This window comes from Luteimonas colneyensis (assembly GCF_014836665.1).
Classification (GTDB): Bacteria; Pseudomonadota; Gammaproteobacteria; order Xanthomonadales; family Xanthomonadaceae; genus Luteimonas; species Luteimonas colneyensis.
In genome coordinates, this window is record NZ_JACSQJ010000004.1 from 1 (window position 1) to 110,099 (window position 110,099).

107 protein-coding genes, 1 tRNA gene and 1 riboswitch (1 of these 109 running past the window's edge) are annotated in these 110,099 nt (G+C 71.9%); of the genes, 46 read left to right on the forward strand and 62 right to left on the reverse strand.

All coding sequences use genetic code 11. The features are described from left to right. Positions 1-246: 246 nt before the first annotated feature. Complete coding sequence (locus tag H9645_RS08415) at positions 247-690, forward strand: DUF192 domain-containing protein (RefSeq protein ID WP_425490227.1); 444 nt, start codon at positions 247-249, stop codon at positions 688-690. Positions 691-737: 47 nt separating this feature from the next. Here the strand turns inward: H9645_RS08415 and H9645_RS08420 are convergent, their stop codons facing one another. Further along, on the reverse strand, positions 738-968 hold the full coding sequence (locus H9645_RS08420; RefSeq protein ID WP_318240516.1) for a rubredoxin: 231 nt from the start codon (positions 966-968) through the stop codon (positions 738-740). Positions 969-1,003: 35 nt separating this feature from the next. Between H9645_RS08420 and thiE the strand changes: the two genes are divergently transcribed. The 3 genes from thiE to H9645_RS08435 all read left to right on the forward strand — a co-directional run bounded on the left by thiE (position 1,004) and on the right by H9645_RS08435 (position 3,911). Next, positions 1,004-1,660, forward strand: coding sequence for a thiamine phosphate synthase (thiE, locus tag H9645_RS08425; RefSeq protein WP_191729267.1), 657 nt, complete (start codon positions 1,004-1,006; stop codon positions 1,658-1,660). A 69-nt stretch (positions 1,661-1,729) separates the two neighbouring features. Then, complete coding sequence (gene hemL / locus H9645_RS08430) at positions 1,730-3,031, forward strand: glutamate-1-semialdehyde 2,1-aminomutase (protein WP_191729268.1); 1,302 nt, start codon at positions 1,730-1,732, stop codon at positions 3,029-3,031. Then, positions 3,015-3,911, forward strand: coding sequence for an ion transporter (locus H9645_RS08435; RefSeq protein ID WP_191729269.1), 897 nt, complete (start codon positions 3,015-3,017; stop codon positions 3,909-3,911). Before hemL ends, H9645_RS08435 begins: the two co-directional genes overlap by 17 nt. 19 nt (positions 3,912-3,930) lie before the next feature. On the opposite strand, the gene H9645_RS08440 is transcribed toward H9645_RS08435, so the two are convergent. The 3 genes from H9645_RS08440 to H9645_RS08450 all read right to left on the reverse strand — a co-directional run bounded on the left by H9645_RS08440 (position 3,931) and on the right by H9645_RS08450 (position 6,805). After that, positions 3,931-5,136, reverse strand: a complete 1,206-nt coding sequence (locus tag H9645_RS08440; protein WP_191729270.1) for an acetylornithine transaminase — start codon at positions 5,134-5,136, stop codon at positions 3,931-3,933. Between the two features lie 74 nt (positions 5,137-5,210). Next, positions 5,211-6,029 (reverse strand): SDR family oxidoreductase, encoded by an 819-nt coding sequence (locus H9645_RS08445; protein WP_191729271.1) that lies wholly within the window; start codon positions 6,027-6,029, stop codon positions 5,211-5,213. Between the two features lie 110 nt (positions 6,030-6,139). Continuing rightward, positions 6,140-6,805 carry a protein kinase family protein gene (locus tag H9645_RS08450; RefSeq protein ID WP_191729272.1) on the reverse strand — a complete coding sequence of 222 codons (666 nt, stop codon included), beginning with the start codon at positions 6,803-6,805 and terminating at the stop codon, positions 6,140-6,142. 51 nt (positions 6,806-6,856) lie between these two features. Between H9645_RS08450 and H9645_RS08455 the strand changes: the two genes are divergently transcribed. Next, the gene (locus H9645_RS08455; RefSeq protein ID WP_191729273.1) at positions 6,857-8,857 is read left to right on the forward strand and encodes a bifunctional DedA family/phosphatase PAP2 family protein; all 2,001 of its coding nucleotides are present in this window, start codon (positions 6,857-6,859) and stop codon (positions 8,855-8,857) included. Here the strand turns inward: H9645_RS08455 and H9645_RS08460 are convergent. The 3 genes from H9645_RS08460 to H9645_RS08470 form a co-directional block, all read right to left on the reverse strand. Further along, entirely contained in the window at positions 8,854-9,414 is a 561-nt protein-coding gene (locus H9645_RS08460) for an LON peptidase substrate-binding domain-containing protein (protein ID WP_225218133.1), read from the reverse strand. The genes H9645_RS08455 and H9645_RS08460 overlap by 4 nt on opposite strands. Positions 9,415-9,507: 93 nt before the next feature. Then, a complete protein-coding gene (mpl, locus tag H9645_RS08465; protein WP_318240517.1) occupies positions 9,508-10,884 on the reverse strand; it encodes a UDP-N-acetylmuramate:L-alanyl-gamma-D-glutamyl-meso-diaminopimelate ligase in 1,377 nt (458 codons plus the stop codon). Continuing rightward, complete coding sequence (locus H9645_RS08470; protein ID WP_191729275.1) at positions 10,881-11,447, reverse strand: adenylate kinase; 567 nt, start codon at positions 11,445-11,447, stop codon at positions 10,881-10,883. Before H9645_RS08470 ends, mpl begins: the two co-directional genes overlap by 4 nt. Before the next feature lie 137 nt (positions 11,448-11,584). Here H9645_RS08470 and H9645_RS08475 point away from each other — a divergent pair, with 137 nt between their 5' ends. The 3 genes from H9645_RS08475 to H9645_RS08485 all read left to right on the forward strand — a co-directional run bounded on the left by H9645_RS08475 (position 11,585) and on the right by H9645_RS08485 (position 14,244). Beyond that, a complete protein-coding gene (locus H9645_RS08475; protein ID WP_191729276.1) occupies positions 11,585-12,841 on the forward strand; it encodes a 6-phosphofructokinase in 1,257 nt (418 codons plus the stop codon). Between the two features lie 87 nt (positions 12,842-12,928). Further along, entirely contained in the window at positions 12,929-13,513 is a 585-nt protein-coding gene (locus tag H9645_RS08480; RefSeq protein ID WP_191729277.1) for a hypothetical protein, read from the forward strand. Then, positions 13,513-14,244, forward strand: coding sequence for a DUF2846 domain-containing protein (locus tag H9645_RS08485; RefSeq protein ID WP_191729278.1), 732 nt, complete (start codon positions 13,513-13,515; stop codon positions 14,242-14,244). Before H9645_RS08480 ends, H9645_RS08485 begins: the two co-directional genes overlap by 1 nt. A 50-nt stretch (positions 14,245-14,294) precedes the next feature. On the opposite strand, the gene H9645_RS08490 is transcribed toward H9645_RS08485, so the two are convergent. After that, positions 14,295-14,798, reverse strand: a complete 504-nt coding sequence (locus H9645_RS08490) for a hypothetical protein (protein ID WP_191729279.1) — start codon at positions 14,796-14,798, stop codon at positions 14,295-14,297. A gap of 201 nt (positions 14,799-14,999) precedes the next feature. On the opposite strand from H9645_RS08490, the gene H9645_RS08495 reads away from it, so the two are divergent. Next, positions 15,000-17,030: a sodium-translocating pyrophosphatase gene (locus H9645_RS08495; protein ID WP_191729280.1), complete on the forward strand. Its 2,031-nt coding sequence runs from the start codon at positions 15,000-15,002 to the stop codon at positions 17,028-17,030. 81 nt (positions 17,031-17,111) lie between these two features. Here H9645_RS08495 and H9645_RS08500 read toward each other — a convergent pair whose 3' ends face one another. Both H9645_RS08500 and H9645_RS08505 read right to left on the reverse strand, forming a co-directional pair. After that, a complete protein-coding gene (locus tag H9645_RS08500) occupies positions 17,112-17,651 on the reverse strand; it encodes a hypothetical protein (RefSeq protein ID WP_191729281.1) in 540 nt (179 codons plus the stop codon). A gap of 202 nt (positions 17,652-17,853) precedes the next feature. Then, the gene (locus H9645_RS08505) at positions 17,854-19,422 is read right to left on the reverse strand and encodes a M91 family zinc metallopeptidase (RefSeq protein ID WP_191729282.1); all 1,569 of its coding nucleotides are present in this window, start codon (positions 19,420-19,422) and stop codon (positions 17,854-17,856) included. Between the two features lie 203 nt (positions 19,423-19,625). Here H9645_RS08505 and ppa point away from each other — a divergent pair, with 203 nt between their 5' ends. Beyond that, complete coding sequence (gene ppa, locus H9645_RS08510; RefSeq protein ID WP_191729283.1) at positions 19,626-20,159, forward strand: inorganic diphosphatase; 534 nt, start codon at positions 19,626-19,628, stop codon at positions 20,157-20,159. Between the two features lie 41 nt (positions 20,160-20,200). On the opposite strand, the gene H9645_RS08515 is transcribed toward ppa, so the two are convergent. Next, on the reverse strand, positions 20,201-20,890 hold the full coding sequence (locus H9645_RS08515) for a two pore domain potassium channel family protein (RefSeq protein ID WP_191729284.1): 690 nt from the start codon (positions 20,888-20,890) through the stop codon (positions 20,201-20,203). Positions 20,891-21,025: 135 nt separating this feature from the next. Here H9645_RS08515 and H9645_RS08520 point away from each other — a divergent pair, with 135 nt between their 5' ends. Then, complete coding sequence (locus H9645_RS08520; protein WP_191729285.1) at positions 21,026-21,814, forward strand: RNase A-like domain-containing protein; 789 nt, start codon at positions 21,026-21,028, stop codon at positions 21,812-21,814. Positions 21,815-21,835: 21 nt separating this feature from the next. Next, positions 21,836-22,123 carry a contact-dependent growth inhibition system immunity protein gene (locus tag H9645_RS08525; RefSeq protein WP_191729286.1) on the forward strand — a complete coding sequence of 96 codons (288 nt, stop codon included), beginning with the start codon at positions 21,836-21,838 and terminating at the stop codon, positions 22,121-22,123. A 51-nt stretch (positions 22,124-22,174) separates the two neighbouring features. Here the strand turns inward: H9645_RS08525 and H9645_RS08530 are convergent, their stop codons facing one another. The 5 genes from H9645_RS08530 to H9645_RS08550 form a co-directional block, all read right to left on the reverse strand. Beyond that, positions 22,175-22,759, reverse strand: coding sequence for a DUF4136 domain-containing protein (locus H9645_RS08530; protein WP_191729287.1), 585 nt, complete (start codon positions 22,757-22,759; stop codon positions 22,175-22,177). A 109-nt stretch (positions 22,760-22,868) separates the two neighbouring features. Beyond that, positions 22,869-24,779, reverse strand: a complete 1,911-nt coding sequence (thiC, locus tag H9645_RS08535; RefSeq protein WP_191729288.1) for a phosphomethylpyrimidine synthase ThiC — start codon at positions 24,777-24,779, stop codon at positions 22,869-22,871. A gap of 80 nt (positions 24,780-24,859) precedes the next feature. Then, positions 24,860-24,957: riboswitch (TPP riboswitch) on the reverse strand. Between the two features lie 53 nt (positions 24,958-25,010). Beyond that, positions 25,011-26,066, reverse strand: coding sequence for a 2-oxoacid:ferredoxin oxidoreductase subunit beta (locus H9645_RS08540; RefSeq protein ID WP_191729289.1), 1,056 nt, complete (start codon positions 26,064-26,066; stop codon positions 25,011-25,013). Next, positions 26,063-27,901 (reverse strand): 2-oxoacid:acceptor oxidoreductase subunit alpha, encoded by a 1,839-nt coding sequence (locus tag H9645_RS08545; protein WP_191729290.1) that lies wholly within the window; start codon positions 27,899-27,901, stop codon positions 26,063-26,065. Before H9645_RS08545 ends, H9645_RS08540 begins: the two co-directional genes overlap by 4 nt. After that, the gene (locus tag H9645_RS08550; protein ID WP_191729291.1) at positions 27,898-29,736 is read right to left on the reverse strand and encodes an FAD-dependent oxidoreductase; all 1,839 of its coding nucleotides are present in this window, start codon (positions 29,734-29,736) and stop codon (positions 27,898-27,900) included. The genes H9645_RS08545 and H9645_RS08550 overlap by 4 nt, the downstream gene beginning before the upstream one ends. Positions 29,737-29,911: 175 nt before the next feature. Between H9645_RS08550 and H9645_RS08555 the strand changes: the two genes are divergently transcribed. Further along, the gene (locus tag H9645_RS08555; RefSeq protein WP_191729292.1) at positions 29,912-30,871 is read left to right on the forward strand and encodes a homoserine kinase; all 960 of its coding nucleotides are present in this window, start codon (positions 29,912-29,914) and stop codon (positions 30,869-30,871) included. A 6-nt stretch (positions 30,872-30,877) separates the two neighbouring features. On the opposite strand, the gene H9645_RS08560 is transcribed toward H9645_RS08555, so the two are convergent. Next, entirely contained in the window at positions 30,878-34,174 is a 3,297-nt protein-coding gene (locus H9645_RS08560) for an efflux RND transporter permease subunit (RefSeq protein WP_191729293.1), read from the reverse strand. Next, positions 34,171-35,262: an efflux RND transporter periplasmic adaptor subunit gene (locus tag H9645_RS08565; RefSeq protein WP_425490223.1), complete on the reverse strand. Its 1,092-nt coding sequence runs from the start codon at positions 35,260-35,262 to the stop codon at positions 34,171-34,173. Before H9645_RS08565 ends, H9645_RS08560 begins: the two co-directional genes overlap by 4 nt. Before the next feature lie 94 nt (positions 35,263-35,356). On the opposite strand from H9645_RS08565, the gene H9645_RS08570 reads away from it, so the two are divergent. From H9645_RS08570 to H9645_RS08580, 3 genes are all read left to right on the forward strand, one after another. Further along, on the forward strand, positions 35,357-36,013 hold the full coding sequence (locus H9645_RS08570) for a TetR/AcrR family transcriptional regulator (protein ID WP_191729295.1): 657 nt from the start codon (positions 35,357-35,359) through the stop codon (positions 36,011-36,013). A 129-nt stretch (positions 36,014-36,142) separates the two neighbouring features. Further along, complete coding sequence (locus H9645_RS08575) at positions 36,143-36,796, forward strand: protein-L-isoaspartate O-methyltransferase family protein (RefSeq protein WP_191729296.1); 654 nt, start codon at positions 36,143-36,145, stop codon at positions 36,794-36,796. A 22-nt stretch (positions 36,797-36,818) separates the two neighbouring features. Then, a complete protein-coding gene (locus H9645_RS08580) occupies positions 36,819-38,165 on the forward strand; it encodes a TolC family outer membrane protein (protein WP_191729297.1) in 1,347 nt (448 codons plus the stop codon). Between the two features lie 27 nt (positions 38,166-38,192). On the opposite strand, the gene waaA is transcribed toward H9645_RS08580, so the two are convergent. Beyond that, on the reverse strand, positions 38,193-39,497 hold the full coding sequence (gene waaA / locus H9645_RS08585; RefSeq protein WP_191729298.1) for a lipid IV(A) 3-deoxy-D-manno-octulosonic acid transferase: 1,305 nt from the start codon (positions 39,495-39,497) through the stop codon (positions 38,193-38,195). A gap of 68 nt (positions 39,498-39,565) precedes the next feature. Between waaA and lpxL the strand changes: the two genes are divergently transcribed. Further along, positions 39,566-40,471: an LpxL/LpxP family Kdo(2)-lipid IV(A) lauroyl/palmitoleoyl acyltransferase gene (gene lpxL, locus H9645_RS08590; RefSeq protein ID WP_191729299.1), complete on the forward strand. Its 906-nt coding sequence runs from the start codon at positions 39,566-39,568 to the stop codon at positions 40,469-40,471. Here the strand turns inward: lpxL and H9645_RS08595 are convergent. The 5 genes from H9645_RS08595 to H9645_RS08615 all read right to left on the reverse strand — a co-directional run bounded on the left by H9645_RS08595 (position 40,465) and on the right by H9645_RS08615 (position 44,655). Beyond that, positions 40,465-41,823: an O-antigen ligase family protein gene (locus tag H9645_RS08595; protein WP_191729300.1), complete on the reverse strand. Its 1,359-nt coding sequence runs from the start codon at positions 41,821-41,823 to the stop codon at positions 40,465-40,467. The genes lpxL and H9645_RS08595 overlap by 7 nt on opposite strands. After that, entirely contained in the window at positions 41,807-42,934 is a 1,128-nt protein-coding gene (locus H9645_RS08600; RefSeq protein WP_191729301.1) for a glycosyltransferase, read from the reverse strand. Before H9645_RS08600 ends, H9645_RS08595 begins: the two co-directional genes overlap by 17 nt. Positions 42,935-42,959: 25 nt before the next feature. After that, positions 42,960-43,154 carry a zinc-finger domain-containing protein gene (locus H9645_RS08605; protein WP_191729302.1) on the reverse strand — a complete coding sequence of 65 codons (195 nt, stop codon included), beginning with the start codon at positions 43,152-43,154 and terminating at the stop codon, positions 42,960-42,962. Positions 43,155-43,231: 77 nt separating this feature from the next. After that, positions 43,232-44,062, reverse strand: a complete 831-nt coding sequence (locus tag H9645_RS08610) for a pirin family protein (RefSeq protein WP_191729303.1) — start codon at positions 44,060-44,062, stop codon at positions 43,232-43,234. After that, entirely contained in the window at positions 44,059-44,655 is a 597-nt protein-coding gene (locus H9645_RS08615; RefSeq protein WP_318240527.1) for a malonic semialdehyde reductase, read from the reverse strand. The genes H9645_RS08610 and H9645_RS08615 overlap by 4 nt, the downstream gene beginning before the upstream one ends. Before the next feature lie 77 nt (positions 44,656-44,732). Between H9645_RS08615 and H9645_RS08620 the strand changes: the two genes are divergently transcribed. The 3 genes from H9645_RS08620 (at position 44,733) to H9645_RS08630 (ending at position 47,223) form a co-directional block, all read left to right on the forward strand. After that, positions 44,733-45,725 carry a mitochondrial fission ELM1 family protein gene (locus H9645_RS08620; protein ID WP_318240518.1) on the forward strand — a complete coding sequence of 331 codons (993 nt, stop codon included), beginning with the start codon at positions 44,733-44,735 and terminating at the stop codon, positions 45,723-45,725. A gap of 40 nt (positions 45,726-45,765) precedes the next feature. Continuing rightward, positions 45,766-46,251 carry an Mpo1 family 2-hydroxy fatty acid dioxygenase gene (locus H9645_RS08625; RefSeq protein ID WP_191729306.1) on the forward strand — a complete coding sequence of 162 codons (486 nt, stop codon included), beginning with the start codon at positions 45,766-45,768 and terminating at the stop codon, positions 46,249-46,251. Between the two features lie 84 nt (positions 46,252-46,335). Next, the gene (locus tag H9645_RS08630) at positions 46,336-47,223 is read left to right on the forward strand and encodes a DMT family transporter (RefSeq protein WP_191729307.1); all 888 of its coding nucleotides are present in this window, start codon (positions 46,336-46,338) and stop codon (positions 47,221-47,223) included. Between the two features lie 12 nt (positions 47,224-47,235). On the opposite strand, the gene H9645_RS08635 is transcribed toward H9645_RS08630, so the two are convergent. After that, positions 47,236-48,111, reverse strand: coding sequence for an NAD-dependent epimerase/dehydratase family protein (locus tag H9645_RS08635; RefSeq protein ID WP_191729308.1), 876 nt, complete (start codon positions 48,109-48,111; stop codon positions 47,236-47,238). Positions 48,112-48,262: 151 nt separating this feature from the next. On the opposite strand from H9645_RS08635, the gene H9645_RS08640 reads away from it, so the two are divergent. From H9645_RS08640 to H9645_RS08665, 6 genes are all read left to right on the forward strand, one after another. Beyond that, positions 48,263-51,094: a monovalent cation/H+ antiporter subunit A gene (locus tag H9645_RS08640; RefSeq protein WP_191729309.1), complete on the forward strand. Its 2,832-nt coding sequence runs from the start codon at positions 48,263-48,265 to the stop codon at positions 51,092-51,094. Further along, on the forward strand, positions 51,094-51,456 hold the full coding sequence (locus H9645_RS08645) for a Na+/H+ antiporter subunit C (RefSeq protein WP_191729310.1): 363 nt from the start codon (positions 51,094-51,096) through the stop codon (positions 51,454-51,456). Before H9645_RS08640 ends, H9645_RS08645 begins: the two co-directional genes overlap by 1 nt. Continuing rightward, positions 51,453-53,003 carry a monovalent cation/H+ antiporter subunit D gene (locus tag H9645_RS08650; protein WP_191729311.1) on the forward strand — a complete coding sequence of 517 codons (1,551 nt, stop codon included), beginning with the start codon at positions 51,453-51,455 and terminating at the stop codon, positions 53,001-53,003. Before H9645_RS08645 ends, H9645_RS08650 begins: the two co-directional genes overlap by 4 nt. Then, complete coding sequence (locus tag H9645_RS08655) at positions 53,000-53,488, forward strand: Na+/H+ antiporter subunit E (RefSeq protein ID WP_191729312.1); 489 nt, start codon at positions 53,000-53,002, stop codon at positions 53,486-53,488. Before H9645_RS08650 ends, H9645_RS08655 begins: the two co-directional genes overlap by 4 nt. A 68-nt stretch (positions 53,489-53,556) precedes the next feature. Continuing rightward, positions 53,557-53,799, forward strand: coding sequence for a K+/H+ antiporter subunit F (locus H9645_RS08660; RefSeq protein ID WP_263598383.1), 243 nt, complete (start codon positions 53,557-53,559; stop codon positions 53,797-53,799). Beyond that, positions 53,796-54,173, forward strand: coding sequence for a Na+/H+ antiporter subunit G (locus H9645_RS08665; protein ID WP_191729313.1), 378 nt, complete (start codon positions 53,796-53,798; stop codon positions 54,171-54,173). Before H9645_RS08660 ends, H9645_RS08665 begins: the two co-directional genes overlap by 4 nt. Positions 54,174-54,181: 8 nt before the next feature. On the opposite strand, the gene H9645_RS08670 is transcribed toward H9645_RS08665, so the two are convergent. The 4 genes from H9645_RS08670 to hppD all read right to left on the reverse strand — a co-directional run bounded on the left by H9645_RS08670 (position 54,182) and on the right by hppD (position 58,528). Continuing rightward, positions 54,182-55,135, reverse strand: a complete 954-nt coding sequence (locus H9645_RS08670; RefSeq protein ID WP_191729314.1) for a sodium:calcium antiporter — start codon at positions 55,133-55,135, stop codon at positions 54,182-54,184. Between the two features lie 59 nt (positions 55,136-55,194). Continuing rightward, entirely contained in the window at positions 55,195-55,821 is a 627-nt protein-coding gene (locus tag H9645_RS08675) for a lectin (RefSeq protein ID WP_225218136.1), read from the reverse strand. Between the two features lie 85 nt (positions 55,822-55,906). After that, entirely contained in the window at positions 55,907-57,187 is a 1,281-nt protein-coding gene (gene hmgA, locus H9645_RS08680; protein ID WP_191729458.1) for a homogentisate 1,2-dioxygenase, read from the reverse strand. Between the two features lie 237 nt (positions 57,188-57,424). Next, the gene (gene hppD, locus H9645_RS08685; RefSeq protein WP_191729315.1) at positions 57,425-58,528 is read right to left on the reverse strand and encodes a 4-hydroxyphenylpyruvate dioxygenase; all 1,104 of its coding nucleotides are present in this window, start codon (positions 58,526-58,528) and stop codon (positions 57,425-57,427) included. Positions 58,529-58,605: 77 nt separating this feature from the next. Here hppD and H9645_RS08690 point away from each other — a divergent pair, with 77 nt between their 5' ends. Both H9645_RS08690 and H9645_RS08695 read left to right on the forward strand, forming a co-directional pair. Then, complete coding sequence (locus tag H9645_RS08690) at positions 58,606-59,082, forward strand: MarR family winged helix-turn-helix transcriptional regulator (RefSeq protein ID WP_191729316.1); 477 nt, start codon at positions 58,606-58,608, stop codon at positions 59,080-59,082. 9 nt (positions 59,083-59,091) lie between these two features. After that, positions 59,092-60,744, forward strand: a complete 1,653-nt coding sequence (locus tag H9645_RS08695; RefSeq protein WP_191729317.1) for a sulfotransferase family protein — start codon at positions 59,092-59,094, stop codon at positions 60,742-60,744. Positions 60,745-60,759: 15 nt separating this feature from the next. On the opposite strand, the gene H9645_RS08700 is transcribed toward H9645_RS08695, so the two are convergent. From H9645_RS08700 to H9645_RS08715, 4 genes are all read right to left on the reverse strand, one after another. After that, on the reverse strand, positions 60,760-62,334 hold the full coding sequence (locus tag H9645_RS08700; protein ID WP_191729318.1) for a peptide MFS transporter: 1,575 nt from the start codon (positions 62,332-62,334) through the stop codon (positions 60,760-60,762). Between the two features lie 159 nt (positions 62,335-62,493). Next, positions 62,494-64,023 carry a peptide MFS transporter gene (locus H9645_RS08705; RefSeq protein ID WP_191729319.1) on the reverse strand — a complete coding sequence of 510 codons (1,530 nt, stop codon included), beginning with the start codon at positions 64,021-64,023 and terminating at the stop codon, positions 62,494-62,496. Between the two features lie 120 nt (positions 64,024-64,143). Next, positions 64,144-64,800 (reverse strand): energy-coupling factor ABC transporter permease, encoded by a 657-nt coding sequence (locus H9645_RS08710; RefSeq protein WP_191729320.1) that lies wholly within the window; start codon positions 64,798-64,800, stop codon positions 64,144-64,146. A 6-nt stretch (positions 64,801-64,806) separates the two neighbouring features. Further along, positions 64,807-65,682 (reverse strand): tryptophan 2,3-dioxygenase, encoded by an 876-nt coding sequence (locus H9645_RS08715; RefSeq protein ID WP_191729321.1) that lies wholly within the window; start codon positions 65,680-65,682, stop codon positions 64,807-64,809. 138 nt (positions 65,683-65,820) lie between these two features. Between H9645_RS08715 and H9645_RS08720 the strand changes: the two genes are divergently transcribed. The 5 genes from H9645_RS08720 to H9645_RS08740 all read left to right on the forward strand — a co-directional run bounded on the left by H9645_RS08720 (position 65,821) and on the right by H9645_RS08740 (position 73,816). Then, a complete protein-coding gene (locus tag H9645_RS08720) occupies positions 65,821-69,480 on the forward strand; it encodes a Calx-beta domain-containing protein (RefSeq protein ID WP_191729322.1) in 3,660 nt (1,219 codons plus the stop codon). 138 nt (positions 69,481-69,618) lie between these two features. Then, entirely contained in the window at positions 69,619-70,692 is a 1,074-nt protein-coding gene (gene pdhA / locus H9645_RS08725; protein ID WP_191729323.1) for a pyruvate dehydrogenase (acetyl-transferring) E1 component subunit alpha, read from the forward strand. Then, complete coding sequence (locus H9645_RS08730; protein ID WP_191729324.1) at positions 70,689-71,696, forward strand: alpha-ketoacid dehydrogenase subunit beta; 1,008 nt, start codon at positions 70,689-70,691, stop codon at positions 71,694-71,696. The genes pdhA and H9645_RS08730 overlap by 4 nt, the downstream gene beginning before the upstream one ends. A gap of 203 nt (positions 71,697-71,899) precedes the next feature. Then, the gene (locus H9645_RS08735; RefSeq protein WP_191729459.1) at positions 71,900-73,321 is read left to right on the forward strand and encodes a dihydrolipoamide acetyltransferase family protein; all 1,422 of its coding nucleotides are present in this window, start codon (positions 71,900-71,902) and stop codon (positions 73,319-73,321) included. Between the two features lie 111 nt (positions 73,322-73,432). After that, positions 73,433-73,816, forward strand: coding sequence for a VOC family protein (locus tag H9645_RS08740; protein ID WP_191729325.1), 384 nt, complete (start codon positions 73,433-73,435; stop codon positions 73,814-73,816). Between the two features lie 14 nt (positions 73,817-73,830). Here the strand turns inward: H9645_RS08740 and H9645_RS08745 are convergent, their stop codons facing one another. The 10 genes from H9645_RS08745 to H9645_RS08790 form a co-directional block, all read right to left on the reverse strand. After that, positions 73,831-74,787, reverse strand: coding sequence for an MBL fold metallo-hydrolase (locus tag H9645_RS08745; protein WP_191729326.1), 957 nt, complete (start codon positions 74,785-74,787; stop codon positions 73,831-73,833). A gap of 82 nt (positions 74,788-74,869) precedes the next feature. Continuing rightward, positions 74,870-75,178 carry a hypothetical protein gene (locus H9645_RS08750; protein ID WP_191729327.1) on the reverse strand — a complete coding sequence of 103 codons (309 nt, stop codon included), beginning with the start codon at positions 75,176-75,178 and terminating at the stop codon, positions 74,870-74,872. Then, complete coding sequence (locus tag H9645_RS08755; RefSeq protein WP_191729328.1) at positions 75,175-76,506, reverse strand: tryptophan--tRNA ligase; 1,332 nt, start codon at positions 76,504-76,506, stop codon at positions 75,175-75,177. Before H9645_RS08755 ends, H9645_RS08750 begins: the two co-directional genes overlap by 4 nt. A gap of 142 nt (positions 76,507-76,648) precedes the next feature. Beyond that, positions 76,649-76,849, reverse strand: a complete 201-nt coding sequence (locus H9645_RS08760) for a CsbD family protein (protein ID WP_189496026.1) — start codon at positions 76,847-76,849, stop codon at positions 76,649-76,651. A 124-nt stretch (positions 76,850-76,973) separates the two neighbouring features. Next, on the reverse strand, positions 76,974-77,129 hold the full coding sequence (locus H9645_RS08765; protein WP_189496028.1) for an entericidin A/B family lipoprotein: 156 nt from the start codon (positions 77,127-77,129) through the stop codon (positions 76,974-76,976). 136 nt (positions 77,130-77,265) lie between these two features. After that, on the reverse strand, positions 77,266-78,189 hold the full coding sequence (rocF, locus tag H9645_RS08770) for an arginase (RefSeq protein ID WP_191729329.1): 924 nt from the start codon (positions 78,187-78,189) through the stop codon (positions 77,266-77,268). Positions 78,190-78,215: 26 nt separating this feature from the next. Next, positions 78,216-78,291: transfer RNA gene (locus H9645_RS08775), tRNA-Thr, on the reverse strand. A 27-nt stretch (positions 78,292-78,318) separates the two neighbouring features. Beyond that, positions 78,319-79,152: an SPOR domain-containing protein gene (locus H9645_RS08780; RefSeq protein WP_191729330.1), complete on the reverse strand. Its 834-nt coding sequence runs from the start codon at positions 79,150-79,152 to the stop codon at positions 78,319-78,321. A 9-nt stretch (positions 79,153-79,161) separates the two neighbouring features. After that, a complete protein-coding gene (locus H9645_RS08785) occupies positions 79,162-79,902 on the reverse strand; it encodes a type III pantothenate kinase (protein ID WP_191729331.1) in 741 nt (246 codons plus the stop codon). Beyond that, positions 79,899-80,888 carry a biotin--[acetyl-CoA-carboxylase] ligase gene (locus tag H9645_RS08790; protein ID WP_191729460.1) on the reverse strand — a complete coding sequence of 330 codons (990 nt, stop codon included), beginning with the start codon at positions 80,886-80,888 and terminating at the stop codon, positions 79,899-79,901. The genes H9645_RS08785 and H9645_RS08790 overlap by 4 nt, the downstream gene beginning before the upstream one ends. A 139-nt stretch (positions 80,889-81,027) precedes the next feature. Here H9645_RS08790 and H9645_RS08795 point away from each other — a divergent pair, with 139 nt between their 5' ends. Beyond that, a complete protein-coding gene (locus H9645_RS08795) occupies positions 81,028-81,294 on the forward strand; it encodes a hypothetical protein (protein ID WP_191729332.1) in 267 nt (88 codons plus the stop codon). Next, on the forward strand, positions 81,261-82,052 hold the full coding sequence (locus H9645_RS08800) for a M90 family metallopeptidase (protein ID WP_191729461.1): 792 nt from the start codon (positions 81,261-81,263) through the stop codon (positions 82,050-82,052). The genes H9645_RS08795 and H9645_RS08800 overlap by 34 nt, the downstream gene beginning before the upstream one ends. Before the next feature lie 6 nt (positions 82,053-82,058). On the opposite strand, the gene H9645_RS08805 is transcribed toward H9645_RS08800, so the two are convergent. The 4 genes from H9645_RS08805 to dusA form a co-directional block, all read right to left on the reverse strand. After that, positions 82,059-83,480, reverse strand: coding sequence for an ATP-binding protein (locus H9645_RS08805; protein ID WP_191729333.1), 1,422 nt, complete (start codon positions 83,478-83,480; stop codon positions 82,059-82,061). A gap of 43 nt (positions 83,481-83,523) precedes the next feature. Continuing rightward, complete coding sequence (locus H9645_RS08810; RefSeq protein ID WP_189496040.1) at positions 83,524-84,210, reverse strand: response regulator transcription factor; 687 nt, start codon at positions 84,208-84,210, stop codon at positions 83,524-83,526. A gap of 64 nt (positions 84,211-84,274) precedes the next feature. Continuing rightward, a complete protein-coding gene (locus H9645_RS14205; protein ID WP_225218137.1) occupies positions 84,275-84,646 on the reverse strand; it encodes a hypothetical protein in 372 nt (123 codons plus the stop codon). A gap of 196 nt (positions 84,647-84,842) precedes the next feature. Next, complete coding sequence (gene dusA / locus H9645_RS08820; RefSeq protein WP_191729462.1) at positions 84,843-85,886, reverse strand: tRNA dihydrouridine(20/20a) synthase DusA; 1,044 nt, start codon at positions 85,884-85,886, stop codon at positions 84,843-84,845. A 171-nt stretch (positions 85,887-86,057) separates the two neighbouring features. On the opposite strand from dusA, the gene H9645_RS08825 reads away from it, so the two are divergent. Then, positions 86,058-86,252 carry a heavy-metal-associated domain-containing protein gene (locus tag H9645_RS08825; protein WP_191729334.1) on the forward strand — a complete coding sequence of 65 codons (195 nt, stop codon included), beginning with the start codon at positions 86,058-86,060 and terminating at the stop codon, positions 86,250-86,252. Positions 86,253-86,305: 53 nt separating this feature from the next. Here H9645_RS08825 and cueR read toward each other — a convergent pair whose 3' ends face one another. From cueR to H9645_RS08855, 6 genes are all read right to left on the reverse strand, one after another. Further along, positions 86,306-86,734, reverse strand: coding sequence for a Cu(I)-responsive transcriptional regulator (cueR, locus tag H9645_RS08830; RefSeq protein ID WP_191729335.1), 429 nt, complete (start codon positions 86,732-86,734; stop codon positions 86,306-86,308). Positions 86,735-86,751: 17 nt separating this feature from the next. Continuing rightward, positions 86,752-89,040, reverse strand: a complete 2,289-nt coding sequence (locus H9645_RS08835; protein WP_191729336.1) for a heavy metal translocating P-type ATPase — start codon at positions 89,038-89,040, stop codon at positions 86,752-86,754. A 52-nt stretch (positions 89,041-89,092) separates the two neighbouring features. Then, positions 89,093-89,554 carry a hypothetical protein gene (locus H9645_RS08840; RefSeq protein WP_191729337.1) on the reverse strand — a complete coding sequence of 154 codons (462 nt, stop codon included), beginning with the start codon at positions 89,552-89,554 and terminating at the stop codon, positions 89,093-89,095. Between the two features lie 12 nt (positions 89,555-89,566). Next, complete coding sequence (locus H9645_RS08845) at positions 89,567-89,998, reverse strand: copper resistance protein NlpE N-terminal domain-containing protein (protein WP_191729338.1); 432 nt, start codon at positions 89,996-89,998, stop codon at positions 89,567-89,569. A gap of 60 nt (positions 89,999-90,058) precedes the next feature. Continuing rightward, positions 90,059-90,772 carry an HAD family hydrolase gene (locus tag H9645_RS08850; RefSeq protein ID WP_191729339.1) on the reverse strand — a complete coding sequence of 238 codons (714 nt, stop codon included), beginning with the start codon at positions 90,770-90,772 and terminating at the stop codon, positions 90,059-90,061. A 100-nt stretch (positions 90,773-90,872) separates the two neighbouring features. Next, on the reverse strand, positions 90,873-91,250 hold the full coding sequence (locus H9645_RS08855; RefSeq protein ID WP_191729340.1) for an EF-hand domain-containing protein: 378 nt from the start codon (positions 91,248-91,250) through the stop codon (positions 90,873-90,875). A gap of 228 nt (positions 91,251-91,478) precedes the next feature. Here H9645_RS08855 and H9645_RS08860 point away from each other — a divergent pair, with 228 nt between their 5' ends. Continuing rightward, the gene (locus H9645_RS08860; RefSeq protein WP_191729341.1) at positions 91,479-92,603 is read left to right on the forward strand and encodes a PQQ-dependent sugar dehydrogenase; all 1,125 of its coding nucleotides are present in this window, start codon (positions 91,479-91,481) and stop codon (positions 92,601-92,603) included. Here H9645_RS08860 and H9645_RS08865 read toward each other — a convergent pair whose 3' ends face one another. Beyond that, positions 92,604-92,996 (reverse strand): hypothetical protein, encoded by a 393-nt coding sequence (locus H9645_RS08865; RefSeq protein ID WP_191729342.1) that lies wholly within the window; start codon positions 92,994-92,996, stop codon positions 92,604-92,606. 115 nt (positions 92,997-93,111) lie between these two features. On the opposite strand from H9645_RS08865, the gene H9645_RS08870 reads away from it, so the two are divergent. Next, positions 93,112-93,384: a hypothetical protein gene (locus H9645_RS08870; RefSeq protein WP_191729343.1), complete on the forward strand. Its 273-nt coding sequence runs from the start codon at positions 93,112-93,114 to the stop codon at positions 93,382-93,384. 57 nt (positions 93,385-93,441) lie between these two features. Here H9645_RS08870 and H9645_RS08875 read toward each other — a convergent pair whose 3' ends face one another. Both H9645_RS08875 and H9645_RS08880 read right to left on the reverse strand, forming a co-directional pair. After that, positions 93,442-93,906: a YbjN domain-containing protein gene (locus H9645_RS08875; RefSeq protein ID WP_191729344.1), complete on the reverse strand. Its 465-nt coding sequence runs from the start codon at positions 93,904-93,906 to the stop codon at positions 93,442-93,444. 72 nt (positions 93,907-93,978) lie between these two features. Continuing rightward, positions 93,979-95,049 (reverse strand): hypothetical protein, encoded by a 1,071-nt coding sequence (locus H9645_RS08880; RefSeq protein WP_191729345.1) that lies wholly within the window; start codon positions 95,047-95,049, stop codon positions 93,979-93,981. Between the two features lie 169 nt (positions 95,050-95,218). Between H9645_RS08880 and H9645_RS08885 the strand changes: the two genes are divergently transcribed. After that, on the forward strand, positions 95,219-97,153 hold the full coding sequence (locus H9645_RS08885; protein WP_191729346.1) for a pyridoxal phosphate-dependent decarboxylase family protein: 1,935 nt from the start codon (positions 95,219-95,221) through the stop codon (positions 97,151-97,153). Positions 97,154-97,163: 10 nt separating this feature from the next. Here H9645_RS08885 and H9645_RS08890 read toward each other — a convergent pair whose 3' ends face one another. From H9645_RS08890 to H9645_RS08900, 3 genes are all read right to left on the reverse strand, one after another. Beyond that, positions 97,164-97,973: a TSCPD domain-containing protein gene (locus H9645_RS08890; RefSeq protein ID WP_191729347.1), complete on the reverse strand. Its 810-nt coding sequence runs from the start codon at positions 97,971-97,973 to the stop codon at positions 97,164-97,166. A 65-nt stretch (positions 97,974-98,038) separates the two neighbouring features. Then, on the reverse strand, positions 98,039-98,560 hold the full coding sequence (locus H9645_RS08895) for a hypothetical protein (RefSeq protein WP_191729348.1): 522 nt from the start codon (positions 98,558-98,560) through the stop codon (positions 98,039-98,041). A gap of 83 nt (positions 98,561-98,643) precedes the next feature. Next, entirely contained in the window at positions 98,644-100,803 is a 2,160-nt protein-coding gene (locus tag H9645_RS08900; protein ID WP_191729349.1) for an adenosylcobalamin-dependent ribonucleoside-diphosphate reductase, read from the reverse strand. A gap of 742 nt (positions 100,804-101,545) precedes the next feature. Here H9645_RS08900 and H9645_RS08905 point away from each other — a divergent pair. From H9645_RS08905 to H9645_RS08935, 7 genes are read left to right on the forward strand one after another with little or no spacing between them, the layout of a single operon-like run. Further along, positions 101,546-102,994, forward strand: a complete 1,449-nt coding sequence (locus tag H9645_RS08905) for a trypsin-like peptidase domain-containing protein (protein ID WP_191729350.1) — start codon at positions 101,546-101,548, stop codon at positions 102,992-102,994. Positions 102,995-103,019: 25 nt separating this feature from the next. Then, positions 103,020-103,382, forward strand: a complete 363-nt coding sequence (locus tag H9645_RS08910) for a hypothetical protein (RefSeq protein WP_191729351.1) — start codon at positions 103,020-103,022, stop codon at positions 103,380-103,382. Between the two features lie 3 nt (positions 103,383-103,385). After that, entirely contained in the window at positions 103,386-103,952 is a 567-nt protein-coding gene (locus H9645_RS08915) for a phage holin family protein (protein WP_191729352.1), read from the forward strand. Between the two features lie 10 nt (positions 103,953-103,962). Further along, a complete protein-coding gene (locus H9645_RS08920; protein ID WP_191729353.1) occupies positions 103,963-104,496 on the forward strand; it encodes a protein sip-5 in 534 nt (177 codons plus the stop codon). Positions 104,497-104,512: 16 nt separating this feature from the next. After that, complete coding sequence (locus H9645_RS08925; protein WP_191729354.1) at positions 104,513-105,649, forward strand: AI-2E family transporter; 1,137 nt, start codon at positions 104,513-104,515, stop codon at positions 105,647-105,649. Positions 105,650-105,667: 18 nt separating this feature from the next. After that, positions 105,668-106,414 carry an HAD family hydrolase gene (locus tag H9645_RS08930; RefSeq protein ID WP_191729355.1) on the forward strand — a complete coding sequence of 249 codons (747 nt, stop codon included), beginning with the start codon at positions 105,668-105,670 and terminating at the stop codon, positions 106,412-106,414. Beyond that, the gene (locus H9645_RS08935) at positions 106,411-107,787 is read left to right on the forward strand and encodes a leucyl aminopeptidase family protein (protein ID WP_191729356.1); all 1,377 of its coding nucleotides are present in this window, start codon (positions 106,411-106,413) and stop codon (positions 107,785-107,787) included. Before H9645_RS08930 ends, H9645_RS08935 begins: the two co-directional genes overlap by 4 nt. A 21-nt stretch (positions 107,788-107,808) precedes the next feature. Here the strand turns inward: H9645_RS08935 and H9645_RS08940 are convergent, their stop codons facing one another. The 3 genes from H9645_RS08940 to H9645_RS08950 all read right to left on the reverse strand — a co-directional run. Beyond that, positions 107,809-108,234, reverse strand: a complete 426-nt coding sequence (locus H9645_RS08940; protein WP_191729357.1) for a hypothetical protein — start codon at positions 108,232-108,234, stop codon at positions 107,809-107,811. A gap of 106 nt (positions 108,235-108,340) precedes the next feature. Then, the gene (locus tag H9645_RS08945) at positions 108,341-108,943 is read right to left on the reverse strand and encodes a response regulator (protein ID WP_191729358.1); all 603 of its coding nucleotides are present in this window, start codon (positions 108,941-108,943) and stop codon (positions 108,341-108,343) included. Further along, positions 108,940-110,099: the 3' portion of a sensor histidine kinase gene (locus tag H9645_RS08950; RefSeq protein WP_318240519.1), read on the reverse strand. 58 nt of this gene lie beyond the right edge of the window; 1,160 of the gene's 1,218 nt are visible here — the last part of the coding sequence; its start codon lies off the right edge, out of view — the gene reads right to left on this strand; its stop codon occupies positions 108,940-108,942. Before H9645_RS08950 ends, H9645_RS08945 begins: the two co-directional genes overlap by 4 nt.

Consider the following 110,099-nt stretch of genomic DNA (forward strand, 5'->3'; position numbering starts at 1 on the left):
CCATCCGGCCGTTCCCGCTGGGGAGCCGCACATATTAGCGCGGTTTCGAAGAACGTCAACACCCTGTGAAGGATCTTTCCGCCTTCTCCCCCCACTCCGTTCCGTCTCGGCCACGTCGTGCGGGGCGCGCATTGTGCACGCTTCAACCAGGCATGGGAAGGGGACATGCGCAGCAGGCTTGACCCTACCGCGCCACTCCACGAGTGTTGGTGCTTTCCAACCGTTCCGGGGTCCGAGATGCGTGCTATTGGCCTGTACCTGACGCTGGCGTGCGCGAGCGTTCTTGCCACCGCATGCGCGAACGACGAACCCTGGGTCGAACTGGGCGGGGAACGGTTCACCGTGGAACTGGCCAATGACAATGCGTCGCGTGCGCGCGGCCTGATGTTCCGGGACTCGCTGGCCGACGGGCACGGAATGCTGTTCATCCACGACAGCGAGGAGCGCCAGGCCTACTGGATGAAGAACACGCGGATCCCGCTCGACATCCTCTACTTCGATTCGTCGCTGCGACTGGTATCGCAGCAGCGCGACGTCCCGCCATGCTCCGCCGGCGACCGCTGTCCTCCGTATCCGAGCAACGCGCCGGCGCTGTACGTGCTCGAGCTGAATGCCGGGGAAGCCCGGCGTCTGGAGCTGAAGAACGGTGCGGTCATGGAGCTGGCGCCCGGCATCCTGCCCGCGCGCTGAGCGGTCGCCCGTCGGATCAACGGACCGGCCGCCGCGACGGCCGGCGCTCAGACCACCATCATCTCGAAGTCGTCCTTGGTCACGCCGCAGTCGGGACAGGTCCAGGTGTCGGGGACGTCCTCCCAGCGCGTGCCCGGGGCGATGCCCTCCTCGGGCAGGCCGAGGGCTTCGTCGTAGATGAAGCCGCAGACGACGCACATCCAGGTGCGGGAGGCGGTGCTGGTCTCGTTCATCGGATAATGGCTTGCGGCTGCTGCGTGCGCGACGCGGGCGACCATTGTCCCACCACCCTCCGGCAACAGGAAACCACGCCATGCCCTCTCCCGCCGCAACCGCCACGCCGGTGCGCGACCTCCGGAGCGGCCTCTACCTGCTGACCCCGGATGAACGCGACACCGCGCGCCTGCTCGATCGCGTCGGCGCGGTGATCGACCAGGCATCCCTGCTGCAGTACCGGAACAAGCTCGCCGACGCCGCACTGGCACGGACGCAGGTGGCGGCGCTGATTCCGCTGTGCCGCGCGCACGGCGTGCCGCTGCTGGTGAACGACGACTGGCGCATGGCCGCGGCCGAGGGCGCCGATGGCGCGCACCTGGGCAAAGACGACGGCGACCTGGCCGCTGCGCGCGCCACCCTCGGCGCGCAGGCCATCCTCGGCGCGTCCTGCTACGACAGCCTCGCCCGCGCGGACGCGGCGGCCGCGGCCGGCGCCAGCTACGTCGCCTTCGGCGCCTGCTTCCCCTCCCCCACCAAGCCCGATGCCCGCCGCGTGGCGCCGGGGGTGCTCCGGGACGCCCGGCGCCTCGGCCTTCCGGTGGTGGCCATCGGCGGGATCACCCCGGACAATGCCCGCAGCGTGGTCGAAGCCGGCGCCGACCTGCTTGCGGTGATCAGCGGCGTGTTCGATGCACACGATCCGGCTGTCGCCGCCCGCCGCTACCTGCACGCCTTCGACGCCGACGCGCCCTGACGCGCCCGGCCTCCGCCCCACCTCCGCCCCGCCCGGCACCCCGCAGATGCACACAGGAATCGAGTCGCGATGAAGCACGAAAAATCCCAGGCCCTGTTCTCCCGCGCCAGCGCGCTCATTCCCGGCGGCGTGAATTCGCCGGTGCGCGCGTTCAAGTCCGTGGGCGGCGAGCCGTTCTTCGTCGAGCGTGCGGACGGCGCGTTCCTGTACGACGTCGACGGCAACCGCTACGTCGACTACGTCGGCTCCTGGGGCCCGATGATCGTCGGCCACAACCATCCGCGCGTGCGCGAAGCGGTGGCGGACGCGATCGGCAAGGGCCTGTCCTACGGCGCGCCCTGCCCGGCCGAAGTCACCATGGCCGAGACCATCACCCGCCTGGTGCCGTCCTGCGAGATGGTGCGCATGGTCAACTCCGGCACCGAGGCCACGCTGTCGGCGATCCGGCTCGCGCGCGGCGCCACCGGCCGCCAGCGCATCGTCAAGTTCGAGGGCTGCTACCACGGCCACGGCGACTCCTTCCTGGTCAAGGCCGGCAGCGGCATGCTGACCCTGGGCGTGCCGACCTCGCCCGGCGTCCCCGCCGGCCTCAGCGAGCTGACCTCGACCATCAGCTACAACGACTTCGAAGGCGCCACGCAGCTGTTCGAGGAGATCGGCCCGGAGATCGCGGCCGTGATCATCGAACCGGTGGTCGGCAACGCCAACTGCCTGCCGCCGCGCGAGGGCTACCTGCAGCACCTGCGCGACCTGTGCACGCGTCACGGTGCGCTGCTGATCTTCGACGAGGTGATGACCGGCTTCCGCGTGGCGGCGGGTGGCGCCCAGGCGCGCTACGGCATCACCCCCGACCTCAGCACCTTCGGCAAGATCATCGGCGGCGGCATGCCGGTCGGTGCCTACGGCGGACGTCGCGACCTGATGCAGCAGATCGCGCCCGCCGGCCCGATCTACCAGGCGGGTACGCTCAGCGGCAATCCGGTGGCGATGGCGGCGGGCCTGGCGATGCTGGAACTGGTGCAGGAACCGGGCTTCCACGACCGCCTCGAGGCCACGACGAACACGCTGTGCGACGGCTTCGAAACGGCCGCGCGCGAGGCCGGCGTGCCGCTGACCACCAACCGCGTCGGCGCGATGTTCGGCCTGTTCTTCACCGATGCGAAGGTCGACACCTACGCCGGTGCGACCGCCTGCGACATCGGCGCCTTCAACTGCTTCTTCCACGCGATGCTGGAGCGCGGCGTGTTCATGGCCCCGTCCGCGTACGAGGCCGGCTTCATCTCCAGCGCCCACGACGATGCGGTGGTGGAGGTGACGCTGGAAGCCGCGCGCGGCGCGTTCAGGGCCGTCGCCGATGCAGCCACCCGCTGACGGAGAACGCCCGGCCGAAGCCGGGCCTAGCCCGTTCGAGCGCGACTTCCTGCCGGCCTCGGAGGAAGGCGCGCGCCATCTCTGGTACCGGCGGATCTTCCACCACGACGCGCCCGACGAGCGCAACTTCGACCTCGTCCTGATCCTGGTGATCCTCGCCAGCGTCGTGGTGGTGATGCTCGACAGCGTGCCGGCGGTCAAGGCGCGCTGGCACGCCTGGCTGTACGCGCTGGAATGGCTGTTCACGCTGGCCTTCGCCTTCGAGTACGCCGTTCGCCTGTGGGTGGTGAAGCGCCCGCTGCGCTATGCGACCAGCTTCTTCGGCGTGATCGACCTGCTGGCGATCCTGCCCACCTTCCTGTCGCTGCTGTTCCCCGCCAGTGCCTCGTTCACCGTGATCCGCGCGTTGCGCCTGCTGCGAGTGTTCCGGGTGCTGAAGCTGGTCGAGTACTCCAGCGAGGCCGGCGTCCTGATCCAGGCCCTGCTGCGCAGCCGGCGCAAGATCTTCGTGTTCATCGCCACGCTGCTGACCATCGTGGTGATCTTCGGTGCGCTGATGTACGTCGTCGAAGGCCCGGAACACGGCTTCACCAGCATCCCCACCGGCATGTACTGGGCGATCGTGACCGTGGGCACCGTGGGCTTCGGCGACGTCGCCCCGGCCACCGGCTTCGGCCGCTTCATCACCTCGGTGCTGATCGTCATCGGCTACAGCATCATCGCGGTGCCGACGGGCATCTACACCGCCGAGCTCGCGCGCTCCCTGCAGCCGCGGCGGCGGCAGGTCCGCTGCACCGAATGCGGGCTGCCCGACCACGAGGCCGACGCCTGGCACTGCCGCAAGTGCGGCCGCGCGCTGGCGCCCGAAGGCACCGACTGAGCGGCGCCGGCCGGGGTGCTCAGCGCAGGGCGGCCTCGAGCCGCTCGAGGCCTTCGGCCACGTCCGCGCCGGTGATGGTCAGCGCGGGCACGAAACGCAGCACGTCCGGCCCCGCCTGCAGCAGCAGCAGGCCCTGCGCCGCGGCGCGGTCGAGGATCTCCGCCGCGCGGCCGGCATGCTCCGGCCGCAGCACCGCGCCCAGCATCAGCCCGCGGCCGCGGACCTCCTGGAACAGGCCGTGCCTGGCATCGATGGCCGACAGGCCGTCGCGCAGCGCGGCCGCCTGCCGCGAGACGTTGTCCACGACCGCAGGCGACGCGATCTTGCGCAGCGCCACGCGCGCCACCGCCGCCGCCAGCGGATTGCCGCCGAAGGTGGTGCCGTGGTCGCCGAATTGCATGGCGTCCGCAGCCTGCGGGCCCACCAGCATCGCGCCGATGGGGAATCCACCGCCCAGCGCCTTGGCCAGGGTGACGATGTCCGGCACCACGCCGTCGTGCCAGTGCGCGAACAGCGCGCCGGTGCGCCCCATTCCGCTCTGGATCTCGTCGAGCACCAGCAGCACGCCGTGGCGGTCGCACAGCGCGCGCACCGCCTTCAGGAAGCCCGGCGCCGCGGGCAGCACGCCGCCCTCGCCCTGCACGGGCTCGAGCATCACCGCGGCGACGTCGCCGCCGGCCATCGCGGCCTCCAGCGCGGCGACGTCGTTGAAGTCGACGTAGCGGAACCCGCCCGGCAGCGGCTCGTAGCCGGCCTGGTACTTCGGCTGCGCGGTGGCGGTGACGGCCGCCAGCGTCCGGCCATGGAAGCTGCCGCGGAAGGTGACGATGGTGCGGCGCGCTGGCTCCCGGCCCTGCGCCGCGGCCCACTTGCGCACGAGCTTGATGGCGGCCTCGTTGGCTTCGGCGCCGGAGTTGCAGAAGAACACGCGCTCGGCGAAGCGCGAGGCCTGCACCAGTTCCTGCGCCAGGCGCAGCGGCGGTTCGCTGTGGAAGACGTTGCTGGTGTGCCAGAGCCGGCCGGCCTGCTCGACCAGCGCGGCGACCAGGTCGGGATCGGCATGCCCCAGGCTGCAGACCGCGATGCCGGCCGAGAAATCGATGTACTCGCGTCCCTCGCTGTCCCAGAGCCGCGCACCCTGGCCGCGCTCGAGCACCAGTTCGCGCTGGCGGTACACGGGGAGGTAGTGGTCGCGGCCGAGGGCCAGCAGGTCGGGCAGGGACATGGGAGCGATACGTGCGGACGGGGCACGCATTGTGTCACCCGCCGCGGCGCCGGCGGCGGGATTGCTGACCGACCTCAGTCCAGGAACAGGTCCGGATACAGCGGCTTCGAAGGATCCACGGCATAGCCCGACAGGTCGGTAACGCCGGCTTCTGCCAGCACCTCGTCGTCGATCAGGAAGTGGCCGGAGAAGCCCTCCGCCGGCCGCAGCAGCACCGCGTGCGCGGCGTCGGCCATGATCTCCGGGCTGCGGCCGTTGCCCGGCTCCACGCCCGGGATCATGTTCAGCGCATCGGTGCCGATGATGGTCCGCGGCCACAGCGCGTTCACCGCCACCCCCTTCGGTCCGAACTCCGCGGCCAGGCCCAGGGTCACGAAGCTCATGCCCATCTTCGCCAGCGTGTAGCCGGTATGCGGACCCCACCACTTCGGGTCCAGCGACGGCGGCGGCGCGAGGGTCAGGACGTGCGGATTCGGCGCCTCCAGCAGGTGCGGCAGGCAGGCCTGCGCGCACAGGAAGCTGCCGCGGGCGTTGACCTGCTGCATCAGGTCGAAGCGCTTCATCGGCGTGTCGAGCGTGCCGCGCAGCCAGATCGCGCTGGCGTTGTTGACCAGGATGTCGATGCCGCCGAAGGCGTCGACCGTGGCCGCGACCGCGGCGCGCACCTGGTCCTCCTCGCGGATGTCGCATTTCAGCGCCAGGCCCTGGCCGCCGGCTTCGGTCACCGCCTGCGCGGCGGTGTGGATGGTGCCGGGGAGCTTCGGGTTCGGCACGTCCGACTTGGCCACGATGGCCACGTTGGCGCCATCGCGCGCGGCGCGCAGCGCGATCGCAAGCCCGATGCCGCGCGAGGCACCGGTGATGAAGAGGGTCTTGCCGGCAAGGGTGGCCATGTTCGGGAGGCTTCCATCGGGGGGAGCGGCCGCAGCCGCGACCCGCCGATGATAGAGCACCGGTGCGGCGCGCCGACCGGGCAGGGCCGCCTTTCGCGGGTACACCGGCCTCAGGGCTTCGGCCCCTGGCCCTCGTTGTCTTCCCACTTCAGGATCCGGCGGGTGACGAACCGGTACATGGGCTTGCCGGTGGCGAACCAGGCCTCGCGCACCCAGGACCGGCGCTTCAGCACCCGGCGTTCGACCGGCGTCAGCGACTCCGGGCAGTACGTGCGCTTGTGCTTGAGCAGGTGGCGCAGGTCCTCGCGCGCAAGCAGGCGCATCCAGGGCGAACGCGGGTCGCCACGCACCGCCAGCTGGAAATCGATGAGCGCCGGCCTCCCGTCCTCGAGCACCAGCCAGTTCGCCTCCTTGGCGAGGTCATTGTGGGCGAGGCCGCGACGATGCAGCTGCTGCAGCAGCCTGCGCGCGCGCCGGAAGTAGGCGAGGTCGCCACGCGGCGGGCGCTGGTACATCGCATCGCCGGCCATGAAGCTGCGGTCGAGCACGCGCCCGTCCCAGCCCAGCAGCTGCGGTACATCGGCCATCCCGGCGACCGCCTGCAGCCCCCGCGCCTCGCGCCGGGCCAGCCACCATGCCGGCAGCCGCAGCCACCACGGCACATGCCGCAGGTCGCGCCGCACGAACCGCTCGCCATGCACGCTCCGCATCAGCGCGATGCGCCCGAAGCTGTCGGCCTTCAGCGCCGACACTTCCACTGAACCCCGTTGCTCCATGCGCGCATTGTAGGGGTCACGACGGCGGTGCCGGCTGCCATAATTGCGCCGGTGAGTGCCTGGTTCGACAGCCTCGTTGCCTGGATCGGCGCCCATCCCGTGGCCGCCGGCGTAGCCATATTCCTGGTCGCCTTCTGCGACGCGGTGATCATCCTCGGCGCGATCGTGCCGGCGCTGCCGCTGCTGTTCGCGATCGGCGTGCTGATCGGCCTGGGCGAGATCTCCGGCCCGTACGCCGTGGCCTGCGCCGCGGCCGGCGCCTTCCTGGGCGACGCCAGCAGCTACTGGATCGGCCACCGCTGGGGGCCGCGGCTGCGCGCCACCTGGCCGTTCAGCAAGTACCCACAGTTGCTCGAGCGCGCGGAGCTGCTGTTCCGCCGCAACGAGACCAAGGGCATCTTCATTGCGCGCTACGTCGGGCCGGTGCGTCCGTTCGTGCCCGCCATCGCCGGCATGGCGCGGATGCCGCTCCGCCGCTACCTCCCGGCCAGCGTCGTCGCCGCGATCACCTGGGCCGTGCTGTTCCTGGCGCCGGGCTGGATGTTCGGCGAGGCCTACGACGCCGTGGCCGCGGTCGCCGACCGGCTGGCGCTGGTGGTGGGCGCCCTGCTGGCCGCGATCGCGCTGGCCTGGGCGCTGGTGCTCTACACCTACCGCTGGTTCGCCAGCCACGCCGATGCCCTGCTGGCCCGCGCCCTGCGCTGGACCCGCGACCATCCGCGCCTGGGGCGCTACGCGGCCGCGCTGATCTCGCCCAACCGGCCGGAGTCGGCGTCGCTGGCGCTGCTCGCGGCCTGCCTGCTGGCGATCGGCGTCGCCTGGTTCACCCTGCTGGCCACCATGCTCGCCCGCGGCGGCCCGCTGGCCCTGGACCTGCGCATCCACGAGGCGATGTACGCGCTGCGCAACCCGCTGGCCGACCGGCTGATGGCGGCGCTGGCCTCGATCGGCGATCCGGTGGTGCTGGCCCTGCCGATCGCGCTGTCGACGCTGTGGCTGCTGTGGCGCCGGCGCTGGATGGCGGCGGCGCACTGGCTGGCGGCCCTGGCCTTCGGCCTGGCCCTGACCGCCGCGCTGGAGGCCGCGATCGACATGCCGCGCCCGCCGACCGCGCTCAGCGGCTTCGGCTTCCCGGCGGTCGGGCTGACGATGACCACGATCACCTTCGGCTTCTTCGCGGTGCTGATCGCGCGCGAGCTGCCGGGTCGGCAGCGCGTCTGGCCCTACCTCGTCTCGGGCGCGGTGGTGGCGGTGCTCGGCTTCGCGCGCCTGTACCTGGGGGCGCACTGGCTGACCGACCTGGTCGGCGGGATGCTGCTGGGCATCGCCTGGCTGCTGGCGCTGGGCATCGCCTACCGCCGCCACGTGGCGCGTTCGTTCTGGATGCGGCCGCTGGCGGCGCTGTTCTACGGCGCGTTCACCGTGGCCGCGCTGTGGCATGCGCCGCGCGCGGTCGATCCGCTGCTGGAGCGCTTCGCGCCGACGCCGCCGCCGGCCAACATCGACCTCGACACCTGGTGGCAGGACGGCTGGGCCGAGCTGCCCTGGCAGCGCAACGAGCGCGACGCCAGCCGTCGCTGGCCGCTGGACGTGCAGGTCGCCGGGCCGCTGGAACCGATCGAACGCCACCTGGCGGCACGCGGCTGGGCCACGCAGGCGCAGGCCGACTGGCGCGCGACCCTGCTCCTGCTCGACGACGACACCCCGGCGCTTGCGCAGCAGGTCCTGCCGGCGACGCTCGAGGCCAGCGCGGAGGCGCTGCTGATGCGGCGCACGCTCGACGACGGCCGCATCGTGGTGCTGCGCCTGTGGCGCGCGCCGCGGCAGCCGCGCGACGGCACGCCGCTGTGGATCGGCACGGCGCAGACGCTCACCCACGTGCGGCCGTTCGACCTGTTCGGCCTGTGGTCCCCGGATCCCGACGCCCGCGGCGCCTACGCGCTGCTGCGCAGCGACCTGGCCGGCCTGGAGCAGCAGGAGGATCCGCACCCGGCTTCCGGCGAGCCCGTGCTGCGCCTGCGGACGCCACGCGTACCCGCGCCTTCGCCCTAGCCGATCAGTTCGAGCAGGCCGTCGAGCCGCTTGTGCGGATCGTCTACGCCGAGCATGGCGGCGCGACGCTCCTCCGGCATCGGCAGCATCTCGAGCAGGCGCCAGCCCACCCAGACCGCATCGTCGATGCTGCCCTCGGCACCCGGTGGGCGCCCGACCTGGTCGAAGATGCGTTCGAGCAGCGTACCCAGCAGGGCGTGCTCCGGCCGCAGCCGGGCAGCGGATGGCACCTCCTCGAGCCAGTCCACGCGGGCCTCGACCAGGCCGCTGTCGCGCACCGACGTGGCCAGCACGCGGAACCTGCGCTCGCCGCGCACGCGCAGGGTGAGCAGGCCGTCGTCGTCGGTGCCGAAGTCCTCGATCACCGCCTCGGTCCCGAACTCCGCCGGGACCGCCGGCGCGCCGACCTCGTCGCCCTCGGCGATCAGGCAGATGCCGAAGCCGTGGCCGCTGCGGCCGCACTCGCCGACCATGTCCAGGTAGCGCGGTTCGAACACGCGCAGGCCCATGACCGCGCCGGGCACCAGCACGGCCTGCAGGGGAAACAGCGGAAGCATCGGAGTCCCGGCCATCGCCGACAGTCTACCCACCGGGCGTCAAGGCGAGGCCGGGGCCGCGCAGGCCGCGACGCGCAGGCGCACGGCCGCGGCTCACTCCCCGCGCAGCATGGCCAGGAAACGCCGAGGTGCGCCGTCGAAGCCGCCGTTGGACATGAACACAACGTGGTCGCCCGTGCGCGCCATCGCCTGCAGGTTGGCCAGCAGCGCATCCGCATCGGGCACCGCGACGCCTTCGCCGCGCAGCGCCCCGACCACCGCGCCGGCGTCCCACTCCAGCGACGGGCGGTGCAGGAACACCACCGCGTCGGCCAGCGCCAGCGACGGCGCCAGCGCGTCGGCGTGCGCGCCCAGGCGCATCGAATTGCTGCGCGGCTCCATCGCGACCACGATCCGGCCGCCGGCACCGACGCGGGCGCGCAGGCCTTCGAGCGTGGTGGCGATCGCCGTCGGGTGGTGGGCGAAGTCGTCGTAGACGCTGATCCCGCCGGCCTCGCCCAGCAGCTCCATCCGGCGCTTGACGCTGCGGAACCCGGACAGGGCCGGCAGCACCGAGGCCACGTCCACGCCCACCGCATCGCAGGCCGCGAGCGCGCCCAGCGCGTTCATCACGTTGTGGCGGCCGAGCAGCGGCCAGCGCACCTCGCCCACCACCGTGCCGGACCTGAGCACCTCGAAGGCGCCGCCGTCGGCGGACAGCAGGCGCGCCTGCCAGTCCAGCGCGACGCCCGGCACGGGGTCGATGCCGAAACGCACCACCGGCGTCCAGCAGCCCATCGCCAGCACTTCGGCCAGGTGCGGATCCTCGCCGTTGACCACCAGACGGCCGCGGCGCGGCACCGTGCGCACGAAATGGTGGAACTGGCGCTGGATCGCGGCGAGGTCGGGAAAGATGTCGGCGTGGTCGAACTCGAGGTTGTTGAGCACCGCGACCAGCGGCCGGTAGTGCACGAACTTCGAGCGCTTGTCGAAGAAGGCGGTGTCGTACTCGTCGGCCTCGACCACGAACTCGCGGCCCTGGCCGACGCGCGCGGACACGCCGAAGTCCTCGGCCACGCCGCCGATCAGGAAACCCGGACCGCGGCCCGCGGCCTCGAGCAGCCAGGCCAGGATCGTGGTCGTCGTGGTCTTGCCGTGGGTGCCGGCCACCGCGATGGTGTCGCGGTCGGGCAGCACGTTGTCGCGCAGCCATTCGGCGCCCGAGGTGTACGCGGGTCCATGGTCGAGCACGTGTTCGACCGCGGCGTTGCCGCGCGACAGCGCGTTGCCGATCACCACCTGGTCGCAGCCGGGCGAGATGTGTGCCGGGTCGTAGCCCTGGCGCAGGTCGATGCCCAGGCGCTCGAGCTGGGTCGACATCGGCGGGTAGACGGCCTGGTCGCTGCCCTCGACCGCGTGGCCGAGCTCGCGCGCCAGCGCCGCCACCCCGCCCATGAAGGTGCCGGCGATGCCGAGGATGTGGAGCTTCACTGCCGTTCGAAAGCGGCCAGGATGCGGCCGAAGACCTCGTCCAGCGTGCCCACGCCGTCGACGACGGCGAGCTTGCCGGCGTCGCGGTAGTAGCCGATCACCGGCGCGGTCTGGTCGTCATAGACCTGCAGGCGCTTGCGCACCGATTCCGGATTGTCGTCGGCGCGACCCTCGGCCTGCGCGCGGCCGGCGAGGCGGTCGATCAGCAGTTCGTTGTCGACCTCGAGCTGGACGGCGATGTCCATCGGCTGGCCGATGCGCTCGAGCAGCGCGTCCAGCGCGGCGGCCTGCGCCAGGTTGCGCGGATAGCCGTCGAGGATGAAGCCCCTGGCCATGTCGTCGCGCGAGAAGCGGTCCTCCAGCATGCCGAGCAGGATGTCGTCGGACACCAGCTCGCCGCGGGCCATCACTTCCTTCGCCTGCAGGCCCAGCGGGCTGCCGGCCTTGACCTCGGCGCGCAGCAGGTCGCCGGTCGACACGTGCGGCACCTGCAGGTGCTCCTTCAGGCGCGTGGCCTGCGTCCCTTTGCCGGAACCCGGCGCACCAAGCAGTACCAGTCGCATCGAACGCTCCAATCTGATCGCGGGGCATGGACCGGGCGGAGCGTAGAATCCCCCGCCTGCGGCCTTCACCGCTCCAGCTTACCCATCGCTCCCCCGCTCCGAAACCCCCGGCTTCCAAACACTTCCCCGGACCCGAGATGCCCCAAGGTACCCTCTTCTATGCACAGTCCGGCGGCGTCACCGCCGTCATCAACGCCACCGCCTCGGCGGTGCTCACCGAGGCCCGGGCGCGCAAGGTGCGCGTGCTGGCGGGGCGCAACGGCATCCTCGGCGCGCTGCGCGAGGAGCTGTTCGACACCTCGAAGGAGTCCGCAGCGGCGGTGCGCGCCCTGGCCCATACGCCTGGCGGCGCCTTCGGTTCCTGCCGCTACAAGCTGAAATCACTCGAGGCCGACCGCCCGAAGTACGAGCGCCTGCTCGAGGTGCTGCGCGCGCACGACGTGCGCTGGTTCCTCTACAACGGCGGCAACGATTCCGCCGACACGGCCAACAAGGTCTCGCAGCTGGCGGCCGAATTCGACTATCCGCTGACCTGCATCGGCGTGCCCAAGACCGTCGACAACGACCTGGTGGTCACCGACTGCTGCCCGGGCTTCGGCTCGGCGGCCAAGTACACCGCGGTCTCGGTGCGCGAGGCAGCGCTGGACATCGCGGCGATGGCCGACACGTCCACCAAGGTCTTCGTCTACGAGGCCATGGGTCGCCATGCCGGCTGGCTCGCCGCCGCCGCGGGCCTGGCCGGCGACGGTCCCGACGCCGCGCCGCACCTGATCCTGTTCCCGGAGCGCGCCTACGACGAGGCCGACTTCCTCGCCCGCGTGCAGAAGGTGGTCGACCGCGTCGGCCACTGCGTGGTCGTCGCCAGCGAGGGCATCCGCACCGCCGACGGCACCTTCGTCGCCGATGCCGGCGGCGGCACGGATTCCTTCGGTCATACCCAGCTCGGTGGCGTGGCCTCGTACCTGGCGGGCCGGGTGAAGGACCGGCTGGGCCTCAAGGTGCACTGGACCCTGCCCGACTACCTGCAGCGCTCGGCGCGCCACATCGCCTCGCAGACCGACCTCGACCAGGCGATGGCCGTGGGCAGGGCCGCCGTGCGCTACGCGCTGGAGGGCCGCAACGCCACCATGCCGGCGATCATCCGCACCTCCAGTGCGCCGTATCGCTGGAAGATCGAGCCTGCGTCGCTGGACCGGATCGCGAACCGCGAGAAGACCATGCCCAAGGGCTTCATCCGGCGCGACGGCTACGGCATCACCGCCGCCGCGCGCGCCTACCTCGAGCCGTTGATCCGCGGCGAGGCCTACCCGCCCTACGGGCGCGACGGCCTGCCGAAGTACGTGGCGCTGAAGAACACACCGGTGCGGAAGAAGCTGGCGGCCTGGGAAAGCTGATCAGCGCGCCTGTTGCCCTGCACCTTGGCAGCGGCAATGCCTTCCGATAAGTTCCGTCGATGCGTTCCTTGGGGGGAGGGACATCGGATGCTGAGGTTTGCAACCGCGGCGCTATGCGCCGCGCTTCCGTTCGCGCTCGCATCGGCACAGGAGACTGCCGGGGACCAGGGCGTTGGGGCGCCCGGGACGACTCCGACTTGCTGCCGGCTCGAGGCTGGCCACCTGGTCGACCTTGAACTGGTCGATCCGCTCAACTCGTGGGAGTTCAAGCGTGGCGACGACTTCCGGCTGCGGACCGCAGAACCGATCCTGCTTCAAGGCCACGAACTGATTCCGGCGGGAACACCGGTGCTCGGCCAGGTCGTGCATGCGGCCGCCGCGCGCGGCGGCGGCGCGCCGGGAGAGCTGCTGATCGCCGCGCGCAGTCTGGAGCTCGAAGGGCGGAGCGTCCGCCTGCGCGGGCTCAAGCTCGGCCGGACCGGCGACGACAACAGTGGCATGGCGATCGGCGTGTCTTTTGCCGCGGGTCCGTTTGCCATGTTCATTCGCGGCACGGAGATCGAGATCCCTTCTGGAACGCGCGTGCATGCGCGCCTGGCCGAAGCGGTCGAACTGGCGCCACCGCCGATGCCAGACAGTCCCTCCAACCATTCTGAACAGGAGATGCCCTGATGCGTCCGACCATCCGTCTCGCCCTTGTCCTGTCGGCATCGCTCGCCCTGACTCCCGTCATCGCCCAGGACGCCGCGACGACGTCTGCCGCGACCGTCGAGCAGGCGGAAGCGGTCGATCAGGAGGCTCAGGCAAACGCGACTCCTCCTGACCTGGCGGACGACGTGACGGCTGCAACGGCGACCGCGGAGTCCGGCACCGATGACGTAGTTGCGGCGCCCATGGCCCCGGAGGTGGCGGTCGACGATCCGGAGTCCGCGGTGACCGAGGCTGCGCCGACCGGAGACGGCGATGTCGAGTCCGCGGAGATTCCACCCACTGACGTTCCCTCCACAGATGAGCCCGGCACCACCCCGGAAGAGGGCGTCCCTGCCGACGCATCGGCCATCCACATTCCCGCCCCTCCCGCCGGCATGGGCCAGGTCGTGTTCTTCCGCGAAAGGAAGTTCACCGGCGGCGGCGTGCGCTTCAAGGTCAGGGAAAACGGCGAGGAACTGGGCAAGCTGGCGAGTGGCGTCTATTTCGTGCACGTCACGCCGCCGGGCCCGCACGAATACGTCGTGCACTCGGAATCCGAGGACGTACTGACCCTGGAGGTCGAGGACGGCGAAACCTATTACGTTCAGGGCTCGATCACGATGGGCCTGCTGGTCGGCCGGCCGAACCTGTCGCCGGCGGACGAAGTCGCGTTCGCTGCCGCGGCACCCAGGCTGAAGCCGGCAAAGAACTAGCCGAGGGTTGCCGGACACCCGACGACGCGGAATCGCCGTGGGTTGCGGGCCTATCGACCGCAGCCCTCGCCTTCCACGCCCATCTCGGCGGCGAACATCGGGATCGTCGCCAGCTTGCCGCCGGCCGCGGCCTGCTTCGCATCGTCGAGGTAGACGCGCGACTGGCCCTGGCCGTCGAGCTTGACGGCCTGTTCGACCGGCTTGCGCCAGACGCGCACCACGGCCTGCTGCGAAGCGCAGCCGGCGCTGGGCACGCGGATCAGGTCGTTGAACAGCCAGCCCTCCGCCTGCGACGGCCTGGCCTTGGCGGCGTCCACGAAGCGCGCGCGCGGCTGGCAGTTCGGGCTGGTGCGCACCACGGCGAAGCGGTAGGGCTCGGCGGCGTCGCCGGTGAACGCGCCTTCGATGCGCGCACAGGCCTCGGGGATCTGGCGCAGCGTGTGCACCACGCCGACCTGCTGCGGCTGGACCGCGTCGCGGGTGATCTCCGGCTTCGGATCGGCGGCCAGGGCCGGCGCGGCGGCGGCCAGCAGGGTCAGGATGGCAAGGCGCATCGCATGGACTCGCACGGATGGGGGGAGCGGCGCAGCCTCGCACGGACCGCCTGAATCAGGCCTCCACGCCTCGAGCAGCAGTCCCCGCGAGGCCCGCCCGACGCGCTGCAGCGCGGCAATACCGGGTCCGGTCGCTATGCCATAGTCGACCGGCACGTGCTCCAACCGGTTGTTTCCGTCCACACCCTGGGGAGGGTTTCAATGCTCGAGCAACAAGGCTTGTGGCTGGCGCTTGCGTGCGCCGGCCTCGCGATCGTCTACGGCATCTTTTCCGCGCGCTGGATCCTGGCGCGTCCCGCGGGCAACGAGCGCATGCAGCAGATCGCCGCGGCGATCCAGGAAGGCGCCGGCGCCTACCTGCGGCGGCAATACACCACCATCGCCATCGTCGGCGTGGTGCTGTTCCTGGTGATCGGCTTCGTGCCGGCGCTGGGCTGGACCACGGCGATCGGCTTCGCCATCGGCGCGGTGCTTTCGGGCGTGGCCGGCTTCATCGGCATGTTCGTCTCGGTGCGCGCCAACGTGCGCACCACCCAGGCGGCCACCGTCGGGCTGAACGAGGCCCTGGCGGTCAGCTTCCGCGGCGGCGCGGTCACCGGCCTGCTGGTGGTCGGCTTGGGCCTGCTGGGCGTGGCCGGCTACTTCATGTTCGTGGTCGGCGCCGGCCGCGACGCGGTGGCGGTGGAAGCGGCGCTGCAGCCGATGATCGGCCTGGCCTTCGGCTCCTCGCTGATCTCGATCTTCGCGCGCCTGGGCGGCGGCATCTTCACCAAGGGCGCGGACGTCGGCGCGGACCTGGTGGGCAAGGTCGAGGCCGGCATTCCCGAGGATGATCCGCGCAACCCGGCGGTGATCGCCGACAACGTCGGCGACAACGTCGGCGACTGCGCGGGCATGGCGGCCGACCTGTTCGAGACCTATGCGGTCACCATCATCGCCTCGATGCTGATCGGCGGCATCGCCTTCGCCACCTACGGCTGGGCCGGCGTGGTGTATCCGCTGGTGCTGGGCGCGGTCTCGATCGTGGCCTCGATCATCGGCACCTTCTTCGTCAAGGCGCGGCCGGGCGGCAAGATCATGAACGCGCTGTACCGCGGGCTGGGCGTGTCCGGCGTGCTGGCGGCGATCGCGTTCTGGTTCGTCACCGACAGCATGTTCGGCGCCGGGCCTGGCATGCCGCTGTTCTGGTGCGCCATCGTCGGCCTGGTGCTGACCGCGCTGCTGGTGGTGATCACCGAGTACTACACCGCCACCGAGTACGCGCCGGTGCAGGACGTGGCCCGCGCCTCGGAAACCGGCCACGGCACCAACGTGATCGCGGGCCTTGCGGTGTCGATGAAGTCGACGGCGGCGCCGGTGATCGTGGTCGCCGCGGCGATCTGGACCTGCTACTCGGTCGCCGGCCTGTACGGCCTGGCGATCGCGGCCACCGCCATGCTGTCGATGGCCGGCATGATCGTGGCGCTCGATGCCTACGGCCCGATCACCGACAACGCCGGCGGCATTGCCGAGATGAGCGGCCTGGATCCCGCGATCCGTGAAACAACCGACGCGCTCGACGCCGTGGGCAACACCACCAAGGCGGTGACCAAGGGCTATGCGATCGGCTCGGCCGGCCTGGCCGCGCTGGTGCTGTTCGCCGACTACGCGCACAAGCTGGAAGCCTCGGGCCGCGCGGTGAACTTCTCCATCGACAACCCGAACGTGGTCATCGGCCTGTTGATCGGCGGCATGATCCCGTATCTCTTCGGCGCGATGGCGATGCAGGCCGTGGGTCGCGCGGCAGGCGCCGTGGTCGAGGAAGTGCGGCGCCAGTTCCGCGAGATCCCCGGGATCATGGAGGGCACCGGCAAGCCGCAGTACGACCGCGCGGTCGACCTGCTGACCAAGTCGGCGATCCGCGAGATGGTCATTCCCTCGCTGCTGCCGCTGGTGATCCCGATCATCGTCGGCCTGACGCTGGGTGCGGACGCGCTCGGCGGCCTGCTGATGGGCACGATCGTGACTGGCCTGTTCCTGGCGATCTCGATGTGCACCGGCGGCGGCGCCTGGGACAACGCCAAGAAGTACATCGAGGAAGGCCACCACGGCGGCAAGGGCTCCGAGGCGCACAAGGCCGCGGTGACCGGCGACACCGTGGGCGATCCCTACAAGGACACCGCCGGCCCGGCGGTGAACCCGCTGATCAAGGTCACGAACATCGTGGCACTGCTGCTGGTGCCGCTGCTGTAGGGCGTCCGGCTGGACATGAAGAAGGCGGCCTCCGGGCCGCCTTCTTCGTTGCGAACTCCGCCTGCGGGTCCGCGCGCAGGCTTATGACGCTTCGAACGTCCCCGCCGCCACGTCGAACCAGGGCGTGCACAGCCGCTGCTGCATCTCCGCCATTTCAAATGGCGCGGTCCAGACCGGTATCTCTCCAGCGGAGTCCGAGGCCTGGAACCCGTCGTCGTCGAACGGCGCCACGCCGAGGCACCAGCGCACGCGGCCAGTGCCGGGCGCGAGCGACAGGTCGAACGCGAAGGCGCCGTCCAGCGCCTCGCCCGGCGCCAGCTTCGCCGCCAGCGGAACCGGCGGCACCGTCGGCGTGGGACGGGGCAGCGCGCGCGCCGCGTGCGTGAGCACCAGCCCGGCGGCGTCGGCCTCGAAGCGTGGCGGCGGAACCTCGCCGGCCACCAGCCGCTTCGTAAGCACCGCGTGCCGGTCGCCGCGGTCGAACACGGCCAGGGGCCCGGTGCCGGTGTTGCTGATGCGGTAGCGCACGGCGAGCGCGCTGCCATCGGGATCGAAGGCGACCTCCAGCCGTGCGCCGTCGCCTTCGACGGTGGTCCGTGCCACCTGGTCTTCCTCATGCATGTGCGTGGACTCCGTCGTGGCCTGTGCCCCCGCAGCATGCGGAGCCAGCAGGGCCGCGGACAAGAGCGCCAGCGCGGCGCCGGCTCGCGGGTTCGGATTCATCGGCATGGCTCACCTGTGGGCGATCGGGGCGACAGGATGGATGCAACGCCTGGAGCCCGCGGTGAACGCGGGCTCCAGGACAGGACCGGACTGCGGAAGGTCAGAGCGCGTAGCTCGGGCGATCCGGCATGCCCAGCTCCTCGCGCAGACCGTTCTCGGTCAGGTGATCCGGATTGGCGGTGGTGGCGGGCGTGGAAGGATCGCCGTCGAAGTCGAAGGGTGCGGCGCTGGTCTCCAGGCCCACGGCCTGGCGCTCGGCGTTGGGCACCCGGCCGGAGTCAGGGCCCTCGCCGCGATAGGTCCCCGGCTGGAAGGTTCCGTTCACGCCGTTATAGGCGTGCGACATCTCGTGGTAGAGCACCACCACGGGCGCGGGGAAGGCGTCCATGTGGAAGGACGGGTTGTAGCTGATGTCGACGTTGCCGCCGGCGCCGGCGCGGCCGTTGCGGATGTCGGCGTCGCCGCTGAAGGTCTGGGCGTAGCCGTTCTGCTCGTTGGCCAGTTCCTTGATGGTGACCACGTTGCCCTTCACGTCGGCGGCCCTGTCGAACTCGGCCAGCATCTGCTGGCCCACCGGGGACGCGCGCAGGAAGTCGAGCTCGGCCTGGATGCGCTGCACGAAGCCCTCGGAGCCTTCGACCTTGATGGTCTGGCCCGCCGCGGCGTCGATCACCACGTTGACCACCGTGGGCTTCGCATTGGTGGCGGCATTCACCAGGTCGCCGACCTCGGCGTAGACGGTGGCGTTGGTACCGGCATTCTCGACGGTATCGTCGCCGGCGCCGGCATAGACGCGGCTGTCGCCGTTGCCGACCACGATGCGGTCGTTGCCGGTGCCGCCGGAGAGGATGTCGCTGCTGCCGCCACCGTGCACGGTGTCGTCGCCTGCGCCGGCCTCGACGAAGTTGGTGCCGGACCCGGCGGTGATCTCGTCGTCGCCGTCGCCGCCGTGGAGGATGTTCACCCCCTCGCCGCCGGTGATCACATCGTTGCCGGTGTTGCCGAAGACATCGTCACGGCCGGCGCCCGAGAAGATGGTGTCGTTGCCGGCACCGCCGTCGATGCGGTCGTCGCCGCCCCCGGTGGTGATGCTGTCGTCGCCGGCGCCGCCCTCGACCACGATGTTCACCTTGACGTTGGGCGCCACCTCGATCACGTCGTCGCCGGCGCCGGCGCGGATGGTGAGTTCCTGGCCCTGGTCGAGCTTCACCTCGAAGTTCTCGCCGTTGACGTTGACGTCCAGGGTGCCGTCGTCGCGCTGCTTCACGCCGATCACGTCGTCGCGGGCGCCGGTGGTGAGCACGAGCTGGTCGCTGCTGACATAGCTGCCGTCGGCCACGGTGCGCTCGCGGGCGATGTCCACGCCGTTGCCCGAGTGCAGCGGGTCGACGACGATCGGCTTGCCGTCGGGCGTGCTGCGCTGGGTGCGCTCGCCGGCGTTTTCCGCCGAGCCGTCGATCTTGCGGCCGTCCTCGGCCGCGTCCTTGTCGCCGATCACGTCGTCGGGACCACCGGCGTCGATCGGCGACGGCGCGGGCGCATCGCTGCCGAGGCCGTCCGGCCCGTGGTGGTGGCCCGGCGCGTCGGGATTGTTCCAGTAACCGGCGCGCTCGAACTGGGCGGCGGCGGCGCTGGCGCCGGGATCGAAGCTTGAGGCCTGGATGGTCATGCGGCGGGTCTCGCTGTGGATACGGTGGCGTACTGTGTAATCCGCCCGTCATGTCCGCCCAAGCTGGGGCGTACCCCATCCTCGGGTGCACCCCCTGCCATTCAGCTCGCGCGCGCGCTTTGGTGCGTCGCAACAGCCGCGCGTAGAATGTGCGCATTCCCAACGGGCCGCGTCGCGCCCCGTCCCCACCAACTGGAGCACCCATGGGCCTGGACCATGTGAAGACCGGCAAGAACCCGCCGGACGAGATCAACGTCATCATCGAGATCCCGAAGGACGCCGAGCCCGTCAAGTACGAGGTCGACAAGGAGTCCGGCGCGATCTTCGTCGACCGCGTCCTGTCCACGCCCATGCGCTACCCCTGCAACTACGGCTACGTGCCCGAGACGGTCTGCGGCGACGGCGACCCGGCCGACGTGATGGTGATCCTGCCGCTGCCGCTGGTGCCGGGCTCGGTGATCCGCTGCCGTCCCGTGGGCGTGCTGAAGATGACCGACGAGGCCGGCAGCGACGAGAAGCTGCTCGCCGTGCCGGAGCCGAAGGTGTTCGCGGGCTATGCCCACATCATCGACATCGCGCAGGTGTCCGGTCACTGGCTGGAGCGCATCGGCCACTTCTTCGAGCACTACAAGGACCTCGAGAAGGGCAAGTGGGTGAAGCTCGACGGCTGGGGCGATGCCGCCGAGGCCAAGGCGCTGCTGGTCGAGGCGATCGAACGCTACAAGTCGGGCAACTGACCGCCGAAGGGCGCGCCGGCAGGCCCGCCGCGCCGTTTCCGTCAGCGCTGGCCGCCGCGCCGGCGCACGATGCTCAGCGCGATCAGCCGCGACACCACCGCGGCGATGTAGCCCACGCCCGCGAACTGCTCGAGCATCACCAGCACCCGCGCATACGCTGACAGCGGCATCACGTCGCCATTGCCGGTGCCCGAGAGCGTGGAGAAGCTGAGGAACAGCAGTTCCAGCCAGCGTCGCGGGCGCTCCGGCTCGACCATTCCAGTGAAGCTGCCGGGCGCAACCGCCTGGCAGACCAGGAAGGCGTAGGCGAAGCCCCAGGCCAGCAGGGTGAACGCGGCGGCCGCGGCGAACAGTTCGTCCACCGTGACCGTGTGGTCCTCGAGCATGTACACGATCAGCGCGCCGGCCGCGTAGAAGTACAGCAGCGATTCCAGCACCGCCGAAACCGCGGCCAGCGCGGGCAGTCCCAGCGCGATCGCCGCGACCGCAAGCAGCATCGCCGGCACCGCCAGCGCCCAGGCGAACCAGTTTGCGGCATGGCTGCGGAACACCACCCACACCGCAAGCGGCACCGCCACCAGGGTGAACGCGCTGAACAGCACCCGGGTGTCGCGGCCGTCCACCCAGGGATAGACCATCAGGCTGGCGAGCTGCGCGGCCAGCAGCAGCGCCGAGGGATGGCGGGCGGCGATCGCCGGCCAGCGCAGCGGATTGGGACGCGTCCGGATCATCGGCGAAGTGTGCCCTGCCGGCGCGGGCTCCGCGTGATCCCCGGGTCGACCCGGGGGTCGGGTCGGCACCAGCTGTCGGGGGCCCGTCACGACGCATAGCCTCTTGCGCTTCCCCGCACGCAAGGCACCCGCGCTATGGATGTCGCACGAGCCCTCTCCCCCGCGACCGAGTGGTCGCTGTCGACGGTGCAGCAGCCGTCCGCCGCCCGCATGGCCATGGCGGCCGCCGCCGATCCGGACGCCGACCTCGTCGCCCATCTCCAGGACCTGGCGGACAGCGGCGGCATCGAGGACTTCCTCGACCAGGTCGGCAGCGCGATCTCGCTGGCCGGCGGCGACCCGACCTTCGGCGAACACCTCGATCCGCTGCTCGGCCGCATCCGCGACGCGCTGGGCGAGGTCGATGTGCGCGACCTGTCGCGCGTGGAGCGTGACGCCGTGGATTCCACCCTGGACGCGCTGGACGCCCACCTCGGCAACGGTGGCGTCGACGGCCCGGACGCGCCGGAGGACCCCGACGGTCCCGACGCCCCGGTCCAGGTGCCCGGCGGCGGCCTCGAGGCCCACGAAGAGGTCGGCGGCCACCTGATCGAGCGCCACGTCGGCAAGAGCGAGGAGTGGCTGGTCGACCGCGTGCGCCGTGACAACATCAGCGCCGCCTCCAGCTTCCGCGACCTCGGCGAAGCCGAGCACTTCGTCGCCGCCACCCTCTCCGAGCATCAGGACCGCATCGATGCCTGGGTCGACGGCAAGGGCGGCAACCGCCTGGTGGTCGACGCGAGCTTCGATGCCAGCACCGGCATCTCGGTGAAGCGCGGCGAATCCAGCGCCGAGGACGTGTTCTCGGTGAAGCTGGTGCTGGAACGTTCGGACCGGCTCGACACCGGATACCGCATCGTCACCGGCTATCCTTCAGCCCCCTGATCCCGATCCCGAGGCCTCTGCATGAGCGATACGCCCGCGCTTGAGAATTTCCTGTCCGCGTACTTCCACCAGGACTGGGGCATGGAGCACGACACCGCCACCGGCGTGGTCGAGGCCTACCTGGGCAGCGAGGCGGACGCGGAGATCGTCGCGGTGCGCGACGACCTTGCGCGCCTGGCGGGAGAAGGGCTGGACGAGGGCGCGCTGGGCGCGCGCATGCGGTCGCTGGGCAGCGAATACGACCCGACGCGCGACGGCGGCAGCTGGAGCGGCTGGCTGGCCACGCTGCAGGCCGCATTCGCCCGCTGAAACCACCGTCCCCGCAGCGGACGCCGCGCTGGCGCCCGCCGCGGCCCGCGCTCAGCGCGCGCCGGCGCGGTGCGGATAGGCGGCGAAGATGTCGCGGATGGTGACGTCGATCGCGGCATCGCGCGCGGCGGCATCCTGGTTGCGCGTCACCCGGCCCACCGCGATGCCCTCCCACACCAGAGCGTTGCGCTCCGCATCCACCAGGTCGATGTTCATCGTGCCTTCGGTGTAGCGGTGCACGGTGGTGCGGTCGTGCCAGTAGGGCACGGCCACGTAGCCGCGGTGGCGATAGCTGTAGTAGTAGGCGTAGTCCACGTCGGGAATGGTGCTGACGTCGGTGCGCCGCTGCATGTAGGCGTTGATGTTGAGCCACAGGTCGGGGTCTTCCTCGCTGTAGCGGTAGCCGCGCGCCTCCATCTCGGCGCGCGCGGCGGCCTTCATGCGCCCGCTCACCAGGCTGGCATAGCCCTCCCGCTCGATCGCCAGGGGCGAATAGAAGGCGAATGTGCGGTAGGCGGAGAAATCCGCCCGCGGATCGGAGTCCGAGCTGATGCGCGGGCCGGTGGCGCAGGCCGCCAGCAGCGCCAGGAGCAGCGCGGCCAGCAGCCAGCGGAGGGACGTGGGAATGCGTGCCATGGTGGATCCTCCCGTTCCTGGTATGCGGCGAAGCTAGCACGCCGGCAACGGGCGCCGCGTGATCCGCGCGGCGCCCGCGCGCGCCCCGCCCGCGCGCGTTTCCTTCCGTTCAGCCGGGCCGGTAGAGCTCGGCGCCGGCGGCCCTGAATTCAGCCGCCTTGGCGGCCATGCCGGCAGCGGCCACGTCGCCGGCGTCCGCATCCGGACCCGCCGCGCCTGCCCGTCCGGCGGCGAACTCGCGCACGTCCTGCGTGATCTTCATCGAGCAGAAGTGCGGCCCGCACATGGAGCAGAAATGGGCGAGCTTGTGGGCGTCCTTCGGCATCGTCTCGTCGTGGAACTCCTTCGCCTTCTCCGGATCCAGCCCGAGATGGAACTGGTCCTCCCAGCGGAACTCGAAGCGCGCCTTGCTCAGGGCGTTGTCGCGCACCTGCGCGCCGGGATGTCCCTTGGCGAGGTCGGCGGCGTGCGCGGCGATGCGGTAGGCCATGATCCCGTCGCGCACGTCCTGGCGGTTGGGCAGGCCGAGGTGCTCCTTGGGGGTGACATAGCAGAGCATCGCGGTGCCGTACCAGCCGATCATCGCCGCGCCGATGGCGCTGGTGATGTGGTCGTAGCCGGGCGCGATGTCGGTGGTCAGCGGGCCGAGGGTGTAGAACGGCGCCTCGCCGCACTCGGCGAGCTGCTTGTCCATGTTCTCCCTGATCAGCTGCATCGGCACGTGGCCGGGGCCTTCGATCATGGTCTGCACGTCGTGCTTCCAGGCGATCTTCGTCAGCTCGCCCAGGGTTTCGAGTTCACCGAACTGGGCGGCGTCGTTGGCGTCCGCAATACAGCCCGGGCGCAGGCCGTCGCCCAGCGAGAAGGCCACGTCGTACGCCTTCATGATGTCGCAGATCTCCTCGAAGTGCTCGTAGAGGAAGCTCTCGCGATGGTGGGCCAGGCACCACTTGGCCATGATCGAGCCGCCTCGGGACACAATGCCGGTGACCCGCCTGGCGGTCAGCGGCACGTAGCGCAGCAGCACGCCGGCGTGGATGGTGAAGTAGTCCACGCCCTGTTCGGCCTGCTCGATGAGCGTGTCGCGGAAGATCTCCCAGGTCAGCTCCTCGGCGCGGCCATCGACCTTCTCCAGGGCCTGGTAGATCGGCACGGTGCCGATCGGCACCGGCGAGTTGCGGATGATCCACTCGCGGGTCTCGTGGATGTGCCTGCCGGTGGACAGGTCCATGACGTTGTCTGCGCCCCAGCGGATCGCCCAGACCAGCTTCTCGACCTCCTCGGCGATGCCCGAGGACACCGCGCTGTTGCCGATGTTGGCGTTGATCTTGGTGAGGAAGTTGCGGCCGATGATCATCGGCTCGCTTTCGGGGTGGTTGATGTTGCAGGGCAGGATGGCGCGGCCGCGGGCGATCTCGTCGCGCACGAACTCCGGCGTGATCCGCGCCGGGATCGACGCCCCGAACGACTGCCCTGGATGCTGCGACAGCAGCGGATGCCGCCCGTCCGGGCCCGCCTCCAGCAGCTCGAGCCGCTGGTTCTCGCGGATCGCCACGTACTCCATCTCCGGCGTCACGATCCCGCGGCGCGCGTAGTGCATCTGGGTGACGTTGGCGCCGTCCCTGGCGCGGCGCGGCAGCCTGCGCGTGGGGAAGCGCACGGCGTCGAGCTTCGCGTCCACCTCGCGTGCGCGACCGAAGCCCGAGCTCAGGGCCGCCAGCAGCGCGGTGTCGCCGCGCTCCTCGATCCAGCGCGCGCGCAGGGCCGGCAGGCCGGTCGACAGGTCGATGCGCGCATCGGGATCCGTGTAGGGGCCGGAGGTGTCGTAGACCGTGACCGGCGGATTGTCCTCGCCGCCGAACAGGGTCGGAGTGCGGGTCTGCACGATCTCGCGCATGGCCACGCGCAGGTCGGGCCGCGAGCCTTCGGCGAAGACCTTGCGCGAACCCGGGACCGGGCGGGTCACGGAATCGGAGAGCTGCTGGGCCTGCTGCTGCAGGGCTGGGGGCATGGCGTTCATCGGCATCGTCCTGTAGTGGTCGGGACGAAGCGGCGGCGCATGCTGCACGCCGCCGCCAGCCGGCGTGCGGTGGCGAGTGCGGTGCATCCTGCGAAGCTTCCCTACGCCGGTATCAGCCGGATCAGGTTCGAAGGGTCTGTCTCAACCGCGCCGTGGCGCGGTACCCCCGCTTCGGCGCCATTGGACCACGACCGCCGGTGCCGGCGCCAATGCCGGGGCCCACGGAGGGGATCAGCGCAGGGCGGCATTGATCGCGGCCAGTGCGGAAGCGCCCGGGGAAAGCTCGGCGGCGCCCAGCGCGTTCAGCGGCGTGGCCACGGTGCCGAGGTGTCCGTGCAGGTCCCCGGCCGCCGGGTCGACGTGGAGCAGGCCGGTGACCACTTCGCCGCGTGCCTGGCGCTGCTGCAGCAGGTTCATGGCCGCGATGCGGTCGCGCGGGTCGTAGCCGTCGTCGAGCCGGTGCAGGCGCAGGACGCTGCCGTCGTGCTGGACCACGTCGAGCGTGTCGCCAGCCCCCTGTTCGATCTCGATGGCGTCGCGCGCCGGGACCACGTCCAGGCGGTTCACCGCCTCGTTGTGCTCGCGCACATGGTCGTAGCTGCGGGTGCTGCCGGCGTGGTTGTTGAACGCCACGCAGGGACTGATGACGTCGATGAAGGCCGCGCCACGATGCGTGAGCGCGCCCTTGATCAGCGGTACCAGCTGGCCCTTGTCGCCGGAGAAGCCGCGGCCGACATAGGTCGCGCCCAGCTGCAGCGCCATCATCACCAGGTCCAGCGGGCTGTCGCTGTTGGCGACCCCGCGCTTAGAGACCGAGCCCTGGTCGGCGGTGGCCGAGAACTGCCCCTTGGTCAGCCCGTACACGCCGTTGTTCTCGACGATGTAGGCCATGTCCACGCCGCGGCGGATCGCATGCACGAACTGGCCGATGCCGATGGAGGCCGAGTCGCCGTCACCGGAGACGCCGAGGTAGAGCAGCGAGCGGTTGGCGAGGTTGGCGCCGGTGAGGACGCTGGGCATGCGCCCGTGCACGGTGTTGAAGCCGTGCGACTGGCCCAGGAAGTAGTCAGGGGTCTTGGAGCTGCAGCCGATGCCGGAGAGCTTGGCGAGCCGGTGCGGCTGGATGTCGAGCTCCCAGCAGGCCTGGATGACCGCCGCCGAGATGGAGTCGTGGCCGCAGCCCGCGCAGAGCGTGCTGATCTTGCCCTCGTAGTCGCGGCGGGTGAACCCGATCGCGTTGCGCGGCAGCGTCGGGTGGTGCAGGCGAGGCTTGGCGAGGTACGTCATGCGACCTTCTCCCGGCCGTCGACGGCCTGCATGTGCGCCTGGATCGCGCCGGCGATGAAGCGCGCGGTGACCGGCGTGCCGTCGTAGTGCAGCACCGCCACCAGCCTCGCCGGATCGGTGCCGAAGGCGTCGATGAGCAGCAGGCGCAGCTGCGCATCGCGGTTCTGCTCGACCACGAACACCCGCTCATGGGCCTCGATGAAGTCACGCACGGAGTCCGGGAAGGGATAGGCGCGCACCCGCAGCGTGTCGATCGCGATGCCGGCCCCGCGCAGCTGGTCGACGGCCTCGGCCATCGCAGGGCTGGTCGATCCGTGGAAGATTGCGCCGCAGTGCGCCGGCGGCGTGGCCTGTTCGACGACAGGCTGCGGCACCAGGCTCTTGGCGGTGTCGAACTTCCGCAGCAGGCGCTGCATGTTGTAGACGTAGTCCGGCCCGCGCTCCGAGTACTGCGCCTGCGGGTCGCGGGAGGTGCCGCGGGTGAAGTACGCGCCCTTGTCCGGGTGGGTGCCCGGCCATGTCCGCCACGGGATGCCGTCACCGTCGACGTCCTTGTAGCGCGCGAACTCGCGACCCTCTTCGAGGTCCTCGGCGCCCATCACCTTGCCGCGGTCGTAGGCGCGCGCGTCGTCCCACTCGAACGGCGCGCACAGGCGCTGGTTCATGCCGATGTCGAGGTCGGTGAGCACGAACACCGGCGTCTGCAGCCGCTCGGCGAGGTCCAGCGCCGCGGCCGAGAAGTCGAAGCACTCGCGCGGATCCTCCGGAAACAGCAGCACGTGCTTCGTGTCGCCGTGCGACGCATGCGCGCAGGCGAGGACGTCGGACTGCTGGGTGCGCGTCGGCATGCCGGTGGAGGGCCCGCCGCGCTGCACGTCGATGATGGTCACCGGGATCTCGGCGAAGTAGGCCAGGCCGATGAACTCGTTCATCAGCGACACGCCCGGCCCCGACGTGGTGGTGAACGCGCGCGCGCCGTTCCAGCCGGCGCCCACAACCATGCCGATCGACGCGATCTCGTCCTCGGCCTGGATGATCGCGAACTTCGCCCGGCCGTCCCCGTCGACGCGGAACCTGCCGCAGTACGTCTGGAACGCCTCCGCCAGCGAGGACGACGGCGTGATCGGGTACCAGGCACAGACGGTGGCACCGCCGTACACGCAGCCCAGCGCCGCGGCATCGTTGCCCTCGGCGAAGATCCTGTCGCCCACGGCGTCGGCGCGCTGCACGCGCAGGCCGAGCGGATGCGGCAGGTGCCCCAGCACCCAGTCGCGGCCGATGCGCATGGCCTGGACGTTGGGCGGCACCAGCTTCGCTTTCGAGCGGTACTGCTCGCCGATCAGCGCCTCCACCACCTCCGGGTCGATGTCCAGCAGCGCCGACAGCGCGCCGACGTACATGATGTTCTTGAACAGCTGGCGCTGGCGCGGATCGCTCCACGCCGCGTTGCACAGCTCGGTCAGCGGCACGCCGATGGCGGTGACGTCGTCGCGCAGGCGCGACGGCGGCAGCGGCTTGCTGCCGTCGTACAGCAGGTAGCCGCCCGGCTCGATTTCGGCGACGTCGGCGTCCCAGGTCTGCGGGTTCATCGCCACCATCAGGTCGACGCCGCCGCGGCGACCGAGCCAGCCGGCCTCGCTGATCCGCACCTCGTACCAGGTCGGCAGGCCCTGGATGTTGGAGGGGAAGATGTTGCGCGGCGCCACCGGCACGCCCATGCGCAGGATCGCCTTCGCGAACAGCTCGTTGGCCGAGGCCGAACCCGAGCCGTTGACGTTGGCGAACTTGACGACGAAATCGTTGACCGCCCGCAGCGGGGAGTGCGCAGGGGTCATGCGGCCTCCCGCCCGCACGACGGGCGGCGATCGCCACCGGCGCGGGTCTCGAGCAGCAGGAACTTCTGCATGTCCCAGGCGCCGGTGGGACAGCGCTCGGCGCACAGCCCGCAGTGCAGGCAGACGTCCTCGTCCTTGACCATCACCCGGCTGGTCTTCAGCGGCCCCGAGACGTACAGCGGCTGCCCGGTATTGAGCGCCGGCGCGGTCAGCCGCGTGCGCAGCTCCGCCTCCTCGCCGTTGGCGGTGAAGGTGATGCAGTCGGTCGGGCAGATGTCGACGCAGGCGTCGCACTCGATGCACTTGTCGCGGGTGAACACGGTCTGCACGTCGCAGTTGAGGCAGCGCCGGGTTTCCTTCCACGCGGTGGCAGCGTCGAAGCCCAGCTCGACCTCGACGTGCATGCTGTCGAGCTTCTTCGCCGCCTCCGACCACGGCACCGCGAAGCGCTCGTCGTGCGAGACCGCGTTGTCGTAGCGCCATTCGTGGATGCCCATCTTCTGGGAATCGAGGGTGACGCCCGGCGCCGGGCGAGCGCGCGTGTCGCCGCCCTGCAGCAGACGGTCGATCGAGATCGCCGCGGCATGGCCGTGGGCGACGGCCCAGATGATGTTCTTCGGCCCGAACGCGGCGTCGCCGCCGAACAGCACGTGCGGCAGCGTGGACTGGTGCGTGATCCGGTCGACGACCGGCATTCCCCACTGGTCGAAATCGATGCCGAGGTCACGCTCGATCCAGGGGAACGCGTTCTCCTGGCCGACCGCGATCAGCACCTCGTCGCAGGCGATGACGTCGTCCGGCTCCCCTGTGGGCACCAGCCGGCGGCGGCCATCGGCGTCGTACCCGGCGCGCACGCGCTCGAAGCGCATGCCGGTCAGCCGGCCGCTGGCGTGCTCGAAGGCCTTGGGCACGCGGTAGTCGAGGATCGGGATGCCCTCGTGCATCGCGTCCTCCTTCTCCCACGGACTCGCTTTCATCTCGTCGAAGCCCGAACGGACCACGACCGTCACGTCCTCGCCGCCGAGCCGGCGCGCCGAGCGGCAGCAGTCCATGGCCGTATTGCCGCCGCCCAGCACCAGCACGCGGCGGCCGACGCGGGTGACGTGGCCGAAGTACACGTTCGCCAGCCAGTCGAGGCCGACGTGGATGCCGGCCGCGCACTCCGCGCGCCCGGGCAGGTCGAGATCGCGCCCCCGCGGCGCGCCGCTGCCGACAAAGACCGCGTCGTAGCCCTGTTCCAGCAGCGTGCGCATCGAGTCGATGCGGGTGCCGCCGATGAACTCGACCCCCATGTCGAGGATGTAGCCGGTCTCCTCGTCGATCACCGACTCGGGCAGGCGGAAGCGCGGCACCTGGGTGCGCATGAAGCCGCCGGCCTTCGGATCGGCCTCGAACACGGTCACCGCGTAGCCCAGCGGCGCCAGGTCGCGGGCCACGGTCAGCGACGAGGGTCCGGCACCGACGCAGGCGATGCGGCGGCCGTTGCGCCGCGCCGCCGGCTTCGGCATGCGCGCACGCACGTCGCCCTTGTGGTCCGCGCAGACGCGCTTGAGCCGGCAGATCGCCACGGGCTCCGGCTTCTCGCGCATCGAGGCCGGGCCGTTGTTCTCCTCGACCCGGCCGCGGCGGCAGGCGGGCTCGCAGGGTCGGTCGCAGGTGCGGCCGAGGATGCCCGGGAAGACGTTGCTCGCCCAGTTGACCATGTATGCGTCGGCATGGCGGCCGGCGGCGATGAGGCGGATGTACTCGGGCACCGGCGTGTGCGCCGGGCAGGCCCACTGGCAATCGACGACCCGGTGGAAGGTGTCGGGATTGCGGATATCGGTCGGCTCCACTGCGACCCCCGTGGCTGGCTGGCCGGACGCGCCGGTCGTCGCTCGCGGCCCCAGTCTAGGCCGCAGGCACGGGCGGGCGTTGCCGCGCCGCAGCACGCGCCGGCCGGGGCGTCCGCGTGCACCGCGGCGACCGCCGCGCTGTCGCGGCACCGGGCACGATGGGACAATCCCGCGCATGGACGCATCGCATCGGCAGGCCCGTGCATTCGCACCCGCGGGCGTGGGCAACATCGGCGTGGGTTTCGACCTGCTCGGACACGTGATCGAGGGACCGCGCGACGTCGCCACCGTGCGTCGCATCGACGAGCCCGTGGTGCGGATCGATGCGGTCCGCGGCAAGGTGCGCGGCATCGACCGCATCCCCCTCGACGCCGAAGCCAACACCGCCGGCCGCGCCCTGATGCAGCTGCGCTCGGCGCTGGCACTGCCGCACGGCTTCGCGGTCGAACTCGACAAGGGCATTCCGCTGGGCTCCGGCCTTGCCGGCTCGGCGGCGTCCTGCGTGGCCGCGCTGGTCGCCGCCAATGCGCTGCTCGAACGGCCGCTCGCGCGCGAGGCGCTCTATCCCTTCGCACTGGAAGGCGAATGGGCCTCGACCCACAGCCACCAAGGCGACAACGTCGGCCCGATGCTGGTCGGCGGCGTGGCGCTGGCGACGTCCACCCGCCTGCTGAGGCTCGACGTGCCGGACTGGCTGCACTGCGTGGCGGTGCAGCCGGACCTGGTGCTGGAAACCCGCCAGGCACGCGCGGTCCTGGCCGAGCCCTATCCGCTGGCCCAAGTGGTGCGGCACTCGTCGCACCTGGCGCTCTTCCTCACCGGGCTGGCGCGCGGCGACGCCGGCCTGATCGCCGACGGCCTGCACGACGTGCTGGTCGAGCCGCGCCGCGCGCCGCTCATCCAGGGCTTCGCCGCGGTGAAGCAGGCCGCGCTCGACCACGGCGCGCTCGGCGCCAGCATCTCCGGCGGGGGCCCGAGCTGCTTCGCGTGGTTCGCATCGCGCGCCGCGGCCGAGGCGGCGGCGCCGGACATGGTCGCCGGCTTCACCGCCACCGGAGTAACCGCCCGGGCACACGTCTCGCCGGTGGCGGGTCCGCGCGCCGGACTCCTCGACCCGCCGGCCCTGCCCCTGTAGGAGCGGCTACAGCTGCGCCCGGCCGGTGCGCGCCTGTTCGCCCGGAGACCAGGCCAGCCCGGTCGCGGCTGTAGCCGCTCCTCCTGGGAGGCTGCGGCGCGGATCAGGCGGCGATGGCGCCGCGGGCGCGGGCGGCGGCGCTTCGTCGCGCTTCACGCGGAACCACGCCGCGTACAGCGCCGGCACGAACAGCAGGGTCAGCACGGTCGCCACCGTCAGCCCGCCCATGATCGCCACCGCCATCGGCCCGAAGAACACGCTGCGCGACAGCGGGATCATCGCCAGGATCGCCGCCAGCGCGGTCAGCACGATCGGGCGGAAGCGGCGCACGGTGGCATCGATCACCGCGTCCCAGCGCGCATGCCCGGCGTCGATGTCCTGCTGGATCTGGTCGACGAGGATGATCGAGTTGCGCATCACCATGCCGGCCAGCGCGATCGTGCCCAGCAGCGCCACGAAGCCGAAGGGCACGCGGAACACCAGCAGGAACAGCACCGCGCCCACCAGCCCCAGCGGCGCGGTCGCGAACACCAGCAGGCTGCGCGGGAAGCTGCGCAGCTGCAGCATCAGCAGCGTCGCCACCGCGAACAGGAACAGCGGCATGCCCGCCCGGATCGAATCCTGGCCGCGCGCCGAGTCCTCCAGGGTGCCACCGGTCTCGAGCAGGTAGCCGGCCGGCAGCGCGTTTCGGATCCCCTCGAGGGTCGGCAGGATCTCCGCCACCACGCTGGCCGGCATCGCATCGCCGCGCACGTCGGCGCGCACGGTGACCGTGGGCAGCCGGTCGCGGTGCCAGATGATGCCGTCCTCGAAGGCGTATTCCAGGCGCGCGACCTGCGACAGCGGCACCGGCGTGCCGTCGGCGCCGTGCACGACCAGGTCGCCGAGCGCGTCGAGCCCGGTGCGCTCGTCGAGGGGGCCACGCACCAGCACCTCGATCAGCTCGTCGCCTTCGCGGTACACGGCCACCGACCGACCCGACAGCGAGGCCGACAGGAAGCGCGCCAGCCCCTGCGAGTCCACGCCCAGCACCCGCGCGCGATCCTGGTCGACCACCAGGCGCACGACCTTGCTGGGCTCGTCCCAGTCGAGGTTGACGTTGGCCACGTGCGGATTCGCGCGCACCTGGTCGGCGACCTGGCGGGCGATCTCCCGCGCGCGGTCGGCGTGCTCGCCGGAGACGCGGAACTGCACCGGATAGCCCACCGGCGGGCCGTTTTCCAGCCGGGTCACGCGCAGCTGCAGCTCCGGGAACAGCGGCGCGGCCTCGTCGATCAGCCAGTCGCGCAGCGCCTCGCGCGACTCGACGTCGCGCGCAAGCACCACGAACTGGGCAAGGTTGGTCTGCGGCAGCTGCTGGTCCAGCGGCAGGTAGAAGCGCGGCGAGCCGCTGCCGACGTAGGCGACGTGGTTCTCGATCCCCTCGCGCTCCGCGAGCAGCGCCTCCAGGCGGCGCGCGGCCGCGTCGGTGGCGCGCAGCGACGCGCCTTCGGCCAGCTCGAGGTCGACCATCAGCTCCAGCCGCTGCGAATCCGGGAAGAACTGCTGCGGCACGAAGCGGAAGCCGAGCAGCGACAGCACCAGCAGCGCCACCGTCGCCGCGATCACCAGCCAGCGATGCACCAGGCACCCGTCCAGCAGGCGGCGCAGGCGGCGGTAGAACGGGCGCTGGTAGGGATCGTGGTCGTGCGCGTGCGGCTCGCGCGGCGCCAGCACGAAGGCGTACTGCGGCCAGCGGTCGGCCAGGCGCTCGCGCCAGGCGCGGTGGCGCGCGGCCAGCGAGCCGGGCTTCGGCGGCCGTGCCCCGGCGAAGTCCGGCAGCATCTTTTCGCCCAGCCAGGGAATGAACAGCACCGCCGCGATCCACGACACCACCAGCGCGATCGTCACCACCTGGAACAGCGAGCGCGTGTACTCGCCCACGGACGAGGCCGCGGTCGCGATCGGCAGGAAGCCGGCGGCGGTCACGAGCGTTCCGGTCAGCATCGGGAAGGCGGTGTGCGACCAGGCATAGCCGGCGGCGGTGAAGCGGCTGTCGCCCTGCTCCATGCGGATGGCCATCATCTCCACGGCGATGATGGCGTCGTCCACCAGCAGGCCCAGCGCCAGCACCAGCGCGCCCAGCGAGACCTTGTGCAGGCCGATGCCGAAGCCGTGCATCGCCGCGAAGGTCAGCGCCAGCACCAGCGGGATCGACACCGCCACCACCAGCCCGGTCCGCACGCCCAGCGAAAAGAAGCAGACCAGCAGCACGATCACCACCGCTTCTGCCAGCACCTTGACGAACTCGCCGACCGATTCGCGCACCGCGGCCGGCTGGTCGGAGACCTTGTGCAGCGACATGCCCAGCGGCAGCGTCGCCTGCAGGCGCTCGGCCTCGGACGCCAGGGTCTCGCCCAGCGCCAGGATGTCGCCGCCCTCGCGCAGCGCGATGCCGATGCCGATCGCGTCCTCGCCCATGAAGCGCATGCGCGGCGCGGCGGGATCGGCGTAGCCGCGGGTGACCTCGGCCACGTCGCCCAGGCGCAGGGTGCGGCCGCCGGCGCGCACCGGCAGCGCGCGGATGTCGTCGATGGAGCGGAAGGCGCCGTCCACGCGCAGCTGCACGCGGTCGCTGGCGGTCTCGACGAAGCCGGCGGGCGTGACCGCGTTCTGCTGCGCCAGCGCCTGCTGGATCGCCGCCAGCGGCACGCCGAGGTTGGCCAGGCGCACGTTGCTGGCCTCGATGAAGACCTTCTCGTCCTGCAGGCCGATCAGTTCGACCTTGCCGACGTCGGGCTGGCGCTGCAGCTCCAGCTCGATGCGCTCGGCGTAGTCCTTGAGCACGGCGTAGTCGAAGCCCTCGCCGGTCAGCGCGTAGATGTTGCCGAAGGTGTCGCCGAACTCGTCGTTGAAGAACGGCCCCACGACGTCCGCCGGCAGCGTGGCGCGGATATCGCCGACCTTCTTGCGCACCTGGTACCAGAGGTCGGGCACGTCGCGCGAAGGCAGCGCGTCGGACGCCATGAAGATCACCTGTGATTCGCCCGGCCGCGAATACGAGCGGACCATCTCGTAGCGGCCGGTCTCCATCACCGCGCGCTCGACGCGGTCGGTGACCTGGCGGGCGACGTCCTCGGCGGTGGCGCCCGGCCACAGCGTGCGCACCACCATCGCCTTGAAGGTAAAGGGCGGATCCTCGGACTGGCCCAGCTGCCGGTACGACCAGGCACCGACCAGGGCCGACACCAGCATCACGTAGAGCACCAGCGCGCGGTTGCGCAGCGCCCACTCGGAGAGGTTGAAGCGCGAGCGGGCGCTCATCGCGGGGCCGCGTCCACCGGGCGGTTGCGGCGGTCCACCGCGCGCGCGGCCTGGCCGTCGCGGAGGAGATGGCCGCCGGCCACGACCACCCAGTCGTCCGCGGCAACACCCGAGGTCACGGGCACGCGCTCTGCGCCGAAGTCTCCGACCTCCACCGCGACCGCGCGCACGCGTCCGTCGTCGAACACCCACACGGTGGCCTCGCCACCTGCACCGCCCTGCACCGCCGACAGCGGCACCGACAGCGCCGCGCCCGTCCCGGCGGCGTGCACCTCGGCGCTCTGCCCGAGCGCCACGCGCGCGGCGTCGGCGTCCTCGATGGCGACCCGCGCGGCGTAGGTGCGCGCGACCGGGTCGGCCGCGGGGGAGATCTCGCGGAAGCGACCGCGCAGGCGCTCGCCCGGCGCGGTCCAGAGTTCGACCTCGACCGGCTGGCCGACGCTGAAGTCGGCCACCACCGATTCCGGCAGCGCGATCGCGACTTCGCGGCCGTCGTCGGCCGCCAGGGTGAACACCGCCTGCCCCGCCGCGACCACTTGCCCCGCCTCGGCCTGACGGCTGGCGATGACGCCATCGACCGGCGCGCGCAGTTCGGCATAGCCGGCCTGGTTGCGCGCCACCTCGGCCTGTGCGCGGGCCGCCCGCGCCTCGCCGTCGGCGGCACGCCAGGCGGCCTCCTGCGCATCGAGCGCGGACCGGCTGACCAGCTGGTCGCCGGCCAGCGCGGCGTAGCGCGCGCGATCGGCCGCGGCGCGCCTGAGCTGCGCCTCGGCGGCAGCCAGCCGGGCAGCAGCGGCGCGCGACTGCGCTTCGACGTCGCCCTGGTCGATCACCGCCAGCAGCTGGCCGCGGGTGACCCGGTCGCCGGCGTCGACCTCGCGCCGGACCAGCTGGCCGCCGATGCGGAAGGCCAGCGGGCTTTCGGCGCGGGCGCGGATCTCGCCCGGGAAGCTGCGCGAGGTCCCCGGCGCGGGCTGCGGGCGCTCCACCAGGACCGGTCTCGTGGGCGGGGCCTGCCCGCCCCCGTCGCCACAGGCGCACAGCGCCAGCAGCATCGCGGCCACGGCCGCAGCCCGCATCCTTCGCATCCCAGACATCGTCGCTCCCGGTCCGCAGTCCGCGGCAAGTCGCCAAGGCGCGAATGCTATAGTTACAGAACTACACGGTCCAGTATTGATGCCGATGTCCACACCCAGCGTCCCCCAGGCCAGCCAGCGCCCCGCCCCGGGCCGTCCGAAGGACCTCGCCAAGCGCGCGGCGATCCTGGAGGCCGCGGAGTCGCTGTTCCTGGAACATGGCTTCGAAGGCGTCAGCATGGACCAGATCGCGGCCCGCGCCGGCGTGTCCAAGCTCACCGTCTACAGCCATTTCGGCGACAAGGACGCGCTGTTCTTCGAAGCCGTCGAGCACTACTGCGACAAGCAGGTGCCGAGCGCCCTGTTCACGCCCGCGCCGCAGCAGCCGCTGCGCGAGCGCCTGGCCGGCATCGGACGCGCGGTGTACGCGCTGATGACATCGCCCGAGGCGGTGTCCGGCTTCCGCCTGATGTGCGCGTCGACGCGCGCCGACTGCGCGCTCGCCAACCGCTTCTGGGCCGCGGGGCCGGGCCACCTGCAGGCCGGCTTCGCAGCGCTGCTCGCCCGCCGCACCACCGCGGGCGAACTCGCGGTCGACGACCCGGCGCGCGCGGCCAGCCAGTTCTTCGCCCTGCTCCGCGGCGACCTCCACCCGCGCCTGGTGATGGGCTGCGATGCGCTGCACGGCTTCGACATGGAGGCCCACGTCGCCGCCACCGTCGACGTCTTCCTGCGCGCCTACGCCGCGGGGGACGCATCCTGAACGACCGCCAGCCGGCCCGGTGACTTCCGGCACTCAATGCCCCGCGCCGGCGGCGGCGATGCTGTCCCGGCCAATCCCGCCGATTCGACGTAAAATGGCCGGTCATCCGATCAGCCAGGCTCCGACACCATGACCCTCGATTTCGCCAAAGCCCGTGAAGCCATGGTCGAGCAGCAGGTCCGCCCCTGGGACGTGCTCGATCCCCGCGTGCTCAACGTGCTCCTGCGCATGCCGCGCGAGGCCTACGCGCCCGACGCGCACCGCGCGCTGGCCTATGCCGACATCGCGCTGCCGCTGGCGCACGGCGAATCGATGATGAAGCCGGTGGTGGAAGGCCGCGTGCTGCAGGCGCTGGCGCTGGACGGCACCGAGGACGTGCTCGACATCGGCACCGGCAGCGGCTTCCTCGCCGCCTGCCTCGGCCGCCTGGCGCGCTCGGTGACGTCGATCGAGCGACACGCCGACCTCGCCGCCCAGGCCCAGGCGACCCTGCTCGCGCAGGGCGCCACCAACGTCTCGGTCACCCACGCCGACGCCTTCGCATGGACGCCGGACCGCCAGTTCGACGCCATCGCCGTCGGCGGCGCCGTGGACGCGATTCCGGACCGCTTCCTCGGCTGGCTGCGTCCCGGCGGCCGCCTGTTCGTGGTGCGCGGCCGCGCGCCGGCGATGGAGGCCGTGCTGGTGCACGCCGACGTCAACGGCCCGCGCCTCGAATCGTTGTTCGAAACCGACCTCGCCTACCTGGCGGGCGCGGCGCCGGTCCCGGCATTCGCGCTCTGACCGCCCCTACAAGGACCCCCCGATGATCCGTCGCCCCCTCGCCCTCGCGCTCCTCCTCGCCCTGCCCGCCGCGGCCTCGGCCGAAGACCTGCTGCAGACCTACGAGCTGGCGCGCAACAGCGACACGCAGCTGGCGATCTCGGAGTCCAACCGCGACATCTCGCGCGAAGGCCGGGTGCAGGCGCGCGCCGCGCTGCTGCCGCAGATCAACGGCAGCGCGTCGCTGAGCCGCAGCTATGCCGCCGGCGTCGACGGCGACGCCCGTCGCCGCAGCGTCGGCGTCGACCTCAGCCAGACGGTGTTCGACCTCGGGGCGATCTCCAACCTGCGCGCGCAGCAGGACCTCGACGTTGCCGCCGGCTTCGACCTCGACGCCGCCAACCAGGAGCTGATCACGCGCACCTCGGCCGCCTATTTCAACGTGCTGGTGTCCATCGAGACGCTGGCCGCGGCCGAGGCCGCCGAGGCCGCGCTGCAGAAGCAGTTCGACTTCGCCGACAAGCGCCTGGAGGTCGGCCTGGCGCCGATCACCGACGTGCACGAGGCCCGCGCCCAGTACGACGCCGCGCGCGCCAACACCATCCTGTCGCGCAACGCGCTCGAGGACGCCTACCAGGCGCTGGCCGAGATCACCGGCCGCCCGGTGCGCACCCTGCGCGCGCTGCCCGAGGACTTCCAGCCCGAAGCCCCCGAGGGCGATGGTCTGGGCCGCTGGCTGGCCACCGCGATGGAGAACAACCCCTCGCTGCGCGCGGCCGAGTACGCGCTGAGCGCGTCCGAGCACGGCGTCAACACGGCGCGTGCCGGCCACCTGCCGCGGCTCACGCTCGGTGCCGGCTACGACAATGGCGCGGCCTGGGGCGACCTCGGTCCCGGCGGCGTCGGCGGCACCTCGACCGGCGAAGGCTCCAGCGTCGGCCTGACCCTGACCGTGCCGATCTTCGCCGGCGGCGCGACCCAGTCGCAGGTGCGCCAGGCGCTCTCGCGCCGCGATATTTCCCAGCAGCAGCTCGAGCAGTCGCGCCGCGCGCTGGACCGCAACACCCGCAATGCCTACCAGACTGTCGTCGCCGGCGTGGCCGAGATCGAGGCCCGCCGCCAGGCGCTGGTCTCCGCGCGCAGCGCCTACGAGGCCTCGCAGGTCGGCCTGGAAGTCGGCACCCGCACCGTGGTCGACGTGCTGATCAACCAGCAGAACCTGTTCAACGCCGAACAGCAGTACGCGTTGGCGCGCTACAACTTCCTGCAGAACCGCCTGCTGCTGGCGCAGGCCGCCGGCACCCTGGGCATCGACGACGTGCAGGAGATCAACCGCCTGCTCACCGTCGAGGCCGCCACGCCGGACACGCAGGCGACCACCGGCGGCTGAGGCCGCGGGCGGTCCCGATGCACCACCTCACGCCGGGGGCAACTCCGGCGTGATCATGTCCAGGGTCAGCGCGAGCGCGCCGCGCCCTTCCTTCACCAGCCGCAGGCCCTCGGCCACCATTGCGGCGCGCGCGTCATCGTCGCCCAGCAGGGCCTCCAGCTCCGCCGCCACCGCGTCCGCGTCCGCGCCGATGCGCAGCGCGCCGGCCTCGTCCATGCGCTGCGCGATGTCGGCGAAGTTGTGCAGATGCGGCCCGGTCACGACCGGCACGCCCAGCGCCGCCGGCTCGAGCAGGTTGTGCCCGCCCACCGGCTGCAGGCTGCCGCCGACGAAGGCGACTTCGGCACAGGCGTAGAAATGCACCAGCTCGCCCAGGGTGTCGATCACGAAGACGTCGTCCTCGCCGTCTGGCCACTGCGTCAGCTGGCGCGTGGCCACCCGCCAGCCGGCCTCGACGCAGGCCTGGGCCACCGGACGGAAGCGCTCCGGATGCCGCGGCGCCCACAGCAGCAGCAGGTCCGGCCAGCGCGCGCGCAGCCGCCGGTGCATGGCGATGACCGCGGCCTCCTCCTCGGGATGCGTGCTGGCCGCGATCCAGGCCCGGCGGCCGCCGCTGTGGGCGGCGAAGGCGGCCGCGGTGCGGCGCGCGGCTTCATCGACGCGGATGTCGAACTTCAGGTTGCCCAGCACCGAGACCGCGTCCGGACGCGCGCCCAGCTGCACGAAGCGCCCGGCGTCGGCCTCCGACTGCGCGGCCACCCGCGTCAGCGTGCGCAGCGCGCGTCCCACCAGCGGACGCAGCGCGCGGTAGCCGCGCAGCGAACGCTCCGACAGCCGCGCGTTGACCAGGTAGGCCGGCACGCCGTGGTCGCGGCAGCAGAACAGCAGGTTGGGCCAGAGTTCGGTTTCCAGCACCAGCGCCAGCCGCGGGCGGACGTGCGCCAGGAAGCGGCGCACCGCACCCGAGAGGTCGTAGGGCAGGTAGACGTGTTCGACGCGCTCGCCCCACAGCGCACGCACGCGCGCCGAGCCGGTCGGGGTGATGGTGGTGACGAGCAGGCGCAGGTCCGGGCGCAGGTCGAGCAGCGCATTGACCAGCGGCGCCGCGGCGTTGACCTCGCCGACCGAGACCGCGTGCACCCAGATGCAGCCGTCCAGCGGCGGCGTGCGGTAGGCGGCGTAGCGCTCGCCCCAGCGCTCGAGGTATTCGGCCTGCCTGAAGCCCCGCCAGATCAGGTGGTAGACGGTGACGGGCACCAGCACGTACAGCACGGCCGAGTACAGGCCGCGCAGCAGGCGTTCGACGGCGCGGTTCCGGGGGGCGGCCTCCATGCGGCAAGGATAGCGAAGCCGTCGCGGCAGCGGGCGGGCGTGCGGGCGGGTCCCGGTAGAATCGACGCATGACCGCGAACGTCGACAGGCCACCGCTGGGCCCACGGCACTGGCCGACCTGGATCGGGATCGGCGCGATGGCGCTGCTGGCACGCATCCCGTGGCCGCTGCAGCGCGTGCTCGGCCGCGCGCTCGGGCGCCTGCTGCAGCGCGTGCTGCCGGCGCGCCGCCGGGTGGCCGCGCGCAACCTCGAACTCTGCTTCCCGGACCTCGACGCCGCCGCGCGCGACGCGCTGCTGCGCGAACACTTCGCCGCGATCGGCGTCGGCCTGTTCGAGTTCGCGCGCGCCTGGTGGGGCTCGATCGCCCCGCTGCGCGAAGGCCTGGTGGTGGAAGGCCTCGAGCACATGGAGGCCGCACGCGCCGATGGCCGCGGCGTGATCGTGGTCAGCGGCCACTTCACCACCCTCGAAGCCTGCGGCCGGCTGATGTGCGACCACGTGCCGCTGGCCGGCATGTACCGTCCGCACGCGCAGCCGGCGATGGAGTGGGCGGTGCGCCGCGGGCGCCTGCGCTATGCCGCGGCGATGTTCCCCAAGCAGGACCTGCGCGGCTCCGTGCGCCACCTCAAGCGGGGCGGCCTGCTGTGGTACGCACCCGACCAGGATCCCAGCCGCGGCGACAGCGTGTTCGTGCCGTTCTTCGGCCAGCCCGCGCACAGCCTGACCTCGACCCACCAGCTGGCGCGGATGTCCGGCGCGGCCGTCATGTTCTTCCAGCACGCACGGCGCGCCGACGGCGGCTACTCGCTGAAGCTGTTCCCGGCGAGCGAGGGCTATCCCTCGCGCGATGCCACGGCCGACACCGCCGAGGTCATGGCCGCGATCGAGACGATGGCGCGCGCGGCGCCGGAGCAGTACCTCTGGATCCACCGCCGCTTCAAGCGCCAGCCCGACGGCAGCTCCGCCTACTGAGCAGCCGGCGCCGCATCGGCACGGTCCGCCGGCGCCTGCCCCGCGCGCGCCAGCAGGCTGCCCGCGTACAGCGCCGCCAGCATCAGGGTCAGCGCGCCCCAGAAGGTGGAATACGACGCAAGGTGGGTATTGAGCGGGAATACCGTCACCAGCAGCGCGAGCATCGCCGGCCGCGCGCGTTCGCGGGCGGCCTTGCCCGCATAGCGCCAGGCGCGTACGGCCAACGCCACGCCGGACAGCCACAGCAGCAGGCCCAGGACGCCGGTTTCGCTCAGCACCTCGAGCACGATCTGGTGCGCGTGCAGCGCCGGGCCGTCGCCCCAGGCCGCCATCGTGCCGGGATCCGGATCGCAGGCGGGGAACGCTTCGCGGAAGCCGCGCGCGCCCACGCCATTGACCGGATGCTCGCGCACCATGCACAGCGCCGCGCCCCAGATCCGCGCGCGCCCCGACAGCGCGGCGTCGACGCCGGTGGCGCTGGCCTGGAAGGCCTGGGTGGTGCGCTCGAAGCGCGTGCGCACTTCGGGCGACATGATGGCGATCGCCATCGTCACCACCGCCCCGGCCGCGAACACCGCCAGCAGCCGCCGCCAGCCGAGCAGGCGCCAGCCCGACAGCAGCAGCACCAGGCCGTAGGTCAGCCACGAGGCGCGCGAGCCGGCGAACACGATCACCACGCCGATCGCGGCCGCGGCGACCACCCAGCCGGCCGTGCGCCAGCGCCGCCCGGCCGCGTAGAGCGCGAACGGCGACAGGCTCGCCAGCACCACGCCGAGCTTCAGGTTGCAGGGCCCCAGCACGCCGCCGAGGCGGTCGGCCTGCGCGACTTCGCCGAGGTCGCACATCGGCCGGTCGCTGATGGCCTGCTTGATGGCGTCGATGCCCCGGAACAGCGGGCTGGTGTCGAGCACCACTTCGACCAGGGCGTCCAGCGTCCACAGGCCGATGATCACCGCCAGCCCGGTGAAGGTCAGCCGCCGTCCGCGGTCATCGGCGACGGCGATCGCCACCAGCCAGAGGAAGGGGAGGTAGCGCAGGTCGACCGCGGCCTCGCGCAGCGCGCGTCCCGGGTCGACCGATCCGACCGACGACAGCAGCTCCGGCAGCCAGTAGGCGAAGAACAGCACGCTGGTGAGCGCCCAGGCCGGGCCGCTGAGCAGCTGCGCGCCGCCGCGGAAGCGGCTGCCGACGAGCTTGATGATCGCCGCGAGCGCCCCGAGCACCACGATGCCCTCGGCGTAACCGGGCGCGGGCCACAGCGCGACGAAGGCCAGCACCCAGTACGGGGCCCAGCGCCAGCCGGTGGCGATGCTCCCGTTGGCGGGAAGGGCGGCGTCAGCGGAGTTCGTCATAGACCGAAAGCGTGGCGTCCTGCATGGACCGGAGCGTGTAGCGGAGGGGCAGCGCTGGAATCGTAGCCGCTGCGGCGGCGCCGCGCGCGAGCAATGCCTGCGCGCCGGTGCGCAGCGCCCGCGCGTCGAATGCGGGGATGGCGCCGGCCGGCTGCAGTTCGCGCAGCAGTTCGCCCACGCCGCCGTGGTCCCAGCCCAGCACCGGTCGACCGCTGGAGAGCGCCTCGACCACGGTGCGGCCGAAGGCCTCGGGCTTGCGCGAAAGCTGCAGCACCAGGTCGCTGGCGGCGTAGGCCGCCGCGATGGCGGCGGTGGGCGGCGTGATCGCCACCGCGTCCGCGATTCCGAGTTCGCGCGCCTGCGCCTCGAGTTCCGCGACGTAGGCCGCGCGCGCGGGATCGCGGGCGCCGGGCATCCACAGGCGGGCATCGAGGCCGTCGGCGCGCAGCGCGGCCAGCAGGCCCAGCGCGTCGGCATGGCCCTTGAGTCGGGTGCCGCGGCCCGGCAGCAGCAGCACGGGGCCGTCTCCGCCCAGCCGCGGATCCGCGGCGGCGGCCGCGGCCCGGGCGATGCGATCGGGCAGCGGCGCCCTCGGGAACGCCGCCGGATCGATGCCGCGCGGGATCACGCGCAGGCGCGCCGGTTCGGTCCGCGGGTAATGGCGCAGGACGTAGTCGCGCACGGTGTCGGACACGCAGACCACGCGCTCGCCGCGGACCATGACCTGGCTGTAGCGCGAGGGCGAGTTGAGGCCGTGCACGGTGGTGACGAAGCGCGGGCGCGCGGCGGCGGGCAGGCCGCGCAGCGCGCGCCAGCCGATCCACGCCGGCAGGCGCGAGCGCGCGTGCACGATGTCGACGCCCTGCTCCGCGATCAGCCGCCGCAGCGGGCGCACCAGGCCGAGGGTGGTGACGGACTTGCGGCCGATGTCGAGCGCGACGTGCTCGGCGCCGGTCTCCAGCAGCGCGGGCAGCAGCCGGCCGCCGGCGGACGCCACCAGCGCGCGATGCCCGGCGGCGCCCAGGGCCGCGGACACTTCCAGTGTGGAACGTTCGACGCCGCCCGACTCCAGGGCCGGAAGCAGCTGCAGGACGGTCAGCGGCCGGGGCACGTGCCGGCGGCGCGCGCGGCCGCGCTCAGTCGACCAGGACGAAGTGGCTGCCGCAGTACGGGCAATCGGACTGGCCGCCCTCGCTCTCGATCGGCAGGTAGACGCGCGGGTGCGAGTTCCACAGCGCCATCGACGGCAGCGGGCAGCTCAGCGGCAGGTCGGCGCGGCGCACCTCGTACTGCTTCAGGGCGTTGGCGGGCTGCGGCTGGGCGGTGGACATCGTGCGTAACCAGGGCTGCGGGGACCGGGACAGTTTAGCCTGCCGCGGCGCTGCCGGCCCGGATCAGGCCGACCGGGTCAGGCCGGCAGGGTCAGGAGCAGGAGACTCGCGGCATCGGGGCCGCACGCGGCGACCGACACCGGCGCGGCGGCGTCGCCTGCCAGCCAGCCGACGCCGTCGCCGGCGGCCAGCGGCATGCCGGATGCGGTGGCCGCCAGCGCGACCGCTTCGCCCTCGAGCACCTCCAGCCAGCAGCGGCCGGCCCCGACCGGCGCGAGCTGCAGGCGCGAGCCGGGTTCGAGCCGGGCCGCCAGCAGCCGCGCACGCTGGCGCAGCGGCAGCGGGTCGCCATCGTCCGCGGGTACGGCCGGGTCTTCCGGCATGATCCTGGCGGCCGCCGCGGCCCCATCCGCGAGCAGCGCCCAGCCTTTCCCGGCACTGGCACCGGCACCGGGTTCGACCTCCACGCCGCCGCCCCGACGGCTCGCCACCGCAGGCGGCGCATTGACGCGGTCCGGCTGCAGCCAGAACTCCACCAGGCGCAGGGGCGCGGTGGCCGAGGCATTGGCCAGCCTGGCGCCGAGGCCGTGTCCCGCGCCGATCCACAGCAGGCCGCCGGCATCAACGCGGTGGCGCCCGGGATCGCCGCAGTCGGCGTCGAGCGAGCCCGAGGTCACCAGCAGCAAGCGCTCCATGTTCGCGACCCGGCCTTCGTCGCGCACCGCGCCTGGTGCCCAGTCCTGGCGCGACAGCACGCGCAGCGCGCCCCAGCCCATCCACGCGCGGTCGATCGCACCGCCGCGCGAGAAGGCTTCGACGGCGACGATGCCGCCGCCGGCGGACCGTGCGCGTGTGGCGGCCGGCCGCAGGCGCGGCCCGTCCGGATCCACCTGGCCGTCCACGCTCATTCGATGCGCGCGGCCTCGTCGAACGACAGCCGCGGCGAGCGCGGGAACAGCTGCGCCGGGTCGCCGTGGCCGAGGTTGACCAGGATGTTGGAGCGGATCGAGGTGCCGGCGAAGAAGGCGGCGTCCACCATCGCATTGTCGAAGCCGCTCATCGGCCCGCAGTCCAGGCCCAGCGCGCGCGCGGCCAGGATCAGGTAGGCGCCCTGCATGCTCGAGCCGCGCAGACCCACGCGCTCCAGGCGCGCCTGGTCCGAACCGGCGAACCAGGAGCGCGCGTCGGTGTGCGGGAACAGCACCGGCAGCTTGTCGTAGAAGGCCAGGTCATGGCCGACGATCACCGTCACCGGCGCGGCCAGGGTCTTGTCGCGGTTGCCGTCGCTCAGCGCCGGCGCCAGCCTGGCCTTGGCTTCGGGCGAACGCACGAACACGAAGCGGGCCGGGCAGGCATTGGCCTCGGTGGGGCCGAACTTCAGCAGGTCGTACAGGGCGCGCAGGGTGGCGTCGTCGACCTCGCCACCGATGGCGTTGTGGGTGCGGGCTTCGCGGAACAGGCGGGCGAGCGTGGCGTCGGGCAGCGCTTCGGGCATCGGGATCCTCGTGGTTCGGTGCAGGCAGGACACCAGTGTAGAGTCCCGGCGGAGATTCCACCCGCCCACGGCCAGCACGCATGGTGTCGACTCCCGCAGATGGCGACGCGCCAAGCACGCTGGCGCTGAGCGATGGCCGCGCCGGCAACGCGCGCCAGGCGCTGGCGCTCGCGCGCGCACTGGCGCCGTTTGCCGACGAACACGTGCTCGTGCCGAAGGCACCGTGGCGGTGGCTGGCGCCGCGCCGGTGTCCGGGCGACGCCCATGCCTTCGGCCCGGGATTCACGAGCCTGCTGTCCGCGCCGCCGGCGCTCGCGGTCGGCTGCGGACGCCAGGCCGCCCTGGCCACGCGGCTGCTGCGCGGGCGCGGCACGCGCGTGGTGCAGGTGCTGGATCCGCGACTGCCGGCGCGGCACTGGGACATCGTCGTCGCGCCGGAGCACGACGGCCTCGCCGGCGACAACGTGATCACGCTTGCCGGCAGCCTGCATCCGGTCGACGACGCGTGGCTGCATCGCGCGCGGGACGAGGCTCCGGAGTTCGCCGCGCTGCCGTCGCCGCGGATCGCGGTGCTGGTGGGCGGCCCGAGCGGCCGCGCCGGTTTCGAGGTCGCGGATTTCGATGCGCTGATGGCCGACGTCGCCGCCATGGCCGCGCGCGAGGGCGGCAGCCTGATGCTGGTGGCCTCGCGGCGCACGCCGGACGCCGTGCGGGCGGCGCTGCGCACCTGGGCGGCGCCCGGCGTGCCGGTGCGCGCATGGGCGGGCACCGGCGACGGCCACAACCCCTATGCCGGCATGCTGGCCTGGGCCGACCGCATCGCCTGCACCGCGGACTCGGTCAACATGCTGTCCGAGGCCTGCGCCACGCGCGCACCGGTCTTCGTACATCGGCCCGAGGCGATGCGCGGCCGCCCGCGCCGCTTCGTCGACGCACTGCTGGCGCGCGGCCGCGTGCGTCCGCTGGAGGCCGGCGCCGCACCGTTCGACGCCGTGCCCCTGCGCGAGACCGCGCGCGTGGCCGCCGAAGTCCGCCGCCGCCTCGCTGCGTCGCGGGGGCAGGTCGGCACGCCCTGATTGGCCTATGCTCGCGGCAACGCGTCCCCGGGGAACCGTCATGGCAGCACAGGCCCGCTCCGACCGTCCGATCGACCGCTGGTTCGCCAGCTATTCCGACGACCACCGCAACCCGACCAACCAGGCCATCCATGTGGTGGCGGTGCCTGCGATCCTGTGGAGCGTCATCGCCCTGCTGTGGTGCATCCCGGCGCCGGGCACGCTGTTCAGGCCGGGCATCTGGGCGGCGCTGCCGATGTTCGCGGCGTGGCTGTTCTACCAGCGCGGCTCGCGCGTGCTCGGCACCGGCATGCTGCTGGTGTTCGCGGCGCTGTCGGCGCTGACCTGGTGGCTGTTCGAAGCGCTCGGCCGCGGCGGCCTGCTGAAGCTCGCCGTCGCGGTGTTCGTCCTCGCCTGGATCGCACAATTCGTCGGCCACAAGCTCGAAGGCCGAAAGCCCAGCTTCCTCACCGACCTCGTCTACCTGCTGATCGGCCCCGCCTGGGTGCTGGCCAAGCTCTACCGCCGGATCGGCGTGCGCTGGTAGCACGGCCGCGCCTGCAACGCAGCATCACGGCAGGGATGCGCCCGCGCGGCTCCACACCACGGCGCCGGCGGGCGACAATGCGGCATGTCGCCCCGTGACCTCTTCCTGATCCTCGCCGTATGCATGGCCTGGGCGGGGAACTTCCTGTTCTCCGCCTACGCCCTGCTCGAGATCCCGGCCTTCCTGTATACGGCGCTGCGCATGGCGATCGTGGCGCTGGTGCTGGTCCCCTTCCTCAAGCCGGTGCGCCGGGACCAGTGGCCGCGCTTCCTCGCGGTGGCGCTGTGCATGAACGTGCTGCATTTCGGCCTCAGCTTCTGGGCGCTGCGGCTGGCGGGCGAACTGTCCGCAGTCGCGGTGGTCATGCAGAGCTACGTGCCGATGTCGGCGCTGCTCGCCTGGGTGGTGCTCGGCGAGCGCTTCGCATGGCGCACCGGCACCGCGATCGCGGCGAGCTTCCTCGGCGTGCTGGTGATCGGGTTCGACCCGTCGATCGTCGACAGGCCGGCGGCGATGCTGGCGATGCTCGCCTCGGCCGCGTTCCTGGCGCTGGGCACGGTGATGATGCGGCGCCTCGGCGGGATCGGGCTGGCCACCCAGCAGGGCTGGAGCGCGCTGATCGCGGTGCTGCCGCTGCTGGCGATCAGCCTCGCCTTCGAGCCCGGCTCGCTGGCCGCGCTGGCCGATGCCAGCCCGCGCGCCTGGATCGGCGTGTGCTACTCGGCGCTGGTCGCCTCGCTGCTCGGCCACGGCGTGTACTTCCTGCTGCTGCAGCGCCACCCCGTGGCCCAGCTGACGCCGTGGCTGCTGCTGACGCCGCTGCTGGCGGTGGCGCTGGGCATCGTGTTCTGGGGCGACGAGCCCGGTCCGCAGCTGTGGATCGGCGGCGCGCTGGTGCTGGGCGGCGTGGCCACGATCGCGCTGCGCGCGATGGCCAAGGCGCGCCCACTGCCTCCCGCGCGCGACATCTGACCGCGGGCGTGCTCAGCCCGGCAGGAACATCCCCGCCACCGGCCTGAACGCCCTTGGCGCATGGCCCAGGGCCGCGGCCGCAGGCGCCACGTCGAACACCAGGTCCTGGCGCAGGCGCGCCTGCGCCGCCGGCCCGAAGCCCTGCAGGCGACCGCTGGACCGGAATGCCGCCGCGAGCAGGGAAAACACCGGCGCCGGCAACTCGACCAGCCGGGCGGGCGGCTCGAGGACCGCCAGCACGCGCGCGACCATGTCCCGATAGGACAGCGTCTCGCCACCGGGCAGGTCGTAGGCGCCACCACCCGCACCCCGGGCCCCGAGCGCGGCGACGGCGGTGGCCGCCAGGTCGTCGACGTGCACCGGCTGCCGGAGCCCGGTGGCGCCACGCGGGAGCGGAAACATGCCTGTCCGCCGGGCCATCGCCGCGATGCGGCTCAGTGTCCGGTCGCGTCCGGCCCCATAGACGAGCGTCGGCCTCAGCACGACGGCATCCGCGCCGCGCCCGCGCGCGCAGGCGAAGAGCGCATCTTCGGCCGCGCCAAGCCGCGCGGCCAGCGCGCGCTCCGCATCGTCCACCGAGCCCAGCTTGACCGTCAGGCTGGTCGAACCGAAGGCGACGACGATGGGCGCGTCGACGCCACCATCGGTGTACCAGCGCGCGAAGTGGTCGAGCGGACCACAGCTGATAACGGCTCCGTATTCGCGCGCCAGTGCGGGCATGGCCTCGAAACCGCCCCGCAGCCACCGCAACCCGGGAGCCGGTGCCTGCCCCTCCCGCGACAGCGCATCGACGTCCCAGCCCGCCTCCAGCAGGCGTGGAATCACCGCCGCGCCCACCTGCCCGCTGCCCCCGAACACCAGCGCACGCGCGCCCTGGACGGTGACCATCAGGGCGTCCGCGCAGCAATGGCGACGATGTCTGCGATGGAACGCATCTGCGCAGGATAAGCGACCTCGGCTTCCGGTCGTGGCAAGCCGCGCTGCTAGAATCAAGGAGGCCGTGCGGAGCGCGGCGTCCCCCGCAAGACCAAGGACTCAGATGCTCGAACTCATGCTGGCCCTGCCCTTCGTGCTGGCGCTGGTGCTCGCGATCCTGCGCGACGCTCCGGCCCGGGCGGTCGCGTGGCTCGCGGGCCTCGCACCGCTGCTGGCGCTGGCGGTGCTGGCGTGGCTCACGCCCGCGGTGATGGCAGGCGACATCCCGCGCGCGATGCACGAGTGGCTGCCACAGGCCGGCCTCGCCTTCAGCCTGCGCCTGGACGGCCTGGGCTGGATGTTCGCCGCGATGGTGCTGGGCATCGGCGCGCTGGTGGTGCTGTACGCCCACTACTATCTCGGCCCGCAGGAAAAGACCCGGCGCTTCTTCTGCTTCCTGCTGCTGTTCATGGGCGCGATGCTGGGCATGGTGCTTTCGGGCAACCTGCTGCTCACCGTCGTGTTCTGGGAGCTCACCTCGATCAGCTCCTTCCTGCTGATCGGCTTCTGGTTCCATCGCGACGACGCCCGCGAGGGCGCGCGCATGGCGTTGACCATCACCGCCGCCGGCGGCCTGGCCCTGCTCGGCGGCGTGGTGATGATCGGCCGCGTGGTCGGCAGCTACGAGCTCGACGCGGTGCTCGCCGCCGGCGACGCGATCCGCGCCAACGAGCTCTACCCCTGGATCCTGGGGCTGGTGCTGGCCGGCGTGTTCACCAAGAGCGCGCAGTTCCCGCTGCATTTCTGGCTGCCGCACGCGATGGCGGCACCGACGCCGGTGTCGGCCTACCTGCACTCGGCGACGATGGTGAAGGCCGGCGTGTTCCTGCTGGCGCGCCTGCATCCGTCGCTGGCGGGCACCGACCTGTTCTTCTACGTGGTCTCGACCGTGGGCGCGCTGACGCTGCTGGTCGGCGCCTGGAACGCGATCTTCCAGCACGACATGAAGGGCGTGCTGGCGTACTCGACCATCTCCCACCTGGGCCTGATCACCCTGCTGCTCGGCCTGTCGACGCCAATGGCCGTGGTCGCGGCGATGTTCCACATCCTCAACCACGCCACGTTCAAGGCCTCGCTGTTCATGGCCGCCGGCATCATCGACCACGAGACCGGCACCCGCGACATGCGCCGCCTGGGCGGGCTGCGGCGGATCATGCCCTACACCAGCGCGCTGGCGATCATCGCCTCGCTGGCGATGGCCGGCATCCCGCTGCTCAACGGCTTCCTGTCGAAGGAGATGTTCTTCGCCCAGGCGCTGGAGATCGAGGGCCACGAGGAGATGCGCTGGTTCATCACGGTCGCGGCCTTCCTGTTCGCGACCTTCGGCGTCGCCTACAGCCTGCGCTTCGTGCGCGACACCTTCCTCGGCCGCGGGCCGCGCGCGGTGGAGGACGAGGTCCACGAGCCGCCGCGCTTCATGCAGGTGCCGGTGGCGATCCTGGTGGTCGGCTGCGTGGCGGTCGGCATCGCGCCGCAGTGGACCATCGGCCCCGCCCTGGCCACGGCGGCCAGCGGCGTGCTGGGCGAGGCGGTGCCCGACTACAGCCTGGCGGTCTGGCACGGCATCAACACGCCGCTGCTGATGAGCCTGGGCGGCGTGGTCTGCGGCGTGCTGCTGTACCTGGGCCTGGACCGCGTGCTCGACCTGCACGCCATCGTCCGCCAGTCGCAGGGGCGCCGGCTGTTCCACCTCAACATCGAGGCGCTGTTCCGCCTCGGCCGCCGCTTTACCCACACCGTCGCCAACGGCAGCATGCAGCGCAGCCTGCTGTGGCTGGTGCTGGTGGCGATCGCCGCCGGCGCCGCGCCCTTCGTCGCCGCCTGGGGCGAGCCGCGCGAGCCGGTGGCCTTCGTGGCGCAGCCGATGGTGCGCCTGGCCTGGGTGCTCTGGCTGATGCTGGTCTGCTGTGCGCTGGGCACGCTGGCGCTGTACCGGCACCGCCTGCTGGCGGTGCTGGTGATGGGCGGTTGCGGACTGGCGGTCAGCCTGACCTTCGTCGCGCTGTCCGCGCCCGACCTGGCGCTCACCCAGCTGCTGGTGGAGCTGGTGACCGTGGCGCTGATGCTGCTCGGCCTGCACTACCTGCCCAAGGATTCGCCGCCGCAGCGTACGCACTGGCGTCGCCTGCGCGACGGCGCGGTGGCGCTGGTCGCGGGTATCGGCGCGGCCGCGCTGGCGTGGGCGATGATGACGCGCCCGCCCACGAACGCGGTGGCCGCCGAGATCACCGCGCGCTCCCTTCCCGAGGCCTGGGGCAGCAACATCGTCAACGTCATCCTGGTCGACTTCCGCGGCTTCGATACCCTGGGCGAGATCACGGTCTTCGGCATCGCCGGCCTGGTGGTGCACGCCATGCTGCGCCACGCGCGCATGGCGCCGGAGAAGGTGATGCCGGGCCCGCCGATCAAGCTGCCGGTGCCCGCCGACCTCGCGCAGATGATGTTCCCGCTGACCCTCGTGGTCTCGATCTTCCTGTTCCTGCGCGGCCACAACGCGCCCGGCGGCGGCTTCATCGCCGGCCTGACGCTGGCGGTGCCGCTGCTGATCCAGTACGTGATCCAGGGCGCGGCCTCGGTGGAGACGCGCTTCGGCTTCGACTACATCCGCGCCATCGGCCTCGGCCTGCTGATCGCGCTGTTCGGCGGCGCCGCGTCGATGCTGCTCGACCTGCCCTTCCTGTCCAGCGGCCACTACGACCTCGAGCTGCCGCTGCTGGGCACCATCCCGCTGGCCAGCGCCGCCGTCTTCGACCTCGGCGTCTACCTGGTCGTGTTCGGAAGCACGATGCTGATCCTGTCGATGATGGGCACGCTCAAGCCCTCCAAGAAGATGATCGCGCATCGCGGCACGATCGACCCGGCCACGCGCTCGGCCATCACCGGGGAGGCGACCTGATGGAATTCGCCCTCGCCAGCGGCATCGGGGTGCTGGTCTTCGCCGGCGTGTACCTGGTGCTGCGCGCGCGCAGCTTCGACGTGATCCTCGGACTCACCCTGCTGTCGTACGCCACCAACCTGCTGATCTTCTCCAGCGGCCGGCTGGTCGTCGGCAAGCCGCCGGTGGTGCGCGCCGGGGTGGACGCCACGCTCGCCAACCACACCGACCCGATCCCGCAGGCGCTGGTGCTGACCGCGATCGTCATCTCGTTCGCGATGACGGCGGTCCTGATCGTCCTGGCCATGCGCAGCCGCGCCGACAACGACAGTGACCACGTCGACGCCGGCGACGTGCGCGACGACCGGGAGGCCGGGCGATGACCCAGCTCCCGATCCTGCCGATCCTGCTGCCGATGCTCGGCGGCGCGCTGTCGCTGTTCGTCGAGCACCGCCGCGTCGGCACCGTGGTCCAGCGCTCCGTGGCCTGGACCTTCATGCTGGCGACGCTGCTGGCCTCGGTGCTGCTGGTCGCACGCGCCGACGAAGGCTCGATCCTGGTCTACCTGCTCGGCGACTGGCCGGCGCGCATCGGTATCGCGCTGATGGTCGACCGGCTGTCCGCGATGATGGTGCTGGCGACATCGCTGCTCGGCGTGGCCTGCCTGCTCCACGCCTGCTCCGGCTGGGACCGGCGCGCACCGCATTTCCACGCCCTGTTCCAGCTGCAGCTGATGGGCCTCAACGGCGCCTTCCTCACCGGCGACATCTTCAACCTGTTCGTGTTCTTCGAGGTGATGCTGATCGCCTCCTACGGCCTGCTGCTGTCGGGCGGGCGCGGCGTGCGCATGAGCGCGGGCCTGCACTACGTTGCCTTCAACATCGCCGCATCGACCCTGTTCCTGATCGCGCTGGGCCTGGTCTACGGCGTCTTCGGCACCCTCAACATGGCCGAACTGGCCGCGCGCGTGGCCACCGTGCCCGCCGGCAGCCTGCCGCTGGCCAAGGCCACCATCGGCCTTCTGCTGGTGGTGTTCTGCGCCAAGGCCGCACTGCTTCCGCTGTACCTCTGGCTGCCCGAGGCCTACACGCGCGCGCCGGCCGCGGTCGCGGCGCTGTTCGCGATCATGACCAAGGTCGGCATCTACGCGGTGCTGCGGATCAGTTCGCTGATGCTCGGCGACGACGCCGGCGCGATGGCCGGCTACGGCTGGGACTGGATGCTGCCGGCGGCCGTGGGCGGCCTCGCGCTGGCCACGCTCGGCGTGCTCGCGGCCTCGCGACTGCGGGTGCTGGTGGCCTACGTGGTGCTCGTGTCGGCGACGACGCTGTTCATCGCCTTCGGGCTGCGCTCGGCCGGCACGATCGCGGCCGGCCTGTATTACCTGGTGCACAGCACCTTCGTGGCGGCGGCGCTGTTCCTGGTCGCCGACCTGGTGCGCCGCGGCCGCGGCGATGCCGGCGACGCGCTGCGCGCGTTCGCGCCCGCGCCGGGCGTGCGGGTGGTGGCCGGGGTGATGTTCCTCGTCGGCGCGGTGTCGGTGGCGGGCCTGCCGCCGCTGTCGGGCTTCATCGGCAAGACCCTGCTGCTGCAGGCGGTGCCCGAGGCCGACGTCCAGTGGGCCTGGCCGGCGATCCTCGGCAGCAGCATGCTGGTGATCGTGGGCCTGACCCGCGCCGGCACGCGCATCTTCTGGAAGCCGGCGCCGGTGCGGCCCTCGCTTCCCGGGGATGGTCCGCGCAACGCCCGCGGCCGCCTGCGCCTGCCGGAGACCATCGCCACCATGCTGCTGCTGTCCTACGGCGTGGCCATGGCGGCCGCGCCGGGGCCTGTGGCGGCCTACACCCGCGCCACCGCGGAACAGCTGCTCGCGCCGGCGACCTACATCGACCAGGTGCGCGCGGCGCTGCCCGCGAGGAGGCTGCAGTGAGCCGCCGTTTCCTGCCCTCGCTGCCGCTGACGCTGGCGATCATCGTCTTCTGGCTGCTGCTGGTCTCCGAGGTCAACGCCGCCCAGTTCACGCTGGCGCTGGCGCTCGGCCTGGTGATCCCGCTGTATGCCGCACGCATCGACCGCGAGTTCGCGCGCATCGGCACCCTCAGGCCCCTGCCGAAGCTGTTCGTGGTGCTGGTCTGGGACATCCTGATGTCCAACATCCGGGTCGCGCGCCAGGTGCTGGGGCGCGAGTCGCGGATCCACTCCGGCTTCATCTGGTACCCGCTCGAGATCGGCAACATCCACGGCATCACCGCCCTGGCCTGCTGCATCACCCTGACCCCCGGCACGGTGACCGCCGCGCTGTCCGACGACCGCCGCTACCTGCTGGTGCACGTGCTCGACCTCGCCGACGAGGCCCAGCTGGTGGCCGACATCAAGCGCCGCTACGAGCGCCCGCTGATGGAGATCTTCCCGTGAATACCCCCGAACTCGCCGGCCTGCAGCTGTTCGGCCACGGCCTGATCGACCTCGCCATCGGCGTGTCGATGTACGTGGTCGGCACCGCCATGCTGCTGGCGCTGTGGCGCCTGCTGCGCGGCCCGACCGTGCCCGACCGCATCCTCGCGCTGGACACGCTCAACGTCACCGCGATCGCCGAGCTGATGCTGCTGGGCATGCACCTGAAGAGCGCGATCTACTTCGAGGCCGCGCTGGTCATCGCCATGCTCGGTTTCGTCAGCACCGTGGTGCTGAGCAAGTACGTGATCCGGAGGGACATCGTCGAATGAACGTGCTCTGGGAACTGCTGCTGGTGGCACTGCTGCTCGTCGGCAGCTTCTTCATCCTGATGGGCGGCATCGGCCTGGTGAAGCTGTCCGAGTTCTTCCGCCGCCTGCATGCACCGACCAAGGCCAGCACGCTGGGCGTGGGCTGCGTGCTGACCGCATCGGTCGGCTACCACCTGTTCGTCGGCAGCGATCCGCAGCCACGCGAGCTGCTGATCGTCGCCTTCCTGCTGATCACCGCGCCGATCAGCGCGCACCTGATGTCGAAGGCCGCGCTCTCGCTGCGCATGGACGAGTGGCCGCAGCTGCCCGGCAAGTCCGACGAGGACACGCACGTCCCGCCGCGCCCCGACGGCAGCGACGACGACGGCTACTGAACGCGCGCTCAGCCCAGCAGCGCGAACTCCAGCACCACCCAGGCGGCGAAGGCCGCCAGCAGCAGGCCGCCCTCGCCGCGGCTGACCGTGATGTTGCCGCGCAGCAGCGGCACCAGCAGCAGTGCGAACAGGAAGGCCACCGGCAGCTCCAGCCGCACGAACGAGGCCGGCACCGGCACCGTGCCGCCGACCGCCGCCATGCCGCCCAGCACCAGCAGCAGGTTGAAGACGCTGGAGCCGATGACGTGGCCGGCGACGATGTCGCCCTGGCCGCGGCGCGCCGCGGCCACCGCCGCCGCGACCTCGGGCAGCGCGGTGCCGATCGCCACGAGCACCAGGCCGGCCACCAGCGAATCCATGCCCAGCGCGTGGCCGATCACCGGCATCTGCGCGACGATCCAGCCGGCACCGAACCAGAGCAGCACCACGGCCACGGCCACGCGTACCAGGTTGAGGCCAAGTCCGCCGCGGGTGTCGGTGAAGGCGTCGACTTCAGCGCGCACCGCAGGGGATTCGTCATCCGCGCGCATCGCGGTGAACGCGACCACGCCCGCGAAGACCAGCAGCATCGCCAGGCCCTCGATGCGCGACAGCCCGCCGTCGAGCGACAGCACCGCCACGCCCAGCGTCGCCAGCAGCAGCACCGCGAGCAGCGGCGACAGCGCGCGCCAGCGCAGCAGCAGCGGTGCCGCCAGCGCCGCCAGGCCCAGGGTCAGGCCGATATTGGCGATGTTGCTGCCGACCGCGTTGCCCAGCGCCAGCGCGCGATCGCCCGAGGCCACGGCGCGCGCGTTGACCGCGAGCTCCGGCAGCGACGTCGCGACCGCCACCAGGCACAGGCCGATGGTGAAGCGCGGGATGCGCAGGCCCTGCGCCAGGCCGGCGGCGCCCTTGACCAGTGAGTCGCCGCCGAGGGCCAGGAACAGCAGGCCCAGCAGGGTGAACGCGATCGCTTCGGACATCTGCCTTCCCCTTGGATCCGGTGGAAACCGTCAGCCCGCGCCTGCGCGGGCGGCCTGGCTCAGCTGCAGCCTTCGACGTAGCCGACCTGCGGTGCGAGGCCCACGCGCCAGCTGGTGACGCGGCCGGCGGCGTCGAGCTCGAAGATCAGCTGCGAGGGCAGCGCGCCGCCGTCCTCCGGACTCACCAGCACCTTGCCGCCCTCGACGTACTTGTGCGGCATCGCCTTCAGGCGCTTGCCGTAGAGACCTTCCACCGCCGCCTGGTTCATGCCCACGCGTCCGCCGCCGGGCGCGGTGATCTCGGTGGACTCGACGCTGTAGCGGACGAACAGGTCGTTCTCGAACATGAAGGCCAGCTGCGCGGGCGTGGACTGTCCGGCGGGCGACAGGTGGTGGCAGGCCTCCGGATCTTCGACGGGCCCGGCCGGCTCGAGCGGATTGCCGCTCCAGTCGGCGCGCGCCTCCTCGGCCGACATGCCGAAGTCGAGCGCGGCGTAGCCGTCCATGCGCGAATCGCCCGACGGCGGGATCGCCGCCGCGGCGCCGGGGGGTTCGGTGCCCGGCTCGATCGCCTCGATGGCGTCGGTGGCCGCCTCCACGCCCGCGTCCGCCGTGCGTTCGGCGTTGCAGGCGGCGAGGGCCGCGACCAGGGCGAGCGTTGCGATGGCGGGACGGATCGGACGCATGCGTGGGCTCCGGAGGATGGACGACCAAGGCTACGACAAAATCCCGCGCACGCGGCGTGGAGGCCGCGATCGCGCGCCGCGCCCGTCAGCCGGCGCGGAAGTGCCGCTGCAGGCCGGCCCAGCAGGCCTGGTACTGCCGCTGCCGGTGGGCGGCGTCGAGGGCCTGGCGCGTGGGCCGGATGACGGCGCGCGTCTCGAACATGAAGGCCATGGTGTCGGTGATGACGTCGGGCGTCGACAGGTCGGCCGCGGACGCCTTCTCGAACGTCGCCGCATCGGGCCCGTGGCCGGTCATGCAGTTGTGCAGCGAGCAGCCGCCGGGCGCGAAGCCCTCGGCCTTGGCGTCGTAAGCGCCGTGCACCAGGCCCATGAATTCGCTGGCGATGTTGCGGTGGAACCACGGCGGCCGGAACGTATCCTGCGCCACCAGCCAGCGCGGCGGGAAGATCGCGAAGTCCATGTTGCTGGTGCCGGGCGTGTCGCTGGGCGAGTGCAGCACCAGGAAGATCGACGGGTCCGGATGGTCGAAGCTGATCGAGCCGATGGCGTTGAAGCGGCGCAGGTCGTACTTGTACGGCGCGCAGTTGCCGTGCCAGGCGACCACGTCCAGCGGCGAGTGGCCGATGGCCGCGCGCCACAGATGGCCCTGGAACTTCGCGACCAGGTCGAAATCGCCTTCGAGGTCCTCGTACGCCGCGACCGGGGTGAGGAAGTCGCGCGGATTGGCCAGGCCGTTGGAGCCGATCGGCCCCAGGTCGGGCAGGCGCAGCATGGCGCCGTAGTTCTCGCAGACGTAGCCACGGGCGGCACCATCGGGCAGACCGACCCGGAAGCGGACGCCACGCGGAATGACCGCGATCTCCTGCGGCTCGACCTCGAGCACGCCGAGCTCGGTGGCGATCTCCAGCCGGCCCTGCTGCGGCACGACGAGCAGCTCGCCGTCGGCGCTGTAGAAATAGCGCCCCTGCATCGGCGCATTGGCCGCGTACATGTGGATGCCGACGCCGGTCCCGGCCGCGGAGCCGCCGTTCCCGGCCATGGTGAACAGCCCGTCGACGAAGTCGACCCGCGCACCTTCGGCCGGCATCGGCAGCGGATCCCAGCGCAGCTGGTCCGGCGTCACCGGCCCCTGGCCGAAATCCTCGTGCAGGCGCGGCTGCGAGAAGGGCTCGAAGCTGCCGTGCATCGCCGCCGGCCGGATCCGGTACAGCCAGCTGCGCCGGTTGGCGTGCCGCGGGGCGGTGAACGCCGTCCCGGTGAACTGCTCGGCATAGAGACCGTGCGCCACCTGCTGCGGCGAATTCCGCCCCACCGGCAGCGCCCCGGCCACCGCCTCGGTGGCGAACTCGTTCCCAAACCCCGACATGTACTCGGCCACGGCTGCCTCCCTCAAAAGCTTTTGCCACGGATTTACGCGGATCACACGGATTTACACGGATAGAGCAAAAGCTTTCTGTTCAAAAACCCGGCGGCAGCGCCCCGCAGGAGCAGGCCAAGGCCCGATGCAACTCAAAGCCCTGGCTTGATCCGCGTGAATCCGCGTCATCCGCGTCATCCGTGGTAAAGCGAAGCGTGCTTTTCGCCCCAACCCGCAGCGCGCGGCTTACAGCACGCCGCGCTGCATCTGGTCGCGTTCGATCGATTCGAAGAGCGCCTGGAAGTTGCCCTCGCCGAAGCCCTCGTTGCCCTTGCGCTGGATGATCTCGAAGAAGATCGGACCAAACGCGTTCTTGCCGAAGATCTGCAGCAGCTTGCGCTGCTTGGTCTCCGGGTCGGCGTCGATCAGGATCGCGTTCCTGCGCAGGCGCTCGACGTCCTCGCCGTGGTCGGGCACGCGCTGGTCGATCACGTCGAAGTAGGTATCGGGCGTGTCGAGGAAATCGATGCCGGCCTCGCGCATCTTCTCCACCGAGGTGTAGATGTCGTCGGTGAACAGCGCGATGTGCTGGATGCCCTCGCCCTTGTAGTCGCGCAGGTACTCGTTGATCTGGCTCTTCTCGTCGGACGACTCGTTGAGCGGGATGCGCACCACGCCGTCGGGCGCGGTCATGGCCTTGGACAGCAGGCCGGTCTTGGCGCCCTTGATGTCGAAGTAGCGGATCTCGCGGAAGTTGAACAGCTTCTCGTAGTAGTCCGACCACTTCTGCATGTTCCCGAGGAACAGGTTGTGCGTCAGGTGGTCGATGAAGGTCAGGCCGAAGCCCTTCGGGTGCTGGTCGACGCCCGGCAGCGGCTCGTAGTCGGCGTAGACGTCGGCCGCGGAATCGTCGACGAGGTACAGCATGCAGTCGCCGATCCCCTTGATGACCGGGAAATCCACGGCGCGGGTGTCGGCCCTGTGCTCCACCTGCTCGCCGCCCTTGGCGAGCACGTGCTCCAGCACCTCGGACGGCGCCCTGGTGAAGCGGATCGCGAAGCCGCAGGCCGAGGGGCCGTGGCTGGCGGCGAAGTCGGAGGCGAAGGAGTCCGGCTCCTCGTTGAGCAGGAAGTTGATCGTGCCCTGGCGGAACAGGGTGATGGCGCGCGCGCGATGCTTCGCCACGGCGGTGAAGCCGAGCTTCTCGAGGTAGTCGCGCATGCGTGCGCCTTCGCCGGCCGGGGCGGCGAACTCGACGAACTCGAAGCCGTTGATGCCCATCGGGTTTTCGAAGGTGGTGACCTGCATGCCGAGGTTCGGCTGGCTGCTGGCCTGGGTCTGGGCGCTCATGGCGGCTCCTGGCAGTGGACGGGAGGGGCCGACTGTTATAGTTTCAGATGAAACCAGTTGCAAGGCGCGACGCAGCAATGACCGCATCCCCTCCGCCCCCTGCCACCGACGACGACGGCGCCCCGATGCTCGACCTGGAGCGCTTCGTTCCCTACCAGCTCAGCCTGCTGTCCAACGTGGTCAGCCAGGAGATCGCCGAGGCCTACGGCGACCGCTTCGGGCTGGCGATCACCGAGTGGCGGATCCTCGCCGTGCTCGGTCGCTTCCCGGGCCTGTCCGCGGTGGGCGTGGCCGAGCGCAGCGCGATGGACAAGGTCGCGGTCAGCCGCGCGGTGGCGCGCCTGCTGGAGCGCGGCCTGCTGCACCGCGAGACCCACGGCGACGACCGCCGGCGCTCGGTGCTCGAGCTCAGCGAGGCCGGCCGCAAGGTCTACTCGGAAGTCGCTCCGCTGGCGCTGTCGTACGAGCGCGAACTGCTGGCGCCGCTCAGCGAGGACGAGCGCCTGCAGTTCTCGCGCATGCTCGACCGCCTCGGTGAACGCTACGGGCTCTGAGCGCCGCCCATGACGCCGCCCGCCACCGGACCCGAGCACGCCAGGGCCGCGCCCGACGACGCAGCGGCCACGCGCGCCCGCGCATGGGCGCGCGCCAACGCGCTGGCCGCGGCCCGCGACTGGCCCGGCGCCGCAGACGCCTATGCCGCGCTTGCCGGGTCCGAGCCCGGGGATGCCGCGGCCTGGATCGGACTGGCCAAGGCCAGCGGACGGGCCGGCCGCTACCGCGCGATGCATGCCGCCGCGCTGCGCGCGCACGCCGCCGGACCGCGCGAGTGGCCGCATGCGCTGGCGCTGGCGCGGCTGCTGCGCGACCTGCACGAGACGCGCGCGCTGGCCGCGCTGTCCACGGCCATGGCCGGCTTTGCCGAAGCCGCCGGCCCCGATGAATTCGTCGCGCTTGCGGACCTGCTCGTCGACGAGGACCTGCACGACGAGGCGCTGACGTGGCTGGACCGCGCCGTGGACCGTGCACCCTCGCACGCACCGGCACGCTATGTGCGCGGCAGCACGCGCCTGTTCCTGGGCGACATGGCCGGCGCGCGCGATGACCTCCGGCAGGCCATCGCCGCCGCGCCGCATTTCGCCCACGCGCACCGCCGGCTGTCGCAGCTGCGCGCGCAGGACCGCCCCGGCGCCGCCGCGCGCGTGGAGCGCCTGCGCGACGAGCGTGCGCGCGTAGCCCCGGGCAGCGAGCACGACATCCACTTCAGCCACGCCCTCTTCGACGAACTGCACGACCTCGGCCGCCACGACGAGGCCTGGCCCGAGCTCGAGCGCGGCATGCGCGCCAAGCGCGCCACCCTGCGCTACGACGTCGAGGACGACCTGCGCCTGGCCGAGGCGATCCGCGACCGCTGCGACGCCGGCTTCATCACGGGCGCCGGGCAGGTGCCGGACGCGGAGGCCCCGTCCCCGGTGTTCATCGTCGGCCTGTTCCGCTCGGGTTCCACCGTCCTGGAGCGCATGCTCGGCGGGCACCCGGCGGTGGCCGAGGGCGGCGAGAGCATGGGCTTCGCCGCCGCGCTGCGCCTGGCCGCGGACCACCGCGGTCGCGGGCCGGTCGATGCCGGCCTGCTCGGACGACTGGACGCGATCGACTGGCCGGCGCTCGGCCGCGATTTCATGGCCGCGAACGCCTGGCGCGCGCGCGGCCGCGCGCTGTGGACGGAGAAGCTACCGACCAATGCCCTGCTGCTCGGCTGCATCGCGCGGGCGCTGCCGGGCGCGCGCTTCATCCATGCGGTGCGCGCGCCGATGGACGTCTGCTTCTCCAACCTGCGGATGCTGTACGGCGGCTTCGCGCCGTGGTCATACGACCAGCGCGAGCTGGCCGCGTGGCACCAGGCGCATGCCCGCCTGATGGCGCACTGGCACGCGGTGCTCGGGCCGCGCCTGCTCGACGTCCGGCACGACGCCCTGCTGCGCGAACCCGAAGCGGTGATGCGCGGCGTCCTCGACCACCTCGGGCTCGATTTCGACCCGGACGTGCTGCGCCCCGAGCGCAGCGGCGGCGCCGTCGCCACCGCCAGCGCCGCCCAGGTGCGCGCGGGCCTCAGGGCACCCGGGCCGCCGGAGTGGCGGCCCTATCTCGACCGGCTCGGCCCGCTCGTCGCGGGCCTGGGGCTGGACGACCCGACCGGGTCGGGCCGGCCGGCCTGAACCGGTCGCGTCGCCTCAGCGACGCTCCTCGGTGATGTCGATGCCCGCGGCCTGCGCTTCGGCCAGCTCGCCCTGCCCGGCGAGGTCGTCGTCGCGCAGGGTGTCGAGGTGCATCAGCTTCTTCACCAGCGGGGCGATCACCAGCATCACGATGCCGACGCCCACCGCCAGCCAGCCGACGTTCGAGTAGACCTCCATCACCCGCTCCACGCCGCCGCCCTCGCCGCCGGTCGCGGCCGAGATCAGGCCGGCGGCGAAGTTGCCGGTGGCCGAGGCGAAGAACCAGGCGCCCATGATCAGGCTGGCCATCTGCGCCGGCGCCAGCCGGTTCATCGCCGACAGGCCCACCGGCGACAGGCACAGCTCGCCCATGGTGTGGATCAGGTAGATCAGGAAGATGAAGATCACCGGCGTGGCGCCGGCGCCCGCCGCGGCGGCACCGGCCACCAGCACCAGGAAGCCCGCGCCCACCAGCACCACGCCGAGCGCGAACTTGGCCGGTGCCGAGGGCTCCCAGCCGCGCTTGGCCAGCCACAGCCAGAACATGGCGAACAGCGGCGCCAGGGCGATGATGTACATCGAGTTCAGCGACTGGAACATCGACGCCGGGACTTCCCAGCCGAAGATGTGGCGGTCGACCGAGCGGTCGGTGAACAGGTTGAGCGAGGCGCCGGCCTGCTCGAACAGCGCCCAGAACAGGATCGAACCGATGATGAGGTACAGCGCGGCGATGATCCGGTTGCGCTCCTCGCGGCGGAGCTTGAACACGGCGGTGAACAGCACGTAGCCGATCAGGATCGCGCCGGCCGAGCCGAGCAGGTAACCGACCATCGACTGGTGCTGGATCAGGTACCAGACCACGCCGACCGACAGGAAGGCCAGCGCGTACAGCACCCACTCGAAGGTGATGCCGCCCAGCACCGGCTTCGCCAGCTTCTCCGGCACGCGCGACTCGCCGCGGCCCATCAGCATCGGCTTGCCGATCACGAACACCACCAGGCCCAGCAGCATGCCCACGCCCGCCGCGCCGAAGCCCCAGGCCCAGCCGTAGGTCTGGCCGAGGTAGCCGGCGATGAGCGAGCCGAGCATCGCGCCCAGGTTGATGCCCATGTAGAAGATCGTGTACGCCGGGTCGCGACGGATGTCCGTGCGCGGGTACAGCTGCCCGACCATCACCGAGATGTTGGCCTTCAGGAAGCCGGAGCCGACGATGATGAAGGACAGCGCCAGCCAGAAGATGTTCATCTCCGGCGCGTTCTGCCCGCCATCGCCCTCGAACGCCATCAGGAAGTGGCCGAAGGTCAGCAGCACCGCGCCGAACAGCACGGCCTTGCGCTGGCCGAGGTAGCGGTCGGCGAGATAGCCGCCGACGACCGGCGCGATGTACACCAGCGCGGTGTAGGCGCCGTAGATCACCGACGCTTCGGAGTCCGAGAACATCCAGTGCTGGACGAGGTAGAAGATCAGCAGCGCGCGCATGCCGTAGTAGGAGAAGCGCTCCCACATCTCGGCGAAGAACAGCACGAACAGTCCGCGCGGATGACCCAGCAGGGTCTTCTGGGCCTCGAGGGCGTGGTCTGGATGGGCCAACTCGCTACTCCGTGATTGCGCCCGCGTTTCGCGGGTCGAATCGGCCAACTTACCGCGTGCCGCCACCACAGGGAAGCTGAACGGGACGCCGAAACGCGAACGGCGGCCCGGAGGCCGCCGCTGCGCAGGCGCTGCGGGCGCGCGCGGCGCCCGCAAACCTCACTTCACGCCGTGCATCAGCCGCTGGATCAGCGGCGCGATCAGGAACAGCAGCACGCCCGCGCCGAGCAGCGCCCAGAAGCCGAAGCTGTAGCCGGCATGCGCCGATTCCACCGTCATGCCGCCCTCGCCGCTGACGCTGGAGGCGAACATGCCCGACAGGTTGTTGCCGATCGCGATCGACAGGAACCAGCCGCCCATCGCCAGGCCGGTGAGCTTGGCCGGCGCCAGCTTGGTGGTCATCGAAAGCCCGATCGGCGACAGGCACAGCTCGCCGATGGACTGGATGACGTAGACCATGAACAACGTCCAGAACGGGATCTTCAGCGTGGCCGGGTCGACCATGCTCGACAGCGCCAGCATCAGCAGCAGGAAGGCCAGGCCGTTGAAGATCAGGCCGAGGCCGAACTTGCGCGGGATCGAGGGATTGGCCCGCCCCATCGCCACCCACAGCCAGGCGATGACCGGCGCCAGGGTGATGATCGCGATCGAGTTGACCGACTGGAACCAGCCCACCGGGAAGATCCAGCCGCCGAGGTCGCGGTCGACGATGTTCTGCGCGAGGAAGTTGAACGAGCTGCCGGCCTGCTCGAAGAACATCCAGAACAGCACGTTGAAGCCGAAGATGATCAGCATCGCGATCACCATGTCGCGCTGCTTCGAGCCTTCGCGGATGCCTTCGACCAGCAGCATGATCGCCGGCACGATGAACAGGGCCAGCAGGATCCAGTTGAGCAGGCCCGCCTCGATGGTGAGCAGGAAGTAGAAGGCCGGGATCGCGACCAGGGCGCCCACCGCAACCGCCAGCACGCGGCCCATGCCCGGCGCGTCCGCCGGGGCCGCGCCGATGCCCTTGAGCTGCGCGCGCCCGAACCAGAACCACAGCAGGCTGAAGAGCATGCCGATGCCCGAGGCGATGAAGACCACCTTGTAGGCCGGCATGCCGTCGCTGCCGAACACCTTCTCCGCCAGCCAGCCGGTCAGGATGGGCGCGATGAAGGCGCCCATGTTGATGCCCATGTAGAAGATGGTGAAGCCGGAGTCGCGGCGCTCGTCGCCGGTGGCGTAGAGCTTGCCGACCATGGTCGAGATGATCGGCTTGAACAGGCCGTTGCCGACGATCACGGTGGCCAGGCCGAGCTTGAGCCAGGCGTCGCTCGGCGTGGTGATCATGAACAGGCCGGCGGCCATGAACACCGCGCCGAGCAGGATCGCGCGCTGGTAGCCGATCAGCTTGTCGGCCACGTAGCCGCCGAAGATGGCGGCCGCGTAGACCAGCGCGAGGTAGGCGCCGTAGAGCTCGCTGGCCGGCGCCTCGCCGGAGGCGTCGCCCTGGTAGAACTGGGCCACGATGTACAGCACCAGCGCCCAGCGCATGCCGTAGAAGGCGAAGCGCTCCCAGAACTCGGTCATGAACAGCATCCACAGCGGGCGCGGATGGCCCATGACCTGGCTGAATTCCGGGATCGCGGGACCGGAGGCGGGTGGGTCAATGCCCGGTCCGGCGGGCTCGACGCGGTTCGAGTTCATCGTTCTGGTTCCCCAAGTGGATGGCGAAACTTAGCCCGTAGGGGGCGCTCTTGGGAACTGCCCGGAGCCGCCGGCACCCGCGCTGGTGCCCGTTCTCAGGTGCCCGAAGGCCGTTTGCCGCTACATCGGGCGCTCCGGGCCGAGGTAGGTGCGGTCGTCGAAGCTCGCGCACCACTGCGGCCGGTACACCACCACCAGCACCATGATGCCGCCGCTGAGGAAGGCCTCGCCGAACATCAGCAGCGGCGTCGCGACCAGGTAGGCCGCCACGGCCCCGCCCAGCAGCGCCGCGACGGCGGCCTTGGCCAGCGACGAGGCCGCCATCGCCACGGCGGCCGCGGCGAAGGCGTTGACCATGACGTAGGTGAAGATGTTCGAGGGCACCCAGCGCATCGCCGCCAGGGACACCGCGACCGTCGCCGCCACCGGGACCACGCCGGTCAGCAGGAAGTCCCAGGCCCAGCCCTCCATGTCGGTGCCGAGCAGCACGCCGGCCAGGCTGGCCGCCGCCATCACCCAGCAGGCGACGCGCGCGCCGAACAGCAGGGTGGCGACGGTCGCGCCGAGGAAATGCAGCACCACGCCCTGCAGCGCGGCGGTGTTGAACCAGCGTATCGCCATGATCGCCAGCGTGGCGGCCACCAGCACCGCGCGCGCGCCGGGGTCGTCGCGCCAGCGCGCCAGCGGCAGGCCGCGGGCGGACATCGCCAGCACCGCGGCGGCGGCGCCCCAGGCCGGGACCGAGGCCCAGCCCGGAAAGCCCGCGCCGACGTCCATCGCCGATCAGTACCCGGCGTCGGCCGGCAGGCCGCCGATCCGGGTGCGCACTTCGAACAGCTCCGGGAAGAAGGTCAGCTCCAGCGCCTGCTTCAGGAAGCCCACGCCGCTGGACCCACCGGTGCCGCGCTTGAAGCCGATGATGCGCATCACCGTGCGCATGTGGCGGAAGCGCCAGAGCTGGAATTCGGTCTCCAGGTCCACCAGGTCCTCGCAGAGGTGGTAGGCCTCCCAGTGCTCGCGGGTGCCGGCGTAGATGCGCTCGAACACCGCCACCAGCTCGGGGTCCATCACGTGCGGGCGGGTCCAGTCGCGCTCGAGGTGGCGCGCCGGGACCGGATGCCCGGTGCGGGCCAGGTGGCGCAGAGCGTCGTCGTACAGGCTGGGCGCCTCGAGCGCGCCGCGCAGCATCGCCTGCGCCGCGGGATCGTGGGCGAACACCTTCAGCATCCCGGCGTTCTTGTTGCCGAGCAGGAATTCCACCGTGCGGTACTGCGCCGACTGGAAGCCCGAGGACGGGCCAAGCAGGTGGCGGAACTCGGCGTATTCGGAGGGCGTGAGAGTCTCCAGCACCGACCACATCGCGGTGAGCTGGCGCAGCACCGCCTTGCAGCGGGCGAAGATCTTCTGGCAGGGATCCAGCCGCCCCTCGCGCAGGTGGCCGGTCGCGGCCTGCAGCTCGTGCACCAGCAGCTTCAGCCACAGCTCCGAGACCTGGTGCTGGATGATGAACAGCATCTCGTCGTGGTGCGGCGGGTCGGACACCGGATGCTGCGCCGACAGCAGCCGGTCCAGGTGCAGGTAGCCGCCATAGGTCATGCGCCCCGACAGCTCGGTGTGGATGCCGGCTTCGAGGGCGCGTTCGTTCTGTTCGATGCTCATGCGCGAAAGGGTAGCGCAGCCCGCCCGAGCAGCGGTGGCGCGGCCCCGCGTCGGTGTCACCCCGCTGCCGCGTGGCTGGTGCACAATCGCGAAGCCGCGGCGGGGGCCGCGCCAGCCATCTTCCAGGGGAACCACACGATGCAACCGACTCCGCGCCGCCTGGCGCTCGCCCTTGCCCTGTCCGCGGCCATCGGTGCCGCCCAGGCCGACAGCACGCCGCAGACCCTGCCGTTCGCGCAGGACTGGACCGATACCGGCCTGATCACCGCCAACGACGACTGGTCGAACGTGCCCGGCATCCTCGGTTTCCTCGGCGGCGACCTGACCTCGGCCAACGGCGTGGACCCGCAGACCGTGCTCGGCGCCGACGCGACCGGCGTCGTCGACGTGATCGCCAACCAGACCAACACCAGCATCACCAACGGCGGCGTGGCCGAATTCCACATCGCCGACCCGGTGGTGGCGCTGCAGGGCAGCGGTTCGGCGGATGCGCCCTATCTCAGGATCCACCTCGACACCCGCGGCGCGAGCGGCATCCAGGTGTCCTACCGCCTGCGCGACGTCGACGCTTCGGCGGACGACGCCGCCCAGCAGGTCGCGCTGCACTACCGCGTCGGCGGCACCGGCGACTTCGTCAACGTGCCCGAGGCCTACGTGGCCGACGCGAGCAGCCCCGGCGGCACCCGCGAGACGCCGGTGTCGGTGACCCTGCCCGCCGCCGCCGACAACCAGGCCCTGGTCGAGCTGCGGATCATGACGACGAACGCCGCCGGCAACGACGAATGGGTCGGCATCGACGACATCAGTGTGGTCGCCGCCGGCGTCGGCTCCACCCCGGTGATCAACCTCGGCGACGGCAGCACGACCGAAGGCGATTCCGGCACCACCGAGCTGTTCTTCCAGGTCGCCCTGACCCGGCCCGCCGGCCCCGGCGGCGTCAGCTTCGACTATGCGACGGTCGACGGCAGCGCGCTGGCCGGCCAGGACTACATCGCCGAGAGCGGCACCGCCACCATCGTCGAAGGCGACACCTCGATCGCGCTCTCGATCAGCGTGATCGGCGACACCGTGGCCGAGCCCGACGAAACCTTCGGCCTCGCGCTGTCGAACATCTCCGGCGCGCTGGACGGCACCCTCGTGGGCACCGGGACCATCGTCAACGACGACTTCGCGATCGTGCCGATCTCCGCCATCCAGGGTCCGGGTGCGACCTCGCCGCTCGCCGGCCAGTCGGTCGTGACCGAGGGCATCGTCACCGCGCGCAAGAACAACGGCTTCTTTCTGCAGACCGCCGACGGCCAGGACGACGGCGACGACGCCACGTCCGAAGGCATCTTCGTGTTCACCGCGGGCGCGCCTCCGGCCGCCGCCACCGTTGGCAACCGCGTGCGGGTGCAGGCCACGGTCGAGGAGTACATCCCCGCCGCCGACCCGTACCAGCTGCCGATGACCGAACTCACCTTCGCCACCGTCACCCAGCTCGGCACCGGCCATGCGCTGCCGGCGCCGGTGCTGCTGTCGGCCGACAGTGTGCTGCCCGGTGGCCCGCTCGACCAGCTCGAGGCCTACGAGGGCATGCGCGTCAGCATCCCCAGCGCGACCGTGGTCGCCCCCACCCGCGGCAATACCAGCGAACCCAACGCCACCGCGACCGGCAACGGCCAGTTCGCGGTGGTGGTCACCGGCGTGCCGCGCCCGCTGCGCGAGGCCGGCATCCAGGTGCCCGACCCGGATCCGAGCGGCACCACCGCCACCGCGATCCCGCGCTGGGACTTCAACCCCGAAGTCATCGCCGTGGACAGCGACACCATCGGCGCGCCGCAGGCCGACCTGGCCGCCGGCTGCCGGATCGTCGACGGCAGCCTGACCGGCCCGCTCGACTACACCTTCCGCCGCTACACGATCTACCCCGAAGGCGCGCTGGCGACCGCCTGCGATGGCCTCGACCAGCCGCGCGGCGCAGTCCTGCCGAGCGAGGACCACGCCACCTTCGCCACCTACAACCTGCAGCGCTTCTTCGACACGGTGAACGACCCGGCCATCAGCGAGCCGGTGCTCACCGCCGACGCGTACGCGGCCCGGCTCAACAAGGCCTCGCTGGGCATCCGCGCCTACATGCATTCGCCCGACGTGATCGGCGTCAGCGAGGTCGAGAACCTCGGTGCGCTGCAGGCGCTGGCCGACAAGGTCAACGCCGATGCGGTGGCGCTGGGCGAGCCCGATCCGGGCTACGTGGCCTACCTCGAGGAAGGCAACGACGTCGGCGGCATCGACGTCGGCTTCCTGGTGAAGTCCGGCGACGCCGCCGCGGGCCTTCCGCGCGTGGACGTGCTGTCGGTCGAGCAGGTCGGCAAGGACGTCAGCTGGACCTACGCCCCCTCGGGCGAGACCAGCCTGCTCAACGACCGCCCGCCGCTGGTGCTGGACGCGGTGGTGAACTTCGCCGACGGCCGCGCGCTGCCGATCACCGTGGTCACGGTGCACCAGCGCTCGCTCAACGACGTCGAGAGCGAAGACGCCGCCGGCACCGGCACCCGCGGCGACCGCGTGCGCCAGAAGCGCCAGCTGCAGGCAGAGTTCCTCGCGGACATGCTGCAGGACAGGCAGGCGGCCGACCCGGAGCGCGGACTCGTGGTGCTCGGCGACTTCAACGCCTTCGAGTTCAACGACGGCTACGCCGACGTCATGGGTACCGTCATCGGCATGCCGTCGGCCGACGACACCACCGCGGTCAATGGCGACGGCGCCGACCTGGTCGAGCCTGACCTGGTCAACGCGACCTACTTCCTGGATCCGTCCGAGCGCTACTCGTTCGTGTTCGAGAACAACGCGCAGTCGCTCGACCACATCCTGCTCAACGAGGCGGCGCTGGGCTCGCAGATCAACTCGTGGACGATCAGCCACGCGCGCCTCAACGCCGACTTCCCGGAAACCGCGCGCAATGACGCCAACAGCGCCGCGCGCCTGTCCGACCACGATCCGTCGGTGCTGATGCTGCGCCTGCAGGCGGTGCAGTTCGCGGACATGGCGGCCGTGGTGACCGCGCCGCAGCCGGTGGTCGCGGTGGCCGGCAGCATGGTGTGGGAGGTCACGGCCAGCAACGCCGGCCCCGACGCGGCCACCTTCCCGGGCCTGGGCCTCGCCGCCGACGCGGAACTGGAGGACCTGGTCATCGCGGCGCCGACCGGGTGGACCTGCGACAGCCCGGTGGTGGCTGGCGGCGAAACCACGGCCAGCTGCATCGCCGACACCCTGCCCGACGCCGGCGAGGCCACGTTCACCGTGACCGCCACCGCGCCGGCGACGGCCGCCGGCAGCGCCATCACCCTGAGCGCGGCGGCCACCTCGCAGACCGAGGACCCCGCCCCGGGCAATGACAGCGGCAGCGCGACGATCGTCGTGGATGCGCAGGCCGACCTCCGCGTGGAGCTGGATGCTCGCGAGCGGATCGTGCGCGGTGCCTGGGGCACGCACGCGATCAGCGTCCACAACGACGGGCCGGTGGCCGTGGACAACGTGGTCGTGCGGCTGTCCGCCGGCGTGCGCGAGAACCTGGTTGCGGTCGACGACGTGCTGGAATGCGAAACCGGCTCCGCCAGCCCGTTCCGCGCGGTCTGCGTCCTCGAGGGCACGATCGAGGCGGGCGGCGTCCGCCACCTCTCGTTCATGACCGGGACCGGCGGGCGGCTCACCCCGCCGCAGTACGACGTCAGCGTCGAGGTGGAGTCCATGGTGCTCGATCCGGACACCGGCAACAACGCCGCGCGCGCCAGGATCCACACCGTCCGCGGCGACTGACCGCCCCCGACCAGGCGGGTGCCGCAGCGCACCCGCCGGCCACGGCGCCGGTCCAGGCCTTGCCGCACCGCGCAACGGAAGAAAAACATGCTGCGGGTATCATGGCCGGCTCCCGTGGATGACCGAGCATGTAAACGCATGACCGTTGCTGCGACCTTCGAGATCGAATACCTCCAGTACCTGGGCCCGGACGGCACGCTCGTTGCCGAGCTGCCGCCGCAGGCCCCGTCGGCCGCCGACATCCTCCCGCTGTTCAAGCAGATGCTGCTGGTGCGCACCTTCGACGCCAAGGCCATCGCCCTGCAGCGCACCGGCAAGCTCGGCACCTACGCCGCCTGCCTGGGCCACGAGGCCACCCACGTCGGCATCGGCGCCTCGATGCGCCCCGAGGACGTGTTCGCGCCCAGCTACCGCGAGTACGGCGCCCAGTTCATGCGCGGCGTCAAGCCGCGCGACGTGCTGATGTACTGGGGCGGCGACGAACGCGGCAACGACTTCTCCGGCCCGAAGCACGACTTCCCCTGGTGCGTGCCGATCGCGACCCAGTGCCTGCATGCCGCGGGCGCGGCGCTGGCGTTCAAGCTGCGCGGCGAGGACCGCGTGGCCGTGACCTGCTGCGGCGACGGCGGCTCGTCCAAGACCGACACCTACGCCGCGATCAACTCGGCCGGCGCCTACGCCCTGCCCTTCATCCAGTGCATCATCAACAACGGCTGGGCGATCTCGGTGCCACGCAAGGCGCAGACCGGCGCCAAGACCCTGGCGCAGAAGGGCCTGGCCGGCGGCCTGCACTGCCTGCAGGTGGACGGAAATGATCTCTTCGCCGTGCTCGAGGGCATGCGCCGCGCCATGGAGCGCGCGCGCTCGGGCGGCGGTGGCAGCGTCATCGAGTTCATGACCTATCGCCTGCACGACCACACCACCGCCGACGACGCCCGCCGCTACCGCGACGAGGCCGAGGTCAAGGACGGCTGGACCCGCGACCCCATGACCCGCCTGCGCACGTGGCTGACCGCCCAGGGCGTGTGGGACGAAGCGCAGGAGAAGGCCTGGATCGAGGAATGCGGCCAGATGGTCGACGTCGAGATCAACGCCTACCTGGAGAGCAAGGTGCAGCCCGTGGAAGCCATGTTCGACTACCTCTATGCCGATCCTCCGGCCGACCTGCTCGCGCAGCGCGCGGCCGCCATCGCCCTGGAGAAGCGTTCGTGAGCGCCGTGGCCAAGGACGCGGCACCGGCCGCCATCACCCTGATCGAGGCGATCACCCAGGCCCTGGCCTACGAGATGCGCGCCGACGACTCGGTCGTGGTGCTGGGCGAGGACGTGGGCGTCAACGGCGGCGTGTTCCGTGCCACCGCGGGCCTGCACGCCGAGTTCGGCAGCCAGCGCGTGATCGACACCCCGCTGGACGAAACCACCATCGCCGGCCTGACCGTCGGCATGGCCGCGCAGGGCATGAAGCCGGTGGCCGAGGCGCAGTTCGACGGCTTCGTCTACCCCATGCTCGACCACGTGATCTGCCACGGCGCGCGCTTCCGCTACCGCACCCGCGGGCGGCTCAGCTGCCCGATGGTGCTGCGCGTGCCGTGGGGCGGCGGCATCCGCGCGCCCGAGCACCACAGCGAGGCCAACGAGGCGCTGTTCACCAACGTGCCCGGCCTGCGCGTCGTGCTGCCCTCTTCGCCGGCGCGCGCCTACGGCCTGCTGCTGGCCGCGATCCGCGAGCCGGACCCGGTCATCTTCATGGAGCCCAAGCGCATCTACCGCCAGTACAAGGAGCTCGTGCCCGACGACGGCGAGGCGCTGCCGCTGGACGTGTGCTTCGTGCTGCGCGATGGCACCGACGTGACGCTCGTGACCTGGGGCGCGCAGGTGAAGGAGACGCTGGAAGCCGCCGACGCGCTGGCGAAGGACGGCATCAGCGCCGAGGTCATCGACGTGGCCACGCTGACGCCACTGGACTTCGACACCATCGCCGAGTCGGTGGCGAAGACCGGACGCTGCGTGATCGTGCACGAGGCGCCGAAGACCGCCGGCTTCGGCGGCGAGATCGCCGCGCGCCTGGCCGAGGAATGCATGTACGACCTGCTGGCGCCGGTCGAGCGCGTGACCGGCTACGACACCCACATCCCGCTCTTCCGCCTTGAAATGAAGTACCTGCCGAGCGTCGAGAAGATCGTCGCCGCGGCGAAGCGGACGGTGGCGGCAGGCTGAGGAAGGCGTGGTGGGGCCGCTTCAAACGGCTCCGCCGGCCCGCCGCGCAGGCAGGGCGTCCCGCACGACGGGACAGCTGCCGGACGCGGCAGGCGCAGTGACAACGACATCGCAGGCCCGCGGCACCGGCAGGAGATGCACGCATCGGGCCAGCGGGCAGAATGAACCGCTCCCGCAGGGAGCACCGGATTCCCGAGGACACCATGGCCGACAAGAAGACCTTCCACCTCCCCGACCTCGGTGAGGGCCTGCCCGACGCGACCATCGTCGAGTGGTTCGTGAACGTGGGCGACACCGTGCGCCTGGACGAGAACCTGGTGTCGATGGAGACCGCCAAGGCGGTGGTCGAAGTGCCTTCCCCGGTCTCGGGCAAGGTGCTGAAGCTCGCCGGCGCCGCCGGTGACGTGGTGATCACCGGCGCGATGCTGGCCGAGTTCGAGATCGATCCGAGCCTGCCGCAGCGCGCCGAGGGCCAGGACACCGGCCACCACCACGGCGGTGGCGGCCACGGCGTGGGCAGCCAGGATCCGGCGCCGGACGACCGCGTGGTCGCCTCCGACGAGGGCGGCGCGATCGAGGACGGCGGCGAGCCGGCGCCGAAGGCCGCTGCCAGCGGCGAGCGCGCCGACAGCGGCACCGTGGTCGGCGCCATGCAGTCTTCGGACGCCGTGCATACCGAACAGGCCGTGGCCGTGGGCGGCGTGCGCGCCATGCCCGCCGTGCGCGCGCAGGCGCGCAAGCTCAAGGTCGACATCACCCGCGTGCGCGGCACGGGCACGGACGGCACCGTCACCATGGCCGACGTGAAGCGCGCCGCCGCCGAAGGCAGCGCAGCGATGGGCGCTGGCAGCGCCGCGCCCGCCGCACGGGCCCCGGCCGCCGCCGCACCGCAGGCCGCACCTGCCCCGGCCCGCGCCACCGCCGACCGCACCGCGCTGTCGGCCTCCGGCAAGCCGATGCGCACCCAGCCGCCGTCGGTGACCGCCAGTGGCCAGCCGGAGCAGCTCAAGGGCGTGCGCCGCAACATGGCGCGCGTCATGGCCGACGCGCACAGCAAGGTAGTGCCGACCACGCTGGTCGACGACGCCGACCTGCACGCCTGGGTCGGCAAGCAGGACATCACCGCGCGCCTGATCCGCGCCATCTGCGCCGCGGCGAAAGCGGTGCCGGCGCTCAATGCCTGGTTCGACGGCGACAGCCTGACCCGCACGATGCACCCGCACGTCGACATCGGCATCGCGGTGGACACCGACGACGGCCTGTTCGTGCCGGCGCTGCGCAATGCCGACGTGCTCGACGCCGCCGGCGTGCGCGCCGGCATCCAGCGCCTGCGCGCCCAGGTCGAGGACCGCAGCATCCCCGCCAGCGAGCTCTCGGGCTACACCATCAGCCTGTCGAACTTCGGCATGTTCGCCGGCCGCTACGCCACGCCCGTCGTGGTCCCGCCCTGCGTGGCCATCGTCGGCGCCGGCAAGCTGAGCCAGGACGTGGTGGCGGTGATCGGCGGCATCGAAGTGCACCGTCGCATGCCGATCTCGCTCACCTTCGACCATCGCGCCGCCACCGGCGGCGAGGCCGCGCGCTTCCTCAAGGCAATCCTGGACGACCTGGCGCTGCCGAACTGACGGCCGACGGCGGCGCCCGGCGCGCCGCCGCGTCGGCACCCACCGCGGCGGGACTTGCCGCCGCCCTTCCCGGAGCGGAGGATCGGGCCTCCCCCGCACCCGAGCTCCGCCATGGCCCATCGCAGCCGCCTGACCGGCTTCGTCCTCGACTGCCGCGTCGACGACCTCGGCCCCCACGTGGAGTTCTGGAGCCGCGCCCTGGGCAAGCGCGTGGACACGCTCGACGAGGACGGCGACGGGAAATATGCGCGCCTGCAGACCGCGGACGACGAACCGGCACTCCTGCTGCAGAAGGTCGGCCACGACAGCCGCATCCACCTTGACATCGAGACCGACGATGTCGAGGCCGAGGTCGCGCGCCTGGAAGGCCTCGGTGCGAAGCGCGTGGAAAAGGTCCACGCCTGGTGGGTGATGGAGGCGCCGAGCGGCCACCGCTTCTGCGTCGTGCGCCAGCAGCGCGCGCCTTTCGGGCCGCATGTGAAGCAGTGGGACTGACCGGCTGGTCGCAGCTACAGCTGCGACCGCCGCTCCGCGCGACGCCCGCGCTCCAGCCAGGCGATCAGCCCCTGGGCGTTGAGCTCGATGTCCATCTCCAGCAGCGCAGGCACCATGCGCTCCGGATCCACCACGCCGTGGATGCGCGCGCGATCGACGTAGAGCTTCGTCAGCGCCTGCTTCAGCGCCTCGTGCCGCCCCGGGGCTTCGTCCAGGAACTGCGCCAGCGCGACCATCGCATCGACCTGTTCGATCAGCCTCAAGCCGACCCGCTGCACGTCGCGCACGGCGCCGAAATGGGTCACATGGCAGACCTCCGGGCCGGCCGCGAGCAGGCGCCTGATCGAATCCTTCATCTGCAGCGGATCGAACTGCACCGGCGACGTGGTCGGGATCGCGAACGGCCGGCCGCCGACGTCGAACTCGCGGTAGGAGATACCGAAGCTGTCGCCGGTGAACCAGGACCGCGTGCGCTCGTCCCACACCGAAAGGTGGTGGAGGGCGTGGCCGGGCGTGTGCGCGAGCAGCAGCGGCCGGCCGGCAAGCTCCAGCACCTGTCCGTCCCCGGCTTCGAGCACGCGCTCCAGCGGCGCCGGCACCAGGCCGCCATAGGCCTGCTCGAACAGGGCATCGCCATAGACCTGGCGCGCGCTGGCGGTCAGCTTCGCCGGATCGACGAGATGCGGCGCGCCGCGCGGATGCACCACCAGCGTCGCGGCGGGCAGCTCCCGCAGCAGCGCGCCCGCACCGCCCGCATGGTCGAGGTGGACGTGGGTGGTGATGAGCCAGTCGACCGCGTCCGGCGCCAGCCCGGCGGCATCGAGCGCCGCGAGCATGACCGGCACGCTGTGCAGGGTGCCGCAATCGATGAAGGCGGCGCGGCCGTTCTCGACCAGCAGGTAAGCGGCACAGAACGCCGGCCGTTCGCCGAAGCCGGTGTCGATGAGGATGATGCCGTCGCCTGCGTGCACGCCGTTCCCTTTCACTGCGGACCACGCCGCAGTCTACCGGGCGGCGCGGCGCGCACCGATGCCGCTTTGGTCGAAGCTCCGCTCAGCGGCGGCGGAACAGCAGCATGCGCAGCACGAACGCCACCAGCATCGCCGCCAGGAACACGCCATAGCCGGCGGCCGTGGCCAGGATGTGGCGCCACATGCGCCCGTGCGCGGGGTCGGCGAGGTCCTGCAGCCAGTACAGGCTGGCCACGAACAGCGCCAGCGACACGAGGATCGCGGCCAGGTCGTAGAGCCTGCGCGCAAGCCCGCGTGGCTGCCGCGGCCAGATCCAGAACAGCGCGGACAGGATCAGGAACCAGGGGAGGAACAGGATCAGCGTGAGGTTCGTCTCGACCAGAGGATTCACGCCGCATCCCCGGCGAAGCGCTCCAGCGCGGCCAGCAGCGCATCGGCGTCGACGGCCTCGCCGAGCGCACCGACGTCGGCATCGTCCAGCCAGACCCGGCCGTTGGCGTCCACACGTGGCGCCGCCGCGCCGGACTTGAGCAGGGCGACGATGCGCCCGGCCTCGCGGGGGGACTCGAAGCCTGCGCCCTGCAGCAGCAGCACATCGCCGTCGACGAGCTTGAAGTGGAAGCGACCGTCGTCCTCGCGGTACTGCTTGAACTGCGGCGGCGCCAGCTTTGCCGCGCCGGTGCCGCCGTCGGCATCAGCCTCGCCCCGCACCGTCGCCAGGTCACGCAGGCCTACCGCGGAGCGCAGCTGCGCCAGGAAGGGCCGCGCCTCTTCGTCGCGCAGCCGCTCGCCACCATGGCGCAGCATGCGTTCGATAGCGGCCGGATCCGCGGCCAGCTCGCGGTAGCGCTCGCGCAGCGGCGCCAGCTCGGCGTCGATTCGCTCGAACACGCGCTCCTTCGCCTCGCCCCAGGCGATGCCTTCGGCGTAGGCGCTGCGCATCGCCGCGGTTTCATCGACGTCGGCAAAGGCCTGGTAAAGCTGGAACAGCGCCGAGCCTTCCGTGTCCTTGGCTTCCCCGGGCAGGCGCGAGTCGGTGAGGATGGAAAACACCAGCCGGCGCAGCTCCTCGCGCGGCGCGAACAGCGGGATCACGTTGTCGTAGCTCTTCGACATCTTGCGGCCGTCCAGGCCCGGCAGGGTCGCGACCTGCTCCTCAATCGCCGCTTCGGGCAGCGTGAAGTGCTCGCCGTACAGGTGGTTGAAGCGCTGCGCGAAGTCGCGCGCCATCTCGATGTGCTGCACCTGGTCGCGGCCCACCGGCACCCGGTGAGCGTTGAACAGCAGGATGTCGGCGGCCATCAGCACCGGATACATGTACAGGCCCGCGGTCACGCCGGCATCGTCGTCGTCGCCCTCGGCGCGATTGCGGTCGACCGCGGCCTTGTACGCATGCGCGCGGTTGAGCAGGCCCTTGCCGGCGACGCAGGTCAGCAGCCAGGTCAGCTCGGTGGTCTCGGGGACGTCGGACTGGCGGTAGAAGGCCACCCGCTCCGGATCCAGCCCGCAGGCCAGCCAGCTGGCCGCGATCTCCAGGGTCGAGCGCTGCACGCGCAGCGGGTCCTGGGTGCTGATCAGCGCGTGGTAGTCGGCGAGGAAGAAGAAGCTTTCGACGCCCTGGGCCCGGCTCGCAGCCACCGCCGGGCGGATCGCGCCGACGTAGTTGCCGAGATGGGGAACGCCGGTGGGCTTGATGCCGGTAAGGACGCGGAGGCTCATGGATGCGGACACGGACGCGGGAGATGGCCCATTCTATCCCGCGCTCCGCGCTGCTCCCCGGCTCCGCGGCGGCTTTGGGCAACGACCGCCCAACGAGAAAGGGCCGGCATGTGCCGGCCCTCGGGGTGACGCAGGCGATGGATCAGCCCAGGTCCTTCTCGAAGTCGCGGACCTCGCGCTCGGCGCGATCACGCTCCCAGCCGTACTGCTCCTGCAGCTTGCCGGCCAGGTATTCGCCGTTGCCCTCGGCGACGTCGAAGACGTCATCGGTCAGGTCGCCCCAGCGTGCCTGGGCCTTGCCCTTCAGCTGGCTCCACTTGCCCGAAATGATGTCCTTGTTCATGCGCTGCTCCTCGATCTTCTGTGGGGGACGTACCGCTTCCGCGGAACGCCCCCACAATGCCGAAGACCGCATCATCGCGAGGTCAAGGTTCCGTTGCGCGGACCTTCACCTTGCCAACGTGCGTTCAGCGCGGATCGGTCGCACCGGTGTCGTCGGCCGCGTCCTCGACCTTCTCGCCGACCTTCTGCACGTCCTTGCCGGCGCCGGCCACGGTGTTGCACGCGGTCAGCATGCCGATCGAGAACATCGAAACCATCATCAGGATCGCAATACGCTTCATGGGACTCTCCTTCTGTGCAGGGTGCCGCAGGCGGCCACCGCCCCGGTCAGGGACATGAAACGCAGCACGAGGTGAATTCCACGTTGACGCGGGCCATTGCGCCGGCCCGCGGCGGGCCGTGCGTTCATGTCCCCGGTCAGTCGCGCATCAGCGTCGATTTGCCGAACAGGCTTTCCACCAGGTCCACCGCCAGGCGCGCGGTTCGGTTGCGCTTGTCCAGCGCCGGGTTGACCTCGACCACGTCGAGCGAGTCGGCGCCGCCCGCGTCGGCGATCATCTCCATCATCAGCTGCGCCTCGCGGTAGTCGAGGCCGCCCGGCACGCGGGTGCCGGTCCCGGGCGCGATCGACGGGTCGAGCACGTCGACGTCGAAGCTGACGTGCAGGTGGGTATCGGCGTCGATGCCGGCCAGCGCCTCCTCCATCACCTGCTTCATGCCGACCTCGTCGATGTAGCGCATGTCGTAGATGTCGAGGCCGTGCTCGCGCACCAGGCGCTTCTCCTCGGGATCCACCGAACGGATGCCGATCTGGCGGACGTCGGCCGGCGAGATCATCGGGCCCTGCCCGCCCAGGTTGACCAGCGCGTCCGGACCGAGGCCGCAGAGGCAGGCCACCGGCATGCCGTGGACGTTGCCGGACGGCGTGATCGCGGAGGTGTTGAAGTCGGCATGGGCATCGAGCCAGAGCACGCGCAGGCGCTTGCCCTGCGCGCGGCAGTGGCGCGCGACCGCGGTGATCGAGCCCATCGCGAGGCAGTGGTCGCCGCCGAGCATCACCGGCATGCGGCCGGCCGCGAGTTCGGCGGCGGACATCTCCATCACCGCGCGGTTCCAGGCCACGACCTCGTCGAGGTGGCGATAGCCTTCGACCGGCGGCATCCAGGGATTGCGCGGGCCGGCCACGTCGCCGCGATCGGCGACCTCGACGCCACGCGAGGCCAGCGCCTCCACCAGGCCGGCGACACGCAACGCCTCGGGCCCCATCGACGCCCCCCGCGTGCCGGCACCGACGTCGGTCGGGACTCCAAAGACGGTCACGGGCTTCGGCTTCAGCGACATGCGGGCTCCAGCGGATACGGGCGGGATGGTGCCGACAGTCCGGATCGAACGGACGACCTACCGCTTACAAGGCGGTTGCTCTACCAGCTGAGCTATGCCGGCACGTGCGCCACGAAGGCGCGCGGCATTCTAGCGCGACGCGACCGCGACCACGTCCGCGCAGTCGATCTCCCGCGCTTCGGCGGCGCCGGCGGTCGTGCGCGCGGCCGCGGCATCGAACGTCGGACCGGCGGCGAAGTCGAGCCAGTGGCGCGTCGAGGCCTCGCCCAGCGGCTGCGCCTGCGCGGGGAAGCCGGCGCCACGCAGCGCGGCCTCGCGGCGGCGCGCGGCGGGTTCGCTGCCATAGCGTCCCAGCGCGATCGCGTTGGCTTCGTCGCCGGACGGGATCACCAGCAGGTCGTCGAAGCCCGCCTCGCGGATCCTGACCGCCAGCGCATCGGCGGCGGCCCGGTCGGACTGCGGCGCCATCGCCACGCGCCAGCCACGCGGCGCGTCGACCACGTCGCGCACGCGCGTGCGCGTCGCGCCGAGCGGCTGCAGCGCGCCGCGCGCCGCGGCCACCGACGCGGCGTCGGCGTAGGGTCCGAAGCTCAGGCAGCGCAGCGGCGAGGCCGGTGCCGGGGCCACGGCCACCGAGACCGCATCCACCCCGGGAACCCCGGTTGCGCTCGCGGCAGCCGCCGGGGCCGGTTCGGCGACCGGCTGCGGCACCGCCGCCTCCGCAGGGTCCGCGCCCTCGGCGCCAGGGCCCGCGGCCACGTCCGGGTTGCCCGCGATCTCCGGGGCCTGTCCCGCAGCCGCGCGATCCGCACCATCGTCGGCTTCGCCGAGCAGCCGCAGCGGCTGCACGCCCTCGGGCTGGATCCACGGCGTCGGCGGCAGCGGCCCCGGACGCAGCAGCCACCAGGTGGCCACGCCGAAGTTGAGCATCACGAGTAGGACGAGCAGGGCGCGCGCGGGCATCCCCGGATTCTAGCCCGCGCCCGCGGGCTGGCGGGCCAGCCGCGCCAGTCCGTCCATCACCAGCGAGGGCCGGTGCAGCACGCCCGGCAGACCTGCGAGCAGCAGGTCCGCGCCACCGCCGTGCACGACGATGGCCGGCGGCGTACCCGCCAGCCGCGCCGCCGCATCGCGGCTGCGCTCGACCAGGCCCAGCGCCGCACCCGCGCAGCCCGCGGCCAGTGCATCCTCGGTGCCGGTGCCGAAGTGCACGACGGCCCCGCCCTCCAGCGGCAGCTGCGGCGCGCGCGCGTGCAGCGCTTCGCGCATCAGCGTCGGCGAGGGGGCGATGCAGCCGCCGAGATGCACGCCGTCGGCGTCCACCAGGTCGATCGTGAGCGCGGTGCCGACGCCGACCACCAGCAGCCAGCCCGCCACCTGCGCGCGGGCGCCGATCATCGCCAGCGCGCGGTCCACGCCCAGTCGCACGGGGTCGTCGTAGCCGATCCGGACGCCGCCCATCTCCCGCGCCACGCGCACCTCGACCACGCGCGCCGCGCGCGGCACCAGCACCTGCAGCAGCGCCGCGCGCAGGGCCGCCGGGCCCACGCTGGCCACCCAGGCCACGTCGATCCGCGGCGGCAGGGCCGCCATCCAGCCGGCACCCAGCGCATGCTCCCCGTGCGGGAAGGCCGCCACCTCGCCCGCGCTGCCCTGGCGCAGCGGCGCCAGCTTGAGGCGCGTGTTGCCGAGGTCGAAGGCCCAGTCGCTCATGCCGCCGCCCGCAGGCTGGCCTCCCCGGCGTGGAAGTGGCGCTCGACGCCGTCCACGTCCACGCGCAGCGCGCCGTCGGCCGCCAGGCCCAGCGCCCTGCCCCTGTGCACCACGCTGCCCGCACGCACCTCGACGTCGCGGCCGGCGAGCGCGTCCAGCGCGGCATGCCGCGGCAGGAACGGCGCCAGGCCCTCGCGGTCGAAGCGCGACAGCGCCGGCACCAGGCTGGCGATCATCGCGGCCGCGAGTGCGCTGCGCGTCGGCGGTGCCGGATGCGGCAGCCCGGCCAGGTCGCACCAGGGCTGGTCGATCGTGGCCGCGACGGCCGCCGGCATGCGCACGTTGAGGCCAAGCCCCACGACCGCGCGCACCGGCCCAGCATGCTCGCCCCCGCCCTCGACGAGCAGGCCGCCGAGCTTGCGCAGGCCACCCGTCGCGCGGTCGATCAGCACCAGGTCGTTGGGCCACTTCAACCGGACGGCGCCGTAGCCCAGCCCGTGCAGCGCCTCGGCCGCCGCCACGCCGGCCACCAGGCCGAGTCCACCGAGCCTCGCCAGGCCGCCGTCGAAGGCACGCGCCAGCGACAGGTAGAGATTGGCGGCAAGCGGCGACGCCCAGTCCCGGCCCAGCCGCCCGCGGCCACCCAGCTGGCGCTCGGCCAGCAGCACCGTGACGCCGGCCACGGGGACCCGGCGCCGCAGCAGTTCGCTGTTGGTCGAATCGATCGTCCAGGCCACTTCCGGGCCCTGCACCTCGGCGCGCACGTCCTCCGGGAGCAGCGTCCCGACCTGGTCGGCGTCGAGCAGGTCCACGGATGCCTCCAGGGAATAGCCGCGCCCCGGCCGGGCACCGATGGCGATGCCGGCCGCGCGCAGGGCCTCGATCCGCTTCCACATCGCCGCGCGGGTCAGGCCGGCCTCGCGCGCGAGCACGTCGCCCGACACCGTGCCGCGCGCGAGGCGCAGCAGCAGCGTCTTTTCCGCCAGATCGCCCTCGCGGGCCGCGGTTCCGTCGTCGTGCCTGGACATGCGCGGATTATCACATCCCGCCCGGCCATGCCGGTTGCGCCACCCCGCATCCATGTATGATCCGGAGGTTGACCCGGTCACCGCACAGGCCCCCGTCATGTCCATCCGCGCCCTCCTCGTCCTGACGCTGCTGTCCCTGGCCCTCCCCGCGGAGGCCCGCGAGGCGCGCATGGCCGGGCCGGGCGGCGACGGCTCCGCCTGCTCGACCGACTACGCCTCCAGCGTCGGCCCCGACGTGGACCCGGTCCGCGCCGCCAGGCGCCCCGAGTCCGACAAGCCCGCGATTCCCCGCGGCACCGGCGCCGATGCCGATGCCTCGCGCCCGCCGCGCTGGCACAGCTTCCTGCCGGGGATGTTCCGCTAGGCGACGGCGTGATCAGGCGCCTGTTCCGGCGCCCGCCCGCCGACATCGACCCGTCCTCCTGGCAGCAGGTGCTTGCCACCGTGCCCTGGATCGCCGCCCTCGACGACGCGCGCGCGCAGCGACTGCGGAAGCTCGCCGCGCGCTTCCTGCGCGACAAGGCGATCACCCCCATCGGCGGGCTCGCGCTCGACGACGCCGACCGCACCACGCTCGCCGCCCTGTGCTGCCTGCCCCTGCTGGAGTTCGGCGCCGAAGGCCTGCACGGCTGGTCCGAGCTGCTGGTCTATCCGGACGCGTTCCGGGTCGACCGCAGCCACGTCGACGCCGCGGGCGTGATGCACGAGTGGGAGGACGACCTCGCAGGCGAAGCCTGGGAGCACGGCCCGCTGGTGCTGTCCTGGGCCGACGTCACCGCCGACCTCGCCAGCCCGCGCGACGGCTGCTGCGTGGCGGTGCACGAGATGGTGCACAAGCTCGACGCGCTCGACGGCGTGCTGGACGGCACGCCACCGCTGCCGCGCGCGTGGCAGCGTGAGTGGGCGCGCGACTTCCAGCAGGCCTACGACGGCTTCGTCGACCGCGTCGACCGCGGCCTGCACACGCGCATCGATCCGTATGCGGCCGAAGCACCCGAGGAATTCTTCGCGGTTTGCAGCGAGTACCACTTCAGCGACCCGGCGCGGCTCGCGCGCGAGCTGCCGACGGTCGCCGAGCACCTGCTGCGCCTGTACGGCCCCTCGCCCTTCGCACGCGCCTGAGCGCGCTCAGAGGCCGGGCGGCAGCCGCACCAGGAAGCGCGCGCCGCCGAGTTCGGGCGAGGCCGAGACGTCCAGCTCGCCGCGGTAGCTGCGCACGATGTCCTGCACGATCGACAGGCCGATGCCGTGGCCCTGCACGCGCTCGTCGCCGCGCACGCCGCGCTGCAGCACGTGCGCGATGCGCTCCGGCGGGATCCCCGGGCCGTCGTCGTCCACCGCAAGCAGCAGGCCGGGCCGCCGGCGCGGCGCGCTCGCGCCAGGCTCCACCGTCAGCAGCACCCGCGAGCGCGCCCACTTGAAGCCGTTTTCGAGCAGGTTGCCCAGCAGTTCCTGGAGGTCGCCCGGTTCGCCATGGAAGCGCGCGGCCGGATCGATCTCGAATTCGCAGACCACGCCCTTGGCGGCGTAGATCTTCTCCAGCCCACGCACGATCGCCTCGGCATAGGGCTCGATTTCCACCGGCGCCGCGAACAGCTGGTGCCCGCCGGACGCGCCGCGGCTGAGCTGGTAGCTCACCAGCTCGTTCATGCGCTGCACCTGGTCGGCCACCTCGGCGCGCAGCTCGGCCTCGCTGGCATCGCCGTCCAGGCGCGTGCGCAGCACCGCCAGCGGCGTCTTCAGGCTGTGCGCGAGGTCGCCCATGGTGTTGCGCTGGTGCTCGAGGTTCTGGCGCTCGCTCTCGATCAGGGCGTTGATGCTCTCGGTCAGCGGCTCGAGTTCACGCGGGTGCAGCTCGCTCATGCGGTCCGCCTGGCCACGCTGCACGCGGTTGAGCTCAGCCACCACGCGGCGCAGCGGCAGCAGGCTCCAGCGCAGCACCAGCGCCTGCAGCAGCAGCAGGACCAGGCCGGCGATGCCGAGGTAGCCCCACAGCGCGGCGCGGAACACGCGCACCTGCTGCGGCAGCAGCCCGGCGTCTTCCATGATGTGGATCGTGTACGGGAATTCGGCTTCGGGGCGCTGCTCCAGATCCCAGATGAAGCCCTTGCCGTAGCGCAGCACCTCGCCGTCGCTGCCGTCGGCGCGGGTCATCGGCAGCGGACCCTCGAACTTCTCCACGCCGCCTTCCAGCAGCTCCGCGTCGGGAAGCCGGGGGCCACTGGTGGACTCCGACGACCAGGTGCCGTTGGGCAGCACGACCACCGCGTACAGGCCGCTGCCCGGGCGCTCGAAGCGCTCATCGGGCTGGGTGTAGGGCGGGATCAGGTTGCCGGCGCGGTCGAACTCGATGTCGCGGGCGTAGGAGGTGGCGTAGCTGCGCAGGCGGTCGCGCTGCAGTTCGCTGGCGACGTCGACGAAGGCGCGGTCGAGCGCATAGCCGGCGGCCGCCAGGAACGCGAGCAGGCCCAGGCTCGCCGCGAGCAGCTGGCGCGCCTGCAGCGAACGCGGCCGCCAGGCCAGTCTCCGATCCTTGCGCGCCTGCCCCACGCCGCCTCCACTCTGCCGCGGACGCCCCGGCGTCCCGTCGCTGTCAGCCTTCGTTGCTGCGCGGGATCGCGAAGCGGTAGCCGCGGCCGCGCACGGTCTCGATCGGCTTCAGCGTGCCTTCCGGGTCGAGCTTCTTGCGCAGGCGACCGATGAAGACCTCGAGCACGTTGGAATCGCGGTCGAAGTCCTGCTGGTAGATGTGTTCGGTCAGGTCGGCCTTCGAGACCAGTTCGCCGGCGTGCATCATCAGGTACTCCAGCACCTTGTACTCGTAGCTGGTCAGGTCGACGTTCTGGCCGTCGACGCTGACCGTCTGCGCGGCAAGATCGAGCACCACCGCGCCGCACTCGAGCGTCGGCTTGCTCCAGCCCGCGGCGCGGCGCACCAGCGCGTTGATGCGTGCCAGCAGCTCCTCGACGTGGAAGGGCTTGACCAGGTAGTCGTCGGCGCCCTGCTTGAGGCCGTCGACCTTGTCCTGCCAGCTCGAGCGCGCGGTCAGGATCAGCACGGGGAACTGCTTGCCTTCGTCACGCAGGGCCTTGATCAGCTCCATGCCCGACATCTTCGGCAGGCCGAGGTCGATGATGCCGACGTCGAACGGGACCTCGCGACCCATGTACAGGCCTTCCTCGCCGTCCTGGGCGGCGTCGACGGCGTAGCCCTCGCGCTTCAGCCGTGCGGCGAGGGTCTCGCGCAGGGGCGCTTCGTCTTCAACAAGCAGGATGCGCATCGATGTCTCCGGTAGACCGTCGCGGCGCGGCCGCGGCGGCGAAAGGTGGCGTCAGGGTGCGCATTCAGTCGTCGTCGCCGCGTGTAGGGCGGGACGCGCGGCGCGGGCGGGCATCGGGGTCGTCCATGTACACGCGGACGCGGCCGCGCTCGTCGACCACCTTCACCCGGTTGATGTTGCGGCCGTCGTAGGGAACGCGCTCCGCGCTCAGCACCTGGCCGCCGGTACGGCTCTGCACGCGGCGGACCGAGTCCGACAGGGCATCGCGACGCGCGCTGCGCTGCGACGCCGCCGGCCTGCCCGGGATGGCCAGTTCGCTGCGGGGCGGCTGCGCGTCGCCCCTGCGCGAGGACCGCTGTCCGTCATCGGCATGCGCCGCCGATAGCGCGACCGCGGCGAGCAGGCACAGCAGCGACAGCAAGGGGCGGACGGTCATGGACGGCATTTCCGAAAGAATACAGAAAGTTACGGGACCCGGCAGGCGCTCGTCCGAGTAGGTGGGACGATTCTCCGAAGCAGGCGGTGAATTACCCCTTAACTTTTCCGGACGCGGTCCTGCCCTGTTCATGTTGCGGGCCATCGCGCCTGCATCGGGCTCAATGGATCCCGGCGCCGCAGCAGCGCAGCACGCGTCAGCGGGGCGACTGCACCGGGGTCGATGCGGCCTCGGACGGCCGCGCAGCCGTCACCGCGATCGCCTGCTCCACCAGCGACCAGTCGGCGCCCGGACGGTGGGCGCCCTCGCTCAGCACCTGGCGGAAGGCGCGGCCGCCGCGCTCGCCCTGGAACAGCCCCAGCCAGTGGCGGCTGATGTGCTTGAGCTGGGCGCCGCGGGCGAGCTGGCGCTCGACGTAGGGCCGCATCGCGCGCAGCACGTCGGCGCGCGTGGACACCGCGCCGCCATACCAGGCCGCGTCCAGCCGATGCAGCAGCCAGGGATCGTGGTAGGCCGCGCGGCCGAGCATCGCGCCGTCGACGTGGTCCAGGTGCGCGCTCGCCTCGTCCGCGTCGGCGATGCCGCCGTTGACCACCACGGTCAGCGCCGGGCGTTCGCGCTTGAGCGCATACGCCCAGTCGTAGCGCAGCGGCGGCACCTCTCGGTTCTCCTTCGGCGACAGGCCCTTCAGCCAGGCATTGCGGGCGTGGACGATGAAGTCGCGGCAGCCGGCCGCGGCGACGGTGTCGACGAAGGCGAGGAAGCGCGCGTACTCGTGGTCGTCGTCGACGCCCAGGCGGCACTTCACGGTCACCGGCACGTCGCAGGCCGCGGCCATCGCCGCCACGCTGTCGGCGACCAGCGCCGGTTCGCGCATCAGGCAGGCGCCGAACCGCCCGGCCTGCACGCGGTCGGACGGGCAGCCGACGTTGAGGTTGATCTCGTCGAAGCCGTGGTCGGCTCCGATCCGTGCCGCCTGCGCCAGCAGCGCGGGTTCGCTGCCGCCCAGCTGCAGCGCGACCGGATGCTCGACCGGGTCCATCGCCAGCAGCCGGGCGCGGTCGCCGAGGACCACCGCATTGGCGTGGACCATCTCGGTGTACAGCCGCGCGTTGGGCGCGAGCAGGCGATGGGAGACGCGGCAGTGGCTGTCGGTCCAGTCCATCATCGGCGCGACCGACAGGCGCACGGATGCGCGATAGCGCGCGTCGCCGCCGCGCCGGGAGGCGCCCTGGGGCATCGGGTTCAAGGTCTCTGTCGTCATCGTGGCCGTCACGGCGGGCCGTCGCGGACCGGTCCGCGCGGGGGCCGACAGGGTACACGCCACCGCCGCGGGACGACGGCGTCCGCGGCTTGACCTTCCCACGGTGGCAGGCCGCAGACTGGCGCACCGTCCCCCACAGGAACCCCCATGCGATTCCATCTCGAAGACATGACCTGCGGCGGCTGCGTCCGCGGCGTCACCCGCGCCATCCAGGCCGTCGATCCCGACGCGACGGTCGAGGCCGATCCGCCCAGCCGCACGGTCGAGGTCGGCTCCACCGCCACGCGCGAACAGCTCGCCGCCGCGCTGACCGAGGCCGGGTTCCCGCCGCGGGCGGACTGAGCGATCCACGACGGTCGCGCCGCGGGATCCGCGGCCCCGGCCTGCCGCGGCGTTCAGCCGCAGCGCGGGCCCGACGTGGCGCCCGACGCCTCGCCACCCTGCTCCAGCCCGGCCAGGATCGGACAGTCCGGGCGCTGGTCGCCCGCGCAGCAGTCCGCCAGGGCCTGCAGGGTGTCGGCCATCTGCCGCAGCCGGGAAATCCGGTCCTCGAGATCGGCGATGTGCGCCTGCGCGAGTCGCTTCACGTCGGCGCTGCGGCGCGAACGGTCGCTCCACAGTCCCAGCAGCTCGCCGATCTCGGTCACGGAGAAGCCGAGATCCCGGGCACGGCGAATGAAGCGCAGCCGGTGCACGTCGGCATCGCCATACAGCCGGTAGCCGGCGGCGCTGCGCCCGGCCGGCGGCACCAGGCCGGCGCCTTCGTAGTAGCGGATCATCTTGGCCGACACGCCCGAGGCCGCGGCCGCTTCGCCGATGTTCATGCGTCGATCCTCCTCCGTCAGGCCGCCATCGGGGGCCGGAAGCCCCGCAGCCGCAGCGCGTTGCCGAGCACGAACACGCTCGACAGCGACATCGCCCCCGCCGCCAGGATCGGCGACAGCAGCAGTCCATACGCGGGATACAGCACGCCCGCGGCCACCGGCACCAGCGCGGTGTTGTAGGCGAAGGCCCAGAACAGGTTCTGGCGGATGTTGCCGATGGTCGCCTTCGACAGCGCGATCGCGTTCGGCACGCCCTGCAGGCTGCCCGACATCAGCACCACGTCGGCGGCCTCCATCGCGACGTCGGTGCCGGTGCCGATCGCCAGGCCGACGTCGGCCTCGGCCAGCGCCGGCGCGTCGTTGATGCCGTCGCCAACGAAGGCCAGGCGGCCGTGCGCCGCCTTCAGCCGGCGCATCGCGTCGACCTTGCCTTCGGGCAGCACTTCCGCGACCACCTCGTCGATGCCGAGGCGGTCGGCGATCGCCTGCGCGGTGCGCGCGTTGTCGCCGGTGACCATCGCGACCTTGAGTCCGAGCGCGTGCAGCGCGGCGATCGCCGCCGGCGTGTCGGGCTTCACCGGGTCGGCGACCGCGATGATCGCCGCCAGGTGCCCGTCGACCGCGGCATACAGCGGCGACTTGCCTTCGCCGCCCAGGCGCGCGGCCACGTCGGCGAACCCGGCCACGTCCAGCCCGAGCGCACGCATGTAGCGGTCGGCCCCGACCTCGACGCGATGGCCATCGACGACAGCCTGCACGCCCATGCCGGTGACCGACTGGAAGCCGTCCGGCTCCGGCACCGCGATGCCCGCATCTTCCGCCGCCGCGACAATCGCGCGCGCGATCGGGTGCTCGGAGCGCGCCTCCACCGCGGCCACCAGCCGCAGCACCTCGTCGCGCGCGAAGCCCTCGGCCAGCGCCAGGTCGGTCAGCGCCGGCCGGCCCTCGGTCAGGGTGCCGGTCTTGTCCACCGCCACCACCGCGGCGTCCTTCAGCAGCTGCAGCGCCTCGCCCTTGCGGAACAGCACGCCCAGCTCGGCGCCGCGGCCGGTGCCGACCATGATCGAGGTCGGGGTGGCCAGGCCCATCGCGCAGGGGCAGGCGATGATCAGCACCGCGACCGCGTTCACCAACGCCAGCCCCAGCGCCGGCGCGGGGCCGAACAGCATCCAGGCGACGAAGGTCAGCAGCGCCGCCAGCATCACCGCCGGCACGAACCACAGCGTCACCCGGTCCACCAGCGCCTGGATCGGCAGCTTGGAGCCCTGCGCCTGTTCGACCAGGCGGATGATCTGCGCCAGCACCGTGTCCGCGCCGACCGCGGTCGCGCGCAGCACCAGCGCGCCCTGCTGGTTCACCGTGCCGCCCACCACCGACGCGCCTTCGGTCTTCTCCACCGGCACCGGCTCGCCGGTGACCATCGATTCGTCGACGAAGCTGCGGCCCTCGACCACCTCGCCGTCGACCGGCACGCGTTCGCCGGGGCGCAGCTCGACGAGGTCGCCGGGCACCACCTCGCCGATGGGGATCTCGACGCTGCGTCCGTCGCGCGACACCCGCGCGGTCTTCGGCTGCAGGCCGACCAGGCGCTGGATCGCCTCGGAGGTGCGGCCCTTCGCGCGTGCTTCCAGCCAGCGCCCCAGCAGCACCAGGACGACGATCACCGCGGCCGCTTCGTAATAGACGTTCGCCGTGCCCGCCGGCAGCAGCCGCGGCGCGAAGGTGGCGACCACCGAATAGCCCCAGGCCGCGAAGGTGCCGACCGCGACCAGCGAGTTCATGTCCGGCGCCAGGCGCAGCAGGGCCGGGATGCCGGCGGCGTAGAAGCGGCGGCCCGGCCCCAGCAGCACCGCCGTGGCCAGTGCGAACTGGATCAGCCAGCTGCGCTGCAGGCCGAGGCCGTGCTCGACCCAGTGATGCATGGCCGGCACCAGGTGTGCGCCCATCTCCAGCACGAACACCGGCAGCGCCAGCGCCGCGGCCAGCAGCAGGTCGCGGCGGAGCGCGGCGCGCGCCGCCTCGTGCCGCGCGGAGTCGGCGTCGTCGTCGCGCGGCGCCGCGGCGTCGAGGACGCGGGCGTCGTAGCCGGCGCGGTCGACGGCGGCCAGCAGCAGCGCCGCGTCCGCCGCGCCGCGCACGGTCGCGCGCTCGGTCGCCAGGTTCACCGCCGCGGCGGACACGCCGGGCACCGCCTGCAGCGCGCGCTCCACGCGGGCGACGCAGGAGGCGCAGGTCATGCCGTCGATGGCGAGCTCGAGGGTCGGCGCGCGCGGATCGCGGGCACCGGGTCCGGGATGTCTGTCCATGGGCACAGCCTAGACCTTCCCATCGCTGGAAGGTCAAGCCGTCGCCGCCGGCTCAGCCGCCGTCGGGAAGCGGCCGGCCCCAGCGGCGGTAGCTTTCGGCCACGCCCTCGCGCAGGCGCTTTGCGCGCGCACCGCCGGGCGCGACCCCGAGGTCGCGGGCGATGCCCTGCCAGCCATCCGCGTGCCCGGTCGCCCAGGCCTCGATCACACCGCGGCAGGGACGTCCGGAGACGCGGGCCAGCGCGCAGGCGTAGTAGAGGTCGCCGGGCTTGCGCTCCTGGCGCCCCAGCAGGTCCTGCAGCAGCGGGCGCGGTGCGTCGAAGTAGCGCACCAGCTCATCGATGAAGGCCTCGGGATAGCGCGCGGCATAGCGGTTGATGTCGGCCAGGCGGACATCGACCACGGCGTCCCCGGTGGCGGGGGCCCAGGCCGCGGCCGCGTCCTGCGCGAAGGCCGCGGGCGCCAGCAGCCCCAGCAGGCAGGCGAGCAGCAGGGAGTGTCGGAACGGGGTCATGCGGTCTCCGCGTCAGGGATGGCCGGCGGACGGCAGCAGCAGGTCGTGCTCGCGCCCCGGGAACACGCGTCCGCCCGGATCGCGCACCTGCAGCGCGCCGCCCTGCACCAGCGCGTAGCGGCGCAGGCCGCCGGTCCCGGCCTCGAGGCTGAGCAGGCGGTCGTCGAGGCGCCATTCACCGGCCTCGTCGAAGCTCTGGCTGCCGTCGACCGCAACATACACCTCCACCAGCCGGTAGCTGCGGTGGCCGTCGGCCTGCTCCAGCACCAGGCGCGTGTCGATGGCCTCGCAGTCGGCACAGGGCAGTCGGCCGCGCCATTCGGCCACGCCCGAATCCATGACGTCGTGCTGGAGCGGTGGCGGGGCGCCCTCGTCCGGCCGCATGCAGCCGGTGGCGACGGCGGCGAGCAGCAGGAAGAGCAGGGAGAGGCGGACATGCGGCATGCCCCGATTGTGCCGCAGCTGCCGGCGGCCCGTGCGGGACTGCGCGACGGGCACGGCCGTTCAGGCCGCGAGGATCGCCCGCAGCGCGTCGGGAAGCCCGGCCGCGGAATCGAGCGTGCGCATGCGCGCGGCGGCGCCTTCGGCCAGGCTGGCTTCGCGCTCGTGCTCCCAGGTCAGGTGATAGGGCAGGTGCAGGCCCCAGCCGCCCAGTTCCAGCACCGGCGCGATGTCCGAGCGCAGCGAATTGCCGACCATCACGAACTCGCCCGGCGCGATCCCGAACTCCTCGAGCAGGCGGCGGTACGTCGGCACATCCTTCTCGCTGACGATCTCGATGCGCCGGAACAGCGACGACATCCCCGACTCGCGGACCTTGGCCTCCTGGTGGAACAGGTCGCCCTTGGTGATCAGCACGACCGGGAACTCGCGCGCCACCGCCTCCACCGCTTCACGCACGCCCGGCAGCAGTTCGACCGGATGGCGCAGCAGGTCCTTGGCCAGCGCCACGATGCGATGCACGTCGGCAGCGCTGATGCGGCCGCCGGTGATGTCGATCGCGGACTCGATCATCGACAGCGCCATGCCCTTCACGCCGTAGCCGAACACGGCCAGGTTCGCCTTCTCGACCGCGTACAGCCGCTCGCTGGTGCGCGCATCGCCGTTGACGTAGCGGGCGATGATGGCTTCGAAGTCGCGCTGCGCCTGGTCGAACCAGTCCTGGCTGCGCCAGAGCGTGTCGTCGGCGTCGAAGCCGACCATCCTGATGCTGGGCATCGCGTGATTATCCCGGAATGAAGAAGCGACGGCATCCCTGCCGTCGCCCTGGAACGATGTCGCGTGGCGCCGCCCGGACAGGTGCGGCGCGGGGCGGGGGTCAGCCTTCGCCGCCGGCCTTGGCGGCGTGGGCGCGGTACTCGTCGGCCGTCAGCTCGCCGTCGCCGTCGGCATCGGCATCTCCGAACACCGACGCGAGCGCGGGCAGCGCCGCGGACTCCTCGCGCGAGATGGTGCCGTTGCCATCCGCGTCGACATCGTCCCAGCCCAGCTGGCGGCCTGCCGGCGGGACATCGGCGGCGGTGGGGGCCGGCTGCGCGGCGTCCTGCGTGGCCTGCGCCGCCGCGGCGGATTCGACGGCGGCCTTCTGGGCCTCGCGGACTTCGGGGGTCACGGCGCTCTGGGCCAGGGCCAGCGGCATGGCCAGCACCGCACCCAGTGCGAGGACGGCGGCGATCGGCTTGCGTGCGTTCTTCATCAGGGGGGTCTCCTCAGGCGGATGCGGGGGCATCCGGTATCGATGGGTGCGACCGGTGGATCCGGTCACGGGACACACCCTGCCGCGCCCCGCATTAACCGCGTCCGCTGCACGATTCCCGCGTCGACATGGCGTTAACCACTGGCGACGCGCGAGCCGCTAGGACCGCGTGCGCGGGGACGGGGCCTGCACCATACTTGCGGCTCCAATGCTTCCGGAGCGCACGCGATGAAACCGCAACTCCTTGTTGCCGCCGTGGCATTCGCCGTCTTCACAGGCGCCTGCGCCGGCGCAACGGGCCAGCGCCCGTTCGGGGTCGAGTCCGTCGCGAAGTTCGATGAGCCCTGGGCGATGTCCTTCCTGCCCGACGGCCGCCTCCTGGTCACCGAAAAGAAGGGGCGGCTGAAGCTCGTCGACGTCACCAACGGCAACAGCCGCGACGTCGCCGGCGTGCCGGATGTCGACTACGGCGGCCAGGGTGGATTCGGCGACGTCGTGCCGCATCCGGACTTCGCCACCAACGGCATCGTGTACCTGAGCTACGCCGAGGCCGGCGAGGGCGACATCCGCGGCGCGGCGCTGGCGCGCGCGAAGCTGGTGGCTACCGACGATGGCGAGCCGCGGCTCGAAGGCCTCGAGGTCATCTGGCGCCAGGTGCCGAAGGTGGAGGGCCGCGGCCACTACGGCCACCGCATCGCCTTCGATGGCGAGGGCAAGCTGTGGCTGAGCTCCAGCGAACGCCAGAAGTTCGACCCGGCCCAGGACATGGCGTCGAACATGGGCAAGATCCTGCGCCTCGAGGACGATGGCCGGCCGGCCGCGGGCAACCCCTTCGCCGAAGATGGCGGGGTCGCGGCCGAAGTCTGGTCGCTCGGGCACCGCAACGTGCTCGGCCTCGCCTTCGACGCGGGCGGGCAGCTCTGGGACGTGGAGATGGGGCCGGCGGGCGGCGACGAGCTGAACCTGGTCGAGCGCGGCGGCAACTACGGCTATCCGATCGTGTCCAACGGCGACCACTACGACGGCACGCCGATCCCGGACCACGACACCCGCCCCGAGTTCATCGCGCCCGCGGCGCACTGGACGCCGGTGATCTCGCCGTCGAGCCTGGTGTTCTACGGCGGCGACGTGTTCCCGCAGTGGAAGGGCGACGCCTTCATCGGCGGGCTGTCGTCGCAGTCGCTGGTGCGCGTCGAAATCGACGGCCGCCAGGCGCGCGAGGCCGAGCGCTTCGACATGGGCCAGCGCATCCGCGAAGTCGAACAGGGGCCCGAGGGCGGGCTGTGGCTGCTGGAGGATGGCAAGGCGGGCCGCCTGCTCAAGCTGACGCCGAAGCCGCCCACGGCCGGCTGATCAGGGCAGGACGACGCCGGCGGCGATCTCGCGCCCGTCCTCGAGCACCCGGAACCCGCGGCGGCCGTCGTCGGGGAGCTGCACGGCCGCGCCGCAGATCAGCTCCACCTCGCGGCTGCTCCCGGGCTCGAGCTCCACGGCTTCGCCGCGGTCGATGGCGCAGCGCGCGTTCGATCCGCCGTCGAACTCCACGTCGCCACGCCAGCCCCGGCTGATCGCCACCGCGCGGCCGCCGTCTGCCGTGGCCAGCAGGTCCAGGCGCACGGGGATGCCGAGCTTCCCGGGATAGTCGAGACGCGGCGGCGGCGCGGCCGCCGCGGGCGCAGGGGTGTCCTGGGGCGATGGCCCGCAGGCGGCGAGCAGCATCGGCAACAACAGCATGATGGGGCGCATGGCGACTCCTGGCGTCGACGCAAGGGCGAGCGGCGGGCGGTCACGTCGCGCGCCCTTCATCCCGCCATCGCGAAAGGCTGCCATAGTAGATCGCGACACCATGGCCCGATAGACGATGACGCTTGCAGCACCCCACGACGACCGGCACGCCGCGCTCGAACTCGCGATCTCCGAGCTGGAAGCCGGCATGGCCGACCTCCAGATCAAGCACCGCGACCTGTTCTCCTATGCCAACGCCTGGGCCGAGCGCCACGACGCGGTGATGCGCCTGGCGCCGCCGCACCTGGAGGACAGCGCCCGCGCGCGCCTGCGACGGATCGCGATCCGCTGGGGCCTGGCTGACGGCGTGCGCACGACCCGCCAGTTCCCGGCGCTGCGCGGGAGCTGAACCCCGGTGGGCCGCGGCCGCGGGCCACCGGCCGCCCCCCCCCCCCCCCACGACCCGTCAGAAACCGACGCTGCTGGTGAAGTCGCCGAGCAGCTGGCCGAAGATCTCGACCTGGCTGCGGATCTGCGCGGCGTGGTCGGTGTGCAGCACTTCGAAGTCGTAGTGCAGGAACGGATCCATCTCGTCGTCCAGCACCATCCGGCCATAGCGATAGCGGCTGTTGTAGACGTTGGCCACCTGCAGCGTAGTGCCGTTCTCCAGATCCAGGCCGACCTCGAGCTGCAGCGAGCCGCAACGGCCCTCGTGGCAGTCGTAGAAGTTGAGGTAGGCGTTCAGGTCGTGGCTGCGGAAGCGGATCATCGGGTCGCCGACCGAATCCTCGAGCAGCTCCGGCGACAGCTCCATCCCTTCCAGCACGGCCATGGCCTCGGGCCCGGTCACGCCCCGCCCCGGATCGGCGGCCGCCGGCAGGGCGGCGAGTGCAAGCAGCGGGGCCAGCAGGCCCGCGGTCCAGTTCTTCATCGTGTGGTCTCCCCTGTTGTCAGGCGAGATGCTAGCTGAATTGGAGGCCGATGCATCATCCCGCCCGGCCGGTCAGCCGGCGGGCTGCGGCGGGGCGTCGTCGGGCCACTCGTGGCCGTGCGCATCGTCGAGCAGGCGCATCCGCCTGCGCTCGATCCGCTGTTCCCCGGCCGCGCGCACCGTGCGCAGGGTTTCCAGCATCAGGGGCACGCCGGTGGAGCGGCGGAAGCGGGCGCGGCCGACGTCGACGATCGACATGTCGGCGACGACCTTCTCGCGGTCCTCGCCGGTCACCTGCGTTCCGTACAGCTGCTCGACCGCCGCCAGGGCCACCTCGGCCGCGCGCTCCCGGTCCATGCGCGTGGTCCACTCCAGCGTGGCCTCGTCCGATCCCGCCGCGCCGGCCTGCATGAGCAGGGTCACCTGCGCCGGCACCTTGCCGGCACCCAGCGGACTGTCGATCTCGACGTCGACCTCGTAGGGCACGCCGGCCTGGAGCTCCGCGCCGAACAGGTCGTTGTACTCCAGCGCATCGCGCGACATCAGCGTGCCGAGGACATCGGGCCGGGTCATCCGCGCGACCATGTCCTCGGTGGCCTCGCGTGCCCGCACCCGCGCCGCCTCGCCATCCTCGCCCGCGGGCCAGCCACCCGCCTCCTGCACGCCCGCCTCCAGCATGGTCCCGAAGGCGGTGCGCATCGCGGGCCCGAGCTGCGTGGCGAGCTGGTCCACGTTCCGCAGGGCGGCGAAGTTGCCGGTCGCATCCAGCTCGACCTCCAGGACGATGTCCGGCAGCGACTCCAGGATCTGCTGCATCAGCGCCTCCTGGGCGTCACCTCCCTCCAGCTGCTCGTAGCGGCTGTCGTCGAAGGACCAGGTCTGGACGAAGCCGTCGTCGAGCACGCCGGTGATGCGGATGGTCTCGATGGCGGTGGTGCGCGAACGCTCGCTGCCGTCCTGCCCGACGGAGACGTCGTAGTCCTCGGTCGCATAGCGCAGGGACACGCCTTCGTGCCAGGGCGCGATCCAGCGGACCAGCTCCGCGGTCACCGGCGCGGCGTTCTTCCTGGCCAGCGCGGCCTCCGGCCATGCGAACGCGAGCAGCAGCACCAGCGCCGCGCAGGCGCGCGTGATGTGGTCCATGACGTGTCCCCTTGGGCGCCCCCTGCGCCGAGGCCCCGATTCTAGCCGGGGAGCAGGCTGCGCGCCGACGGGTGGCCGCGCGCCCTGCGCCGCGCTTGATCCCGCTCAAGGCGGCGGGCGCGCCGGCGCGCCACGCTGCGTGCTTCCGCCATCGCCGTGGGCCGCCGCCATGAACCAGCCAGCCCTGTATCCCTGTTTCCTCGGCCCCTACGGCGAGAACGACCAGCTGCTCGAGTCGCTGGTCGTCGAGTTCCTGCGCGACCATGTCTACTGGCGGCGCAACCTGCACCCGGAGGACCTCCCGGCGATCCCCACCGGCGCCAGCCGGCGCCCGGACTTCGTCGACTTCGAATCACGCCTGCGCCGCGAGCTGCACCTGCTGTCGGCGGCGCTCAAGCGCAGCGTGCCCTTCCACAGCCCGCGCTACCTCGGCCACATGGTCAGCGACCTGCTGATCCCGGGACTGGCGGCGCAGATCCTCGCCCTGCCCTACAACCCGAACAACGTCAGCGCCGACGCCGCGCCGATCACCATCGACCTCGAACTCAGGGCCGGGCTGCAGCTCGCGGCGATGCTGGGCTGGCCGGCGGACCCGGCGCGCGCGGACTGCGCCTTCGGCCACCTGACCTCGGGCGGGACCCTCGCCAACCTGCAGGGCCTGCGACTAGCCATGGCGCTCAAGGCCTTCCCGGTGGCGCTGCACGCGGCCGGCGTGCCGCTGCCCGGCGTGCCCGGCGACGACTGGGAGGCCTTCAACACCGGCCCGGCCGCCGCCACGGCGCTGTTCGCGGACTGGTGCGCCTGGCGCGATGCGCTGTCGCCCCGCGAGCGGGCCGCGTGGCAGCGTCGCGTCGACGCGCAGCGCCTGGAGACGCTGGGGCTCGCCGGCTTCCTCGAGCGGCATCCCCAGCTGTCCACGCCGCTGGTGTTCGCCCCGGCCACCGCGCACTACTCCTGGAGCAAGGGCATGAAGATGCTCGGCCTTGGGCGGGCACAGCTGGAACTCATCCCCGGACAGGCCATGCGCCTGGACGTGGACGCGCTGGAGGAGGCGCTCGACGACTGCCTGCGCCTGCGCCAGCCGGTGCTGATGGCCGTCGGCGTACTCGGCAGCACCGAGTTCGGCACCATCGACCCGCTGGACGGCCTCGCCGACGCGCGCGACCGCCTGCAGGCACGCGGGCTGGGCTTCTCGCTGCACCTGGACGCGGCCTGGGGCGGCTACCTGGCCTCGCTGTTCCGCGACGCCGACGGCCGCCTGCGCACGCGCGCGGACGTGGCGGCGGATTTCCGCGCCTTCCCCCGGCCCGCGGTGCACGCGGCCTTCGCCGCGATCCCGCGCATGGATTCGGTCACCGTCGATCCGCACAAGCTGGGCTACCTGCCCTATGGCTCGGGCGCCTTCCTGTGCCGCGACCAGCGCGCGATCGGACTGCTGGCGGAGGACGCCGACTACGTCTTCGACGGCGCGCCGGCCACCGACTTCTTCCAGCGCCATCGCCAGCTCGGCCGCTACATCCCCGAGGGCTCCAAGCCCGGTGCCAACGCCGCGGCGGTGTACGTCACCCACCGGGTGATGCCGCTGGACCATGCGAACTTCGGGCGGCTGCAGGCGCAGGGCATCCTCGCCACGGAGGCCTTCATGGACGAGGCGGCGGGCTTCATCGCACGCATCGCGCCGCTGGCGACCGCGATGCTGCCGTTCGCGCCCGACTGCAACCTGGTCTGCCTGGCCATGAACCCGCGCGGCAACCGCGACGTCGGCCGCATGAACCGCTTCATGCGCGGGCTGCACGACGCGCTGCGTGCCGACCCCGCGCAGCCCCTGCAGCGCGGCGAGTACTTCGGCTCGATGACCACGCTGCGCAAGGACGCCATGGGCGAAGCCGACACGGCGCGCGTGCTCGCCGCGCTGGGCCTCGAGGCGGATGCGCTCGATGAGGGGGACGAAGACCACGACCGGATCGTGGTCCTGCGGCACACGCTGATGAACCCCTTCGTGCTCGATGCCGGCGGCGCCGGCGGCGGCTACCTGCGCGGCTACTTCGACTGCCTGGAGCGCCTGGTGCGCGCGGCGCAGGCGTACGGTGCGCAGGCGGCCTGAAGCGGCCCGCTCAGCCGCACTTCGAGTAGCCGCAGTTCAGGCAGGTCGCGCAGCCGTCCATCACCACCACCGCCTTGGTGCTGCACTTGTGGCACATGGTGGCCGAGGGCGGGAAGCTGGTGCCTTCGCCGGTGACCGCGACGTCCTCGCCGGCGCGGTCCGCGCCCTGGTCGGCGAACAGGCCGCCTACGGGACCGGCGTCGGCCGCGGCGACGTCGGCGTCACTGTTTTTTTTTGAGCGGGACTCGTACTGGCGGCGCTTCTCGTCGATCAGCGCGCGCTGCGCCGCGCTCATCTCCGGATCGTGGATCATGCCGATCGACTTCAGGTGGTCCTCGACGATCGCGCCGAGCTCGGCCACCAGCGAGGGCATGTACACGCCGCCGGCCTTGAAGTAGCCGCCGCGCGGATCGAACACGGCCTTCATCTCCTCGACGAGGAAGGTCACGTCGCCGCCCTTGCGGAACACTGCCGACATGATGCGCGTGAGCGCGACGATCCACTGGAAGTGCTCCATCGACTTCGAGTTCACGAAGATCTCGAACGGGCGGCGCTGCTCGTGCTCGCTGCCGGCGTTGAGCACGATGTCGTTGATGGTCACGTACATCGCGTGCTCCACCAGCGGCGACTTGATCTTGTAGGTGCTGCCGACCAGCACCTCCGGGCGCTCGATGCGCTCGTGCATCTGGATGACTTCGGCGCTGGGGCGCTCGGGGCCGGCGCCTTGCGCGGCGGCGGCGCCGGCCTGCGCGGCGGCCTTGTCGCCCTCGGCGGTGGCGACGGAGTACCCGGTGATTTTCTTTTCGATCCTGACGGCCATGACGCGTGTTCCTGCTGTTTCGTGGGATGCCGGCTCCCCCGCGGCGCGGGGGAGCCCGGAGGGTCTTACCTGCCCGCGGCCTTGCGCGCGGGCGCCTTCTTCGCGGCGGCCTTCCTGGCCGGCGCCTTCCTGGCCACCGCCTTCTTCGTGGCCGCCTTCTTCGCGACGGGCTTCTTCGCCGCCACCTTCCTGGCCGCCGCCTTCGGAGGCGTGGCCTTCTTCGCCACGGCCTTCTTCGCCGCCGCCTTCTTCACCGCTTTCCTGGCGACCTTCTTCGCGGCCTTCTTCCGCTTGATCGCGGCGGCCTCGGCGCGTGCACTGGCGCTGGTGGCCGCCAGCGACTGCTTGGCACCGGCCACGCGGCTGCCCACCGCCTTCTTCGCCACCGACGCCCGCTTGGTGACCGCCTTCTTCGCCTTGCCCGCGCCTTCCACCACGGCCTTCTCGGCCTTGCCCGCGGCCTGCTTCACCTGCTCCACCGCCTTGGACGCGCGCCTGGCCACCGTGCTGCCGACGTCCTTCGCCTTGTCGGCGACGGTCCCGGCGGCATTGCCGAGCGTCGCTGCGACCCCATTGCCGTTGCTCATCGTGTTTGCCTCGTCGTCATGGTCGCGGGCGGGGCGCCCGCAGGCCGGAATGTAGCGTGTGCGCCGCCGCGCGGCCGTGGTGGTCAGAACTTGCCGTAATAGCCCTCTTTCAGCGCGTCGAAGAGGTTGGCGGCAGTGTGGGTCTCGCCGTCGTACTCGATCTCCTCGTTACCCTTCACCTCCACCGTGCTGCCGTCCTCGAGCTCGAAGCGGTAGGTGGTGTTGGCGAGGTCGGAGTCCTTCACCAGCACGCCCTGGAAGGCGGCCGGGTTGAAGCGGAAGGTGGTGCAGCCCTTCAGCCCCTGCGCGTGGGCGTAGAGGTAGATGTCCTTGAAGTCCTCGTACGGATAGTCGGTCGGGACGTTGGCGGTCTTGGAGATCGACGAGTCGACCCACTTCTGCGCCGCGGCCTGGACGTCGACGTGCTCCTTAGGGCTGATGTCGTCGGCGCTGATGAAGTAGTCGGGCAGCTGCGCCGCCGGGTCCTCGCTGAACGGCATCGCCGCCGCATTGACCAGGTGGCGGTAGGCCAGCAGCTCGAACGAGAACACGTCCACCTTCTCCTTCGACTTCTTGCCCTCGCGGATCACGTTGCGGCTGTAGTGGTGCGCGAACGAGGGCTCGATGCCGTTGGATGCGTTGTTGGCCAGCGACAGGCTGATCGTGCCGGTGGGCGCGATCGAGCTGTGGTGGGTGAAGCGCGCGCCGTGCTCGGCGAGCTGTTCCACGAGCTCCGGGGCCACGCCGGCGACCTGCTGCATGTAGCGGCTGTAGCGCGCGTGCAGCACCTTGCCGGGGATCTCCTGGCCGACCTTCCAGCCGTCCTTCGCCATCTCCGGACGCTTGCGCAGCATCTCGGCGGTCACCGCGAAGCGCTCCTCCATGATCGGCGCCGGGCCCTTCTCCTGTGCCAGCGACAGGCCGGTTTCCCAGCCGGCCACGGCCATCTCGCGGGCCACGCGCTCGGTGAAGTCGCAGCTCTCCTTCGAGCCGTACTTCATCTTCAGCATCGTCACCGTGGAGCCCAGGCCCAGGAAGCCCATGCCGTGGCGGCGCTTGCGCATGATCTCCTCGCGCTGCTGCGGCAGCGGCAGGCCGTTGACCTCGACCACGTTGTCGAGCATGCGGGTGAACACGCGCACGACCTCCTTGTATTCCTCCCAGTCGAACCTCGCCTGGTCGGTGAAGGGGTCGCGCACGAACCTGGTCAGGTTGACCGAGCCCAGCAGGCAGGCGCCGTAGGCCGGCAGCGGCTGCTCGCCGCAGGGATTGGTGGCGCGGATGTTCTCGCACCACCAGTTGTTGTTCATCTCGTTGACGCGGTCGATGAGGATGAAGCCGGGCTCGGCGTAGTCGTACGTCGAGACCATGATCATGTCCCAGAGGTGCCGGGCCTTGACCTTGCCGTAGACCTTGCAGGCCACCAGGCCGTCGTCGCGCACGATGTAGCCTTCGTGCTGCGGCCACTCGCGCCAGACGACGCTCGCGGCGTCGGCCAGGTCGACGTCGCCCTGCTCCTTGGCGCTGACCGGGAACACCAGCGGCCACTCCGCGTCGGCCTTGACCGCCTCGATGAAGCCGTCGGTCACCAGCAGCGAGAGGTTGAACTGGCGCAGGCGCCCGTCCTCGCGCTTGGCGCGGATGAAGTCGCGCACGTCGGGGTGGCTGACGTCGAAGGTGCCCATCTGCGCGCCGCGGCGGCCACCGGCCGACGACACCGTGAAGCACATCTTGTCGTAGATATCCATGAAGGACATCGGGCCCGAGGTGTAGGCGCCGGCGCCGGCCACGAACGCGCCGCGCGGGCGCAGCGTCGAGAACTCGTAGCCGATGCCGCAGCCGGCCTTCAGCGTCAGCCCGGCCTCGTGGACCTTCTCCAGGATGCCGTCCATCGAGTCGACGATGGTGCCCGACACGGTGCAGTTGATCGTGCTGGTGGCCGGCTTGTGCTCGAGCGCGCCGGCATTGGAGGTGATGCGGCCGGCGGGGATCGCGCCGCGGCGCAGCGCCCACAGGAAGCGCTCGTTCCAGTACTTCCGCTTCTCGGGGGTGTCCTCGGCCTCGGACAGCGCGCGCGCGACGCGCTGGCAGGTGCCGTCGATGTCGACGTCCAGCGCCTCGCCCTGCTTGGTCTTCAGGCGGTACTTCTTGTCCCAGATGTCGACCGAAGCCGGCTGCATCGGGATGTCCTGGTCGGTGCCAGCCATCGTGTTCTTCACAGCCTCCAGGCGAACCGTGCTCATGCTGCTTCCATCTCCTTGATCCTGGCCGGTCGCGCGCGAACCGGCTGTCGTGGTCTGTCGTGCCCGGCACGTCCCGGTGGACGGGGGCGCCGATGGCGAAGCCACGCCGCGCGCTTTCGCGCAGCGTGGTTCATCTGATGTCCCTTGTGTCCCCTGTCACGTTCTGCATGCGCCAGCACCTTTCCGCCGCAGCGGATGGGTTGAATGGCCAAACCCCACTACTTGGGTGGACTTCACTATGCCAACCCCAAGATGTAGTGGCAAGCGGAACGGTGACGCTACGCCCGGGTGGAGGCCAAGTCAACCGCCGCGATGATGCGCCCGACGCGATGCGTCCGAAGTGCCGGCCGGCGGTTTGGCCCCCGCCTAGGGTGGATCCGGAGTACCCGCAGGCCGCGGGTGCGACCGTCCCCCGACCCCGGCGGAAGCGCGCCGGGGGGATCCGTTGCCGCCGTCCTCGCGCTTGCGCCGCGGGCCGCAGGAAGCACCGTGGTCGGGAACCCGGGGTCGGCGCCCGCGCACCGCCTCTAGCGCGGGCCTGCGTCACCCGGCGGCCGGATCCACGTCCGGCCGCCGTCGCCGGTAAATGCCAATTCAGTTTTCAGCGGTACGATGCGGGCTCGACACGTGCCGCCACTCCGCTGCCAGCGGCATCGCGCCGGGTTCGCCGGGCCTGCGGCTGCGACCCGTGCGCGGGCGGCTTCACGTTTCTGCCACCGCGAACACCGGATAACAGACGTACATGCGCGCTCCCTCCCGCACCACACTCCTCGCCCTGGTTGCCGCCGCCGCGTTCGGCGGCTTCGCCGCGACCCTCATCCGCGACAGCCTGGATGCGCCGGCGCGTGCCGAGCCCGTCGTGGCCGCCGTGCCGATGGCCTCGACCCTGCCGGGCGTCGTCGACGGCCAGGCCATGCCCTCGCTCGCGCCGATGCTGCGCCGGGTCACGCCGGCCGTGGTCAGCGTGCACTCCCGGCAGCGCGTGCGCATCAACAATCCCTTCGCCAACGACCCGTTCTTCCGCCGGATGTTTCCCAACGTCCCCGACGAGCGCATCAACGAATCGCTCGGCTCGGGCGTGATCGTCGACGCCGCGCGCGGCTACGTGCTGACCAACCACCACGTCATCGAGGGCGCCGACGAGGTGTCGGTGACCCTCAGCGACGGCCGCACCCTGACCGCGGAGTTCGTCGGCTCCGACGCCGACACCGACGTCGCGCTGATGCGCATCCCGGTGCCGGGCGACGGCCAGCCGCTGCAGGCGATCCAGCTCGCCGACAGCGGCGCACTGCAGGTGGGCGACTTCGTGGTCGCGGTCGGCAACCCCTTCGGCGTCGGCCAGACGGTGACCTCGGGCATCGTGTCCGCGGTCGGGCGGAGCAACGTGCCCGGCGTCGGCTTCCAGAACTTCATCCAGACCGATGCCAGCATCAATCCGGGCAACTCCGGCGGCGCGCTGGTGAACCTGCGCGGCGAACTGGTCGGCATCAACACCGCAAGCTTCAACCCGCGCGGCAGCATGGCCGGCAACATCGGCCTCGGCTTCGCCATCCCGGCCAACCTGGCGCGCAGCGTGATGCAGCAGCTCGACGCGCACGGCGAGGTCCGCCGCGGCTCGCTCGGCATCGACACCCAGGACCTCGACGACCGCCTGGCCGCCAGCCTCGGCCTGCCGGCCGGCAGCCGCGGCGCGGTGGTCACGCGCGTGCAGACCGGGTCCGCCGGCGCAGAGGCGGGACTGCGCCCCGGCGACGTGATCGTCGCCGCCAACGGCCAGCGGATCGACGACGGCGAGACGCTGCGCAACTTCCAGGGCCTGCAGCCCGCCAACGCCCGCGTCACCCTCGACGTCCGCCGCGACGGCAGGACGCTCCAGCTGCCGGCCACGCTGCGCGAACAGCCGCGCACGCTCAGTGGCCAACAGCTCGACCCGCGGCTGTCCGGCGCCAGCTTCGTCGAGTTGCCCGAAGCGCTGCGGCGCGGCGGCGTGTCCGGCGTGCTGGTCGAGGAGGTCGCCTCCGGCAGCCGCGCCGCGCGCAACGGCCTGCGCGCCGGCGACGTGGTGGTCGCCGCCGCCGGCGAGCGCGCATCCGACCTGCCCGCCCTGCGCGCGGTGCTGGCCGATCCCCCCGCGCAGCTGGTGCTGCGCATCCTGCGAGGCCGCGGCCAGGGCAACCTGGTCATGGAATGAATCCGATCCCCCAAGGAGAAACGCGATGAGCCCGACCCATACCGAAAACCTGAAGGCCAGCCTGTCCGAAGCCGGCGGCCACCTGAAGCAGGCCGCGTCCGATACCGCCGATGCGGTGCGCGGCGCCGCCTCCGCCGCCGGCGAGGAAATGCGCCTGGGCCGCGCCAACCTGAAGGCCGACCTGGCGGACGGCGCCGTCGCCGGGCTGTCCGCGCTGGAGGAGGCTGCCGGCGCCGGCAGCGAGCAGGTCGACCAGCTGCTGGAGAAGGGCCGCGACCTCGTCGACAGCGCCGCCGACCTGATCCGCGAGCGTCCGATCGCGTCCTTCGGCGTCGCCTTCGCGGCCGGCTGGATCATCGCCAAGCTCGCCCGCAGCGGCGACCGCTAGGACGTGGAGCCACGCACGCCCAGCGGACCCGGCCCGGCGGAGCCAGCGCCGGGCGGGCCGGAGCCCGCGCCTGGATCCGCGCCGCCGCCCGCGCCCGACCTGGCCGAAACGCTGCGCGGGCTGCGCGACAGCGGCAAGGCCGGCATCGGGGCCGCGGGCGACGCGGCCAGGGCCCTGCGCGAACTGGTCGCGGCCGACGTCTCGCTCGCGCGCAGCGCGGCCGGGCGCAGCGCCGTGTTCGCGGGCGTCGCGGTGATGTTCGGCGTCTCGGCCTGGCTGCTGCTGATGACCGCCCTGATCGTGGTGCTGAGCAACCAGGTCGGCCTGCCGTGGTGGATGTCGCTGGCCGGCTGCGGCCTGCTCAGCCTGCTGGGCGCGTGGCTTGCGTTGCAGAAGGCGACCGACTACTTCGAACACACGCGGCTCAAGGCGACGCGGCGCCAGCTCGCCCGCCTGGGCATCGGCGAGCTGTCGGACCTGATGCCCGACCCCGGCTCTCCGGCCTCCGCCCGCGCCGCCGGATCCGCAGTACATGACGACGCGCGTGCCGAAGGCAAGACGCCCCCATGAGGCCATGGACATGAGTTTCGAAGCCCTGCAGGCCAAGGTCGCGCGCGCCGAAGACGCGCTGGAAGCGCGCGAGCGCCAGGTCGCGGCCGATTTCCGCGTGTTCGGCGGCTGCTGGCGCGAGACATGGTCGCCACCGCGGGTGGTGATCGCCGGCCTCGCCGCCGGCCTCCTCGCCGGCTGGGCGCAGCCCGGCCGCGCGATCGCCGGCGTGCAGCCGGCCCGCTGGCTGCAGCTGGCCACCAGCCTCGCAGGCCTGGCAGGCACGCTGCAGGCGGCCTTCGCGGCGTCGGACGCCAAGGATGCGGCCGAGGACGCGGGCGACGCGGCGGCGGTCGCGAGTGGCCAGCCGCCGGGGAAAAAGGTGCCGGCGGACGAGGCCGCGGCCGCCCGGGCGGCGGCGCCAACGGCACCGGCCGATGCCGTCGCGACCGCGCCGTCCGGCCCGGCCGTGCCGCCCAGCGCACGCCGCTACGTTCCGGATCCCAGCTGGGACGCGCCCCCGCGCCCCGCGGAAGCCGCCACCGAAATGTCCGAACGGCGCTGAGCGCACCGCTCCCGCCATGAGCGCCACCGGCCCGGACATCGATTCCGCCCATCCCTCCGCGGACGCAGGCCCGCCCGCCCCCGTCGTCGCGACGCCCTCCACGGTGCCGCCGCGCCCGCGGGCCCCCGGCGCGGTCGTCGTCTTGGCCTTCCTCGCCGTGGGCTACACGCTGTGGGCCGCCCAGGGCGTGGTCCTGCCGGTCCTGCTGGCGATGTTCCTGGCGCTGGTCGGCAATCCGCTGATCCGCGGCCTGCGCCGCCTCTACGTGCCCCGCTTCCTGGCAGCGCTGCTGGTGCTGGTCGGCGGGATCGCCGGCGCCGGCCTCCTCGGCCAGCAGCTGCTGGCGCCGGCGGTGGACTGGATGCAGGAGGCACCCCGGCAGATGCGCCAGGTCGGGCGCGAACTGAGCGAGCTGGTGAAGCCGGTGCAGGAGGCCAACCGGGTCGCCGAGGACATCGCGCGCCAGGCCAGCGGCGACGGTGGACGCAAGGTCGAGGTGGTGCGCACGGTTCCCGACGATCCCTACGCCCTGCTCACGCAGGCGCCGAAGGCCGTTGGCGGCGTCCTGGCCGTGGTGCTGCTGACCTTTTTCTTCATGGTCTTCGGCGAGGACCTGCAGCGCCGCGCGATCGCGCTGCTGCCCACGCGCCAGCGCCAGAGGATCACCGTGGAGATCATGCAGTCGATCGAGCGCGACCTGTCGCGCTACGTCCTCACCATCAGCCTGATCAATGCCGGGGTCGGCCTGCTGCTGGCGGCGGTGCTGCACTTCGCGCTGGGCGTGGACGTGCCCGAGGCCCTGCTCTGGGGCACGATCGCGACCCTGCTCAACTTCGCCCCCTACGTCGGCCCGGCGATCGGCGTGGTGCTGATGCTGGCCATGGGCTTCGTCACCTGGGACGAAGTCGGTCCGTCGCTGCTGCCCGCGGCCATCTACCTTGGCCTGCACACGCTGGAAGGCCAGCTGGTGACGCCGCTGGTGCTGGGCCAGCGCATGCAGCTGTCGCCGCTGGTCCTGATCCTGGCGCTGCTGGTGTTCGGCTGGCTGTGGGGCATCGTCGGGCTCCTGCTGGCGGTGCCGCTGCTGGTCTGCGTCAAGCGGGTGCTGGCGCGCATCGACGGCCTGCAGGGCTGGGCCCGCCTGCTCGAGTAGCGGCCTTACAATGGCGCCATGGCCTTCGCAGTCCGCGCCATCACCCTCGACCTCGACGACACCGTGTGGCCGTTCGCACCGATCGGCGCGCGCATCGAGCGCGTGCTCGACGACTGGATGCGCCGGCACAGCCCCGTGACCGCGGAGATGTTCCCGATCGACGCCATGCGCGCGCTGCGCGAGCGCGTGGCCGGCGAGCACCCGGCGCTGGGCCACGACATGTCGGCACTGCGCCGCCTGACGCTGGAGGCGGCGCTGCGCGAAAGCGGCGGCGACGTCGCCCTGGCCGACGCCGCCTACGAGGCCTTCTTCGCCGAGCGCAACCGGGTGGAGTGCTACCCCGACGCCATCGATGCGCTGGAGCGCATCAGCGCCCGCGTCCCGGTCGCGGCGCTGAGCAACGGCAACGCCGACCTCGCGCGCATCGGCCTGGACCATCTGTTCACCGCGCAGCTCAGCGCCTGCACCTTCGGCAGCGCCAAGCCCGATCCGGCCATCTTCCTCGCCGCCTGCGGTCTGCTGCAGCTCCCGCCGGCCGAGGTGCTGCACGTAGGCGACCACCCCGACGCCGACGTCGCCGGCGCCGCGCGCGCGGGGCTGCGCAGCTGCTGGATCAACCGCGCCGGCGACGACGGCCGCCGCGCCCGCTGGCCGCACGCCGACATCGAACCCGACCTGCATTTCGATTCCCTGGCCGCACTGGCCGACTGGCTGGAGGAGGCGCCGTCCGCCCCCGCCGCACGCACCCGGAGCCCCCACGCATGAACCCCATCGACTGCTACGCCCCCGCCGGCACCGCCGGTGCCCGCCCGCTGCACCTGGTCTCGAAGGACGCACTGGGCGCCTGGCGCGAGGTCCAGCCGGAGACGGTCATCACGTGGCTGGACGCGCACGGCTTCGACGCCTCCGCGGGCAGCTGCGTGGTGGTCCCGGGCGCTGACGGGACGCCGGCCGCCGCGGTGCTCGGCATCGGCGACACGCTCGACCCCTGCGCCTACGCGCACGCTCCGCGCGCGCTGCCGGCCGGCGACTGGGCCCCGGCCGGCGACCTCGACGCCGATGCCCTGCGCGCGCTGCAGCTGGGCTGGGGCCTGGGCAGCTACGACTTCGACCGCTACCGCAAGGCGAAGCCCGCGCGCGCGCGGCTGGCGCTGGCCGCGGCCGATGCCGAGACCCTCGACGTGCTGGCCGCGACCGCGCGCGTGCGCGACCTGGTCAACACGCCGACCCAGGACATGGGTCCGGACCAGCTGGAGGCCGTTGCCCGCGGCATCGCCGAAGCACACGGCGCCCGCTTCGAGGCGATCACCGGCGATGCCCTGCTGGAGCAGAACTTCCCGGCCATCCACGCCGTCGGCCGCGCTTCGCATCGCGCGCCGCGACTGCTCGCGCTGCGCTGGGGCGACGACGCGCACCCGCACGTGGCCATCGTCGGCAAGGGCGTGTGCTTCGACACCGGCGGCTTGGACATCAAGCCCGCCGACGGCATGCGCAACATGAAGAAGGACATGGGCGGCGCCGCGCACGCGATCGCCCTGGCCGAGCTGGTGATGGCGCGGAAGCTGCCGCTGCGCATCACCCTGCTGGTGCCGGCGGTGGAGAACGCGATCGGCCCCGACGCCTTCCGCCCGGGCGAAGTCATCGCCACGCGCACCGGGGTCAGCGTCGAAATCGACAACACCGACGCCGAGGGCCGGGTGATCCTGGGCGACGCGCTGGCCTATGCCGGCGAGCAGTCGCCGGATCTCGTGCTCGACTTCGCCACCCTCACCGGCGCCGCGCGCATCGCGCTGGGTCCGGACCTGCCGGCGCTCTTCAGCAACGACGATGCCATGGCACAGGCCTGGCTGGACGCCGGCATGCAGGCGCGCGACCCGCTGTGGCGCATGCCGCTGTGGCGGCCCTACCTGCGCTACCTGACCAGCAAGGTCGCCGACATGGCCAACGCCGGCTCGAAGATGGCCGGCAGCGTGACCGCCGCGCTGTACCTGGAGCGCTTCGTGCCGAAGGACATGCCCTGGGCGCACCTGGACACCTACGCCTGGAACGACAGCGACCGCCCCGGCCGCCCCGCCGGCGGCGAGGCGCTGGGCCTGCGCGCGGCCTACGGGATGCTCAGGGCGAAGTCGGGCGGCTGAGGCAAGCTCGGGGCGACGCCCTCAGCGCAGCCAGCCGCGTGCCGAAGCACGGCGCGCATACCAGAGCAGGAATGCCGCGATGCCGGTGATCACGAAGGTCATCGGCAGTCCGGACGCACCCGAGGCCTGCCACGCCGGCGTCAGCGCGTAGATCGCGATCATCTGCACCAGCACCGAGGCCAGTGAAATCGCGAACAGCGGCAGCGCCCAGCGTCTGCGCAGCAGCAGGCCCAGCGAACCCAGCGCCCCGGTGAACACCGCAACGCCGTAGACCACCGCCAGCCAGCCGGGCATCGCCTCGTACACCACGCGCTGCTCTTCGGGCATGGCGGCGACCTGCTCGGGCGTGAGGCCGGTCTGCAGGAAGAACATCGTCACGCCGATCAGATTCCACGCGAGGGCGAGAATCGACACGGCGCGGAATGAAGCGGGTGCAGTGGTCACCATGCGTCGATTCCCCGGGTGTGGACGAGGCAAGCCTACGCCTGCGGGCGATCCGGCGGCCAGGGCCGGCGCATTGAAGCGACGCGCTGGCGACCCGCCTGCACCGCCGCTACAGCCAGCCCTTCTGCCGGGCGAGGCGCGCGGCCTCGATGCGGTTGCCGACGCCGAGCTTGCCGATGGCTTCGGAGAGGTAGTTGCGCACCGTGCCCTGCGAGAGGCCCAGCGCGGCGGCGATCGCGCCCGCCGACTGGCCCTCGCCCGCAAGCCGCAGCACCTGGCGCTCGCGCTCGTTGAGCGGATCGGCCTCGGACCAGGCTTCGAGCGCGAGCTGCGGATCGATCGCACGCCCGCCCGCGTGCACGCGGCGCAGCGCTGCGGCCAGCTGCTCGGCGGGGGCGTCCTTCAACAGGTAACCCTGCACGCCCGCGTCCAGCGCACGACGCAGGTAGCCGGCGCGCGCGAAGGTGGTGACGATCACCACCTTCGTCGCCAGGTCGTGACGCTGGATGCGCTGCGCCAACTCCAGCCCGGTCAGCCCCGGCATCTCGATGTCGGTGACCAGCAGGTCTGGCGCGGTGCGCTGCAGTTCGCGCCAGGCGGCCTCTCCGTCGGCGGCCACGGCCACGACTTCGATGTCGTCCTCCAGCGCCAGCAGCGCCGCCAGCGCGCCGCGCAGCATGGCCTGGTCCTCGGCAAGCACGATGCGGATCACCGGCCACCACCCGACGGGCCGGCATCCGCGCCGATGTCCGGATCCGTGCCTGCCGCATCGCCGCCATCGTCGGCCACCAGCGGCAGCCAGGCCTCGACCACGGTGCCGTGGCCGCGCTTCGACTCCACCCGCAGCCGTCCGCCAAGCGCCTCCACGCGTTCGCGCATGCCGGCCAGGCCGTTGCCCGGCGTAAGCGCACCGCCGCGGCCGTCGTCGCTGATGCGCAGGACCACGCCGTCGCCCTCGGAGCGCAGGACGACATCGGCCTGGCCGGCGTCAGCGTGGCGCTGGACGTTGGTCACCGCCTCGCGCACCACCAGCGCCAGCGCGTTCTCGACCCGCGGCGGCAGGGCCGCGCCGGCCATGCCCGACTCGTTCCAGTCATGGCGCAGCGCCACGCCGTCGCATTCGAGCAGCAGCTTCGCCGAGGCGAGTTCGGCGGCGATGCCGGCCGAGCGGATGCCGCTGACCGCGGAGCGCACCTGGGCCAGGGCGTCGCGCGCGACCCGGCTGACCGCGTCGATCTCGCTGCGCGCCGCCACGGGGTCACGTTCGACCAGGCGCGCGGCGAGGTCGGACTTCAGGGCCACCAGCGACAGCGTGTGCCCGAGCAGGTCGTGCAGGTCCCGGCCGATGCGCTCGCGCTCGGCCACGGCGGCGAGCCGGCGCACCTCGTCGTGCGAAAGGCGGAGCGCGGCATCCTTGCGCTGGCCGACGTGCTCGGCCTGCACCACCAGCGCCACGATCACCGTCACCACCGGCAGCCAGACCAGCGCCTGCCACGGATAGCCGATCCACAGCGCCAGCGCGACGAAGGCGGTGCACAGCGCACCCAGCACCAGCAGGTAGTCGCGCAGCGAGGCGGTGCGCCAGGTGCGCAGCATCACGCAACCGAAGATGAAGTAGCTCATGCCCGAGGGATACCAGGGCAGCAGCGCGAAGCTCAGCGCGACCATCGCCAGCGCATGGCGCGGCGCCACGCGCTGCGGACTCAGCAGCGCCATGGCGTACAGCCAGAGGAACAGCGGATACGACAGCAGGGTCAGCAGCCCCCAGCGCAGGCTGTAGCCGTCAGGCGTGAACAGCGGGGTGACGAACACCCACAGCGTCCACATCAGGTGGACCCACTCGGTCCACTGCGGCCGCCCCAGGCGCA

What these genes read in the sequence shown, in the direction of transcription:
- H9645_RS08905 (WP_191729350.1), top strand. Translation starts at nt 101,546, where the DNA reads ATGCGCGCTCCCTCCCGCACCACACTCCTCGCCCTGGTTGCCGCCGCC.
- pdhA (WP_191729323.1), top strand. Translation starts at nt 69,619, where the DNA reads ATGACCGTTGCTGCGACCTTCGAGATCGAATACCTCCAGTACCTGGGC.
- H9645_RS08880 (WP_191729345.1), bottom strand. Translation starts at nt 95,049, where the DNA reads ATGGACCACATCACGCGCGCCTGCGCGGCGCTGGTGCTGCTGCTCGCG.
- H9645_RS08670 (WP_191729314.1), bottom strand. Translation starts at nt 55,135, where the DNA reads ATGTCCGAAGCGATCGCGTTCACCCTGCTGGGCCTGCTGTTCCTGGCC.
- H9645_RS08545 (WP_191729290.1), bottom strand. Translation starts at nt 27,901, where the DNA reads ATGACCCCTGCGCACTCCCCGCTGCGGGCGGTCAACGATTTCGTCGTC.
- H9645_RS08705 (WP_191729319.1), bottom strand. Translation starts at nt 64,023, where the DNA reads ATGAACTCGAACCGCGTCGAGCCCGCCGGACCGGGCATTGACCCACCC.
- H9645_RS08640 (WP_191729309.1), top strand. Translation starts at nt 48,263, where the DNA reads ATGCTCGAACTCATGCTGGCCCTGCCCTTCGTGCTGGCGCTGGTGCTC.
- hmgA (WP_191729458.1), bottom strand. Translation starts at nt 57,187, where the DNA reads ATGTCGGGGTTTGGGAACGAGTTCGCCACCGAGGCGGTGGCCGGGGCG.
- H9645_RS08505 (WP_191729282.1), bottom strand. Translation starts at nt 19,422, where the DNA reads ATGACCATCCAGGCCTCAAGCTTCGATCCCGGCGCCAGCGCCGCCGCC.
- H9645_RS08445 (WP_191729271.1), bottom strand. Translation starts at nt 6,029, where the DNA reads ATGGCCACCCTTGCCGGCAAGACCCTCTTCATCACCGGTGCCTCGCGC.
- H9645_RS08825 (WP_191729334.1), top strand. Translation starts at nt 86,058, where the DNA reads ATGCGATTCCATCTCGAAGACATGACCTGCGGCGGCTGCGTCCGCGGC.
- H9645_RS08675 (WP_225218136.1), bottom strand. Translation starts at nt 55,821, where the DNA reads ATGCGTCCGATCCGTCCCGCCATCGCAACGCTCGCCCTGGTCGCGGCC.
- H9645_RS08440 (WP_191729270.1), bottom strand. Translation starts at nt 5,136, where the DNA reads ATGTCCCTGCCCGACCTGCTGGCCCTCGGCCGCGACCACTACCTCCCC.
- cueR (WP_191729335.1), bottom strand. Translation starts at nt 86,734, where the DNA reads ATGAACATCGGCGAAGCGGCCGCGGCCTCGGGCGTGTCGGCCAAGATG.
- H9645_RS08610 (WP_191729303.1), bottom strand. Translation starts at nt 44,062, where the DNA reads ATGAGCGTGGACGGCCAGGTGGATCCGGACGGGCCGCGCCTGCGGCCG.
- H9645_RS08715 (WP_191729321.1), bottom strand. Translation starts at nt 65,682, where the DNA reads ATGAGCATCGAACAGAACGAACGCGCCCTCGAAGCCGGCATCCACACC.
- H9645_RS08930 (WP_191729355.1), top strand. Translation starts at nt 105,668, where the DNA reads ATGGCCTTCGCAGTCCGCGCCATCACCCTCGACCTCGACGACACCGTG.
- H9645_RS08755 (WP_191729328.1), bottom strand. Translation starts at nt 76,506, where the DNA reads ATGAGCCTCCGCGTCCTTACCGGCATCAAGCCCACCGGCGTTCCCCAT.
- ppa (WP_191729283.1), top strand. Translation starts at nt 19,626, where the DNA reads ATGGGCCTGGACCATGTGAAGACCGGCAAGAACCCGCCGGACGAGATC.
- H9645_RS08595 (WP_191729300.1), bottom strand. Translation starts at nt 41,823, where the DNA reads ATGACGAACTCCGCTGACGCCGCCCTTCCCGCCAACGGGAGCATCGCC.
- H9645_RS08530 (WP_191729287.1), bottom strand. Translation starts at nt 22,759, where the DNA reads ATGGCACGCATTCCCACGTCCCTCCGCTGGCTGCTGGCCGCGCTGCTC.
- H9645_RS08605 (WP_191729302.1), bottom strand. Translation starts at nt 43,154, where the DNA reads ATGTCCACCGCCCAGCCGCAGCCCGCCAACGCCCTGAAGCAGTACGAG.
- hppD (WP_191729315.1), bottom strand. Translation starts at nt 58,528, where the DNA reads ATGAGCGCCCAGACCCAGGCCAGCAGCCAGCCGAACCTCGGCATGCAG.
- H9645_RS08575 (WP_191729296.1), top strand. Translation starts at nt 36,143, where the DNA reads ATGACCCTCGATTTCGCCAAAGCCCGTGAAGCCATGGTCGAGCAGCAG.
- hemL (WP_191729268.1), top strand. Translation starts at nt 1,730, where the DNA reads ATGAAGCACGAAAAATCCCAGGCCCTGTTCTCCCGCGCCAGCGCGCTC.
- H9645_RS08810 (WP_189496040.1), bottom strand. Translation starts at nt 84,210, where the DNA reads ATGCGCATCCTGCTTGTTGAAGACGAAGCGCCCCTGCGCGAGACCCTC.
- H9645_RS08895 (WP_191729348.1), bottom strand. Translation starts at nt 98,560, where the DNA reads ATGAGCAACGGCAATGGGGTCGCAGCGACGCTCGGCAATGCCGCCGGG.
- H9645_RS08845 (WP_191729338.1), bottom strand. Translation starts at nt 89,998, where the DNA reads ATGCCGCATGTCCGCCTCTCCCTGCTCTTCCTGCTGCTCGCCGCCGTC.
- H9645_RS08780 (WP_191729330.1), bottom strand. Translation starts at nt 79,152, where the DNA reads ATGCCCGCGCGCGCCCTGCTCGTCCTACTCGTGATGCTCAACTTCGGC.
- H9645_RS08760 (WP_189496026.1), bottom strand. Translation starts at nt 76,849, where the DNA reads ATGAACAAGGACATCATTTCGGGCAAGTGGAGCCAGCTGAAGGGCAAG.
- H9645_RS08555 (WP_191729292.1), top strand. Translation starts at nt 29,912, where the DNA reads ATGGACGCATCGCATCGGCAGGCCCGTGCATTCGCACCCGCGGGCGTG.
- H9645_RS08735 (WP_191729459.1), top strand. Translation starts at nt 71,900, where the DNA reads ATGGCCGACAAGAAGACCTTCCACCTCCCCGACCTCGGTGAGGGCCTG.
- H9645_RS08480 (WP_191729277.1), top strand. Translation starts at nt 12,929, where the DNA reads ATGCTGAGGTTTGCAACCGCGGCGCTATGCGCCGCGCTTCCGTTCGCG.
- thiE (WP_191729267.1), top strand. Translation starts at nt 1,004, where the DNA reads ATGCCCTCTCCCGCCGCAACCGCCACGCCGGTGCGCGACCTCCGGAGC.
- H9645_RS08560 (WP_191729293.1), bottom strand. Translation starts at nt 34,174, where the DNA reads ATGAGCGCCCGCTCGCGCTTCAACCTCTCCGAGTGGGCGCTGCGCAAC.
- H9645_RS08740 (WP_191729325.1), top strand. Translation starts at nt 73,433, where the DNA reads ATGGCCCATCGCAGCCGCCTGACCGGCTTCGTCCTCGACTGCCGCGTC.
- rocF (WP_191729329.1), bottom strand. Translation starts at nt 78,189, where the DNA reads ATGTCGCTGAAGCCGAAGCCCGTGACCGTCTTTGGAGTCCCGACCGAC.
- H9645_RS08520 (WP_191729285.1), top strand. Translation starts at nt 21,026, where the DNA reads ATGGATGTCGCACGAGCCCTCTCCCCCGCGACCGAGTGGTCGCTGTCG.
- H9645_RS08695 (WP_191729317.1), top strand. Translation starts at nt 59,092, where the DNA reads ATGACGCCGCCCGCCACCGGACCCGAGCACGCCAGGGCCGCGCCCGAC.
- H9645_RS08940 (WP_191729357.1), bottom strand. Translation starts at nt 108,234, where the DNA reads ATGGTGACCACTGCACCCGCTTCATTCCGCGCCGTGTCGATTCTCGCC.
- H9645_RS08570 (WP_191729295.1), top strand. Translation starts at nt 35,357, where the DNA reads ATGTCCACACCCAGCGTCCCCCAGGCCAGCCAGCGCCCCGCCCCGGGC.
- thiC (WP_191729288.1), bottom strand. Translation starts at nt 24,779, where the DNA reads ATGAACGCCATGCCCCCAGCCCTGCAGCAGCAGGCCCAGCAGCTCTCC.
- H9645_RS08500 (WP_191729281.1), bottom strand. Translation starts at nt 17,651, where the DNA reads ATGCATGAGGAAGACCAGGTGGCACGGACCACCGTCGAAGGCGACGGC.
- H9645_RS08460 (WP_225218133.1), bottom strand. Translation starts at nt 9,414, where the DNA reads ATGCTTCCGCTGTTTCCCCTGCAGGCCGTGCTGGTGCCCGGCGCGGTC.
- H9645_RS08475 (WP_191729276.1), top strand. Translation starts at nt 11,585, where the DNA reads ATGCCCCAAGGTACCCTCTTCTATGCACAGTCCGGCGGCGTCACCGCC.
- H9645_RS08840 (WP_191729337.1), bottom strand. Translation starts at nt 89,554, where the DNA reads ATGACCCCGTTCCGACACTCCCTGCTGCTCGCCTGCCTGCTGGGGCTG.
- H9645_RS08485 (WP_191729278.1), top strand. Translation starts at nt 13,513, where the DNA reads ATGCGTCCGACCATCCGTCTCGCCCTTGTCCTGTCGGCATCGCTCGCC.
- H9645_RS08935 (WP_191729356.1), top strand. Translation starts at nt 106,411, where the DNA reads ATGAACCCCATCGACTGCTACGCCCCCGCCGGCACCGCCGGTGCCCGC.
- dusA (WP_191729462.1), bottom strand. Translation starts at nt 85,886, where the DNA reads ATGCCCCAGGGCGCCTCCCGGCGCGGCGGCGACGCGCGCTATCGCGCA.
- H9645_RS08625 (WP_191729306.1), top strand. Translation starts at nt 45,766, where the DNA reads ATGGCAGCACAGGCCCGCTCCGACCGTCCGATCGACCGCTGGTTCGCC.
- H9645_RS08900 (WP_191729349.1), bottom strand. Translation starts at nt 100,803, where the DNA reads ATGAGCACGGTTCGCCTGGAGGCTGTGAAGAACACGATGGCTGGCACC.
- H9645_RS08720 (WP_191729322.1), top strand. Translation starts at nt 65,821, where the DNA reads ATGCAACCGACTCCGCGCCGCCTGGCGCTCGCCCTTGCCCTGTCCGCG.
- H9645_RS08850 (WP_191729339.1), bottom strand. Translation starts at nt 90,772, where the DNA reads ATGCCCAGCATCAGGATGGTCGGCTTCGACGCCGACGACACGCTCTGG.
- H9645_RS08690 (WP_191729316.1), top strand. Translation starts at nt 58,606, where the DNA reads ATGACCGCATCCCCTCCGCCCCCTGCCACCGACGACGACGGCGCCCCG.
- H9645_RS08660 (WP_263598383.1), top strand. Translation starts at nt 53,557, where the DNA reads ATGTACGTGGTCGGCACCGCCATGCTGCTGGCGCTGTGGCGCCTGCTG.
- H9645_RS08525 (WP_191729286.1), top strand. Translation starts at nt 21,836, where the DNA reads ATGAGCGATACGCCCGCGCTTGAGAATTTCCTGTCCGCGTACTTCCAC.
- H9645_RS08710 (WP_191729320.1), bottom strand. Translation starts at nt 64,800, where the DNA reads ATGGACGTCGGCGCGGGCTTTCCGGGCTGGGCCTCGGTCCCGGCCTGG.
- lpxL (WP_191729299.1), top strand. Translation starts at nt 39,566, where the DNA reads ATGACCGCGAACGTCGACAGGCCACCGCTGGGCCCACGGCACTGGCCG.
- H9645_RS08490 (WP_191729279.1), bottom strand. Translation starts at nt 14,798, where the DNA reads ATGCGCCTTGCCATCCTGACCCTGCTGGCCGCCGCCGCGCCGGCCCTG.
- H9645_RS08890 (WP_191729347.1), bottom strand. Translation starts at nt 97,973, where the DNA reads ATGGCCGTCAGGATCGAAAAGAAAATCACCGGGTACTCCGTCGCCACC.
- H9645_RS08765 (WP_189496028.1), bottom strand. Translation starts at nt 77,129, where the DNA reads ATGAAGCGTATTGCGATCCTGATGATGGTTTCGATGTTCTCGATCGGC.
- H9645_RS08470 (WP_191729275.1), bottom strand. Translation starts at nt 11,447, where the DNA reads ATGCGACTGGTACTGCTTGGTGCGCCGGGTTCCGGCAAAGGGACGCAG.
- H9645_RS08635 (WP_191729308.1), bottom strand. Translation starts at nt 48,111, where the DNA reads ATGGTCACCGTCCAGGGCGCGCGTGCGCTGGTGTTCGGGGGCAGCGGG.
- H9645_RS08495 (WP_191729280.1), top strand. Translation starts at nt 15,000, where the DNA reads ATGCTCGAGCAACAAGGCTTGTGGCTGGCGCTTGCGTGCGCCGGCCTC.
- H9645_RS08910 (WP_191729351.1), top strand. Translation starts at nt 103,020, where the DNA reads ATGAGCCCGACCCATACCGAAAACCTGAAGGCCAGCCTGTCCGAAGCC.
- H9645_RS08925 (WP_191729354.1), top strand. Translation starts at nt 104,513, where the DNA reads ATGAGCGCCACCGGCCCGGACATCGATTCCGCCCATCCCTCCGCGGAC.
- H9645_RS08855 (WP_191729340.1), bottom strand. Translation starts at nt 91,250, where the DNA reads ATGAAGAACGCACGCAAGCCGATCGCCGCCGTCCTCGCACTGGGTGCG.
- H9645_RS08540 (WP_191729289.1), bottom strand. Translation starts at nt 26,066, where the DNA reads ATGACGTACCTCGCCAAGCCTCGCCTGCACCACCCGACGCTGCCGCGC.
- H9645_RS08565 (WP_425490223.1), bottom strand. Translation starts at nt 35,262, where the DNA reads ATGCGAAGGATGCGGGCTGCGGCCGTGGCCGCGATGCTGCTGGCGCTG.
- H9645_RS08630 (WP_191729307.1), top strand. Translation starts at nt 46,336, where the DNA reads ATGTCGCCCCGTGACCTCTTCCTGATCCTCGCCGTATGCATGGCCTGG.
- H9645_RS08875 (WP_191729344.1), bottom strand. Translation starts at nt 93,906, where the DNA reads ATGAAGAACTGGACCGCGGGCCTGCTGGCCCCGCTGCTTGCACTCGCC.
- H9645_RS08665 (WP_191729313.1), top strand. Translation starts at nt 53,796, where the DNA reads ATGAACGTGCTCTGGGAACTGCTGCTGGTGGCACTGCTGCTCGTCGGC.
- H9645_RS08645 (WP_191729310.1), top strand. Translation starts at nt 51,094, where the DNA reads ATGGAATTCGCCCTCGCCAGCGGCATCGGGGTGCTGGTCTTCGCCGGC.
- H9645_RS08870 (WP_191729343.1), top strand. Translation starts at nt 93,112, where the DNA reads ATGACGCTTGCAGCACCCCACGACGACCGGCACGCCGCGCTCGAACTC.
- H9645_RS08865 (WP_191729342.1), bottom strand. Translation starts at nt 92,996, where the DNA reads ATGCGCCCCATCATGCTGTTGTTGCCGATGCTGCTCGCCGCCTGCGGG.
- H9645_RS08435 (WP_191729269.1), top strand. Translation starts at nt 3,015, where the DNA reads ATGCAGCCACCCGCTGACGGAGAACGCCCGGCCGAAGCCGGGCCTAGC.
- H9645_RS08580 (WP_191729297.1), top strand. Translation starts at nt 36,819, where the DNA reads ATGATCCGTCGCCCCCTCGCCCTCGCGCTCCTCCTCGCCCTGCCCGCC.
- H9645_RS08650 (WP_191729311.1), top strand. Translation starts at nt 51,453, where the DNA reads ATGACCCAGCTCCCGATCCTGCCGATCCTGCTGCCGATGCTCGGCGGC.
- H9645_RS08885 (WP_191729346.1), top strand. Translation starts at nt 95,219, where the DNA reads ATGAACCAGCCAGCCCTGTATCCCTGTTTCCTCGGCCCCTACGGCGAG.
- H9645_RS08860 (WP_191729341.1), top strand. Translation starts at nt 91,479, where the DNA reads ATGAAACCGCAACTCCTTGTTGCCGCCGTGGCATTCGCCGTCTTCACA.
- H9645_RS08920 (WP_191729353.1), top strand. Translation starts at nt 103,963, where the DNA reads ATGAGTTTCGAAGCCCTGCAGGCCAAGGTCGCGCGCGCCGAAGACGCG.
- H9645_RS14205 (WP_225218137.1), bottom strand. Translation starts at nt 84,646, where the DNA reads ATGACCGTCCGCCCCTTGCTGTCGCTGCTGTGCCTGCTCGCCGCGGTC.
- H9645_RS08795 (WP_191729332.1), top strand. Translation starts at nt 81,028, where the DNA reads ATGTCCATCCGCGCCCTCCTCGTCCTGACGCTGCTGTCCCTGGCCCTC.
- H9645_RS08835 (WP_191729336.1), bottom strand. Translation starts at nt 89,040, where the DNA reads ATGGACAGACATCCCGGACCCGGTGCCCGCGATCCGCGCGCGCCGACC.
- waaA (WP_191729298.1), bottom strand. Translation starts at nt 39,497, where the DNA reads ATGGAGGCCGCCCCCCGGAACCGCGCCGTCGAACGCCTGCTGCGCGGC.
- H9645_RS08785 (WP_191729331.1), bottom strand. Translation starts at nt 79,902, where the DNA reads ATGAGCGACTGGGCCTTCGACCTCGGCAACACGCGCCTCAAGCTGGCG.
- H9645_RS08420 (WP_318240516.1), bottom strand. Translation starts at nt 968, where the DNA reads ATGGTCGCCCGCGTCGCGCACGCAGCAGCCGCAAGCCATTATCCGATG.
- H9645_RS08515 (WP_191729284.1), bottom strand. Translation starts at nt 20,890, where the DNA reads ATGATCCGGACGCGTCCCAATCCGCTGCGCTGGCCGGCGATCGCCGCC.
- H9645_RS08450 (WP_191729272.1), bottom strand. Translation starts at nt 6,805, where the DNA reads ATGGAGCAACGGGGTTCAGTGGAAGTGTCGGCGCTGAAGGCCGACAGC.